The 115,343-nt window shown below is 71.6% G+C and carries 60 protein-coding genes and 3 pseudogenes (2 of these 63 cut by a window edge); 48 read left to right on the forward strand and 15 right to left on the reverse strand.

Features of this window, described 5'->3' with window-relative positions:
• Positions 1–1,837 carry the 3' portion of an SARP-family global regulator AfsR gene (afsR, locus tag ACZ5WG_RS28430; RefSeq protein WP_468726914.1) on the forward strand. The gene continues 1,097 nt to the left of window position 1, outside the view, so 1,837 of the gene's 2,934 nt are visible here — the last part of the coding sequence; its start codon lies beyond the left edge, outside the window; its stop codon occupies positions 1,835–1,837.
• Between the two features lie 307 nt (positions 1,838–2,144).
• Here the strand turns inward: afsR and ACZ5WG_RS28435 are convergent, their stop codons facing one another.
• On the reverse strand, positions 2,145–2,648 hold the full coding sequence (locus tag ACZ5WG_RS28435; RefSeq protein ID WP_468726825.1) for an IclR family transcriptional regulator domain-containing protein: 504 nt from the start codon (positions 2,646–2,648) through the stop codon (positions 2,145–2,147).
• 151 nt (positions 2,649–2,799) lie between these two features.
• Between ACZ5WG_RS28435 and ACZ5WG_RS28440 the strand changes: the two are divergent.
• The 20 genes and pseudogenes from ACZ5WG_RS28440 to ACZ5WG_RS28535 all read left to right on the forward strand — a co-directional run.
• A pseudogene (locus tag ACZ5WG_RS28440) lies at positions 2,800–2,901 on the forward strand (thymidine kinase); the annotation flags it as partial.
• A 300-nt stretch (positions 2,902–3,201) separates the two neighbouring features.
• Positions 3,202–3,849: a thymidine kinase gene (locus ACZ5WG_RS28445; RefSeq protein ID WP_468726826.1), complete on the forward strand. Its 648-nt coding sequence runs from the start codon at positions 3,202–3,204 to the stop codon at positions 3,847–3,849.
• 216 nt (positions 3,850–4,065) lie between these two features.
• Positions 4,066–5,049, forward strand: a complete 984-nt coding sequence (locus tag ACZ5WG_RS28450; RefSeq protein ID WP_468726828.1) for a Gfo/Idh/MocA family protein — start codon at positions 4,066–4,068, stop codon at positions 5,047–5,049.
• Entirely contained in the window at positions 5,046–6,038 is a 993-nt protein-coding gene (locus ACZ5WG_RS28455; protein WP_468726829.1) for a Gfo/Idh/MocA family protein, read from the forward strand. Before ACZ5WG_RS28450 ends, ACZ5WG_RS28455 begins: the two co-directional genes overlap by 4 nt.
• Before the next feature lie 264 nt (positions 6,039–6,302).
• Positions 6,303–6,929: an FMN-dependent NADH-azoreductase gene (locus ACZ5WG_RS28460; RefSeq protein WP_468726831.1), complete on the forward strand. Its 627-nt coding sequence runs from the start codon at positions 6,303–6,305 to the stop codon at positions 6,927–6,929.
• A gap of 43 nt (positions 6,930–6,972) precedes the next feature.
• A complete protein-coding gene (locus ACZ5WG_RS28465) occupies positions 6,973–8,169 on the forward strand; it encodes a cytochrome P450 (protein WP_468726833.1) in 1,197 nt (398 codons plus the stop codon).
• A 43-nt stretch (positions 8,170–8,212) separates the two neighbouring features.
• The gene (locus ACZ5WG_RS28470) at positions 8,213–24,043 is read left to right on the forward strand and encodes a type I polyketide synthase (protein WP_468726835.1); all 15,831 of its coding nucleotides are present in this window, start codon (positions 8,213–8,215) and stop codon (positions 24,041–24,043) included.
• A 30-nt stretch (positions 24,044–24,073) separates the two neighbouring features.
• The gene (locus ACZ5WG_RS28475; RefSeq protein WP_468726837.1) at positions 24,074–34,840 is read left to right on the forward strand and encodes a type I polyketide synthase; all 10,767 of its coding nucleotides are present in this window, start codon (positions 24,074–24,076) and stop codon (positions 34,838–34,840) included.
• A 36-nt stretch (positions 34,841–34,876) separates the two neighbouring features.
• A complete protein-coding gene (locus ACZ5WG_RS28480) occupies positions 34,877–45,742 on the forward strand; it encodes a type I polyketide synthase (RefSeq protein WP_468726838.1) in 10,866 nt (3,621 codons plus the stop codon).
• A gap of 26 nt (positions 45,743–45,768) precedes the next feature.
• On the forward strand, positions 45,769–51,414 hold the full coding sequence (locus ACZ5WG_RS28485) for a type I polyketide synthase (RefSeq protein ID WP_468726840.1): 5,646 nt from the start codon (positions 45,769–45,771) through the stop codon (positions 51,412–51,414).
• A 50-nt stretch (positions 51,415–51,464) separates the two neighbouring features.
• The gene (locus tag ACZ5WG_RS28490; RefSeq protein WP_468726842.1) at positions 51,465–62,141 is read left to right on the forward strand and encodes a type I polyketide synthase; all 10,677 of its coding nucleotides are present in this window, start codon (positions 51,465–51,467) and stop codon (positions 62,139–62,141) included.
• Complete coding sequence (locus ACZ5WG_RS28495) at positions 62,099–62,932, forward strand: arylamine N-acetyltransferase (RefSeq protein ID WP_468726844.1); 834 nt, start codon at positions 62,099–62,101, stop codon at positions 62,930–62,932. The genes ACZ5WG_RS28490 and ACZ5WG_RS28495 overlap by 43 nt, the downstream gene beginning before the upstream one ends.
• A gap of 78 nt (positions 62,933–63,010) precedes the next feature.
• Positions 63,011–64,354 (forward strand): NAD(P)/FAD-dependent oxidoreductase, encoded by a 1,344-nt coding sequence (locus ACZ5WG_RS28500; RefSeq protein WP_468726845.1) that lies wholly within the window; start codon positions 63,011–63,013, stop codon positions 64,352–64,354.
• Between the two features lie 7 nt (positions 64,355–64,361).
• Positions 64,362–65,435 (forward strand): 3-dehydroquinate synthase family protein, encoded by a 1,074-nt coding sequence (locus ACZ5WG_RS28505; RefSeq protein WP_468726847.1) that lies wholly within the window; start codon positions 64,362–64,364, stop codon positions 65,433–65,435.
• A complete protein-coding gene (locus ACZ5WG_RS28510) occupies positions 65,432–66,721 on the forward strand; it encodes a 3-deoxy-7-phosphoheptulonate synthase (protein ID WP_468726849.1) in 1,290 nt (429 codons plus the stop codon). Before ACZ5WG_RS28505 ends, ACZ5WG_RS28510 begins: the two co-directional genes overlap by 4 nt.
• Complete coding sequence (locus tag ACZ5WG_RS28515; RefSeq protein ID WP_468726850.1) at positions 66,718–67,536, forward strand: shikimate dehydrogenase family protein; 819 nt, start codon at positions 66,718–66,720, stop codon at positions 67,534–67,536. Before ACZ5WG_RS28510 ends, ACZ5WG_RS28515 begins: the two co-directional genes overlap by 4 nt.
• Before the next feature lie 231 nt (positions 67,537–67,767).
• The gene (rifK, locus tag ACZ5WG_RS28520; RefSeq protein WP_468726852.1) at positions 67,768–68,928 is read left to right on the forward strand and encodes a 3-amino-5-hydroxybenzoate synthase; all 1,161 of its coding nucleotides are present in this window, start codon (positions 67,768–67,770) and stop codon (positions 68,926–68,928) included.
• Entirely contained in the window at positions 68,925–70,007 is a 1,083-nt protein-coding gene (locus ACZ5WG_RS28525; RefSeq protein ID WP_468726853.1) for a Gfo/Idh/MocA family protein, read from the forward strand. The genes rifK and ACZ5WG_RS28525 overlap by 4 nt, the downstream gene beginning before the upstream one ends.
• 99 nt (positions 70,008–70,106) lie before the next feature.
• Positions 70,107–70,772: an HAD-IA family hydrolase gene (locus ACZ5WG_RS28530; RefSeq protein WP_468726854.1), complete on the forward strand. Its 666-nt coding sequence runs from the start codon at positions 70,107–70,109 to the stop codon at positions 70,770–70,772.
• Positions 70,773–70,787: 15 nt separating this feature from the next.
• Positions 70,788–71,687 carry an ROK family protein gene (locus ACZ5WG_RS28535; protein ID WP_468726856.1) on the forward strand — a complete coding sequence of 300 codons (900 nt, stop codon included), beginning with the start codon at positions 70,788–70,790 and terminating at the stop codon, positions 71,685–71,687.
• A gap of 24 nt (positions 71,688–71,711) precedes the next feature.
• Here the strand turns inward: ACZ5WG_RS28535 and mhpA are convergent, their stop codons facing one another.
• Together mhpA and ACZ5WG_RS28545 are read right to left on the reverse strand one after the other, a co-directional pair.
• Positions 71,712–73,352 carry a bifunctional 3-(3-hydroxy-phenyl)propionate/3-hydroxycinnamic acid hydroxylase MhpA gene (mhpA, locus tag ACZ5WG_RS28540; protein WP_468726857.1) on the reverse strand — a complete coding sequence of 547 codons (1,641 nt, stop codon included), beginning with the start codon at positions 73,350–73,352 and terminating at the stop codon, positions 71,712–71,714.
• Between the two features lie 233 nt (positions 73,353–73,585).
• The gene (locus ACZ5WG_RS28545) at positions 73,586–73,783 is read right to left on the reverse strand and encodes a ferredoxin (RefSeq protein ID WP_468726859.1); all 198 of its coding nucleotides are present in this window, start codon (positions 73,781–73,783) and stop codon (positions 73,586–73,588) included.
• A gap of 245 nt (positions 73,784–74,028) precedes the next feature.
• Here ACZ5WG_RS28545 and ACZ5WG_RS28550 point away from each other — a divergent pair, with 245 nt between their 5' ends.
• The 3 genes from ACZ5WG_RS28550 to ACZ5WG_RS28560 all read left to right on the forward strand — a co-directional run bounded on the left by ACZ5WG_RS28550 (position 74,029) and on the right by ACZ5WG_RS28560 (position 77,199).
• Positions 74,029–74,808: a thioesterase II family protein gene (locus ACZ5WG_RS28550; protein ID WP_468726861.1), complete on the forward strand. Its 780-nt coding sequence runs from the start codon at positions 74,029–74,031 to the stop codon at positions 74,806–74,808.
• A 16-nt stretch (positions 74,809–74,824) separates the two neighbouring features.
• Positions 74,825–76,156: a cation:proton antiporter gene (locus ACZ5WG_RS28555; protein ID WP_468726862.1), complete on the forward strand. Its 1,332-nt coding sequence runs from the start codon at positions 74,825–74,827 to the stop codon at positions 76,154–76,156.
• Positions 76,157–76,338: 182 nt separating this feature from the next.
• Positions 76,339–77,199, forward strand: coding sequence for a metallophosphoesterase family protein (locus tag ACZ5WG_RS28560; RefSeq protein ID WP_468726864.1), 861 nt, complete (start codon positions 76,339–76,341; stop codon positions 77,197–77,199).
• A gap of 21 nt (positions 77,200–77,220) precedes the next feature.
• Here the strand turns inward: ACZ5WG_RS28560 and ACZ5WG_RS28565 are convergent, their stop codons facing one another.
• The gene (locus ACZ5WG_RS28565; protein ID WP_468726866.1) at positions 77,221–78,333 is read right to left on the reverse strand and encodes a LuxR C-terminal-related transcriptional regulator; all 1,113 of its coding nucleotides are present in this window, start codon (positions 78,331–78,333) and stop codon (positions 77,221–77,223) included.
• 669 nt (positions 78,334–79,002) lie between these two features.
• Between ACZ5WG_RS28565 and ACZ5WG_RS28570 the strand changes: the two genes are divergently transcribed.
• Positions 79,003–79,449 carry a type II 3-dehydroquinate dehydratase gene (locus ACZ5WG_RS28570; protein ID WP_468726867.1) on the forward strand — a complete coding sequence of 149 codons (447 nt, stop codon included), beginning with the start codon at positions 79,003–79,005 and terminating at the stop codon, positions 79,447–79,449.
• A gap of 22 nt (positions 79,450–79,471) precedes the next feature.
• Here ACZ5WG_RS28570 and ACZ5WG_RS28575 read toward each other — a convergent pair whose 3' ends face one another.
• On the reverse strand, positions 79,472–80,269 hold the full coding sequence (locus ACZ5WG_RS28575; protein WP_468726869.1) for a VOC family protein: 798 nt from the start codon (positions 80,267–80,269) through the stop codon (positions 79,472–79,474).
• 175 nt (positions 80,270–80,444) lie between these two features.
• Between ACZ5WG_RS28575 and ACZ5WG_RS28580 the strand changes: the two genes are divergently transcribed.
• The gene (locus ACZ5WG_RS28580; protein ID WP_468726870.1) at positions 80,445–81,299 is read left to right on the forward strand and encodes a sulfurtransferase; all 855 of its coding nucleotides are present in this window, start codon (positions 80,445–80,447) and stop codon (positions 81,297–81,299) included.
• Between the two features lie 142 nt (positions 81,300–81,441).
• On the opposite strand, the gene sepH is transcribed toward ACZ5WG_RS28580, so the two are convergent.
• Positions 81,442–82,458 carry a septation protein SepH gene (gene sepH, locus ACZ5WG_RS28585; RefSeq protein WP_468726871.1) on the reverse strand — a complete coding sequence of 339 codons (1,017 nt, stop codon included), beginning with the start codon at positions 82,456–82,458 and terminating at the stop codon, positions 81,442–81,444.
• Between the two features lie 531 nt (positions 82,459–82,989).
• Here sepH and ACZ5WG_RS28590 point away from each other — a divergent pair.
• On the forward strand, positions 82,990–83,832 hold the full coding sequence (locus ACZ5WG_RS28590) for a hypothetical protein (RefSeq protein ID WP_468726872.1): 843 nt from the start codon (positions 82,990–82,992) through the stop codon (positions 83,830–83,832).
• Between the two features lie 14 nt (positions 83,833–83,846).
• Here ACZ5WG_RS28590 and ACZ5WG_RS28595 read toward each other — a convergent pair whose 3' ends face one another.
• Together ACZ5WG_RS28595 and ACZ5WG_RS28600 are read right to left on the reverse strand one after the other, a co-directional pair.
• Positions 83,847–85,193, reverse strand: coding sequence for a D-arabinono-1,4-lactone oxidase (locus ACZ5WG_RS28595; RefSeq protein WP_468726873.1), 1,347 nt, complete (start codon positions 85,191–85,193; stop codon positions 83,847–83,849).
• A complete protein-coding gene (locus tag ACZ5WG_RS28600) occupies positions 85,135–86,400 on the reverse strand; it encodes an MFS transporter (protein WP_468726874.1) in 1,266 nt (421 codons plus the stop codon). The genes ACZ5WG_RS28595 and ACZ5WG_RS28600 overlap by 59 nt, the downstream gene beginning before the upstream one ends.
• Positions 86,401–86,572: 172 nt before the next feature.
• Between ACZ5WG_RS28600 and ACZ5WG_RS28605 the strand changes: the two genes are divergently transcribed.
• Together ACZ5WG_RS28605 and ACZ5WG_RS28610 are read left to right on the forward strand one after the other, a co-directional pair.
• Positions 86,573–87,742 (forward strand): ferrochelatase, encoded by a 1,170-nt coding sequence (locus ACZ5WG_RS28605; protein ID WP_468726875.1) that lies wholly within the window; start codon positions 86,573–86,575, stop codon positions 87,740–87,742.
• A gap of 12 nt (positions 87,743–87,754) precedes the next feature.
• Positions 87,755–88,558: an inositol monophosphatase family protein gene (locus ACZ5WG_RS28610; RefSeq protein ID WP_468726877.1), complete on the forward strand. Its 804-nt coding sequence runs from the start codon at positions 87,755–87,757 to the stop codon at positions 88,556–88,558.
• Between the two features lie 124 nt (positions 88,559–88,682).
• Here the strand turns inward: ACZ5WG_RS28610 and ACZ5WG_RS28615 are convergent, their stop codons facing one another.
• Positions 88,683–88,850, reverse strand: a complete 168-nt coding sequence (locus ACZ5WG_RS28615) for a hypothetical protein (RefSeq protein ID WP_383509303.1) — start codon at positions 88,848–88,850, stop codon at positions 88,683–88,685.
• Between the two features lie 244 nt (positions 88,851–89,094).
• Between ACZ5WG_RS28615 and ACZ5WG_RS28620 the strand changes: the two genes are divergently transcribed.
• From ACZ5WG_RS28620 to ACZ5WG_RS28635, 4 genes are all read left to right on the forward strand, one after another.
• Positions 89,095–89,748, forward strand: a complete 654-nt coding sequence (locus tag ACZ5WG_RS28620) for a response regulator transcription factor (RefSeq protein WP_243631034.1) — start codon at positions 89,095–89,097, stop codon at positions 89,746–89,748.
• Between the two features lie 5 nt (positions 89,749–89,753).
• Positions 89,754–90,998 (forward strand): sensor histidine kinase, encoded by a 1,245-nt coding sequence (locus ACZ5WG_RS28625; RefSeq protein WP_468726878.1) that lies wholly within the window; start codon positions 89,754–89,756, stop codon positions 90,996–90,998.
• 383 nt (positions 90,999–91,381) lie between these two features.
• Positions 91,382–91,678, forward strand: a complete 297-nt coding sequence (locus ACZ5WG_RS28630; RefSeq protein WP_030154344.1) for a DUF4193 domain-containing protein — start codon at positions 91,382–91,384, stop codon at positions 91,676–91,678.
• Positions 91,679–91,690: 12 nt separating this feature from the next.
• Entirely contained in the window at positions 91,691–92,623 is a 933-nt protein-coding gene (locus ACZ5WG_RS28635) for a hypothetical protein (protein ID WP_468726879.1), read from the forward strand.
• 42 nt (positions 92,624–92,665) lie between these two features.
• Here the strand turns inward: ACZ5WG_RS28635 and ACZ5WG_RS28640 are convergent, their stop codons facing one another.
• Positions 92,666–93,121 (reverse strand): DUF3093 domain-containing protein, encoded by a 456-nt coding sequence (locus ACZ5WG_RS28640; RefSeq protein WP_468726881.1) that lies wholly within the window; start codon positions 93,119–93,121, stop codon positions 92,666–92,668.
• 58 nt (positions 93,122–93,179) lie between these two features.
• Between ACZ5WG_RS28640 and ACZ5WG_RS28645 the strand changes: the two genes are divergently transcribed.
• From ACZ5WG_RS28645 to ACZ5WG_RS28675, 7 genes are all read left to right on the forward strand, one after another.
• A complete protein-coding gene (locus ACZ5WG_RS28645) occupies positions 93,180–93,764 on the forward strand; it encodes a PaaI family thioesterase (protein ID WP_468726882.1) in 585 nt (194 codons plus the stop codon).
• The gene (gene dut / locus ACZ5WG_RS28650) at positions 93,764–94,300 is read left to right on the forward strand and encodes a dUTP diphosphatase (RefSeq protein WP_383509285.1); all 537 of its coding nucleotides are present in this window, start codon (positions 93,764–93,766) and stop codon (positions 94,298–94,300) included. The genes ACZ5WG_RS28645 and dut overlap by 1 nt, the downstream gene beginning before the upstream one ends.
• A 1-nt stretch (position 94,301) precedes the next feature.
• Positions 94,302–95,081, forward strand: coding sequence for a DUF3710 domain-containing protein (locus ACZ5WG_RS28655; protein WP_030293862.1), 780 nt, complete (start codon positions 94,302–94,304; stop codon positions 95,079–95,081).
• Between the two features lie 169 nt (positions 95,082–95,250).
• The gene (locus ACZ5WG_RS28660; RefSeq protein WP_468726883.1) at positions 95,251–97,848 is read left to right on the forward strand and encodes a DUF4118 domain-containing protein; all 2,598 of its coding nucleotides are present in this window, start codon (positions 95,251–95,253) and stop codon (positions 97,846–97,848) included.
• On the forward strand, positions 97,845–98,531 hold the full coding sequence (locus ACZ5WG_RS28665) for a response regulator (protein WP_266662855.1): 687 nt from the start codon (positions 97,845–97,847) through the stop codon (positions 98,529–98,531). Before ACZ5WG_RS28660 ends, ACZ5WG_RS28665 begins: the two co-directional genes overlap by 4 nt.
• Positions 98,532–98,555: 24 nt before the next feature.
• Positions 98,556–98,975 (forward strand): OB-fold nucleic acid binding domain-containing protein, encoded by a 420-nt coding sequence (locus ACZ5WG_RS28670; RefSeq protein ID WP_468726885.1) that lies wholly within the window; start codon positions 98,556–98,558, stop codon positions 98,973–98,975.
• A 3-nt stretch (positions 98,976–98,978) separates the two neighbouring features.
• Complete coding sequence (locus ACZ5WG_RS28675) at positions 98,979–99,731, forward strand: DUF3159 domain-containing protein (protein ID WP_468726886.1); 753 nt, start codon at positions 98,979–98,981, stop codon at positions 99,729–99,731.
• A 97-nt stretch (positions 99,732–99,828) separates the two neighbouring features.
• Here ACZ5WG_RS28675 and ACZ5WG_RS28680 read toward each other — a convergent pair whose 3' ends face one another.
• Together ACZ5WG_RS28680 and ACZ5WG_RS28685 are read right to left on the reverse strand one after the other, a co-directional pair.
• A complete protein-coding gene (locus ACZ5WG_RS28680) occupies positions 99,829–100,491 on the reverse strand; it encodes a potassium channel family protein (RefSeq protein ID WP_053691455.1) in 663 nt (220 codons plus the stop codon).
• A complete protein-coding gene (locus ACZ5WG_RS28685; RefSeq protein ID WP_136222780.1) occupies positions 100,488–101,156 on the reverse strand; it encodes a potassium channel family protein in 669 nt (222 codons plus the stop codon). The genes ACZ5WG_RS28680 and ACZ5WG_RS28685 overlap by 4 nt, the downstream gene beginning before the upstream one ends.
• Positions 101,157–101,386: 230 nt before the next feature.
• Here ACZ5WG_RS28685 and ACZ5WG_RS28690 point away from each other — a divergent pair, with 230 nt between their 5' ends.
• Entirely contained in the window at positions 101,387–103,435 is a 2,049-nt protein-coding gene (locus tag ACZ5WG_RS28690; RefSeq protein WP_468726887.1) for an APC family permease, read from the forward strand.
• A gap of 116 nt (positions 103,436–103,551) precedes the next feature.
• The gene (locus ACZ5WG_RS28695) at positions 103,552–104,883 is read left to right on the forward strand and encodes a class I SAM-dependent RNA methyltransferase (RefSeq protein WP_468726889.1); all 1,332 of its coding nucleotides are present in this window, start codon (positions 103,552–103,554) and stop codon (positions 104,881–104,883) included.
• A gap of 427 nt (positions 104,884–105,310) precedes the next feature.
• On the opposite strand, the gene ACZ5WG_RS28700 is transcribed toward ACZ5WG_RS28695, so the two are convergent.
• Complete coding sequence (locus ACZ5WG_RS28700; RefSeq protein ID WP_468726891.1) at positions 105,311–105,538, reverse strand: hypothetical protein; 228 nt, start codon at positions 105,536–105,538, stop codon at positions 105,311–105,313.
• 217 nt (positions 105,539–105,755) lie between these two features.
• Between ACZ5WG_RS28700 and ACZ5WG_RS28705 the strand changes: the two are divergent.
• Positions 105,756–106,015 (forward strand): annotated as a pseudogene (locus tag ACZ5WG_RS28705) (transposase); the annotation flags it as partial.
• Here ACZ5WG_RS28705 and ACZ5WG_RS28710 read toward each other — a convergent pair.
• Positions 106,001–106,384 carry a transposase gene (locus ACZ5WG_RS28710; RefSeq protein ID WP_468726915.1) on the reverse strand — a complete coding sequence of 128 codons (384 nt, stop codon included), beginning with the start codon at positions 106,382–106,384 and terminating at the stop codon, positions 106,001–106,003. The pseudogene ACZ5WG_RS28705 and the gene ACZ5WG_RS28710 overlap by 15 nt on opposite strands.
• 142 nt (positions 106,385–106,526) lie before the next feature.
• Complete coding sequence (locus tag ACZ5WG_RS28715) at positions 106,527–106,697, reverse strand: transposase domain-containing protein (protein ID WP_468726893.1); 171 nt, start codon at positions 106,695–106,697, stop codon at positions 106,527–106,529.
• 507 nt (positions 106,698–107,204) lie between these two features.
• Between ACZ5WG_RS28715 and ACZ5WG_RS28720 the strand changes: the two genes are divergently transcribed.
• The 5 genes and pseudogenes from ACZ5WG_RS28720 to ACZ5WG_RS28740 form a co-directional block, all read left to right on the forward strand.
• Positions 107,205–107,537 carry a hypothetical protein gene (locus tag ACZ5WG_RS28720; RefSeq protein ID WP_468726894.1) on the forward strand — a complete coding sequence of 111 codons (333 nt, stop codon included), beginning with the start codon at positions 107,205–107,207 and terminating at the stop codon, positions 107,535–107,537.
• A gap of 144 nt (positions 107,538–107,681) precedes the next feature.
• Positions 107,682–108,319, forward strand: a pseudogene (locus ACZ5WG_RS28725) (transposase); the annotation flags it as partial.
• Between the two features lie 142 nt (positions 108,320–108,461).
• Positions 108,462–109,901, forward strand: coding sequence for a sensor histidine kinase (locus ACZ5WG_RS28730; protein WP_468726896.1), 1,440 nt, complete (start codon positions 108,462–108,464; stop codon positions 109,899–109,901).
• 7 nt (positions 109,902–109,908) lie between these two features.
• Positions 109,909–110,577 carry a response regulator transcription factor gene (locus ACZ5WG_RS28735; RefSeq protein ID WP_327745253.1) on the forward strand — a complete coding sequence of 223 codons (669 nt, stop codon included), beginning with the start codon at positions 109,909–109,911 and terminating at the stop codon, positions 110,575–110,577.
• A 189-nt stretch (positions 110,578–110,766) separates the two neighbouring features.
• Positions 110,767–115,343, forward strand: partial view of an amino acid adenylation domain-containing protein gene (locus ACZ5WG_RS28740; RefSeq protein WP_468726897.1) — the 5' portion only. It continues 3,166 nt past the right edge of the window; only the first 4,577 of its 7,743 coding nucleotides appear in the window; it begins with the start codon at positions 110,767–110,769; its stop codon lies off the right edge, out of view.

Genomic DNA, 115,343 nt, shown 5'->3' on the forward strand with positions numbered 1-115,343 from the left:
GGGAGCAGCCGACGACGCGATACCCGATGCGCTGGCCGAACGCTCCGCCCTCTTCCGTTCGATGCTCGACAGCCGTCGGCTGCTGGTCCTCCTCGACAACGCGCGAGACGCCGCCCAGGTGCAGCCGCTGCTGCCCGGCACGGGCCGCAGCGCCGTCATCATCACCAGCCGTGTGCGGATGATGGCTCTCCCGGGTGCGCACCTGGTGGACCTGGACGTGATGAGCCCGGAGGAGGCCCGGCTACTGTTCACGCGGATCGTAGGGCCGGAGCGGGTGGCCGCGGAGCGCCAGGCCGCCCTCGACGTGGTCGGCGCCTGCGGCTTCCTTCCGCTCGCCATCCGCATCGCCGCCTCCCGGCTCGCCGCCCGCCGCACCTGGACCGTCTCCGTCCTCGCCGCCAAACTCGCCGACGAGCGCCGCCGCCTCGACGAGCTGCAGGCCGGCGACCTCGCCGTCAAAGCCGCCTTCGAACTCGGCTACGGCCAGCTGGAACCCTCTCAGGCCCGGGCGTTTCGCCTCCTCGGCCTCGCCGACGGGCCCGACATCTCGCTGCCCGCTGCAGCCGCCGTACTCGACCTGCCGGAGTACGAAACCGAGGACCTGCTGGAATCACTGGTCGACACCTCCCTACTGGAATCCGCGGCACCCGGGCGCTACCGGTACCACGACCTGGTACGCCTCTACGCGCGGGCGTGCGCGGAACGCGACGAGCAGCCTGCGAGCGAGCAGGCCGCTGCCCTGTCACGCCTGGTGGACTTCTATCTGGCGACGGCCGCTGCCGTGTACGCGCTGGAGCGTCCCGGCGACCGGCTGCTTGAGCACCTGTCCGTAGCCCGCCGCGCGGGGCTCGTCTTCGAGGACGCGAGCGAGGCGGTGGACTGGCTGTACGGGGAGGCCGCCTGCCTGTTGGCATGCGTACGGCAGCAGGCGGCCGCGGGCTCGGAGGCACAGGCCGCGGACCTCCTGTGGGCGGCGAAGGACCTGGCCGACGCGGGAGCGGACGCGAGCCAGTACGAGACCACCGCCACGGCCGTACGGGAAGCGGCGCGGGCGGCGGGCGACGCGGGCGCGGAGGCCCGTGCCCGGATCGCCTACACCTCGCTGCTCCTGACATCCGGGCGGTTCGAGCAGGCCGACCAGGAGGCGCGGATCGCGGTGGAGCTGGCCCGCGCCAGCGGCGATCCGCTGCCGGTGGGGGCGGGTCTGCACGACCGTGGGGTCATCGCGGCCTACCAGAACCGGCACGCGGAGGCCGAACGGTTCCTGACCGAGGCGCTCGTGGCGTACCGCGCCGACGGGAACCGGCTCGGCGAGGCCGGCGCCCTGAGCGTCCTCTCCCGGGTCCGCGTGGACATGGGCGGGCCATCCGACGGCATCGAGCCTGCCCGCCGGGCACTGGCCATCTTCAGCTCCATGGGCCTCACCTTGCGGGAAGCCAACTGCCGCTACGCGCTGGGCATCGCGCTCACCCAGACCGACCGCCCGGCCGAGGCGCTCGAGGAACTGTCCAAGGCGCTGACGCTCTTCCAAGAGCACCAACAGCGGCTGTGGGTGGGAATGACCAATTTCCGGATGGCCGAAGCCCACCTCGCCGCCCGCCAGTACGAAGCCGCCGCACTGCACGCGCAGCGCGCCCTCGCCCTGGGCAGTATCGGAGGCGAGCGGCGCCGGGCCGGTGTCCTCACCGTGCTGGGCCGGGCCTGGGACCGCCTCGGACGGAACGAAGAGGCCAGGGTGTGCTGGAGCGAGGCGCTGAGCATCTACGAGCGGGTGGGAGGCCGACCGGAGACGGCAGACTTCCGAGACCTGGCCACGTCGGGGCTCATCGCCGTATGACGGTTTGGGGGAACATCGATACTGAAGTTCCCCCAAACAGACACAGCGGCGCGCGTGCCGGTGGGCTGGGCCGGGGTGGACGGTGACGCATGAAGTTCCCCCAAGGTCGGGTAGTTGAGGCCTCTTACACGGCTCGGTGCTGCAGCCAAGTGCTTGGAAGGTGGCTGCTCCCAGCTGCTTCACGGGCGCTGTGACGTGCACGGACGCGTTGCGGAGGTGGAAACCCTCAGCGTCGGCCGGTTTTCCGGGAAGCGTGGTGCGGGGGCGTGGGCGACCGGGCGTTTGCGCTCCGTCGCCCGCGCCCCGCTCACTGCTGGCTGAGCATCACCGCCAGGGCGTGGCGCCGCAGGGTACGGGACGCCTGGGGTAGGCGGTGTGCCTGCCTGACAGGCAGCGACAGCGCCACGCACTCGGGTGCCGGGCCAAGGGTCGTGGCCACCTCCGCGCAGACTGTGCCGAGGGCGTACTCCCGGAGGTCGAGTGCGAGTTCCGTGTCGGACATATGGTCGAGTTGGTGGAACAGGGCCCGCTCTGACGTGATCGTGCGGAAGGTGAGGCGCTGGATGTGGCGGCGCGCCAGGTGATCCATGCGTCCGTCGTAACCGAGCTGGGACAGGAGGCACTTCCCAACCGCGGTCGCGTGTGCGGCGGCGCGGAACTCCACCCACTCCTCGACGGGGGGCGTCCCCGGTCCGGAGGCGAGGGCGGTGATGACCACCTCGGCCTCCTCGTAGCGGGCCAAGTAGACGGCGGCTCCAACGGCGTCCCGGATGAGAGCCAGGGTTTGCTGGAGCAGGCTGCGGTCCTGCATTTTGTCGGAACCCCAGAAGAACCCTCAGCTCACAAGGCACATGCGGAAGCCGCAGACGAAGGGCGAGCATTGAGCGGACCTGTCCACGGACGGCAGTGGAGATCCCAGAGCACGCAATGTCATGGGGGGACGCTACCCATACATGGTGAAGGAGATCGGCTACGACGTCCTCTGCCACCACCACAGGCGGATGACGAGCGCCGCCCATGCGGGCGCACTCTCGTCGGACGTCCTTCCGGTCACGTTTGGCTGACCTACCCTGCGACGGGCTCCCTCGCGGAGATCGAGGGCGCCGGCAGGGGAACCATGGGTCGGCGGTCTGCGAGCCTCCTGCGATGACCGTGAGCGTGTCCGACCACGCGGCGGCAACCCCTCCGGAGACTGGTCGGCTGCCGACCGGCTCGCGGCGTTCGTATCCACCGCCAACGCGACGATCTTCACGTCGTGCCGGGGGGCTTCGACTCAGTGCTGGATGTGTTCCCGTCGGCGGGGGGTGGCGGTCGAATCGACCGTGTCGACAGAGAGCCGGAGAGGGCAGAGAACGCGCGGTGTCATGCCGTCCACGCCATGGACTGATGGTGGATGCCCCTGCAAAAGGACTTTGGCTCTCCAGATCGCGCACAACCGTGACGCGCGGGGCCGGCAGGGTGTCATCTTCACCCGGGACGACCGGGCGGGCGAGGGCAAGCTGTCCTCGCGCCTGGGTCTGGTGACGGAGGCGGTCGAGGCGCCGGAGGGCATGGACCTGTACGCGTACCTGGTCGCGCAGATCTCCAAGGGCGGCAAGGCCGACTACGTGATCGTGGACGAGGCCCAGTTCCTGGCCCCCGAGCAGATCGACCAGCTCGCCCGCATCGTCGACGACCTCGGCCTGGACGTCTTCGCCTTCGGCATCACCACCGACTTCCGCACGAAGCTGTTCCCGGGCTCGCAGCGTCTGATCGAGCTGGCGGACCGCCTCGAACAGCTCCAGGTGGAGGCCCTGTGCTGGTGTGGTGCCCGCGCCACGCACAACGCCCGTACGGTGGGCGGCGAGATGGTCGTCGAGGGCGCCCAGGTCGTCGTGGGCGATGTGAACCGCCCGGCGGGGGAGATCGGTTACGAGGTCCTGTGCCGCCGCCACCACCGCCGCCGCATGACCTCGGCCGCCGCCCGTGCGGGCGCCCTCTCCCCGGACGTCCTTCCGGTCAACCACGCCTGACCGCCCGCAGGAAGGCGATCCTGCCGGTCCCTTGGCGGGACTACCCACGTTGGTGATGGCCCCCGGCCGGCGCCGCGGGCGAGACTGGTCAGACTTCAGACGTGCAGGGCGTCGGCAGCCGTGCCGGGAGTGACCTTCCTGTTGGCCGTCCACAGCAGCACGCCATCCGAAGGCTTCACTTGACGGTCGGCAGCGGGAAAAAGGGCTGGGGATGCCATGCGGCAACTTGAAGTAGCACTGATCGGCGCAGGACTGATAGCACGCTTCCACCTGGACGCGTGGACCACCGTCGGGGCGTCCGTGCGCGTCTACTCCACCGACGGACGCGCCGGGGAACTCGCAGCCGAATTCGGCGCCAAAGCCGTCGGTTCCCTGGACGAGGCGCTGGACGGCGCGGACGCCGTGGACATCTGCACCCCGACGGACAGCCACTACGACATAGCCATGACCGCCATCGCCGCGGGCGTGGGGGTGGTCTGCGAGAAGCCGCTGGCGGCCAGCACTGCCGAGGCGGAGGAGATCGTCGCCGCGGCGGAGCAGGCCGGCGTACGCCTCTACCCGACCCACAACGTACGGTTCGCCCCGGCGTACGCCCGGCTCCACGAGCTGGTGGCGGCAGGCAGCCTGGGCACGGGCACGGTCGCCCGGTTCACCGTCGCCGGTTACCACCCGCGGCCCTGGACCGGCCACGCATCCGCGCGTTCGGGCGGGATCCTGACCGATCAGCTGCTGCACGGCGTCGACATCGCCTACTGGGTCTTCGGAGATGTCGTACGGGTGCACGCCTCCTATCAGGGTGAGATCGCCGCACCCGCCCCGACCGGGGCCGTCGGTGTCGGAACCGTCGTTCTCACCCACGCCAGCGGCGCGCTCAGCCAGGTCGTGGGCCGGTGGACGGCGACGCCGCAACCGCCCTTCCGCCTCACCTACCGCGTCTCGGGTACGGGCGGGACGGTGCACTACGACTCCGAATGGCCGCAGGAGATCCAGGTGTTCGGCGATGCGGCCGCGAACTTCGGGCACTTCGGGGAGAAGCCGTTCGTCTCCGAAATCCGCGAGTTCGCCCAGGGATTCCTCGGCGGTCCCGAGCCCCGTCTGGGGCCGCGGGACGCGCTGGCCGCCATCCGCATCACCCAGGCCGCCGCGGAGTCCGCATGGACCGGACGTGCCGTGGAACTGACCGTGAAGGGGGCCGCATGAAGGTCGCTGTGTTGTCGTTCGCCCACGAGCGCGCCGCGACGTACGCCCGGCTGCTGAACGACATGCCCGGCGTCGACCTGGTCATCGCGGACCCTGACGGTTCGCCGGATGATCCGGCTCGGGGTCACGCCGTGGCCCGGCAGCTCGACACGCCGTACGCGGGCAGCTGGGACGAGGTGTTCGCGCTGCGCCCCGAGGCCGTGGTGGTCACGAGCGAGACCGGCCGCCGCCGGGAACTGGTCGAGCGGGCTGCCCAGGCCGGGGCACACGTGTTGTGCGAGCAGCCGCTGGCAGCCGGGGAGGCGGACGCGCAGGCCATGGTGCGCGCCTGTGAGGACGCGGGGGTGCAGCTGACCCTCGTGTCACCGGCCTGCTTCAGCCCGGCCTTCACCGCCGTGCGCGAAGGGCTCGCCGACGGTGCGGCCATCGGCAGGCTGACGACCGTTCACGGGGCGTACAACAGCCCTGCGGCCGCGGAACGGGAGGACGGCGGAGCGCTGGGTGCCAACGCCGCCTTCCTGCTCGACATGGTGGACGCGGTGCTCGGCGGGGAGCCTGCGGAGCAGGTGTACGCGCAGTCGAACAGCCTCCTCGGTGCAGAACGGGGCGCCCCGAGCGCGGCACTCGTCACGGTGCGCTATCCGAGCGGGACGGTCGCATCCATCGACTGCAGCCGGAGCGTGGCAGCGCACCCGTCGGCAGTGGACGGACCGACGATGAGCTTCGTCGGTGACCGGGCGAGCGTGGAGTTCAACGCCCGCCCTCGGCTGCTCGGCGGGTTCGACGCCGCCACGGCCGGTGACCGGTGGGAAGCGGGCGGGGCCGACCTGTACGCCGTCATGCTCGGCGAGTTCATCGCCGCCGTCGGTCAGGGACGCGGAGCCGGCCCGGACGGCGCAGCCGGAGTCCGTACGCTCCGGGTCCTCCAAGCGGCCCGTGCATCGGCGCGATCCGGCCAGCCCGTCGATCTGGCAGCGCCCGTCGGCTGAGGCGCGGCGATCTCGGCTGCGTCTCGGACACAGCCGTAGGCGAAGCTCCTGGAGAAACGGTGGACCTCGGTCATGACACCGTTCACCAGGAGCTTCGCCATTTCTCCGGGGCCACCCACCGGCCCTACCAGGCTGAGGGATGTTTTGCCGCCGGGGCCCGGCCTAGTCTGACCTGAGAGATCAAGGCTGCACCCTCGCGATGAATCGAAAAGCTGTCGCGGGATGTGTAGACGTACATTTCCCGATCGCTAAGGGGACGTCCGCATGTCACACCTCCTGCACATTGACTCGAGTGTCGGTGCCGAATCCGTATCGAGGCAACTGTCGGCCTATTTCGCTGAAGAGTGGCGTAACAACCACCCTGGTGGTGGCTATGTCTATCGCGACGTTGCAGCCCAGCCGGTTCCGCACATCACGCATCCCGTGCACCAGGCCCTCGTCTACCCGGACAGCGACCACGGCCAGAGTGCGGAGGAGCAGGAGCTCACCGCGGCGATCACCAATGAGCTGCTCGAGGCGTCTGTGCTGGTCCTTGGCGTTCCCATGCACAACCTCTCGGTCCCGTCGACCCTCAAGTCGTGGTTGGACCGTGTCGTTCACCCGGCCCACATGGTCAGGCCCGGGCAGTCCGGTCCGCTCAGCGGAAAGTCGGTCGTGGCGATTTTGTCGAGGGGCGGTTCGTACGCGCCGGGAACGCCGCGTGAGGGCCACGACTTCCAGCAGTCCTATCTGAAGGCGATTCTGGAGGCGGTCGGTCTCGGCGAGGACCTGACCTTCGTGACTGCCGAGTTCACTATGGCGGCGGCTGCACCGCAGATGGCGCATCTCAAGCCGTTGGCCGAAGCCTCCCTGGCGAACGCGTACGACACTCTCGGAAAGCTGGCCCAGTAACCGCGGCCCTTTCCGATCTGCAGTCTCGATTGAGAAGGATTCAATGAGCGACGCAATTTCGTTCGAGGAGCATTGGGACCGGACCCATCAGTTCGATCCCCCTGCCATATTCGATTCCCTGCGCGAAGAACGTCCGCTCGCGCGCATGGTGTACCCCGACGGACACGTCGGCTGGATCGCCACCAGTCACGAGCTGGTGCGCAAGGTCCTCAGCGACCCGAGGTTCAGCCACAACCTCGAGAACTTCCACTTCCCGGTGACGCGCTTCGGAGAGCCGGCCGTCGGCTCCTCTCCGGAGATCCCGGGGATGTTCATCCACATGGACCCGCCCAACCACACCCGGTACCGGCGCCTGCTGACGGCCGAGTTCACCGCCCGCCGGGCGAGCCGGCTGACATCGCGCGTCGAGGCCGTGGCCGCCGAGCAGATCGCCGTGATGCGCGAACACGGCGGTCCGGTGGACCTGGTGGCGAACTTCGCCGAGCCGCTGGTCCTGAGGGTGCTGTCCGAGATGGTCGGCCTGCCCTACGAGGAACGTGACCGGTACGCCCACGCGCCGGCCGTCCTGCACGACCCGGACTCGACGCAGGAAGAGGTCGGAGCCGCTTTCGCGCAGATGACGCCGTTCATCGTCGAGGTCGTGGAAGGAAAGCGGAAGCAGCCCGGAGACGACCTCATCAGCCGGCTCGTCGCCGACGGGGAGTTGACCACCGAAGAGGTGTGCAACATCGTCACCCTCCTGCTGTTCGCGGGCTACGAGACCACGGAGAACGCCCTGGCCGTCGGGGTCTTCGCCCTGCTGCACCACGCGGACCAGATGGCGGCCCTCCGTGCGGACCCGTCGAAGCTCGACGCCGCCATCGAGGAGCTCCTGCGCTACATCACCATCAACCAGTACGAGATGTACCGCACTGCGCTGGAGGACATCGAGCTGGACGGTGAGCTGGTCAAGAAGGGGGACACCGTCACGGTGTCGCTGCCTGCGGCCAACCGCGACCCGGCCAAATTCGGGTGCCCTGCGCAGCTGGACATCGATCGCGATACCTCGGGCCACGTGGCGTTCGGCTTCGGCATCCACCAGTGCCTGGGCCAGAACCTGGCGCGCGTCGAACTGCGCGCCGGCCTGTCGGCTCTCCTCCAGGCGTTTCCCGACCTCCGGTTGGCTGTTGCGTTCGATGAGGTACCGCTCCGGCTCAAGGGTTCCGTCTTCGCGGTAAAGAGCCTGCCCGTCTCCTGGTGAGCTCTCTTCTTCTCTGATTTTCTCCGAAAGGACCTGCGGCACAGTGCGCACCGATCTCGTCAAGCCACTCCCTGTCGCACTCCTGGAGAACGCGACCCGTTTCCCCCACAAGGTGGCCTTCCAGGACGACCGGCGAGCGGTCACCTATGGCGACCTGGAGGCGCGGACGCGCCGGCTCGCCGGACATCTGGCGGGCCTGGGTGTCCGCCGTGGGGACCGGGTGGCCATCTGCCTCGGCAACTCGGTGTCCACCGTGGAGAGTTACCTGGCGGTCGTCCGCGTCGGCGGCGTCGGGGTGCCGCTCAACCCCGCCTCGGCCCTCGCCGAGCTCGAGTACCTGCTGGCCGACAGCGGGGCCACGGTGGTCATCACCGATTCCGTGCAGGCGGAGAGGTTCCGGCGCTCACCGGCCGTGGAGCCCGGCATCACGCTGCTGGTGACCGGGGACGTCCGGGCGGGGGCGGGGGCCCACTCGTACGACGAACTGGCCGTCCTCGAGCCGGCCGTGCCCGCCGGGGACGACCTCGGTCTCGACGACGTGGCCTGGATATTCTACACGTCGGGGACGACCGGCCGGCCCAAGGGTGTCCTGTCGACGCAGCGCAACTGCCTCTGGTCCGTGGCTTCTTGCTACGTGCCGGTTCCGGGGCTGACGGACCGGGACCGGGTGCTCTGGCCCCTCCCGCTGTTCCACAGCCTCTCGCACATCGCCTGCGTCCTGTCCGTCACCGTGGTCGGCGCCACGGCCCGGATCATGGACGGCAGTTCCGCGGAGGACGTGATCAGGGCGCTGGGCGAGGACAACTCGACCTTCCTGGCCGGGGTTCCCACCACGTACCACCACCTGGTGACGGCTGCTCAGCAGAATGGTTTCTCCGCGCCTGATCTGCGGATCGGCCTGGTCGGCGGAGCGGTCACCGGATCCCGGCTGCGCCGCGACTTCGAGGAGATCTTCGGCGTCCCGCTGGTCGACGCCTACGGCAGCACCGAGACGTGCGGTGCCATCACCATCAACCCGCCGGACGGCGCCCGGGTCGACGGCTCCTGCGGTCTGCCGGTGCCGGGCGTCGGCGTCCGCATCGTCAACCCCACCACCGGGCTCGACGTACCCGTCGGGCAGGAGGGAGAGGTGTGGGTCAGCGGACCGAACGTCATGGTCGGCTACCACAACAGCCCGGAGGCGACCGCCGCGGCGATGCAGGACGGCTGGTACCGGACCGGAGACCTGGCCCGGCGCGACGACGCCGGCTACTTCACCATCTGCGGCCGGATCAAGGAACTCGTCATCCGCGGCGGGGAGAACATCCACCCCGAGGAGATCGAGGCGGTCCTGCGCACCGTCGAGGGTGTCGCCGACGCGGCGGTGGCCGGCGTACCGCACGAGACGCTCGGGGAGGTACCGGTCGCGTACGTGGTCCCCGGCCCCTCCGGCTTCGACACCGCGACGCTGATCGACCGGTGCCGCGAGCTGCTCTCCGCCTACAAGGTGCCGGAGCAGGTCCACGAGGTCGACGTCATCCCCCGGACCGCGTCGGGCAAGATCAAGCGCCGCCTGCTGGCCGATCAGCCGAGCCGGCTGCGGTACGAGGCAATCGCACACCAGGACGCGCTGATGGGCAGCCGGCCCGACGTGACCGTCGCGGCCGCCCTGCGCGACCGGCTGTCCGGTCTGGAGGAGCGCGCGCAGCTGGCACTGCTGGAGGACCTGGTCCGTACCCAGGCCGCCGTCGTGCTGCAGCAGCCGGGACCGGATTCCATCCCGTCCGACCGGGCTTTCCGCGATCTGGGCTTCACCTCGATGGCCATCGTCGCCTTGCGTAACCGGCTGGTGGAGAGCACCGGTCTGCCGCTGCCCACCACCGTCGTCTTCGACCACCCCACTCCGGTGGCGCTGGCAGGCTGCATACGGGCCGAGGTCCTCGGGATCACCGGGCCGGTGACCGAGTCGGTCATCGCGGCCGACCCCGATGAACCGCTCGCGATCGTGGGCATGGCGTGCCGCCTGCCGGGTGGTGTGGCGGGGCCGGAGGACCTGTGGCGCTTGGTGTCCGAGGGCCGGGACGCCCTGTCGTCCTTCCCGGAGGACCGGGGCTGGGATCTGGAGGGCCTGTTCGACCCGGACCCCGAGCGTGCGGGTACCTCGTACACGGATCAGGGTGGGTTCCTGCACGAGGCGGGGCTCTTCGACGCGGGGTTCTTCGGGATTTCGCCGCGTGAGGCGCTGGCGATGGACCCGCAGCAGCGGCTGCTGCTGGAGACTTCGTGGGAGGCGCTGGAGCGGGCGGGCATCGATCCGGTCTCGCTGAAGGGCAGCGACGTCGGTGTGTTCTCCGGGCTGTTCGGCCAGGGATACGGGACCGGCGCCGCTGCGGTGGCACCGGAGCTGGAAGGCTTCGCGACCACGGGTTCGGCGACGAGTGTCGCGTCGGGTCGGGTGTCGTACGTGCTCGGCCTCGAGGGGCCGGCGGTCACGGTGGACACGGCGTGCTCGTCGTCCCTGGTGGCGATGCACCTGGCCGCGCAGGCGCTGCGGCAGGGCGAGTGCTCGATGGCGCTCGCCGGGGGCGTGTCGGTCATGGCGACGCCCGACCACTTCGTGGAGTTCTCGCGGCAGCGGGCCCTGGCCGCCGACGGCCGGTGCAAGGCGTTCTCCTCGGCGGCCGACGGCACGGGCTGGGCCGAGGGCGTCGGTGTGGTCGTGCTGGAGCGGCTGTCGGTGGCGCGGGAGCGCGGGCACCGGGTGCTGGCGGTGCTGCGCGGCAGCGCGGTCAACCAGGACGGCGCGTCGAACGGTCTGACGGCGCCGAACGGGCTGTCGCAGCAGCGGGTGATCCGCAGGGCGCTGGCCGGCGCCGGGCTGGTGGCGGCGGATGTGGACGTGGTGGAGGCGCACGGGACCGGTACGGCCCTGGGCGATCCGATCGAGGCGCAGGCGCTGCTGGCGACGTACGGCCAGGGCCGCGACGCGGAACAGCCGCTGTGGCTCGGTTCGTTGAAGTCCAACATCGGTCATACGCAGGCGGCTGCCGGTGTGGCCGGTGTGATCAAGATGGTGCAGGCGCTGCGGCACGGGGTACTGCCGGCGACCCTGCACGTGGACGCGCCCACCCCCCAGGTGGACTGGTCTGCGGGTGCGGTGGAGCTGCTGACCGAGGCGCGGGAGTGGCCGCAGAACGGCCGGCCGCGCCGTGCCGGTGTGTCCTCGTTCGGTGTCAGCGGGACGAACGCGCACCTGATCCTGGAGGAGGCGCCCGCGCAAGAGGCGCAAGAGGTGCAGGAGCCGCCGGCGCCTGCGGGTGTGGTGCCGTTGGTGGTGTCGGCGGGGACCGCTGCTTCGCTGGCGGCCCAGGCCGGGCGGCTGGCGGCGTTCGTTGAGGGCGCCGATGAGGTGTCGCTGGCCGAGGTGGCCGGGGCGCTGGTGTCGGGCCGTGCCGTGCTGGGTGAGCGCGCGGTGGTGGTCGCGGGTTCGGACGACGAGGCGCTGGCCGGTCTGCAGGCGCTGGCGCGCGGTGAGAGTGCGCCCGGTGTGGTGACCGGTTCGGGTACGCCGGGCAAGGTCGTGTGGGTGTTCCCGGGTCAGGGCTCGCAGTGGGCGGGCATGGGCCGGGAACTCCTCGACTCCTCGCCCGTCTTCGCCGAGCGGATCGCGCAGTGCGCTGCCGCTCTGGAGCCGTGGATCGACTGGTCGCTGACCGAGGTGCTGCGCGGCGAGACCGATCCCGAGTTCCTGGACCGGGTCGACGTCCTGCAGCCGGCCAGCTTCGCCGTGATGGTCGGCCTGGCCGCCGTGTGGACGTCGGTGGGCGTGGAGCCGGACGCGGTGCTGGGTCACTCGCAGGGTGAGATCGCCGCCGCGTGTGTGGCGGGTGCGTTGTCGCTGGAGGACGCGGCGCGCGTCGTCGCGCTGCGCAGCCAGGCCATCGCCGAGGATCTGGCAGGCCGTGGCGGTATGGCCTCGGTGGCGCTGAGCGCGGACGAGGCGCTTGTACGGCTGCAGCCGTGGGCGGACCGGGTCGAGGTGGCCGCGGTCAACGGCCCGACCTCCGTGGTGATCGCCGGTGACGCCGAGGCGCTGGACGAGGCGCTGGAAGCACTGTCGGGCGAAGGCGTCCGGGTGCGGCGGGTCGCGGTGGACTACGCCTCGCACACCCGGCACGTGGAAGCGATCCGCGACACGCTCGCCGAGACGCTGGCCGGGATCGGCGCGAAGGCCCCGACGGTGCCGTTCTACTCGACCGTGACCGGTGGTTGGGTGGCGGACGCCGATGTCCTGGACGGCGCGTACTGGTACCGCAATCTGCGTGGCCAGGTGGGCTTCGGTCCGGCCGTGGCCGAGCTGCTGTCGCAGGGCCACGGGGTGTTCGTGGAGGTCAGCGCCCATCCGGTGCTGGTCCAGCCGATCACCGAGGCCGTCGACGGCACGGATACGGATGCCGTGGTGACGGGCTCGCTGCGCCGCGAGGACGGTGGCCTGCGCAGGCTGCTGGCCTCGATGGCCGAACTGTTCGTCCGCGGTGTGCCCGTGGACTGGGCCAAGGTCCTGCCCGCCGGGGCCGGGTCCGCACGCATCGACCTGCCGACGTACGCCTTCGAGCACCAGCACTACTGGCTCCGGACGGCCGCCTCCGCGACCGACGCAGCGTCCCTGGGACTCGCCGGGGCCGATCACCCGCTGCTGGGTGCGGTCGTCGGCATGCCGAACTCGGCCGGCCTCATGGCCACGTCGAGTTGGTCGCTCCGGTCGCAGCCCTGGCTCGTGGACCACCAGGTGTCCGATGCCGTCGTGGTACCGAACGCAGCCCTGGTCGAGATGTCCATCCGGCTCGGCGACCTGGCCGCCGTTCCCGTAATCGACGTACTGACCGTCGACCTGCCGGTGGTGCTGCCGCAACGGGGCAGCCGCAGCATCCAGGTGATCGTCGGGGAGCCCGACGAAGCGGGACGGCGGTCGGTGGAGATCTTCTCCCGCGCCGCGGACGCCCCTCTGGACGCGCAGTGGACACGGCACGCGCACGGCGCGCTGGCTCCCGCCGGCGCCACCGTGACTCCCGCGAACTCCGGGCCCGTCACCGAAGTCGCCCTGGACGGCTCCGCTCTGCGCGACGCGGGCCGTTACGGGGTGCACCCCGCGCTGCTGGACGCCGCCGTCCGTACGGTCGTCCCCGACGGCATGCTCCCGTCCGTGTGGACCGGGGTGTCCCTGCTGGCTTCCGGCGCCGCCGCTCTGCAGGTGCGCGCGGGCGGGACGTCGGCGGAGGGAACCGGTCTTCAGCTGACCGATCCCACGGGGCAGCCCGTCATGACCGTCGAGGCGGTACGCGGAACCCCGTTCTCCCCCGAACAGGCGGGGACAGCGGGATCGTTGCCGCACGACGCCCTGTTCCGCGTCGAGTGGACGGGGTGTGCGCTTCCCGCGCAGGGCCGCTCCCTCGACATCGTGACCGTCGCGACCGGCGAGGACGTCGCAGCTTCGGCCATGTCGGCCATGTCGGCCACGTCGATCCCCGACGTCCTCCTCTACGAGGCCGGGGCCGGGGACGGGGCCGAGGCCGTGCGCGCGGCGGCCGACCCCCGCGCATCGGTCAACGCGGCGCTGGCCGTACTCCAGGCCTGGCTCGCCGAACCCGCCCTGGCGGAAACCCGGCTGGCCGTGGTCACCGGGGACTGTGCCGAACCCGATGCGGCCGCGGTGTGGGGTCTGGTCCGCTCGGCGCAGTCGGAGCATCCGGACCGGATCGTCCTGGCGGACCTCGACGACGCCTCCCGGCCCGCTCTGGCGGCCGTCGTACTGAGCGGCGAACCGCAGCTGAGGGTGCGGGAGGGCGTGGCGGAGGTGCCCCGGCTGGTCCGCGTGCCCGTCTCGCAGAACGGGTCGCCGTCCGAAGCCGGACAGCACCCCGGACAGCACCCCGCACAGCACCCGCGGCCGCTGGACACCGAAGGCACCGTACTGATCACCGGCGGCACCGGGACGCTGGGTGCGATGACCGCACGGCACCTGGTCACCGCGTACGGCATCCGGCACCTGGTCCTGGCCGGCCGCCGCGGCCATGCCCCGGAGCTCCACGACGAACTGACCGCGATGGGCGCCTCCGTCACCATCGCCGCCTGCGACACGGCGGACCGGGGCCAGCTCGAGGCCCTCCTGCGGGCGATACCGGCCGAGCACCCGCTCACCGCCGTCGTGCACTCCGCCGGCGTCCTGGACGACGGGGTCCTCACCGAGCTGACCCCGGAGCGTGTCGACACCGTACTGCGGCCCAAGGCGGACGCGGCGCTCCACCTGCACGAGCTCACCCGGGACCTGGACCTCGCCGCGTTCGTGCTGTTCTCCTCGGCGGCGGGCGTGCTGGGCAACCCCGGGCAGGCCAACTACGCCGCGGCCAACGCCTACCTGGACGCGCTGGCGCACCGGCGCCGCGGCCTCGGCCTGCCGGCCGTCTCCCTCGCCTGGGGCTACTGGGCGACGGTCAGCGGCATGACCGAGCACCTGGGCGCCGCAGACCTGCGCCGCAACCGGCGCATCGGCATGAGCGGGCTCTCCGCGAGCGAGGGAATGGCCCTGCTGGACGCCGCCCTGGCCGCCGACGCGGGCACCGCCGCCACGCTGGTGGCGGCGAAGTTCGACGTGTCCGCCCTGCGGGCGGCTGCGGCCGAGGCTCCGGTCCCGCCGCTGCTGCGGGGTCTGGCCCCGTCGCAGCGACCGGCGGCCCGGGCCGCCGCTCCCTCCGGGCCCGAGTCGCTGAGGGAGCGCCTCGCCGGTCTGGGCGATGCCGAGCAGACCGAAGCCCTGCTCGGACTGGTCCGGCGGCACGCCGCCGAGGTACTCGGCCACACCACTGCCGATGCCGTGCATGCGACCCGGACCTTCAAGGAGGCCGGATTCGACTCGCTGACCGCAGTGGAGCTGCGGAACCGGCTGGCGATCGCGACCGGGCTGACCCTCTCCCCGGCGATGATCTTCGACTACCCGAAGCCGACGGCGCTCGCCGAGCGCCTGCGCGCGAAGCTCTTCGGCGGTACGGCGCACCGTCCGGCCGAGCCCGAGACGCCCGCCGGGACGACCGACGAGCCGATCGCGATCGTGGCGATGGCCTGCCGGTTCCCGGCCGGCGTGCACAGTCCGGAGGACCTGTGGCGGGTCGTGGCCGACGGGGTCGACGTCGTCACCGAGTTCCCCGACGACCGCGGCTGGGACACCGAGCGGGTCTTCAACGCCGATCCCGACCACGCCGGCACCACCTACGTACGCCACGGTGCGTTCCTCGACGACGCCGCCGGGTTCGACGCCGCGTTCTTCGGCATCTCGCCGAACGAGGCGCTGGCGATGGACCCGCAGCAGCGACTGCTGCTCGAGACGTCGTGGGAGGCCTTCGAACGGGCCGCGATCGACCCGACCACACTGGCCGGGGAGGACGTCGGCGTCTTCGTCGGGGTCAACAGCCACGACTACAGCGTGCGGATGCACCAGGCGTCCGGTGTCGAGGGCTTCCGCCTCACCGGCGGTTCGGGCAGCGTCACCTCCGGCCGCATCGCCTACCACTTCGGCTTCGAGGGCCCCGCCCTCACGGTCGACACGGCGTGCTCCTCCTCCCTGGTGGCACTGCACCTGGCGGCGCAGGCGCTGAACCGGGGCGAGTGCTCCATGGCGCTGGCCGGCGGCGTGATGGTGATGGGCACCGTGGAGACCTTCGTCGAGTTCTCCCGGCAGCGCGGACTGGCCCCCGACGGCCGGTGCAAGGCGTTCGCCGACGGCGCGGACGGCACCGGCTGGTCGGAGGGCGCGGGGCTGCTGCTCGTGGAGCGGCTGTCGGACGCACGTCGCCGGGGCCACCAGGTGCTGGCCGTGGTCCGCGGGTCCGCGGTGAACCAGGACGGCGCCTCGAACGGTCTGACGGCGCCGAACGGTCCGGCCCAGCAGCGGGTGATCCGCAAGGCCCTGGCCCATGCCGGCCTCGGTACCTCGGACGTGGACGCCGTGGAGGCGCACGGCACAGGTACGACGCTCGGCGACCCGATCGAGGCGGATGCCCTCCTCGCGACCTACGGCCAGGACCGGCAGGCCGGCCGGCCGCTGTGGCTCGGGTCCGTGAAGTCGAACATCGGGCACACCCAGGGGGCGGCAGGCGTCGCAGGCGTGATCAAGATGGTCATGGCCATGCGGCACGGCGTCCTCCCCAGGACGCTGCACGTGGACCGCCCGTCGTCCCACGTCGACTGGTCCGCGGGCGCGGTCGAACTGCTGACGGAGGCCCGCGACTGGCCGCGCAGCGGCCGGCCCCGCCGCGCCGGAGTGTCCTCCTTCGGCATCGGCGGCACCAACGCGCACGTCGTCATCGAAGAGGCCCCCGATCAGCCGCAGACTCCCGCGCCGGAGCCCGGACCGGAGCCGACCGGCGTCCTGGTACCGGTGCCCGTCTCGGCGCGGACGCCCGCCGGACTGCGCGGCCAGGCGGACCGGCTCGCCCGGTTCTTCGACGCCCGGCCCGACGTACGCCTGACGGATGCCGCCCACGCGCTCGCCACCACGCGTGCCCGGCTCGACCACCGCGCCGTCGTCCTGGCGTCCGACAGGGAACGGCTCTCTGCCGACCTGAGCGCCTTCGGGCGTGGTGAACCGAGCCCCACCGTCGTCTCCGGCACCCCGGCCACGGGCAAACTGGCCGTCCTCTTCACCGGTCAGGGCAGCCAGTGGGCCGGCATGGGCCGCGAACTCGCGCAGACCTACCCGGTCTTCCGCGAGGCCTTCGCCGCCGCCTGCGCAGCCGTGGAAGAGCACCTGCACGAGCACTCGGCGCGCCCGCTGCGCGACGTGGTGTTCGCCGCGCCGGGATCGCCCGACAGCGAACTGCTCGACCGGACCATGTACACGCAGGGCGCCCTGTTCGCCCTGGAGACCGCGCTGTTCCGGCTCTTCGAGTCCTGGGGGGTGCGACCGGATCTCGTCGCAGGCCACTCGATCGGAGAGATCACGGCCGCGCACGTCTCCGGAGTGCTGGGACTGGAGGAGGCGGGCAAACTGATCGCCGCCCGCGGCCGGTTGATGCAGTCCCTGCCCGAAGGCGGCGCGATGGTCGCCGTCCAGGCGACCGAGGCCGACGTCGCCCCCCTGCTGGCCCGGGCCCGCGGTGTGGTCTGCGTCGCAGCGGTGAACAGCCCCGACTCGCTGGTGCTCTCCGGCGCCGAGGACGCCGTGCTCGCCGTCGCCGACGAACTGGGCGGCCGCGGCCACAAGACGCGCAGACTGCCGGTCAGCCACGCCTTCCACTCCCCGCTCATGGAGCCCGTGCTCGACGAGTTCCGCACGGTCCTGGAGGGCCTGTCGTACCAGCCGGGTGTCCTTCCCGTCGTCTCCACCCTGACCGGCGAACCCGTCCGGGACGGGCAGCTCCGCACCCCCGAGTACTGGGTCGACGAGGCGCGGAACGCGGTGCGGTTCAGCGATGCGGTCCTCGCGCTGAGCGACCTCGGAGCGACGACGTTCCTCGAGCTGGGCCCCGGAGGGATCCTCGCCGCGATGGCGCTCGGCTCGCTCGGCGACCGGGAGCAGAGCTGCATCGCCACCCTGCGCAAGGACGGTGCGGAGTCCGCCGGCGTCCTGACCGCCCTCGCGGAGCTGCACGTACGCGGTGTGGCCGTGGACTGGACGGCCGTTCTCGGCCGGCCCGCCACGGCGGCCGGGGCCGACCTGCCCACGTACGCGTTCCAGCACCAGCGATACTGGGTCGAAGCCGACGAGACGGCAAAGGGCGGCGCGGAAGCGCTCGGTACCGCCGGCGCCGGCCACCCGCTGCTCGGCACCGTCATCGAAATGCCGGGCGACGACGGCGAGACCGGCGTCGTACTGACCGGGCGGCTGTCGCCGCGAAGCCGCGGCTGGCTCCCCGGCGCGACGGAGACGGACGGCGCCACCAGGGTTCCGGCCGCCGCGCTCCTGGAGATGATCGTCAGGGCCGGCAACGAGGTGGGCTGCGGAAGCCTCGAACAGGTCGTCATCGAGGCGCCTTTGACGGTGCCGGAGCACGGCCACACCCAGGTGCGGGTGTCGGTGGACGGCCCGGGCCCCGACGGGCGCCGCCGGGCCGCCGTCCACGGCCGGCCCCTCGACCCGGAGCAAGGGCTCTGGACGTGCCATGCACGAGCCGTGCTGGTCCCCGGAATGCCGCAGTCGGCGTTCGACCTGCGGGACTGGCCGCTGCCGGCAGAGGGCGACGCACTCCTCCCGGGCGCGCACCGCGTGTGGCAGCAGGGCGGACGGACCTTCGCCGAGATCGCGCTTCCGGCCGAACTGGCCGACGAAGCCGCCGAGTTCACCCTGCACCCGGTACTCCTCGACACCGCGCTGCGCGTCCTGGACGCCCGTACCGCTGCGGACCTGCCCACGGCCGGGGACGACCACCACGGCCGGGACCTGTCCGTCAGCGCCGGCATGGCGGTGTACGCGGAAGGCGCCGCGTCACTGCGCCTGCGGATCACGCCGGCGCCGGACGGCCGCCACCTGCTGGAGCTCGCGGACCCGGCCGGTGAACCGGTGGCGGTCCTGGGCCCGTTGACCCTGGGCGCCCTGCCCGGAGACGGCGCCGGAGCACCGGTCACGACGGACGGGCCGGGTGCCTCCGCTGCCGGAGCACAGACGCCTTCCGGCCCCCTCGCCCGGCGCGTGGTGTCGCGGCGCGAAGGGGCCGGCGATGCGATCGCCGGCCGGCTGGCCGGGCTGTCGGCCGCGGAGCAGCAGCGTGTGGTGATGGACCTGGTCCAGCAGGCCACGGCGTTCGTGCTCGGCCACCGCGAGACGGACGGGTTCGACGAGGAGCAGTCCTTCAAGACCCTTGGATTCGACTCCCTCAGCGCGGTCAAGCTCTGCAACCGCCTGCGCGACTTCACCGGGGTGGACCTGCCCGGCACGCTGGTCTTCGACTATCCGACACTCACCCTTCTCGCGGCCCATCTGCGCGGCGAACTGCTCGGCGAGCAGGCAGCGGTGCCCGCCCCGGCCACGGCGGCGGCCTCCGTCTCCGACGAGCCGATCGCGATCGTCGCCATGAGCACCCGGCTGCCGGGCGGGGCGGACAGCCCCGAGGAGCTGTGGAAGCTCGTGGTGGAGCAGCGGGACGCGGTGTCCGGCTTCCCGCTCGACCGCGGCTGGGACCTCGACGGGCTGTACCACCCGGACCCGGCCCACCCGGGTACCAGCTACACCCGCTCGGGCGGATTCCTCCACGAGGCCGCGCAGTTCGACGCCGGGCTCTTCGGGATCTCCCCGCGTGAGGCCCTGGCGATGGACCCGCAGCAGCGGCTGCTGCTGGAGACGTCCTGGGAGGCGCTGGAGCGGGCGGGTATCGACCCGCAGTCCGCCAAGGGCAGTGACATCGGCGTCTTCACCGGAATCGTCCACCACGACTACGTGACCCGGCTCCGCCAGGTGCCCGAGGACGTCCAGGGCTACCTCATGACCGGTACGGCGGCGAGTGTGGCCTCGGGCCGCGTGTCGTACGTGTTCGGTTTCGAGGGCCCCGCGGTCACCGTGGACACGGCGTGCTCGTCGTCGCTGGTGGCGATGCACCTGGCCGCGCAGGCGCTGCGGCAGGGCGAGTGCTCGATGGCGCTCGCCGGCGGCGCGACGGTCATGGCCAGTCCGGACGCCTTCATGGAGTTCTCGCGGCAGCGCGGTCTGTCCGCCGACGGCCGGTGCAAGGCGTTCTCCTCGGCGGCCGACGGCACGGGCTGGGCCGAGGGCGTCGGTGTGGTGGTGCTGGAGCGGCTGTCGGTGGCGCGGGAGCGCGGGCACCGGGTGCTGGCGGTGCTGCGCGGCAGCGCGGTCAACCAGGACGGTGCGTCCAACGGCCTGACCGCGCCGAACGGCCCCTCGCAGCAGCGGGTGATCCGCAGGGCGCTGGACACGGCGGGACTCACTCCGGCGGATGTCGACGTCGTCGAGGCGCACGGGACCGGTACGGCCCTGGGCGACCCGATCGAGGCGCAGGCACTGCTGGCCACGTACGGGCGGGACCGCGATCCGCAGCAGCCGCTGTGGCTGGGCTCGTTGAAGTCGAACATCGGTCATGCGCAGGCGGCTGCCGGTGTGGCCGGTGTGATCAAGATGGTCATGGCCATGCAGCACGGCGTCATGCCCGCCACGCTCCATGTGGACGAGCCCACGCCTCAGGTGGACTGGTCCGCGGGTGCGGTGGAGCTGCTGACCGAGGCCCGGGAGTGGACGCGCAACGGCCATCCGCGCCGGGCCGCGGTCTCCTCGTTCGGGGCCAGCGGGACGAATGCGCACCTGATCCTGGAGGAGGCGCCCGAGCAAGAGGCGCAAGAGGCGCAAGAGGCGCAGGAGCCGTCGGCGCCTGCGGGTGTGGTGCCGTTGGTGGTGTCGGCGCGGAGCGCCGGTTCGCTGGCGGGTCAGGCCGGGCGGCTGGCGGCGTTCGTCGAGGGCGCCGACGGAGTGCCGCTGCCGGGCGTGGCCGGGGCGCTGGTGTCGGGCCGTGCGGTGCTGGGCGAGCGCGCCGTGGTGGTCGCGGGTTCGGACGACGAGGCGCTGGCCGGTCTGCAGGCCCTGGCCCGGGGCGAGAGCGCGCCGGGTGTGGTGTCCGGCAGTGCCGGTTCGGGCAAGCCGGGCAAGGTCGTGTGGGTCTTCCCCGGGCAGGGCTCGCAGTGGGCGGGCATGGGCCGTGAACTCCTCGACTCCTCCCCGGTGTTCGCCGAGCGGATCGCGGAATGTGCCGCCGCTCTGGAGCCGTGGACCGACTGGTCGCTGATCGACGTACTGCGCGGCGAGACCGATCCCGGGCTCATGGAGCGGGTCGACGTCCTGCAGCCGGCCAGCTTCGCCGTGATGGTGGGCCTGGCGGCCGTGTGGAGCTCCGCAGGAGTGGAGCCGGGCGCCGTGCTCGGTCACTCCCAGGGTGAGATCGCCGCTGCCTGCGTCGCGGGGGCCCTGTCCCTGGACGATGCGGCACGCGTGGTGGCCTTGCGCAGCCAGGTCATCGCGAAGGAGCTGGCGGGCCGCGGCGGTATGGCCTCGGTCGCGCTGAGCGTCGACGCCGCGGTTGCGCGTCTGGTGCCGTGGGCGGACCGGGTCGAGGTGGCTGCGGTAAACGGGCCGTCGTCGGTGGTGATCGCCGGTGACGCCGAGGCTCTGGACGAGGCGCTGGAGGCGCTGTCGGGCGATGGTGTCCGGGTGCGGCGGGTCGCGGTGGACTACGCCTCGCACACCCGGCACGTGGAGGACGTTCGCGACACGCTCGCCGAGGCACTGGCCGGGATCGACGCCCGGGCCCCGAAGGCGCCGTTCTACTCGACCGCGACCGGCGGCTGGGTGGCGGACGCCGGCGTCCTGGACGGGGGGTACTGGTACCGGAACCTTCGTGGCCAGGTGGGCTTCGGTCCGGCCGTGGCCGACCTGATGGGTCAGGGCCACGGGGTGTTCGTCGAGGTCAGCGCCCACCCGGTGCTGGTCCAGCCGATCACCGAGACCGCTGACGACACCGGGACCGATGCGGTGGTGACGGGTTCGCTGCGCCGCGAGGACGGCGGCCTGCGACGGCTGTTCGCCTCGATGGCCGAGCTGTTCGTCCGCGGAGTGGCCGTGGACTGGAGCGGTGTCCTGCCCGCCGGGGCCGGGTCCGTACGCGTGGACCTGCCGACGTACGCCTTCGAGCACCAGCACTACTGGCTGCAGGAGGCGGAAGCAGCCATCGACGCCACCGGAGATGCTGCCGAAGGCGCGGACTCCGACTTCTGGGCCGCGATCGAGCGGGCCGATCTGGACTCCCTCGGCGAGTTGCTGGAGATGGCGTCGACCGACCAGCGCAGCGCCCTGGACACAGTCGTCCCCGTGCTGGCGCAATGGCGGGGCAAGCGCCGCGAGCGGTCGACGGCGGAGAAGCTGCGCTACCACGTCACCTGGCAGCCGCTGGAGCGCGAAGCCGCCGGCGTACCCGGTGGGCGCTGGCTGGTCGTCGTACCGTCCGCACGTCCGGACGGCAGTGCGACCGACGCCCTCCTGGAGGAGCTGACCGGTCTCGGCCTCGGCACCGTCGTACTGGAGATCGGTGAGCCCGACCGTACGCGGGAACGGCTCGCCGAGCGGCTGACCGGCGTCCTGGCCGAACACGACCTCACCGGCGTGCTGTCCCTGCTGGCCCTGGACGAGCAGACGGGAAGCGGTCTGCAGGACCCGACCGCGGTCACGGCGTCGACGCTCGCGCTGATCCAGGCCCTGGGAGACAACAACGCAACCCAGCCGCTGTGGTGCCTGACCAGGGGCGCGGTGAACATCGGCATCCACGACACCCTCACCTCACCGGTGCAGGCGTCGCTGTGGGGCCTCGGCCGCGCCGCTGCGCTGGAACGGCTCGACCGTTGGGGCGGTCTGGTCGACCTGCCCGCCGTGAGCGACCCGCGTACGGCCCAGTACCTGCTCGGAGTGCTGAACTCCGCCGCCGATGAGGACCAGCTCGCGGTCCGGCGATCGGGTGTGTACACCCGGCGCCTGGTGCGCAAGCCCGTCCCGGAGTCCACCGGCGACGCCGGCTGGCAGCCCCGGGGCACGGTCCTGGTGACCGGCGGCGCCGAGGGACTGGGCAAGCACGTCGCGGTCTGGCTCGCGCAGGCCGGCGTCGACCGGCTCATCGTCACCACGACCGCGCAGGCATCCGACGAGAGCGTGTCGGACCTGCGGGCCGAACTGGCCGGGCTGGGCGTCGCCACCACGGTGGAGTCGTGCGAAGACCGCGACCGGGACGCGATCGCGCGGCTGGTTTCCGGGGCGGCCGCGGAGCAGCCGGTCACGGCCGTGGTGCACGCCGCCGACGTCACGCAGACCAGCTCCATCGACGACACCGCAGTGCAGGACCTCGCCGGGGTGTTCGCGGCCAAGGTGGACACCGCGGTGTGGCTGGACGAGTTGTTCGAGGACACTCCGCTCGACGCGTTCGTCGTCTTCTCGTCGATCGCGGGTGTGTGGGGCGGCGGCGGCCAGGGTCCGTCGGGAGCGGCCAACGCCGTCCTCGACGCCCTGATCGAGTGGCGTCGCGCCCGTGGACTGAGGGCGACGTCGGTCGCCTGGGGAGCCCTCGACCAGATCGGCGTGGGCATGGACGAGGCCGCCCTCGCCCAGCTCCGGCGCCGGGGCGTCCTTCCCGTGGCCCCCCAACTGGCGGTCACCGCGATGGTGCAGGCGGTACAGGGCAACGAGAAGTTCGTGGCAGTGGCCGACATGGACTGGGGGGCCTTCATCCCCGCGTTCACCTCGGTCCGCACCAGCCCCCTGTTCGCCGACCTGCCCGAGGCGAAGAAGGCCCTCCAGGCCTTGCAGGGCGACGGCGAGAACAGCGACGCCGCCACGTCCCTCGCGGACTCCCTGCGGGCGGTCTCGGACACCGAGCAGGACCGCATCCTGCTCCGGCTGGTCCGCGGCCACGCCTCGACGGTGCTCGGCCACAGCGGCGCGGAGGGCATCGGCCCGCGCCAGGCGTTCCAGGAGGTCGGCTTCGACTCACTGGCCGCCGTCAACCTCCGCAACAGCCTGAACGCGGCCACCGGCCTGCGCCTGCCCGCAACCCTGATCTTCGACTACCCCACCCCGGAGGCGCTGGTCGGATACCTGCGCTCCGAACTTCTCCGGGAGACCGACGACGGCCTGGACGAGCGGGAGGACGACCTCAGGCAGGTCCTGGCGTCCGTGCCGTTCGCCCGGTTCAAGGAAGCCGGGGTGCTGGACACCCTCCTCGGTCTCGCCGAGGCCGACACGGACGCGGACGCGGACGCGCCGGAAACGCAGACGTCGGCGGCCGCCGCCGACGTGGAACTGATCGACGCCATGGACGTTGCCGATCTGGTGCAACGGGCCCTGGGCAAGACGAGCTGATCGCCTGTGAACGAATCGTGGAGGATGGATATGTCGGCGCCCGACCAGCAGGTCGTTGAGGCACTGCGTGCCTCGCTGAAGGAGAACGCCCGGCTTCAGCAGGAGAACAGCACACTCGTCGCGGCAGCCGCGGAGCCCATCGCGATCGTGTCCATGGCCTGCCGGTACGCCGGCGGAATCCGCGGGCCGGAGGACTTCTGGCGGGTGGTGTCCGAGGGTGCCGACGTGTACAGCACGTTCCCCGAGGACCGCGGCTGGGACGTGGAGGGCCTCTACCACCCGGACCCCGACAACCCCGGTACGACGTATGTACGGGAGGGCGCCTTCCTGCACGACGCGGCGCAGTTCGACGCCGGATTCTTCGGGATCTCGCCGCGTGAGGCCCTGGCGATGGACCCCCAGCAGCGACAGCTGCTCGAGGTGTCCTGGGAGACCTTCGAGCGGGCCGGCATCGACCCCCACTCGGTACGCGGCAGCGACATCGGCGTGTTCGCCGGAATCGTCCACCAGGACTACGCGCCGGACCTCAGCGGCTTCGAGGGGTACCTCAGCCTGGAGCGCGCCCTGGGCACGGCGGGCGGCGTCGCCTCCGGGCGGGTCGCCTACACCCTCGGGCTCGAGGGCCCCGCGGTGACGGTCGACACCATGTGCTCCTCCTCGTTGGTCGCGATCCACCTCGCCGCACAGGCGCTGCGCCGGGGCGAGTGCTCCATGGCGCTCGCGGGCGGCTCGACGGTCATGGCGACGCCGGGCGGGTTCGTCGGCTTCGCACGTCAGCGCGCACTCGCCTTCGACGGGCGCTGCAAGTCCTACGCCGCCGGCGCCGACGGTTCCGGCTGGGCCGAGGGCGTGGGCGTGGTGCTGCTGGAGCGCCTCTCGGTGGCGCAGGAGCGCGGGCACCAGGTACTGGCCGTGATCCGCGGCAGTGCCGTGAACCAGGACGGTGCGTCCAACGGCCTGACCGCGCCGAACGGTCCCTCGCAGCAGCGGGTGATCCGCAAGGCGCTCGACAGCGCGGGGCTCACCCCCTCCGACGTGGACGCGGTGGAGGGCCACGGCACGGGTACGGTGCTGGGCGACCCGATCGAGGCGCAGGCGCTGCTGGCCACCTACGGCCAGGGCCGCGACCCGGAACAGCCGCTGTGGCTCGGCTCGGTCAAGTCCGTCATCGGGCACACGCAGGCGGCGTCCGGCGTGGCCGCCGTGATCAACATGGTCCAGGCGCTGCGGCACAAGACGCTCCCGGCCACCCTGCACGTGGACGCGCCCACCCCCCAGGTGGACTGGTCTGCGGGTGCCGTCGAGCTGCTGACCGAGGCGCGGGAGTGGCCGCAGAACGGCCACCCGCGCCGCGCCGGTGTCTCCGCGTTCGGGGCCAGCGGCACGAACGCGCACATGATCCTGGAGGAGGCGCCCGGCGAGGAGGCGGAGACCGTCGCGGACGTGGCGCAGCCCGCCGGTGTGGTGCCGTTGGTGGTGTCGGCGGGGACCGCTGCTTCGCTGGCGGCCCAGGCCGGGCGGCTGGCGGCGTTCGTCGAGGACGCCGATGAGGTGCCGCTGGCGGACGTGGCCGGAACGCTGGTGTCGGGCCGCGCCGTGCTGGGTGAGCGCGCGGTGGTGCTCGCGGGTTCCCACGACGAGGCGCTGGCCGGTCTGCAGGCGCTGGCGCGCGGTGAGAGTGCGGCCGGTGTGGTGACCGGTTCGGGTACGCCGGGCAAGGTCGTGTGGGTGTTCCCGGGTCAGGGCTCGCAGTGGGCCGGCATGGGCCGTGAACTGCTCGACTCCTCCCCGGTGTTCGCCGAGCGGATCGCGCAGTGCGCCGCCGCCCTGGAGCGGTGGGTGGACTGGTCGCTGATCGACGTACTGCGCGGCGACGCCGAACCCGAGCTCCTTGACCGGGTCGACGTCCTGCAGCCGGCGAGCTTCGCCGTGATGGTCGGTCTGGCAGCGGTGTGGGCCTCCGTGGGCGTCGAGCCCGACGCGGTGCTCGGCCACTCGCAGGGTGAGATCGCGGCCGCGTGTGTGGCGGGTGCGCTGTCGCTGGAGGACGCGGCGCGCGTGGTGGCGCTGCGCAGCCAGGCCATCGCGAAGGACCTGGCCGGCCGCGGCGGTATGGCGTCGGTCGCGCTGACCGAGGAAGAGGCCGTCGCGCGTCTGGAGCGCTGGGCGGACCGGGTCGAGGTCGCGGCGGTCAACGGGCCGTCCTCCGTGGTGATCGCCGGAGACGCCGAGGCGCTGGACGAGGCGCTGGACGCGCTGGAGGACCAGGGCGTCCGGGTGCGTCGGGTCGCGGTGGACTACGCCTCGCACACGCGGCACGTCGAGGACATCCGCGACGCGCTCGCCGAGGCGCTGGCCGGGGTCGGCGCGCAGGCGCCGAAGGTGCCGTTCTACTCCACCGTCACCGGCACGTGGGTCGAGGACGCCGATGTCCTCGACGGCGGGTACTGGTACCGGAATCTGCGTGGCCAGGTGGGCTTCGGTCCGGCCGTGGCCGAGCTGCTGTCGCAGGGGCACGGGGTGTTCGTGGAGGTCAGTGCCCACCCGGTGCTGGTCCAGCCGATCACCGAGGCCGTCGACAAGGCCGACACCGGCACCGATGTGGTGGTGACCGGGTCCCTGCGGCGTCAGGACGGCGGTCTGCGCCGGCTGCTGGCCTCGATGGCCGAGCTGTTCGCCCGCGGTGTGGCCCTGGACTGGGCCGAGGTCCTGCCCGGTGGAGCGGCGTTCCGGCGTGTGGACCTGCCGACCTACGCCTTCGACCACCAGCACTACTGGATCCAGATGGCCGGCTCGGCCACGGACGCGGCGTCGCTGGGGCTGACCGGGGCCGATCACCCGCTGCTGGGCGCGGTGGTGCAGCTGCCGCAGTCCGACGGGCTGGTCTTCACCTCGAGGCTGTCGCTGCGCACGCACCCCTGGCTGGCCGGTCACGCCATCGGCGGCGTGGTGATCATCCCCGGCACGATGTACGTCGACCTCGCGGTGCGCGCCGGCGACGAGTTCGGCTACGGAGTCCTGGAAGAACTCGTGATCGAGGCACCCCTGGTGCTGCCCGAGCACGGCGGAGTGCGGTTGCAGGTCGCGGTCGGCGGACCGAACCCGACCGGCACGCGCACGGTGGACGTGTACTCCCAGCGCGAGGACGCGGCCGGCGAGGGTGGCGCGAACGAATGGACGCGGCACGCCACCGGACTCCTGGCGGAGCCTTCGGCGACACGCACAGCGGCGCAGGGATTCGACTTCGCCGCGTGGCCGCCGGCCGGTGCGGAGCCCGTCGAGGTCGGGAACTTCTACACCGACCTGCTCGAGCGCGGCTACGCGTACGGTCCGGCGTTCCAGGGCCTGCGGGCGGTGTGGCGGCGCGGTGACGAGGTCTTCGCCGAGGCCGTCCTGCCCGAGGAACAGCGGGAGGACGCCGGCAAGTTCGGCATGCACCCCGCGCTGCTGGACGCCGCCCTCCACACGAACGCCTTCGCCAATCCGGACGACGACCGCCAAGTGCTGCCGTTCGCGTGGAACGGGCTGGTGCTGCACGCCGTGGGTGCCTCGGCACTGCGGGTGCGGATCGCGCCGTGCGGCCCGGACGCGCTGTCGTTCCAGGCCTCCGACGAGACCGGCGACATGGTCCTGACGATGGACTCGCTGGTGTCCCGTGAGGTGTCCACCGACCAGCTGGGCGCCGCGGCAGGCGATGAGAGCCGCGACACGCTCTTCGGGGTGGAGTGGACCGAGCTGCCCTCGGCCCAGGGCGCGGAGGCTTCGCCGTCGTGGGCGCCGGTGTCCGCCGCCGCCGACGTGGTCGCTCTGGCCGGGAGCGCCGGCGTCCCGGCGGTGGCGGTCCTGCAGGCCGTGGCCGGGGCCGACGGCGAGGGCGCGGTACTGGAGTCGACCTCCAGGGTGCTCGAGGTCGTCCAGGCCTGGCTGGCCGGGACCGGGCTGGAGGAGTCGCGGCTGGTCGTGGTGACCCGCGGCGCGGTTCCCGCCGGCGACGGTACGGTGACCGACCCGGCCGGATCGGCCGTCTGGGGTCTGGTGCGTGCCGCGCAGGCCGAGAACCCCGACCGGATCGTTCTGATCGACACCGACCCGGCCTCCGGCGACGGAGCGGGTTCCGTCCTGGGCGCGGTGCTGGCCAGCGGCGAGCCGCAGGTCGCAGTGCGCGGAACGGCCCTCTCCGTCCCCCGGCTCGTCCGGGCCGGCGGGGAGGTCCCGGACGAGCCCGCGGTGTTCGGTGCCGAAGGGACCGTCCTGGTCACGGGTGGCACCGGCGCCCTGGGCGGTCTGGTGGCCCGTCACCTGGTCACCCGGCACGGGGTGCGTCAGCTGCTGCTGGCCGGCCGTCGGGGTCCGGCTGCCGAGGGTGTGCAGGAGCTGGTCGCCGAGCTGGCCGAGCTGGGTGCCGCGGTGTCGGTGGTGGCCTGTGACGTGTCCGACCGTGGCCAGGTCGAGGCCCTGCTGGCGTCGGTGCCGGCCGAGCACCGGCTGACCGGTGTCGTGCACATGGCCGGTGTGCTGGACGACGGCGTGATCGCAACACTGACCCCGGAGCGGCTCGCGACGGTGTTCGCGCCGAAGGTGGACGCGGTCCGCCACCTCGACGAGCTGACCCGCGGCCTGGACCTCGACGCGTTCATCGTGTTCTCGTCCGCCGCCTCGCTCATGGGGTCGGCCGGCCAGGGCAACTATGCGGCGGCCAATGCCTTCCTCGACGGCCTGATGGCCGGCCGTCGGGCGGCGGGCCTGCCTGCGCTGTCACTGGCCTGGGGCCTGTGGGAGCAGAGCAACGGCCTGACCGCTCACCTCAGCGCCGTCGACCAGGCCCGTATGAGCCGTGGTGGCGTGCTGGCGATGACGCCGGCGGAGGGCCTGCACATCTTCGACGTCGGCCTGTACGCGGGCCAGGCGCTGCTGGTGCCGATCAAGCTGGACCTGAAGGCCATGCGAAGCCAGGCCGCAGCCGGCGGGGGAGTCCCGCATCTGCTGCGCGGCCTGGTCCGCGCGAGTCGGCGCGTGGCGCGGGCGGCTGCCGGGGACAGCAGCGGACTGGTCCGCCGGCTCGCCGGGCTGTCGCCGGCCGAGCAGGAGAGCATCCTGCTGACCGTCGTCCAGGCCGAATCGGGCAACGTACTCGGTTTCAGCGGCCCCGAACTGGCGCAGGGCACCCGCGGGTTCAGTGACATCGGGTTCGACTCGCTGACCGCGGTCGAGCTGCGGAACCGGCTCAGCGCGGCGACCGGCGTGAAGCTGCCGGCCACGCTGATCTTCGACTACCCCACCCCGGTCGCGCTCGCCCGCCATCTCCGCGAGGAGCTCGGCGACGCGGCGGCCGGCACCCCTGCCTCGGCTGCGGCCGTCGTCGCGGATCCCGATGAGCCGATCGCGATCGTCGGGATGGCGTGCCGGCTGCCGGGCGGTGTGGCCGATCCCGATGGCCTGTGGCAGCTGGTGTCCGAGGGCCGCGAGGGCATGTCGTCCTTCCCCGACGACCGCGGCTGGGACCTGGACGGTCTGTACGGCCCGGACCCCGACCGTACGGGCACCTCGCCCGCCGGCCGGGGCGGATTCCTGCACGGGGCCGCGCAGTTCGACGCCGCGTTCTTCGGCATCTCGCCGAACGAGGCGCTGGCGATGGACCCGCAGCAGCGACTGCTGCTGGAGGCCTCCTGGGAGGCGCTGGAGCGGGCGGGCATCGACCCGAGCACGGCACAGGGCAGCAACATCGGCGTCTTCTCCGGTGTCTCCATCCACGACTACGTCGAGTCCCTGACGAACATGCCCGAGGAACTCGAAGGCTTCGTCACGACCGCCACGGCGGGCAGTGTGGCCTCGGGCCGCGTGTCGTACGCCTTCGGTTTCGAGGGCCCCGCGGTCACCGTGGACACGGCCTGCTCTTCGTCCCTGGTGGCGATGCACCTGGCCGCGCAGGCGCTGCGCCAGGGCGAGTGCTCGATGGCGCTCGCCGGCGGTGTCGCCGTGATGGGATCGCCGATCGGAATCCTCGGCATGTCGCGTCAGCGCGGCATGGCCGCTGACGGCCGGTGCAAGGCGTACGCCGACGGCGCGGACGGCACGGTGCTGTCCGAGGGCGTCGGTCTGGTGGTGCTGGAGCGGCTGTCGGTGGCGCGTGAGCGCGGGCACCGGGTGCTGGCGGTGCTGCGCGGCAGCGCGGTCAACCAGGACGGCGCGTCGAACGGTCTGACGGCGCCGAACGGTCCCTCGCAGCAGCGGGTGATCCGCAAGGCCCTGGCCAGTGCCGGGCTCGCCCCGTCCGATGTGGACGTGGTGGAGGGCCACGGCACGGGTACGACCCTGGGCGACCCGATCGAGGCGCAGGCGCTCCTGGCGACGTACGGGCGGGACCGGGACCCGGAGCAGCCGCTGTGGCTGGGTTCCCTGAAGTCGAACATCGGGCACACGCAGGCGGCTGCCGGTGTGGCCGGCGTGATCAAGATGGTGCAGGCGCTGCGGCACGGCGTCATGCCGCCCACGCTGCACGCGCAGGAGCCGTCAAGCCAGGTGGACTGGTCGGCGGGTGCGATCGAGCTGCTGACGCAGGCGCGGGAGTGGCCGCGCAACGGCCATCCGCGTCGGGTCGGTGTCTCTTCGTTCGGCATCAGCGGGACGAACGCGCACCTGATTCTGGAGGAGGCACCGCCGGAGACGGCCGAGACCGTTGCGGAATCGCCGGCGCCTGCCGGTGTGGTGCCGCTGGTGGTGTCGGCGCGGAGCGCCGGTTCGCTGGCGGGTCAGGCCGGGCGGTTGGCGGCGTTCGTCGAGGGCGCCGATGGGGTGTCGCTGGCGGACGTGGCCGGGGCGTTGGTGTCGGAGCGTACGGTCTTCGGTGAGCGTGCGGTGGTTGTTGCCGACTCGGGCGAGGAGGCGCTGGTCGGTCTGCAGGCGCTGGCGCGCGGTGAGGGTGCGGCCGGTGTGGTGTCCGGGAGTGCGTCTGCTTCGGGCAAGGTCGTGTGGGTGTTCCCGGGTCAGGGCTCGCAGTGGGCGGGTATGGGCCGGGAGTTGCTCGACTCCTCGCCGGTCTTTGCCGAGCGGATCGCGGAGTGCGCGGCTGCGCTGGAGCCGTGGATCGACTGGTCGCTGATCGACGTACTGCGCGGCGAAGGAGACCCCGACCTCATCGAGCGGGTCGACGTACTCCAGCCGGCCAGCTTCGCCGTGATGGTGGGCCTGGCCGCGGTCTGGGCGTCCGTGGGCGTGGAGCCCGATGCGGTGCTCGGTCACTCCCAGGGTGAGATCGCGGCCGCGTGTGTGGCGGGTGCGTTGTCGCTGGAGGACGCGGCGCGCGTGGTGGCCTTGCGTAGCCAGGCCATTGCCAAGGAGCTGGCCGGGCGTGGCGGTATGGCGTCGGTCGCGCTGAGCGCGGACGAGGCCGTTGCGCGGCTGGTGTCGTGGGCGGACCGGGTCGAGGTCGCCGCGGTCAACGGGCCGTCGTCGGTGGTGATCGCCGGTGATGCCGAGGCGCTGGACGAGGCGCTGGAGGCGCTGTCGGGCGAGGGCGTCCGGGTGCGTCGGGTCGCGGTGGATTACGCGTCGCACACCCGGCATGTGGAAGACCTTCGTGACACGCTCGCCGAGACGCTGGCCGGGATCGGCGCGAAGGCCCCGACGGTGCCGTTCTACTCGACCGTGACCGGTGGTTGGGTGGCGGAAGCCGATGTCCTGGACGGCGCGTACTGGTACCGCAATCTGCGTGGCCAGGTGGGCTTCGGTCCGGCCGTGGCCGACCTGCTGGCGCAGGGGCACGGGGTGTTCGTGGAGGTCAGTGCCCACCCGGTGCTGGTCCAGCCGATCACCGAGACCATCGACAACACCGACACCGACACCGACACCGATGTGGTGGTGACGGGTTCGCTGCGCCGCGAGGACGGTGGCCTGCGACGGCTGCTGGCCTCGATGGCCGAGCTGTTCGTACGCGGTGTGCCCGTGGACTGGGCCAAGGTCCTGCCCGCCGGAGCGGCGTCCGCCCGCATCGACCTGCCGACGTACGCCTTCGAGCACCAGCACTACTGGCTCCAGACGGCCGGGTCGGCCACGGACGCTGCCTCGCTGGGCCAGACGACGGCCGATCACCCGCTGCTGGGTGCGGTGGTGCAGCTGCCGCAGTCCGACGGGCTCGTCTTCACCTCGCGGCTGTCGCTGAAGTCGCACCCCTGGCTCGCCGATCACACGATCGGTGGCGTGGTGCTCCTTCCGGGCACCGGGCTGGCGGAGCTCGCGGTGCGGGCCGGTGATGAGGCCGGCTGCGGGGTCCTGGACGAACTCGTCATCGAGGCACCGCTGGTGGTGCCCGAGCACGGCGGAGTCCGCGTACAGGTCGCCGTCGGCGGACCGGGTGAGACCGGCTCGCGGACCGTGGCGATCTACGCCCAGCGCGAGGACGCCGCCGGTGAGGGGCTGTGGACGCGGCACGCCACCGGTGTGCTGTCGGCATCGGCTCAGACGGGCGGCAGTGGCACCGGGTTCGACTTCGCCGCCTGGCCGCCGGCCGGAGCGCAGCCGGTCGAGATCGGGGACTTCTACTCCGGTCTGGCCGAGCGTGGCTACGGCTACGGCCCGGCGTTCCAGGGCGTACGGGCGGTGTGGCGGCGCGGCGAGGAGGTCTTCGCCGAGGTCGCCCTGCCCGAGGGGCAGCGCAAGGAAGCCGGCAGGTTCGGCATCCACCCCGCGCTGCTGGACGCGGCCCTGCACGCAGGGACGGTCGACGCCGTGGAGGCGGACGGACAGCTGCAGCCGCTCGAGTGGAGCGGGCTGGAGCTGCACGCCGCGGGTGCGTCGGCCCTGCGGGTGCGCGTGGCGCCGAGCGGCCCGGAGGCGCTGGCGGTCGAGGCTGCCGACGAGACCGGTGGCCTGGTCCTGACGCTGGACTCGCTGGTGTTCCGGCCGGTCTCCGCCGAGCAGTTGGAGACCGCGGGGAGCACGGCGCGCACCGACTCGCTGTTCCAGGTGGAGTGGACCGAGCTGTCCCAGGCCCAGGGGGCCGGGCTCGCTCCCTCGTGGCTGTCGGTGGCCGACGCCGACGATGTGGCGGCGCTCGCCGGGAGCGCAGGTGCCCCGGCGGTGGCGGTTCTCGAGGCCGTCGGTGGTTCCGGCGAGGGCGCGGTGCTGGCTCTGACTTCCCGGGTACTGGAGGTCGTGCAGGCGTGGCTGGCCGGGTCCGGGCTGGAGGAGTCGCGGCTGGTGGTCGTGACCCGGGGTGCGGTTCCCGCCGGCGACGGCGCGGTGACCGACCCGGCCGGGTCGGCGGTATGGGGCATGGTGCGGGCCGCCCAAGGCGAGAACCCAGACCGGATCGTCCTCCTGGACACCGACCCCGCTGCCGAAGGCGCCGCGGAGCTGGTGCTGGGTGCGGTGCTGGCCAGCGGGGAGCCGCAGGTCGCGGTCCGTGGCACGGCCCTCTCCGCCCCCCGGCTCGTCCGGGCCGGCGGTGAGGTCCCGGATGTTCCGGCGGTGTTCGGGCCGGAGGGGACGGTCCTGGTCACGGGTGGTACCGGGTCGTTGGGTGGCCTGGTGGCCCGGCATCTGGTCTCCCGCCGCGGGGTGCGTCAGCTGCTGCTGGCGAGCCGTCGGGGTCCGGAGGCCGAAGGGGTGCAGGAGCTGGTGGCCGAGCTGGCCGAGCTGGGTGCTGCGGTGTCGGTGGTGGCCTGTGACGTGTCCGACCGTGGCCAGGTCGAGGCGCTGCTGGCAGCGGTGCCGGCCGGGCACCGGCTGACCGGTGTCGTGCACACCGCAGGTGTGCTGGATGCCGGGGTGATCGGAACGGTGACCCCGGAGCGGCTGGCGCGGGTGTTCGCGCCGAAGGTGGACGCGGTGCGGCACCTGGATGAGCTGACGCGAGGCCTGGACCTCGACGCGTTCATCGTCTACTCCTCCGTCTCGGCCGTCTTCATGGGTGCGGGCAGCGGCAGTTACGCGGCGGCGAACGCCTACCTGGACGGGCTGATGGCCAACCGCCGGGCTTCGGGTGTGCCGGGTCTGTCGCTGGCCTGGGGCCTGTGGGACCAGACCTCCGGCATGGCGGCCAACACCGACGACCTCACCAGGAACCGGATGAACCGGCGCGGTGGTCTGCAGGCGATGCCGCCGGAAGAGGGTATGGAGCTGTTCGAAGCCGCTCTGGGGTCCGCACAGTCCCTGCTGGTGCCGGCCAAGCTGGACCTGCGGGGGGTGCGCGCCGACGCGGCCGCCGGTGGCGCCGTACCGCACATGCTGCGCAGCCTGGTCCGGGTGGGGCGGCAGCAGGCGCAGGCGGCGGCCACCGCCGACGAGGGCCGGAAGCTGTACGACCGGCTGGTCGCACTGACCGCCGCCGACCAGACGAAGGTCCTCCTGGACCTGGTACGGACCCAGGTGGCCGCCGTGCTCGGACATGCCGGGCCGGAGAGCGTGCGGACGGACATGGCGTTCAAGGACGCCGGGTTCGACTCGCTCACGTCGGTGGAATTGCGCAACCGGCTGCGTGAGGCGACCGGTTTGAAGCTTCCGGCCACGCTGGTCTTCGACTATCCGGCCCCGCAGGCCCTCGCCCGCCACCTGCACCAGGAATTGCTGCCGGACAACGACGCAATCGAGATGGAAGTGGATGAGGAGCGGCTGCGGAACGCACTCGCATCTCTCCCGCTGGCCCGGTTCCGGGAAGCAGGATTGATGGAAGCCCTGGTCAAGCTGGTCGCCCGGGGCGACGGCGCACCGGAAATCGGCGGGATCGACAACGCCGACGAGGAGAGGGCGATCGCCGAGCTGGACGTCGACGATCTCGTGCAGCTGGCGCTCGGCGAATAAACACCTTCGGAACCGCTGAATGATTGGGGCAATTAAGTGAGTGCGTCGTATGAAAAGGTCGTCCAGGCGCTGAGGAAGTCGCTGGAAGAGGTCGGCTCGCTGAAGAAGCAGAACCGCCAACTCCTCGACGCTTCCCGTGAACCGATCGCCATCGTGGGCATGGCCTGCCGTCTGCCGGGTGGTGTGGCGGGGCCGGAGGACCTGTGGCAGATGGTGTCCGAGGGCCGGGACGCCGTCTCCGGGTTCCCCGAGGACCGGGGTTGGGATCTGGAGGGCCTGTTCGACCCGGACCCCGAGCGTGCGGGTACCTCGTACACGGATCAGGGTGGGTTCCTGCACGAGGCGGGGCTCTTCGACGCGGGGTTCTTCGGGATTTCGCCGCGTGAGGCGCTGGCGATGGACCCGCAGCAGCGGCTGCTGCTGGAGACCTCGTGGGAGGCGCTGGAGCGGGCGGGCATCGACCCGGTCTCGCTGAAGGGCAGCGACGTCGGCGTGTTCTCCGGGGTCTTCGGCCAGGGCTACGTAGCGCCGGGAGCCAGTGTGGTGACCCCCGAGCTGGAGGGGTTCGCGGGCACGGGCGGCTCGACGAGCGTGGCCTCGGGCCGGGTGTCCTACGTGCTCGGTTTCGAGGGGCCGGCGGTCTCGGTGGACACCGCGTGTTCGTCCTCGCTGGTGGCGATGCACCTGGCCGCGCAGGCGCTGCGCCAGGGCGAGTGCTCGATGGCGCTGGCCGGCGGCGCGACGGTGCTGGCTTCGCCCGGCGTCTTTGCGGAGTTCTCCCGGCAGCGTGGCCTGGCCGCCGACGGCCGGTGCAAGGCATTCGCCGATGCCGCGGACGGCACGGGCTGGGCCGAGGGCGTCGGTGTGGTCGTACTGGAGCGGCTGTCGGTGGCGCGGGAGCGCGGGCACCGGGTGCTGGCGGTACTGCGCGGCAGCGCGGTCAACCAGGACGGTGCTTCCAACGGCCTGACCGCGCCGAACGGCCCCTCGCAGCAGCGGGTGATCCGCGGAGCGCTGGCGAGCGCCGGGCTGGTGGTGGCGGATGTGGACGTGGTGGAGGGTCACGGGACCGGTACGGCCCTGGGCGATCCGATCGAGGCGCAGGCGCTCCTGGCGACGTACGGCCAGGGCCGCGACGCGGAACAGCCGCTGTGGCTCGGCTCGTTGAAGTCGAACATCGGTCACGCACAGGCGGCTGCCGGTGTGGCCGGTGTGATCAAGATGGTGGAGGCACTGCGCCACGGCGTGATGCCTCCCACGCTGCACGTGGATGCGCCCACGACTGAAGTCGACTGGTCCGCGGGTGCGGTGGAGCTGCTGACCGAGGCGCGGGAGTGGCCGCAGAACGGCCGGCCGCGCCGGGCCGGTGTGTCCGCGTTCGGTGTCAGTGGCACGAACGCCCACCTGATCCTGGAGGAGGCTCCGCAGGAGGAGGCGGAGCAGGCCTCCGGCGAGGCGCTCCCCACCGGTGTGGTGCCGCTGGTGGTGTCGGCGCGGACCCCCGGTGCGCTTTCGGCACAGGCCGGGCGGCTGGCGGCCTTCGTCGAGGGCGCCGACGGAGTGTCGACGGCGGACGTCGCCGGGGCTCTGGTGTCGGGCCGCGCGGTGCTGGGCGAGCGTGCGGTGGTCGTGGCCGACTCTGCCGACGAGGCGCTGGCCGGTCTCCAGGCGCTGGCGCGCGGTGAGGACGCGGCCGGCGTCGTGGCCGGCAGCGCCGGTTCCGGTGCGCCGGGCAAGGTCGTGTGGGTCTTCCCCGGGCAGGGCTCGCAGTGGGCCGGCATGGGCCGCGAACTCCTCGACTCCTCCCCGGTGTTCGCCGAGCGGATCGCGCAGTGCGCTGCCGCTCTGGAGCCGTGGATCGACTGGTCGCTGATCGACGTACTGCGCGGCGAGACCGATCCCGAGCTCATGGAGCGGGTCGACGTCCTGCAGCCGGCCAGCTTCGCCGTGATGGTGGGCCTTGCCGCGGTCTGGGCGTCGGCGGGCGTGGAGCCCGATGCGGTGCTCGGTCACTCCCAGGGTGAGATAGCCGCTGCCTGCGTGGCGGGTGCGCTCTCGCTGGAGGACGCGGCACGCGTGGTGACGCTGCGCAGCCAGGCCATCGCGAAGGACCTGGCCGGCCGCGGCGGCATGGCTTCGGTGGCGCTGAGCGCGGACGAGGCCGTTGCGCGTCTGGCTCCGTGGGCCGATCGGGTCGAGGTGGCCGCGGTCAACGGCCCGTCCTCCGTGGTGATCGCCGGTGACGCCGAGGCTCTGGACGAGGCGCTGGAGTCGCTGTCCGGTGAGGGCGTCCGGGTGCGGCGGGTCGCGGTGGACTACGCCTCGCACACCCGGCACGTGGAGGACATCCGCGAGGCGCTCGCCGCAGCGCTGGCCGAGGTGAGTGCTCTGGCACCGACCGTGCCGTTCTACTCGACCGTCACGGGTACGTGGGTGGCGGACGCCGACGTCCTCGACGGCGCGTACTGGTACCGCAATCTGCGCGGCCAGGTGGGCTTCGGTCCGGCCGTGGCCGACCTGGTCGACCAGGGCCACGGGGTCTTCGTCGAGGTCAGCGCCCACCCGGTGCTGGTCCAGCCGATCACCGAGACCGTCGACAACACCGACACCACCGCCAATGTGCTGGTGACCGGCTCGCTGCGCCGTGAAGACGGTGGCCTGCGCCGGCTGCTGGCCTCGATGGCCGAGCTGTTCGTCCGCGGTGTGGCCGTGGACTGGAGCGCTGTCCTGCCCGCCGGTGCCAAGTCCGCACACGTGGACCTGCCGACGTACGCCTTCGAGCACCAGCACTACTGGCTCGAGGCGGTCGGGGGCGCCACGGATGCGGCCTCGCTGGGCCAGACGACGGCCGATCACCCGCTGCTGGGCGCGGTGGTGCGCCTGCCGCAGTCCGACGGGCTCGTCTTCACCTCGCGGCTGTCCCTGAAGTCCCACGCCTGGCTGGCCGATCATGCGGTGAGTGGTGTGGTGATCCTCCCCGGGACCGGGCTGGTGGAGCTGGCCGTCCGGGCCGGTGACGAGGCCGGGTGCGGGGTGCTGGAAGAGCTGGTGATCGAGGCGCCGCTGGTGGTGCCCGAGCACGGCGGCGTACGGGTGCAGGTCGCCGTCGGCGGGCCGGGTGAGACCGGTTCGCGCACGGTGGAGGTGTACTCGCAGCGCGAGGACGCCGCCGGCGAGGGTGGCGCGGACGTGTGGACGCGTCACGCCACCGGACTCCTGTCGGCATCGCCGGCGGCCCATGGGACGGAGTTCGACTTCGCCGCCTGGCCGCCGCGGGGTGCGCAGCCGGTCGAGGTCGGGAACTTCTACACCGACCTGCTCGAGCGCGGCTACGCGTACGGTCCTGCGTTCCAGGGCCTGCGGACGGTGTGGCGGCGCGGCGAGGAGGTCTTCGCCGAGGTTGCCCTGCCCGAGGAGCAGAGCAAGGACGCCGGAAAGTTCGGCATTCACCCGGCGCTGCTCGATGCGGCCCTGCAGGCCGGGACGGTCGGCGCAGCGGCGGGCACGGCACAGGAGGAAGAAGCCGGGGAACCGGTGCTCGCGTTCGCGTGGAACGGGCTGGCGCTGCACGCCGCCGGTGCCTCGACCCTGCGGGTACGCGTGGCGCCGAGCGGTCCTGACGCGCTGACGTTCCAGGCCGCCGACGTGACCGGCAACCTGGTCCTGACGCTGGACTCGCTGGTGTCCAGGCCGGTGTCCGCCGAGCAGCTGGGCGGCGCGGCGGACGCTGCGGTCGCCAACTCGCTGTTCCAGGTGGAGTGGAGCGCGCTGCCCGAGGTGCAGGCCGAGCCCTCGCTGTCGTGGGCGCCGGTGGCCACCGCCGACGAGGTGACGTCGCTGGCCGAAGGCATGGCTGCGGTCCCCGGAGTATCGCTGGTGGCGGTCCTGGAAGCCGTCGGCGATGAGGACGGTGGCGAGGACGCGGTCCTGGCGCTGACCTCGCGGGTGCTGGGGGTCTTGCAGGCGTGGCTGGCCGGCGCCGGGCTGGAGGAGTCGCAGCTGGTGGTGGCGACCCGGGGTGCGGTGCCCGCCGGTGACGGCGCGGTGACCGATCCCGCGGGCGCCGCGGTGTGGGGTCTGGTGCGGGCTGCCCAGACGGAAAGCCCCGACCGGATCGTCCTGGTGGACATCGACCCCGCTGCCGAAGGCGGCACGGATTCGGTGATGGACACGGTGCTGGACTCGGTGCTGGCCTGCGGCGAGCCGCAGGTCGCGGTGCGCGGAACCACCTTCTCCGTGCCCCGGCTCGCCCGTACGGCCGCCCATGTTCCGGACGTTCCGGCGGTCTTCGGGCCGGAGGGGACCGTCCTGGTCTCGGGCGCCGGGTCCCTGGGTGGTCTGGTGGCCCGGCATCTGGTCTCCCGGCACGGGGTGCGGCAGCTGGTGCTGGCCAGCCGTCGGGGTCCGGATGCCGACGGAGTGCACGAACTGGTTGCCGAGCTGACCGGGCAGGGCGCTGCGGTCTCGGCGGTCGCCTGCGACGTGTCCGACCGCAGCCAGGTCGAGGCCCTTCTGGCATCGGTTCCGGCCGAGCACCCCCTCACCGGTGTGGTGCACACCGCAGGCGTGTTCGACGACGGGTTGATCGGGGCCCTGACCCCGGAGCGGCTGGCGGGGGTCTTCGCGCCGAAGGTGGACGCGGTCCGTCACCTCGACGAGCTGACCCGGGGCCTGGACCTCGACGCGTTCGTCGTGTTCTCGTCCGTCGCGGGCCTGTCCGGCGGCGCCGGCCAGGGCAACTACTCGGCGGCGAACGCCTTCCTGGACGGGCTGATGAACAACCGCCGGGCGGCGGGCCTGCCGGGCCTGTCGCTGGCCTGGGGCCTGTGGGACCAGACCCTCGGCATGGCCACGCACCTCAGCAACGTCGACCAGGCGCGTGCCAGCCGTAGCGGTGTGCTCGCGATTTCGGCGGCGGAGGGCATGGAGCTCTTCGATGCCGGTCTGGTGTCCGGACAGGCGCTGCTGGTGCCGGTCAAGCTCGACCTGCGCGGGGTGCGTGCTGACGCGGCGGCCGGTCGTGCGGTGCCGAACCTGCTGCGCGGCCTGGTCCGCGCGGGCCGACAGCAGGCGAGCGCGGGCGGCGCCGCCGACGAGGGGCGCCAGCTCTCCGACCGGCTGGCCGGACTCGCCGCGGCGGAGCAGGAGGCCCTGCTCCTCGAGCTGGTGCGTACCCAGGCGGCGGTCGTGCTCGGGCACACCGGGCCGGGCGGCGTCCGCGCGGAGACGGCGTTCAAGGACGCCGGGTTCGACTCGCTGACCTCGGTCGAGCTGCGGAACCGGGTGCGTGAGGCGACCGGTCTGAAGCTTCCGGCGACGCTGGTCTTCGACTACCCGACCCCGCTGGCCCTCGCCCGCTACCTGCGCGAGGAGTTCGGTGACGTGGCGCCGGCGCCGGTCGAACCGACGGTCGTGGCGGCCGATACGGGTGAGCCGCTCGCGATCGTGGGTATGGCCTGCCGCCTGCCGGGCGGCGTGGCCGGTCCCGAGGACCTGTGGCGCATGGTGTGTGAGGGCCGGGACGCCGTGTCGTCCTTCCCCGACGACCGCGGCTGGGACCTGGAGGGTCTGTTCGACCTCGATCCCGACCACGCGGGTACCTCGTACACCGACCAGGGTGGCTTCCTGCAGGGGGCGGGCCAGTTCGACGCGGGGTTCTTCGGGATCTCGCCGCGTGAGGCGCTGGCGATGGACCCGCAGCAGCGACTGCTGCTGGAGACATCCTGGGAGGCCTTGGAGGGGGCTGGCATCGACCCGGTCTCGCTGAAGGGCACCGACGTCGGCGTGTTCTCCGGCGTCTCCAGCCAGGGCTACGGGACCGGCACGGTCGCGCCGGAGGTGGAAGGTTTCGCGGGCACGGGGCTGGCGCCGAGCGTGGCGTCGGGCCGGGTGTCGTACGTGTTCGGCTTCGAGGGCCCGGCGGTTTCGGTGGACACCGCGTGCTCTTCGTCCCTGGTGGCGATGCACCTGGCCGCGCAGGCGCTGCGCCAGGGAGAGTGCTCGATGGCGCTGGCCGGCGGCGCGATGGTCATGTCGACGCCCGGTGCGTTCATGGCCTTCTCCCGGCAGCGTGGCCTGGCCGCTGACGGCCGGTGCAAGGCGTTCGCGGACGGCGCGGACGGCATGGGGCTGTCCGAGGGCGTCGGCGTGGTGCTGCTCGAGCGCCTGTCGGTGGCTCGGGAGCGCGGACACCGGGTTCTCGCGGTGCTGCGTGCCAGTGCGGTGAACCAGGACGGTGCGTCCAACGGCCTGACCGCTCCGAGCGGTCCGTCGCAGCAGCGGGTGATCCGCAAGGCTCTGGCCAACGCCGGACTTTCCCCGTCCGACGTGGACATCGTGGAGGGCCACGGCACGGGTACGGCCCTGGGCGACCCGATCGAGGCGCAGGCACTGCTTGCCACCTACGGCAAGGGCCGGGATCCGGAGCAGCCGCTGTGGCTGGGTTCCCTGAAGTCGAACATCGGTCATGCGCAGGCGGCTGCCGGTGTGGCCAGTGTGATCAAGATGGTGCAGGCGCTGCGGCACGGCGTCATGCCCCCCACGCTGCATGCTCAGAAGCCCACGACTGAAGTGGACTGGACGGTGGGTGCGGTCGAGCTGCTGACCGAGGCCCGGGAGTGGCCGCAGACCGGTCACCCGCGCCGTGCCGGTGTGTCCTCGTTCGGTGTCAGCGGCACGAACGCGCACCTGATCCTGGAGCAAGCACCCGCCGAAGAGGCCGAGACCGTCGCGGAATCGCCGGCGCCTGCCGGTGTGGTGCCGCTGGTGGTCTCGGCGCGGAGCGCCGGTTCGCTCGCGGGCCAGGCCGGGCGGCTGGCGGCGTTCCTCGAGGGCGCCGATGAGGTGTCGCTGACCGACGTGGCCGGAACGCTCGTGTCCGACCGTACGGTCTTCGGCGAGCGCGCGGTGGTTGTCGCCGACTCGGGCAAGGAAGCACTGGTCGGTCTGCAGGCGCTGGCGCGCGGTGAGAGTGCGGCCGGTGTGGTGTCCGGGAGCGCGTCTGCTTCGGGCAAGGTCGTGTGGGTGTTCCCCGGGCAGGGCTCGCAGTGGGCGGGCATGGGCCGGGAACTCCTCGACTCCTCGCCGGTGTTCGCCGAGCGGATCGCGGAGTGCGCGGCCGCTCTGGAGCCGTGGATCGACTGGTCGCTGATCGACGTACTGCGCGGCGAAGGAGACCCCGACCTCATCGAGCGGGTCGACGTACTCCAGCCGGCCAGCTTCGCCGTGATGGTGGGCCTGGCCGCGGTCTGGGCGTCCGTGGGCGTGGAGCCCGATGCGGTGCTGGGTCACTCGCAGGGTGAGATCGCCGCTGCCTGCGTCGCGGGGGCCCTGTCCCTGGACGATGCGGCGCGCGTCGTCGCGCTGCGCAGCCAGGCCATTGCCAAGGAGCTGGCCGGGCGTGGTGGTATGGCTTCTGTGGCGCTGAGCGCGGACGCCGCGGTTGCGCGTCTGGTGCCGTGGGCGGACCGGGTCGAGGTGGCCGCCGTCAACGGCCCGACCTCCGTGGTGATCGCCGGTGACGCCGAGGCTCTGGACGAGGCGCTGGAAGCGCTGTCGGGCGATGGCGTCCGGGTGCGGCGGGTCGCGGTGGATTACGCGTCGCACACCCGGCACGTGGAAGACCTTCGCGACACGCTCGCCGAGACGCTGGCCGGGATCGACGCGAAGGCCCCGACGGTGCCGTTCTACTCGACCGTCACCGGTACGTGGGTGTCGGACGCCGACGTCCTGGACGGCGCGTACTGGTACCGCAATCTGCGTGGCCAGGTGGGCTTCGGTCCGGCCGTGGCCGAGCTGCTGTCGCAGGGGCACGGGGTGTTCGTGGAGGTCAGCGCCCACCCGGTGCTGGTCCAGCCGATCACCGAGACCATCGACAACACCGACACCGACACCGATGTGGTGGTGACGGGTTCGCTGCGCCGCGAGGACGGTGGCCTGCGACGGCTGCTGGCCTCGATGGCCGAGCTGTTCGTCCGCGGTGTGGCCGTGGACTGGGCCAAGGTCCTGCCCGCCGGAGCGGCTTCCGCCCGCATCGACCTGCCGACATACGCCTTCGATCACGAGCACTACTGGCTGCACCTGGCCGAGGCGGCCACCGATGCGGCGTCGCTGGGCCAGGCGGCAGCCGATCACCCGCTGCTGGGTGCGGTCGTGCGGCTGCCGCAGTCGGACGGTCTGGTCTTCACCTCGCGACTGTCGCTGAAGTCGCACCCCTGGCTGGCCGATCACAGGGTCGGTGGCGTGGTGCTCCTCCCGGGCACCGGGCTGGTGGAGCTCGCGGTGCGGGCCGGTGATGAGGCCGGGTGCGGGCTGCTGGAAGAACTCGTGACCGAGGCACCGCTGGTGGTGCCCGAGCACGGCGGCGTGCGCGTGCAGGTCGCCGTCGGCGGGCCGGGCGAGACCGGTTCGCGCACGGTGAACGTGTACTCCCAGCGTGAGGACGCCGTCGGCGAGGGTGGCGCGGACGTGTGGACGCGGCACGCCACCGGTCTCCTGGCGGCATCGCCGGCGACAGGGGGAGCGGCGCAGGAGTTCGACTTCGCCGCCTGGCCCCCGGCCGGCGCGCAGCAGGTGGACATCAGCGGCGGATACGACCTGCTCGCGCAGGTGGGGTATGCGTACGGGCCGGCGTTCCAGGGCATGCGGGCCGTGTGGCGGCGCGGCGAGGAACTCTTCGCCGAGGTCGCCCTGCCCGAGGACCAGCGCAAGGAAGCCGGCAAGTTCGGCCTCCACCCCGCGCTGCTGGACGCGGCCCTGCAGGCCGGGATGTTCAGCGCCGCGGCGAGCACGGCCACGGAGGAATCCGCGGAACCGGTGATGCCGTTCGCGTGGAACGGGCTGGCGCTGCACGCCGCCGGTGCCTCGGCCCTGCGGATACGCGTGGCGCCCAACGGTCCCGACGCGCTGTCGGTCAAGGCTGCGGACGAGACCGGTGGCCCGGTCGTGACGTTGGACTCGCTGGTTCTGCGGCCGGTGTCCGTCGAGCAGTTGGGCGCGGCTGCGGACACCGCGGTCGCCAACTCGCTCTTCGAGGTGGAATGGTCCGAGCTGCCCCGGGTCCAGGGGGCCGGGCTGTCGCCGTCGTGGGTGCCGGTGTCCGCCGCTGACGAGGTGGCGGCCCTGTCCGGCGGTGCAGAGGTCCCGGCCGCGGCCGTCCTGGAAGCCGTCGGCGGTACCGGCGAGGATGCGGTGCTGGCTCTGACCTCCCGGGTACTGGAGGTCGTACAGGCGTGGCTGGCCGACGCAGGGCTGGAGGAGTCGCGCCTGGTGGTTCTGACGCGTGGCGCGGTTCCCGCCGGCGACGGCGCGGTGACCGACCCGGCCGGGTCGGCGGTGTGGGGCCTGGTGCGTGCCGCCCAGGCCGAGAACCCCGACCGGATCGTCCTGCTGGACACCGACCCCGCTGCCGAAGGCGGCACGGATACGGTGCTGGATTCCGTGCTGGGTTCGGTACTGGCCTGCGGTGAGCCGCAGATCGCGGTGCGCGGAACGATCCTCTCCGTGCCCCGACTCGTCCGGGTCACCGGCGAGGTCCCGGATGCTCCCGCGGTGTTCGGACCGGACGGGACCGTCCTGGTCTCCGGCGCCGGGTCGTTGGGCGCGCTGGCGGCCCGGCACCTGGTCACCCGGCTCGGCGTGCGGCACCTGCTGCTGGCCAGCCGTCGGGGCCCGGATGCCGAAGGTGTGCAGGAGCTGGTCGCCGAACTCACCGAGCTGGGTGCGGCGGTCTCGGCGGTCGCCTGCGACGTGTCCGACCGCGGCCAGGTCGAGGCCCTTCTGGCATCGGTTCCGGCCGAGCACCGGCTGTCCGGTGTGGTGCACACCGCGGGCGTTTTCGATCCCGGCGTGGTCGGGGCGCTGACCCCGGAGCGGCTGGCGGGGGTCTTCGCGCCGAAGGTGGACGCGGTCCGTCACCTCGACGAACTGACCCGCGGAACGGACCTCGACGCCTTCATCGTCTACTCCTCCGCATCGTCCATCTTTATGGGAGCTGGTAGTGGTGGCTACGCAGCGGCCAATGCTTTCCTGGACGGGTTGATGGCCTGCCGCCGGGCGGCGGGCCTGCCGGGTCTGTCGCTGGCCTGGGGCCCGTGGGAGCAGGTCACAGGTCTGGGCGACAGCATCGACGACCTCACCCTGACTCAGATGAGCCGGCGTGAGGGACGTGGGGGAGTCATGGCGCTCAAGTCCGCCGAGGGTATGGAGCTGTTCGGTGCGGCCGTGGGGTCCGGACAGGCGCTGCTGGTGCCGGTCAAGCTGGACCTGCGGGGTGTGCGTGCCGACGCCGCGACCGGTGTCGGGGTGCCGCACCTGTTGCGTGGCCTGGTACCGGCAGGCCGGCAACTGGCGAACGCCGGGGGCACCGGCAACGAGGGCCGGCAGCTGTCCGACCGGCTGACCGGACTCACCGCGGCGGAGCAGGAGGCCCTGCTCCTCGACCTGGTGCGTGCTCAGGCCGCGGTCGTGCTCGGGCATTCCGACTCCGGCAGTGTCCGTGCGGAGATGGCGTTCAAGGAAGCCGGGTTCGACTCGCTGACGTCGGTGGAACTGCGGAACCGGGTGCGTGAGGCGACCGGTCTGAAGCTTCCGGCGACGCTGGTCTTCGACTACCCGACCCCGCTGGCCCTCGCCCGCCACCTGCGCGAGGAGTGCGCCGTCGACGAGGCCTCCGCCGCGGATCCGGTGCTGGCCGGTCTCGCCGGTCTGGAGGCGTCCATCGAGGCCGCGGCTTCCGATGACGAGGCCCGCGACCGGATCACCGTACGCCTGCGGGAGCTGCTGAAGGCAGCCGAGTCGGCGGGCGGTCCCGATGCGGCGACGGGAACTGCGGACGCGTCCAACGAGGATCTCGAAACCGCTGACGACGAGGAGCTGTTCGCGATCTTCGACCGGCTCGACTGAGCCGGACCTCGTACGGCCGGGTCCGGGTGGGCCCGGCCGTATTCCCCGCACACGGTGCGGGGACCCCCTTCAGCAATCGCTCACTCAAATTTTCCTTGGAGCTGAATCCAGTGGCTGACGAGGCACAACTCCGCGACTACCTCAAGAGGGCCATCGCCGACGCCCGCGACGCGCGCAAGCGGCTGCGCGAGGTCGAGGACCAGGCGCGGGAGCCGATCGCCATCGTCTCCATGGCGTGCCGCTACCCAGGTGGTGTGTCCTCGCCCGAAGACCTGTGGAAGCTCGTGGCCGACGGGGTCGACGCCGTCTCCGGGTTCCCGGACGACCGCGGCTGGGACCTCGAGGGTCTGGTCGACCCCGACCCCGACCACGCGGGTACCTCGTACACCGACCAGGGCGGATTCCTGCAGGGGGCAGGGCTTTTCGACGCGGGGTTCTTCGGGATCTCGCCGCGTGAGGCGCTGGCGATGGACCCGCAGCAGCGGCTGCTGCTGGAGACCTCGTGGGAGGCACTGGAGAGTGCCGGCATCGACCCGTTCTCGCTGAAGGGCACCGACATCGGGGTGTTCTCCGGAGTGTCCGGTCAGGGCTACGGGGCCGGTGCCGGTGTGGTGACGCCGGAGGTGGAAGGCTTCGCGGGCACGGGAGCGGCGTCGTGCGTGGCGTCGGGCCGGGTGTCCTACGTGTTCGGTTTCGAGGGTCCGGCGGTTTCGGTGGACACGGGGTGTTCGTCGTCGCTGGTGGCGATGCACCTGGCCGCGCAGGCGCTGCGCCAGGGCGAGTGCACGATGGCACTGGCCGGCGGTGCGATGGTGATGGCGACACCGGGCTCCTTCATGGCGTTCTCCCGGCAGCGTGGGCTGGCCACCGACGGCCGGTGCAAGGCGTTCGCGGACGGCGCGGACGGCATGGGCCTGGCCGAGGGCGTCGGCGTGGTGCTGCTCGAGCGGCTGTCGGTCGCGCGGGAGCGTGGCCACCGGGTGTTGGCGGTGCTGCGCGGCAGCGCGGTCAACCAGGACGGCGCGTCCAACGGCCTGACCGCGCCGAACGGTCCCTCGCAGCAGCGGGTGATCCGCAGGGCGCTGGACAGTGCCGGGCTCACCGCGTCCGATGTGGACGTGGTGGAGGGTCACGGCACGGGTACGGCCCTGGGCGACCCGATCGAGGCGCAGGCGCTGCTGGCCACGTACGGCAAGGGCAGGGACGCGGAACAGCCGGTGTGGCTCGGCTCGTTGAAGTCGAACATCGGTCATACGCAGGCGGCCGCGGGTGTGGCCAGTGTGATCAAGATCGTGCAGGCGCTGCGTCACGGAGTGATACCTCCCACGCTGCACGTGCAGGAGCCGTCAAGCCAGGTGGACTGGTCTGCGGGTGCGGTGGAGCTGCTGACCGAGGCGCGGGAGTGGCCGCAGAACGGTCATCCGCGCCGTGCCGGTGTCTCCTCGTTCGGTGTCAGCGGCACGAACGCGCACCTGATCCTGGAAGAGGCGCCGCCGGAGGAAGCGGAGCAGGACCTCGGCGAGGCGCAGCCCGCCGGTGTGCTGCCGTTGGTGGTGTCGGCGCGGAGCGCCGGTTCGCTGGCGGGTCAGGCCGGGCGGTTGGCGGCGTTCGTCGAGGGCGCCGATGGGGTGTCGCTGGCGGACGTGGCCGGAACGCTCGTGTCGGAGCGTACGGTCTTCGGCGAGCGTGCGGTGGTTGTTGCCGACTCGGGCGAGGAGGCGCTGGTCGGTCTGCAGGCGCTGGCGCGCGGTGAGGGTGCGGCCGGTGTGGTGTCCGGGAGTGCGTCTGCTTCGGGCAAGGTCGTGTGGGTGTTCCCCGGGCAGGGCTCGCAGTGGGCGGGTATGGGCCGGGAACTCCTGGACTCCTCGCCGGTCTTTGCCGAGCGGATCGCGGAGTGCGCGGCTGCGCTGGAGCCGTGGACCGACTGGTCGCTGATCGACGTACTGCGCGGTGAAACCGACGCTGAGCTCATCGAGCGGGTTGACGTCCTGCAGCCGGCCAGCTTCGCCGTGATGGTGGGCCTGGCGGCGGTGTGGGAGTCGGTCGGGGTCAAGCCCGATGCGGTGCTCGGTCACTCCCAGGGTGAGATCGCGGCCGCGTGTGTGGCGGGTGCGCTGTCGCTGGAGGACGCGGCGCGCGTCGTCGCGCTGCGCAGCCAGGCCATTGCCAAGGAGCTGGCCGGGCGTGGCGGTATGGCTTCTGTGGCGCTGACCTTGGACGAGGCAGTCGTACGGCTGGCTCCCTGGGCGGATCGAGTCGAGGTGGCCGCGGTCAACGGGCCGTCGTCGGTGGTGATCGCCGGTGACGCCGAGGCTCTGGACGAGGCGCTGGAGGCGCTGTCGGGCGAGGGCGTCCGGGTGCGGCGGGTCGCGGTGGATTACGCCTCGCACACCCGGCATGTGGAAGACCTTCGCGACACGCTCGCCGAGACGCTGGCCGGGATCGACGCGAAGGCCCCGACGGTGCCATTCTACTCGACCGTCACCGGTGGTTGGGTGGCGGAAGCCGATGTGCTGGACGGCGCGTACTGGTACCGGAACCTTCGTGGCCAGGTGGGCTTCGGTCCGGCCGTGGCCGAGCTGCTGGCGCAGGGTCACGGGGTGTTCGTGGAGGTCAGCGCCCACCCGGTGCTGGTCCAGCCGATCACCGAGACCATCGACAACACCGACACCACCGCCAATGTGCTGGTGACCGGCTCGCTGCGCCGTGAAGACGGCGGTCTGCGACGGCTGTTCGCCTCGATGGCGGAGCTGTTCGTCCGGGGCGTCACGCTGGACTGGAGCGGTGTACTGCCGCAGCCGGCGGCTTCCGTTCGAGTGGACCTGCCGACCTACGCCTTCGACCACCAGCACTACTGGCTCCACGCGGACGAGTCGGCCACGGATGCGGCATCGCTGGGCCAGACGACGGTCGATCACCCGCTGCTGGGTGCGGTGGTGCAGCTGCCGCAGTCCGACGGGCTCGTCTTCACCTCGCGGCTGTCCCTGAAGTCGCACCCCTGGCTCGCCGATCACGCGATCGGCGGCGTGATCCTCGCCCCGGGCACCGGGCTCGTTGAGCTGGCGGTACGGGCCGGTGACGAGGCCGGATGCGGGCTGCTGGAAGAGCTGGTGATCGAGGCCCCGCTGGTGGTGCCCGAGCAGGGCGGCGTGCGCGTGCAGGTCGCGGTGGGTGCAGCCGGCGAGAACGGTTCGCGCACGGTGGAGGTGTACTCGCAGCGCGAGGACGCCGCCGACGAGGGTGGCGCGGACGTGTGGACGCGGCACGCCACCGGACTCCTGTCGGCATCGCCGGCGGCCCGTGGGACGGAGTTCGACTTCGCCGCCTGGCCCCCGGCCGGCGCGCAGCCGGTCGAGGTGGACGCCGACGACTTCTATGCCGATCTGCGCGAGCGCGGTGTCGCGTACGGGCCGTCGTTCCAGGGCATGAGGGCCGTGTGGCGGCGCGGCGACGAGGTGTTCGCCGAGGTTGCCCTGCCCGAGGAGCAGCGCAAGGAAGCCGGCAGGTTCGGCCTCCACCCCGCGCTGCTGGACGCGGCCCTGCAGGCCGCGACGTTCGGCGCCGCGGCGGGCACGGCGGAGGAGGAGTCCGGGGATCCGGTGCTCGCGTTCGCGTGGAACGGGCTGGCGCTGCACGCCGCGGGTGCCTCGGCCCTGCGCGTGCGCGTGGCGCCGAGCGGTCCGGATGCCCTGTCGGTCGAGGCTGCCGACGAGACCGGCGGCCTGGTGGTGACGATGGACTCGCTGGTGTCCCGGGCGGTGTCCGCCGAGCAGCTGGAGACGGCAGCGGACGCGGCGGTCGCCAACTCGCTGTTCCAGGTGGAGTGGACCGAGCTGTCCCAGGCCCAGGCCCAGGGTGCCGGAGCCGCTCCGTCGTGGCTGCCGGTGGCCACCGCTGACGACGTGGTGGCCCTGGCCGACGGAGCAGGGATCCCGGCCGCGGCCGTCCTGGAAGCCGTCGGTGGTACCGGCGAGGGCGCGGTGCTGGCTCTGACCTCCCGGGTGCTGGAGGTCGTGCAGGCGTGGCTGGCCGGGTCGGGGCTGGAGGAGTCGCGGCTGGTGGTCGTGACCCGGGGTGCGGTTCCCGCCGGCGACGGCGCGGTGACCGACCCGGCCGGGTCGGCGGTATGGGGCATGGTGCGGGCCGCCCAGGCCGAGAACCCCGACCGGATCGTCCTCCTGGACACCGACACCGCCCTCGCCGCCGACGGTACGCAGGCGGTGCTCGGTGCGGTGCTGGCTGGCGGGGAGCCGCAGGTCGCGGTGCGCGGAACCACCTTCTCCGTGCCCCGGCTCGCCCGGACCACGGCTGAAATCCCGGACGTTCCGGCGGTCTTCGGGCCGGAGGGGACCGTCCTGGTCTCCGGCGCCGGTTCGTTGGGTGAGCTGATCACCCGGCACCTGGTCTCCCGGCACGGCGTACGGCACCTGGTGCTGGCCAGCCGTCGGGGTCCGGAGGCCGAAGGCGTGCAGGAGCTGGTCGCCGAACTCACCGAACAGGGTGCTGCGGTGACGGTGGCGGCCTGTGACATGTCCGACCGTGACCAGGTCGAGGCCCTGCTGGCGTCGGTTCCGGCCGAACACCGCCTGACCGGAGTCGTGCACACCGCAGGCGTGTTCGACTCCGGGCTGATCGAGGGACTGACGCCGGAGCGGCTGGCAGGCCTGTTCGCACCGAAGGTGGACGCGGTGCGGCACCTCGACGAGCTGACCCGAGGCCTGGACCTCGACGCCTTCATCGTCTACTCCTCGGCCTCGTCCGTCTTCATGGGCGCTGGCAGCAGCGGCTACGCGGCGGCCAATGCCTTCCTGGACGGGCTGATGGACACCCGCCGGGCGGCCGGTCTGCCCGGGCTGTCCCTCGCCTGGGGCACGTGGGAATACGCCACCAACATGACCACTCACCTCACCACCGACGACCAGGTGCGCATGAGCCGGCGCGCGAGCCGTGACGGAGTCGTGGCGCTCAAGCCCGCAGAGGGCATGGAGCTGTTCGACGCCGCTGTGGTGTCCGCACAGTCGCTGCTGGTGCCGGTGAAGCTGGACCTGCGGGGCGTGCGCGCAGGCGCAGCGGCCCGCGGTGGGGTGCCGCACCTGCTGCGCGGCCTGGTACCGGCAGGCCGGCAGCAGGCCCGGGCGGGATCCGCCAAGGAAGGCGATCTGGCCCGCCGGATCGCCGGGCTCGCCGAAGCCGAGCAGGAGGCCCTGCTTCTTGACCTGGTACGTGGTCAGGCCGCGCTCGTGCTCGGGCACACCGGGCCGGAGGGCGTCCGGGCGGAGACGGCGTTCAAGGACGTCGGGTTCGACTCGCTGACGTCGGTGGAACTGCGCAACCGGATGCGTGAGGCAACCGGCCTGAAGCTTCCCGCCACGCTGGTCTTCGACCACCCCACGCCGCTGACCCTCGCCCGCCACCTGCGCGACGAGCTCGGCATCAGCGACGACGCGCTTTCTCGCGTGAACGCAAAGATCGAAGACGTCGAGGCGCTGATCAGCGGTCTGCAGCTCGACGAATCCATGAAATCCAGTATCGCGCTTCGCCTTCAGGGTTTGGTGGCCAGGTGCAACGGAGTGCTCGAGAACGTGGACGCTTCCACGGTGGCGGAGCAGCTGGAATCCGCGTCCGCCGATGAGGTCCTCGCATTCATTGACGGTGAATTCGGACTCATCTGAAAACAGTTCAAGGAATCGCGGTTCCATCAAACTTCGTAAGGATTTAAAGAATGGCCACGGACGAAAAACTCCTCGAGTACCTGAAGCGCGTCACGACCGAGTTGCACAACCTGAAGAAGCAGGGCTCGAGCCACGCTGACGAGCCGATCGCCATCGTGGGCATGGCGTGCCGCTTGCCGGGTGGTGTGGCGGGGCCGGAGGACTTGTGGCAGTTGGTGTCCGAGGGCCGGGACGCCGTTTCCGGGTTCCCCGAGGACCGGGGCTGGGACCTGGACGGCCTGTTCGATCCGGACCCTGACCACGCGGGTACTTCGTACACCGACCAGGGCGGATTCCTGCACGGGGCGGGCCAGTTCGACGCGGCGTTCTTCGGGATCTCGCCGCGTGAGGCGCTGGCGATGGACCCGCAGCAGCGACTGCTGCTGGAGACCTCCTGGGAGGCCTTGGAGGGGGCCGGCATCGACCCGGTCTCGCTGAAGGGCACCGACGTCGGCGTGTTCTCCGGTGTGTGCAGTCAGGGCTACGGGGCCGGCGCCGGTGCGATCGCGCCGGAGCTGGAGAGTTTCACGGGCACGGGGGTGGCACCCAGCGTGGCCTCGGGCCGGGTGTCCTACGTGTTCGGTTTCGAGGGTCCTGCGGTCACGGTGGACACGGCGTGTTCCTCGTCGCTGGTGGCGATGCACCTGGCCGCGCAGGCGCTGCGCCAGGGCGAGTGCTCGGTGGCGCTGGCCGGCGGCGCGATGGTGATGTCGACGCCCGGTACCTTCGTCGCCTTCTCCCGGCAGCGGGGCATGGCCACGGACGGCCGGTGCAAGGCTTACGCGGACGGCGCCAATGGCATGGGGCTGGCCGAAGGTGCCGGTGTGGTCGTACTGGAGCGGCTGTCGGTGGCGCGTGAGCGCGGCCACCGGGTGCTGGCGGTGCTGCGGGCCAGCGCGGTCAACCAGGACGGCGCCTCGAACGGTCTGACCGCGCCGAACGGGCCGTCGCAGCAGCGGGTGATCCGCAAGGCGCTGGCCAGCGCCGGGCTGGTGGCGGCGGATGTGGACGTGGTGGAGGGTCACGGCACGGGTACGGCCCTGGGCGACCCGATCGAGGCGCAGGCGCTGCTGGCCACCTACGGCCAGGGCCGCGACGCGGACCGGCCGCTGTGGCTCGGCTCGCTGAAGTCGAACATCGGGCACACGCAGGCCGCTGCCGGCGTGGCCAGTGTGATCAAGATGGTGCAGGCGCTGCGCCACGGCGTCATGCCCCCCACCCTGCACGTGCAGAAGCCCTCGACCGAGGTGGACTGGACGGCGGGTGCGGTCGAGCTGCTGACCGAGGCCCGCGAGTGGCCGCAGAACGGCCAGCCCCGCCGGGCCGGGGTCTCCTCTTTCGGCATCAGCGGCACGAACGCCCACCTGATCCTCGAGGAGGCGCCGCAGGAGGAGGCGGAGCCCGACGCGGAAGAGGCGCAGCCTGCCGGTGCGGTGCCGCTGGTGGTGTCGGCGCGCAGCGCCGAGTCGCTCTCGGGTCAGGCCGGGCGGCTGGCGTCGCATCTGGAGTCCGGTGCCGGCGGAGCGTCGCTCGCATCGGTGGCCGGGGCGCTGGTGTCGGACCGTGCCACCTTCGGTGACCGTGCGGTCGTGGTGGCCGACTCCGCCGGGGAGGCGCTGACGCGGCTGGAAGCACTGGCGCATGGGGAGAACGCGGCCGGCGTCGTGAGCGGCAGTGCCGCTTCGGCGCCGGGCAAGACCGTGTGGGTGTTCCCGGGCCAGGGTTCGCAGCGGGTGGGGATGGGCCGGGAACTGTACGCCCGGTACCCGCTGTTCGCGCAGGCGTTGGACGAGGCGTGCGAGCAGCTGGACGCGCGTCTGGCCGGGTGGGTCGACCATCCGGTACGGGATGTGGTTCTGGGCAGGGTGCCGGGCAGTGCTGCACTTCTGGACCAGACGGTGTTCACGCAGGCGGGGCTGTTCGCGGTCGAGAGCGCTCTGTTCCGGCTCGTGGAGTCCTGGGGTGTGCGGCCGGATGTCGTGATCGGGCATTCGGTCGGCGAGATCACTGCCGCGTATGCGGCGGGGGCGCTGTCGCTGCAGGATGCGGCGCGCGTGGTTGCGGCCCGGGGCCGGCTGATGCAGGCGCTGCCGCTGGGCGGGGCGATGGTCGCCGTGGCTGCCGCCGAGGAGGAGGTCGCCGAGCTGCTGGGCGAGGGCGTGGAGGTCGCGGCGGTCAACGGCCCGTCCTCGGTCGTGCTCTCCGGTGAGCAGGACGCGGTCCTCGCAGCAGCCGACCGGTTGCGGGCGCAGGGACGCAAGACGAAGCGGCTGGCGGTGTCGCACGCGTTCCATTCCCTGCGGATGGAGCCGATGCTGGCCGAGTTCGCCGCAGAGCTGGCCGAGGTCGTGTGGCAGCCGCCGGTGATTCCGGTGGTCTCGAACGTGAGCGGGCGGCTGGCCGAGCCCGATGAGCTCGCCGACCCGCAGTACTGGGCCGGGCACGTGCGTCGGCCGGTGCGGTTCGCCGAGGGGATCGCGGCCGCGGTGGAGTACGGCGGCACGCTGTTCGTGGAGATGGGCCCGGGCGCGGCCCTGACCGGCCTGGTCGAGGAGACGGCCACCGCCGCAGCGGCCGACGTGGCATGCGTCGCGGCCCTGCGCGACGGCCGCCCGGAAGAGCAGACCCTGCTCACTTCGGTGGCCGAGCTGTTCGTCCGCGGTGTGGCCGTGGACTGGAGCCGTGTGCTGGGGCAGACGGCGAAGCCCGGGCGGGTGGACCTGCCCACGTATGCCTTCGAGCACCAGCACTACTGGCTGAAGGACTCCGGTTCGGCGACGGATGCGACGTCGCTGGGACAGGCAGCGGCCGATCACCCGCTGCTGGGCGCGGTGGTGCAGCTGCCGCAGTCCGACGGGCTGGTCTTCACCTCGCGGCTTTCGCTGCGCTCGCACCCCTGGCTCGCCGATCACGCGGTGAGCGGTGTCGTGCTCGTCCCGGGCACCGGGCTGGTGGAGCTGGCCGTCCGGGCCGGTGACGAGGCCGGGTGCGGCGTCCTGGAAGAGCTGGTGATCGAGGCCCCGCTGGTGGTGCCCGAGCACGGCGGCGTACGGGTGCAGGTCGCCGTCGGCGCACCGGGCGAAAACGGTTCACGCACGGTGGAGGTGTACTCCCAGCGGGAGGACGCCGCCGGCGACGGTGGCGCGGACGTATGGACGCGGCACGCCGCCGGCATGCTGTCGGCCGCGGTCCAGCCGGCCGGCGGCGGCGCCGGGTTCGACTTCGCGGCCTGGCCCCCGCCCGGCGCACAGCCGGTGGACGTGGTACCCGGCGAGTTCTACGGCGACCTGGTCGAGCGCGGTTACGGCTACGGGCCGGCGTTCCAGGGCCTGCGGGCGGTGTGGCGGCGCGGCGAGGAACTCTTCGCCGAGGTCGCCCTGCCCGAGGAGCAGAGCAAGGACGCCGACAGGTTCGGCATCCACCCCGCGCTGCTCGACGCGGCCCTGCACACCGGGATGTTCAGCGCCCCGGCGGGCGCACCGGCCGAGGAGACCGCAGAGGCGGTGCTGCCGTTCGCGTGGAACGGGCTGGCGCTGCACGCCGCGGGCGCCTCGGTGCTGCGGGTGCGACTGGTGCCCGGCGGGCCCGGCGCCGTGTCGCTGCAGGCGGCGGACGAGACCGGCGGCCTGGTGGTGACGCTGGACTCGCTGGTGTCGCGTCCGGTGTCCGCCGAGCAGCTGGGCGCCGCGGCGGACACGGCGGTCGCCAACTCGCTGTTCCAGGTCGAGTGGACCGGACTGCCCGCGGCTCAGGGGACGGAGGCTTCGCCCGCATCCGTGCCGGTGGCCACCGCCGACGAGGTGGCGGCGCTGGTCGACGCCGTGGCTTCCGGCGCAGGCGTGCCGGCCGCGGCCGTCCTGGAAGCCGTCGGCGGTACCGGCGAGGATGCGGTGCTGGCTCTGACCTCCCGGGTACTGGAGGTCGTGCAGGCGTGGCTGGCCGGCGCCGGGCTGGAGGAGTCGCGGCTGGTGGTCGTGACCCGGGGTGCGGTTCCCGCCGGCGACGGCACGGTGACCGATCCCGCGGGCGCCGCGGTGTGGGGTCTGGTGCGTGTCGCCCAGGTCGAGAACCCCGACCGGATCGTACTGATCGACACCGACCCGGCCTCCGGCGACGGAGCGGCAGCCGTGCTGGGCGCGGTGCTGGCCGGCGGTGAACCCCAGGTCGCGGTCCGTGGCACCGCTCTCCTCGCCCCCCGGCTCGCCCGCACCAACGCTCAGGTCCCGGACGTTGCCGAGGTGTTCGCGCCGGAGGGAACCGTCCTGGTCACGGGCGGCACCGGATCGTTGGGCGCTCTGGTGGCCCGGCATCTGGTCTCCCGGCACGGGGTGCGGCATCTGGTGCTGGCCAGCCGCCGCGGCCCGGACGCCGACGGAGCGGAGCAGCTGGTCGCCGAGCTGACCGGGCAGGGTGCTGCGGTCTCGGTGGTGGCTTGTGATGTGGCCGACCGTGCCCAGGTGCAGGCGCTGCTGGCATCGGTGCCGGCCGGGCACCGGCTGGCCGGTGTGGTGCACACCGCCGGCGTGCTGGATGACGGTGTGATCGGGGCGCTGACCCCGGAGCGCCTGGCGGGGGTGTTCGCGCCGAAGGTGGACGCGGTCCGTCACCTCGACGAACTGACCCGGGGCCTGGACCTCGACGCGTTCGTCGTGTTCTCGTCCGCCTCGGGCGTGTTCGGCTCTGCCGGCCAGGGCAATTACGCGGCGGCGAACGCCTTCCTGGACGGGCTGATGGCCAACCGCCGGGCGGCAGGTACGCCCGGTCTGTCGCTGGCCTGGGGCCTGTGGGAGCAGACCACCGGCATGACCGCCGACCTCAGCACCGTCGACCAGGCCCGTATGAGCCGTGGTGGTGCGCTGGCGATATCGGCAGTGGAGGGTATGGAGCTGTTCGACGCCGCCGTGGTGTCCGGACAGGCGCTGCTGGTGCCGATCAAGCTCGACCTGCGGGGCGCGCGGGCCGGCGCGGCGGCCGGTGGCGGTGTGCCGCACCTGCTGCGCGGCCTGGTCCGCGCGGGCCGACAGCAGGCGCGCGCCGGATCCACCGGGGACGGCGGCCTGGCCCGTCGGCTGGCCGGGCTCGCCACGGCGGAGCAGGAGGCCCTGCTCCTCGAGGTGGTGCGCGCTCAGGCCGCGGTCGTGCTCGGACACAGCGGTCCGGACGGCGTCCGGCCGGAGATGGCGTTCAAGGACGCCGGGTTCGACTCGCTGACGTCGGTCGAGCTGCGGAACCGGGTGCGTGAGGCGACCGGTCTGAAGCTTCCGGCGACGCTGGTCTTCGACTACCCGACCCCGCTGGCCCTCGCCCGCTACCTGCGCGAGGAGTTCGGTGACGCGGAGGCCGGTACCCCTGCCGCGGCCGTGGCCGTCGTCGCCGATCCCGACGAGGCGATCGCGATCGTCGGCATGGCGTGCCGGCTGCCGGGTGGTGTCGCGGGTCCCGAGGACCTGTGGCGGCTGGTCCACGAGGGCCGTGAGGGCATGTCGTCCTTCCCCGACGACCGGGGCTGGGACCTGGACGGCCTGTTCGACCCGGACCCCGACAGCGCGGGTACCTCGTACACCAGCCAGGGTGGTTTCGTACAAGGGGCAGGGCTCTTCGACCCGGGGTTCTTCGGGATCTCGCCGCGTGAGGCGCTGGCGATGGACCCGCAGCAGCGACTGCTGCTGGAGACCTCCTGGGAGGCGCTGGAGCGTGTCGGCATCGACCCGCTCTCGCTGAAGGGCACCGACGTCGGCGTGTTCTCCGGCGTCTCCAGCCAGGGCTACGGGGCCGGCGTGGTCGCGCCGGAGCTGGAGGGCTTCGCGAGCACGGGTACGGCGGCGAGTGTGGCCTCGGGCCGCGTGTCGTACGTGTTCGGTTTCGAGGGTCCTGCGGTCACCGTGGACACGGCCTGCTCTTCGTCCCTGGTGGCGATGCACCTGGCCGCGCAGGCGCTGCGCCAGGGCGAGTGCTCGATGGCACTGGCCGGCGGTGCGACCGTGATGGCGACACCCGTCTCCTTCGTGGAGTTCTCCCGGCAGCGCGGCCTGGCCGGGGACGGCCGGTGCAAGGCGTTCGCGGACGGCGCGGACGGCACGGGCTGGGCCGAAGGCGTCGGTCTCGTGGTGCTGGAGCGGCTGTCGGTGGCGCGTGAGCGCGGCCACCGGGTGCTGGCGGTACTGCGCGGCAGCGCGGTCAACCAGGACGGCGCGTCGAACGGTCTGACTGCGCCGAACGGTCCCTCGCAGCAGCGGGTGATCCGCAAGGCCCTGGCCAGTGCCGGGCTCGCCCCGTCCGACGTGGACGTGGTGGAGGGCCACGGTACGGGAACCGCTCTGGGCGACCCGATCGAGGCGCAGGCGCTGCTGGCCACGTACGGCAAGGGCAGGGACGCGGAACAGCCGCTGTGGCTGGGTTCCCTGAAGTCGAACATCGGTCACACGCAGGCGGCCGCGGGCGTGGCCAGCGTGATCAAGATGGTGCAGGCGCTGCGCCACGGGGTCATGCCGCCCACCCTGCATGTGGACGCGCCCACGCGTCAGGTGGACTGGTCCGACGGCGCCGTCGAGCTGCTGACCGAGGCCCGGGAATGGCCGCAGAACGGCCATCCGCGCCGGGCCGGTGTGTCCTCGTTCGGTATCAGCGGAACGAACGCGCACCTGATCCTGGAAGAGGCGCCCGCCGAAGTGGCGCAGCCCGTCTCGGAAGAGGCGGAGCAGCCGTCGGCGTCCGCTGGTGTGGTGCCGTTGGTCGTGTCGGCGCGGAGTGCGGGTTCGCTGGCGGGCCAGGCCGGGCGGCTGGCGGCGTTCGTCGAGGGCGCCGATGGGGTGTCGCCGGCGGACGTGGCCGGGGCGCTGTTGTCGGACCGTGCGGTCTTCGGTGAGCGTGCGGTCGTGGTGGCAGGCTCGGATGACGAGGCGCTGGCCGGGCTGCAGGCGCTGGCCCGGGGCGAGAGCACGGCCGGTGTCGTGACCGGCACTGCCGGCGCGGCAGCCCCGGGCAAGGTCGTGTGGGTGTTCCCGGGTCAGGGCTCGCAGTGGGCCGGCATGGGCCGTGAACTGCTCGACTCCTCCCCGGTGTTCGCCGAGCGGATCGCGCAGTGCGCCGCCGCTCTGGAGCCGTGGACCGACTGGTCGCTGATCGAGGTGCTGCGCGGCGAGGCCGAGCCCGGGCTCATGGAGCGGGTCGACGTCCTGCAGCCGGCCAGCTTCGCCGTGATGGTGGGCCTGGCCGCCGTGTGGACGTCGGCCGGGGTCAAGCCCGACGCGGTGCTCGGCCACTCGCAGGGTGAGATCGCGGCCGCGTGTGTGGCGGGTGCGCTGTCGCTGGAGGACGCGGCGCGCGTGGTGACGCTGCGCAGCCAGGCCATTGCCAGGGAGCTGGCCGGCCGCGGCGGTATGGCGTCGGTGGCGCTGAGCGCGGACGCGGCGGTCGCGTGGCTGGAGCCGTGGACGGACCGGGTCGAGGTGGCCGCGGTCAACGGCCCGTCGTCGGTGGTGATCGCCGGTGACGCCGAGGCGCTGGACGAGGCGCTCGAAGCACTGTCCGGCGAAGGCATCCGGGCGCGTCGGATTGCGGTGGACTACGCCTCGCACACCCGGCACGTGGAGGCCATCCGCGACACGCTCGCCGAGACCCTGGCCGGGATCGACGCCCAGGCCCCGACGGTGCCGTTCTACTCCACCGTCGCCGGCGGCTGGGTGGCGGAAGCCGGCGTCCTGGACGGCGACTACTGGTACCGGAACCTTCGTGGCCAGGTGGGCTTCGGCCCGGCCGTGGCCGACCTGGTCGACCAGGGCCACGGGGTGTTCGTCGAGGTCAGCGCCCACCCGGTGCTGGTCCAGCCGATCACCGAGACCGTCGACGACACCGACACCCATGTGGTGGTGACCGGCTCGCTGCGCCGCGAGGACGGCGGCCTTCGCCGGCTGCTGGCCTCGATGGCCGAGCTGTTCGTACGGGGCGTGGCCGTGGACTGGAGCAGTCTCCTGCCCGCCCGCGCCAAGTCCGCACGGCTGGCCCTGCCGACGTACGCCTTCGACCACCAGCACTACTGGATCCAGGCGACCGGGTCGGCCACCGACGCGGCGTCGCTGGGACTCGCCGGGGTCGATCACCCGCTGCTGGGCGCGGTGATGCACCTGCCGCAGTCCGACGGGCTGGTCTTCAGCTCGCGGCTTTCGCTGAAGTCGCACGCCTGGCTGGCCGATCACGCCGTGGACGGTGTGGTCATCGTGCCCGGCACCGGGCTGGTGGAGCTGGCCGTCCGGGCCGGTGACGAGGCCGGCTGCGTGGTGCTGGAAGAGCTCGTGATCGAGGCGCCGCTGGTGGTGCCCGAGCACGGCGGAGTCCGCGTACAGGTCGCCGTCGGCGGACCGGGTGAGACCGGATCGCGGACCGTGGAGGTGTACTCGCAGCGCGAGGACTCTGTCGGTGAAGGCGTGTGGACGCGGCACGCCACCGGCATGCTGTCCGCCACGGTCCAGCCGGGTGGTGGTGGCACCGGGTTCGACTTCGCCGCCTGGCCGCCGCCCGGCGCGCAGCCGGTGGACATCGCCGGCGGCTACGACCTGATTGCCCGGGTCGGGTACGGGTACGGCCCGACGTTCCAGGCCGTACGGGCGGTGTGGCGGCGCGGCGAGGAACTCTTCGCCGAGGTCGCCCTGCCCGAGGAGCAGCGCAAGGACGCCGGCAGGTTCGGCATCCACCCCGCGCTGCTCGACGCGGCCCTGCACTCGCCGCTGCTCAATGCCGCGGCGGAGCCCACGTCGGCTGACGGCGACACCGGACGGGAAACCGACGGGCAGGAACTGCGTCTGCCGTTCGCGTGGAACGGGCTGGCCTTGCACGCGGCCGGTGCCTCGGTGCTGCGTGTGCGCCTCGCACAGCCCGAGCGCGACGCACTGTCGCTGGAGGCGGCGGACGAGGCCGGCCGCCTGGTGGTGACGATGGACTCGCTGGTGTCCCGGGCGGTGTCCGCCGAGCAGCTGGAGACCGCGGCGGGCAAGGCGCACACCGACTCGCTGTTCCGCGTGGAGTGGACCGAACTGCCTTACGCCCAGGGGGCGGAGCCGTCACCGTCATGGCTGCCGGTTGACACCGCGGAACAGGTGGCGACTCTGGCCTACGACGTGTTGTCGGGTGCGGCCGCCGCCCCGGCCCTGGCAGTCCTGGAAGCCGTCACCGGCGGGACCGAGGGTGCCGAGGGCGAGGATGCGGTGCTGGGTCTGGCCACCAAGGTGCTGGACGTGTTGCAGTGCTGGCTGGCCGGGTCCGGACTGGAGGAGTCGCGGCTGCTGGTCGTGACCCGAGGCGCGGTTCCCGCCGGCGGCGAGGGTACGGTGACCGACCCCGCGGGCGCCGCGGTGTGGGGTCTGGTGCGTGCCGCCCAGGCCGAGAACCCCGACCGGATCATCCTGCTGGACACCGACCCCGCTGCCGATGACGGCGCGGAGCCGGTACTGCGTGCGGTGCTGGCCAGCGGGGAGCCGCAGATCGCGGTGCGCGGAACCACCCTCTCCGTGCCCCGGCTCGCCCGTACCACCGGTCGGCTTCCGGACGCCCCGGCGGTCTTCGGGCCGGAGGGAACCGTCCTGGTCTCCGGCGCCGGGTCCCTGGGTGGCTTGGTGGCCCGCCACCTGGTCTCCCGGCACGGGGTGCGCCAGCTGCTGCTGGCGAGCCGTCGGGGTCCGGAGGCCGAAGGCGTGCAGGAGCTGGTCGCCGAACTCACCGAGCTGGGTGCTGCGGTCTCGGTGGTGGCCTGTGACGTCTCCGACCGTGGCCAGGTCGAGGCGCTGCTGGCATCGGTGCCGGCCGGGCACCGGCTGACCGGTGTCGTGCACACCGCAGGCGTGACGGACGACGGGGTGATCGGAACGCTGACCCCGGAGCGGCTGGCGCGGGTGTTCGCGCCGAAGGTGGACGCGGTGCGGCACCTGGACGAGCTGACGCGAGGCCTGGACCTCGACGCGTTCATCGTCTACTCCTCCGTCTCGGCCGTCTTCATGGGTGCGGGCAGCGGCAGTTACGCGGCGGCGAACGCCTACCTGGACGGGCTGATCGCCGGCCGACGGGCGGCGGGCCTGCCGGGTCTGTCGCTGGCCTGGGGCCTGTGGGACCAGACCTCCGGCATGGCTGCGGACACCGACGACATCGTCAAGGCGCGCCTGAACCGGCGAGGCGGTCTGCAGGCGATGTCGCCGGCGGAGGGCATGGAACTGTTCGACGCCGCCGTCGGGTCCGGGCAGGCGCTGCTGGTGCCGGCCAAGCTGGACCTGCGCGGTGTCCGGGCCGGCTCGGCCGCCGGTGGCGGCGTACCGCACATGCTGCGCAGCCTGGTCCGGGTGGGCCGGCAGCAGGCGCAGGCGGCGGACACCGCCGACGAGGGCCGGAAGCTGTACGACCGGCTGGCCGCACTGACCGCCGCCGAGCAGAAGAAGCTCCTGCTCGACCTGGTGCGGGCTCAGGTGGCCGCGGTTCTGGGCTACAGCGCGACGTACCACTTCGAAGCGGACCAGGGGCTCTTCGAGATCGGCTTCGACTCCCTCACCGCCATCGAGCTTCGCAACCGGCTCCGCAACATCACCGAAACGAAGCTCTCTCCCAACCTCGTCTTCGACTATCCGACGCCGGGAATGCTCGCCGCATACCTGCACGAGCTGACGTGCGGCGAACAGGCCGCGAATCCAGTAGCGATCTCCGTCTGAAAGAGGGTGATGATATGTTCGACGTGGACAAATATCTGCAGCGGATCGGCTGCGGCGGAGAAACCGGTGTGGACCTCGCGACGCTGCGAAAGCTGCACAAGAATCACCTCATGACGATTCCGTACAACGGAGTCACCGAGGATTACCGCAACGGAGTCCACCTCGTCGACATCGACGAGGACGCCACCTTCGAGACGACGATCATCAACGGGCAGGGCGGCACGTGCTTCCAGCTGAACCGCCTCTTCTCCCGGCTTCTGCGTGAACTGGGCTACGACGTCACACTGATGGCGGCGAGGACCGCCGAAGGCCGGGACGCCTTCGGGCTCGACGTCGAGCACATGTTCAGCCGTGTCGCCCTGGACGGCGACGAATGGCTGGTGGACGTCGGTTACCCCGGCCCCTCCTTCATCGAGCCGTTGCAGATCTCCGACGCGGTACAGACCCAGTACGGGTGCCAGTACCGGCTGGTCGAGAGCGAATCCGAGATCGCTCTGCAACGCCGGGGAGCGGTCACCCGGTGGAGTGTCGTCTACACCTTCACGATGGAATCCCGGCAGTGGACCGACTGGAAGGAAATGGAGGACCTCCTCCGGGACATCCTTTCGCAGCCGCGGACGAATGACGGCCAGGAAATCCTGTGCGGCCGGAGTTTCGAGAACGGCCAGGCCGTACTGAAGGGGCGACGGTACCTGACGGTCCGTGACGGCCGCGAGCAGGCCCGCACGATCACAGACGACGACGAGCACCGGACGCTGATCTCCGGCGTGCTGTCCGGTGAGCTCGGCTGAATTCGCACCACCCACCACCCCGTATGGCAATTCATCGCGGGTGAAACATGCACGAGTTGGAATCAGAAGGGGAATGTGATGACGAACGACACCGCTGACGTGGTTGTGATCGGTGGAGGACCGGCCGGCGCGGTCAGCGCCCTGGTGCTCGCCAAGCAGGGGCACTCCGTGGTGCTGCTGGAGCGGGACGAGTTCCCCCGGTTCCACATAGGCGAGTCCCTGCTCCCCTACATGATGGGCCTGTTCGACCAGATCGGCCTGCGCGAGACGGTCGAGGCCCAGGGCTACGTCCCCAAGTTCGGCGGCGAGTTCATCGACCCCACCGAGAAGAAGTTCTTCGAGGGCGTCTTCCGCGCGGACTTCACCAAGCAGGGTGAAGGCCGGTTCCCCCGCGCGTTCCAGGTCGAGCGCGCCAGGTTCGACAAGATGCTCACCGAGCAGGCCGCCGAGGCCGGGGCGAAGGTCCTCTTCGGTGCGAACGTGAACGAGCTGCTCATGGAAGGCGACCGCATGGTCGGCGTCCGCTACGAGCGCGAGGGCCAGAGCCACGAGGTGCGTTCGTCCTACGTGATCGACGCGAGCGGTCGGGCCGGCCGGATCGCCAACCGCTTCGGGCTGCGCAAGACGCTCGAGAAGCTCCGCATGGTGGCCGTGTTCCGGCACTACACCGGACTCGACGAGAGCAACAACCTCGGCGTCGAGGGCGACATCCAGGTCGGCGCCCACGACGACGGCTGGGTCTGGGCGATCCCGCTGTCCACCGAGGACATCAGCGTGGGCACGGTCATGCCGCGCGATGCGCTGCGCGCGTCGACGCCGGAGAAGGCGTTCGAGGAGCACGTCGCCCGGATTCCGCGGATCACCGCACGCCTGACCGGAACCCGCCCCACCACGGACCTCAAGGTCGAGACCGACTACTGCTACCACTCGGACACCGTCACCGGGCCGGGCTGGGTCATGGTCGGAGACGCCGGCTGCTTCGGCGACCCGATGTTCTCCGGTGGTGTGCTGGTGGCGACGACCACCGCCGTCCGTGCCGCCGAGACGATCGGGGCTGCGCTGAAGGATCCCGCGCAGGAGGACCACCTGATCGACAAGTACGCGAGCTTCTTCAAGACCGGTTACGACACGTACATCCGGCTCATCCACGCCTACTACGACGGCGAGCTGGTGGCCATGGCCGCCGACGCCGCGCGTTCCACGGACCGGGACACCCTGGAGAAGTACCTCGTCCGGCTGATCGGCGGCGACTTCTGGAGCGAGCACAACTCGGTGGCCCAGGAGATGCGCAAGCGGACGGAGTGGGACACCTTCGAGCCGTTCCGGCGGGTCTTCGGCTGCCCGGTCTACCCCGAGCTGGACGAGGCCGACCGCAAGGAGCGGGCCGAGGCGCGCGTCCGCAGGGCGACGGCGGGCCGGTAGGGACGTCATGGCTTCCATTCCTCTGCGCCTCAGAGATCATTCGTACGATGTACTCATCGGCCCGGGGGTGCGTACGTCGCTTGCCGAGGTCGTCCAACGGCTGGGCGCCAGACGGGCCGTCGTCGTGTCGGCCCGCCCGGAGGAATGGGTGCCGGACACCGGTGTGGAGACCCTGCTGCTGCCGGCCCGGGACGGCGAGCAGGACAAGACCCTCACCACCGTGGAGGCGCTGTGCGGTGAGTTCGTGCGGTTCGGGCTCACCCGGTCCGACGTCGTCGTCTCCTGCGGCGGCGGCACGACCACCGACGTGGTCGGGCTGGCGGCCGCGCTCTACCACCGGGGCGTGCCCGTGGTGCACCTGCCCACGACGCTGCTCGCCCAGGTGGACGCCAGCGTCGGCGGGAAGACGGCGGTGAACCTGCCGGCCGGCAAGAACCTGGTCGGCGCGTACTGGCAGCCCAGCGCGGTGCTTTGCGACACGGACTACCTGTCGACCCTGCCGCGGCGGGAGCTGCTGAACGGTCTCGGTGAGATCGCCCGCTGCCACTTCATCGGTGCGGCGGACCTGCGCGGGCTGTCGCTGGAGGAGCAGATCACCGCCAGTGTGAGCCTCAAGGCGCGCATCGTGGAGACGGACGAGCGGGACGCCGGGCTGCGGCACACGCTCAACTACGGCCACACGCTGGGACATGCGCTGGAGAAGGCGACCGACTTCGCGCTGCGCCACGGCGAGGGGGTGGCCATCGGAACGGTCTTCGCGGGGCGGCTCGCCGGCGCCCTGGGCCGTATCGACCAGGCGCGGGTGGCGGAGCACCAGGACGTCGTCCGGCACTACGGTCTCCCCGCCGCCCTGCCCGTAGAGGCCGAGCCCGCGGCCCTCATGGAACTGATGCGCCACGACAAGAAGGCGATGAACGGACTCTCGTTCGTTCTGGACGGCGCGAACGGCGCGGAACTGGTGAGCGACGTACCGCACGAGGTGGTCGCGCGCGTCCTGGACCGGATGCCCCGAGCACGCATGGCCGATCTCGTCGGCGACGCCGCGCTCGGAGCCTCCACGACCGATGCGGCTCAGAAATGACACGTGCAACTCAGTGGCCGGCCGATCTCGACGGATCGGCCGGCGCCGTCCGGCCGGCGGACCGCCTGCTGTTCGACAAGCTGGAAGCGGCGCTCGCCAAGCCGGCCGCGCAGCAGCCGATCTGGGGAGACCCGGAACAGGCGAAGGACGCGGTGGCCCTGCTGAGCCGCGCCGAGCCGATCGTCACGCCGGCCGAGACGGCACGGCTGCGCAGCCGGCTCGCCGCGGTCGCGCGCGGCGAGGCGTTCCTGCTCCAGGGCGGTGACTGCGCCGAGACCTTCGCCGCGAACACCGAAGCCCATGTGCGCGCCAATCTGTGGACGCTCGTGGACATGGCCGAAGTGCTCGCCCGCCGCCTCGGACTGCCCGTCGTCAAGGTCGCCCGCATGGCCGGCCAGTACGCCAAGCCCCGTTCCCAGACCGTCGACGCACGGGGGCTGCCCGTCTACCGCGGCGACATGATCAACTCCATCGAGCCCACGCTCGCGGCCCGGACGCCCGATCCCTACCGGATGCTGCGGGCGCACGCCGACGCCGCACGCGCGATGGCTCTGGTGCGCACGTTCAGCGAGGCCGACGGCGACGGCGACCGCGACATCTACGTCAGCCACGAGGCGCTCCTGCTCGAATACGAGCAGTCCTTGCTGCGGGTGGACACCAGTGGGCCCGAGCCCCGTCTGGCCAGTGGGCTGGGGCACTTCCTGTGGATCGGCGAGCGCACCCGCCAGCTCGACGGCGCGCACATCGCATTCGCGGAACTGCTGTCCAACCCGATCGGCCTCAAGATCGGTCCGGGCACGAGCCCGGAGACGGCCGCCGCATACGTGCGGCGGCTCGACCCGCACCGTGAACCCGGGCGACTGACCCTGGTCAGCCGTATGGGGCACAGGCAGGTCCGTGACGTCCTGCCGCCGATCGTCGAGAGGGTCACCGCCTCCGGCCACCAGGTCATCTGGCAGTGCGATCCGATGCACGGCAATACGTACACATCGGCCAACGGATACAAGACGCGCAATCTCAGTCACATCAACGACGAGATAGCCGGATTCTTCGAAGTCCACCGACGACTGGGCACCCACCCCGGCGGAATTCACATCGAAGCGACGGGGGACGACGTCACGGAATGCCTCGGCGGCGCCTCCGGAACAACGGAAGCCGACCTGCCGGGCCGCTACCACACGGCCTGCGATCCCCGCCTGAACGCCGAGCAGTCGATGGAACTCGCATTCTCCGTCCCGGAGATGACTGCCGCCGGTATCGCCGACTTCGAAGCAGTGCTGCGATGACCGGCGGTCCGACCGGTACGCCCATCAAAGGCACCACCCGGCTGTACGCCGTGCTGGGGGATCCCATCGCCCAGGTCCAGGCACCCGGGCTGATGAATCCGCTCTTCGCCCGCCTGCGCATGGACGCGGTGCTCGTTCCGGTGCACGCCCGGCCGGAGCACCTCGAGCAGATCGTGCGCGGCCTGCAGCGCGTGGAGAACCTCGACGGCATGTTCGTCACGGTGCCCCACAAGGTCGCCGTTCGCCGGCTGGCCGACCGCTGCGGCCCGACCGTGGACATCGTCGGCAGCGCGAACGTGCTGCGACGGGAGGCCGACGGCAGCTGGCTCGCGGAGAACTTCGACGGCTCGGGCTTCGTGGCCGGTCTCGTCGGGGCCGGGCACGACCCCCACGGCCGGCGGGTGGCGCTCGTCGGCGCGGGGGGCGCGGGCAGCGCCGTCGCCGCGGCGCTGCTGACGGCAGGTGTGGACCGGTTGTGCGTGTACGACACGGACACCGCGAAGCTCGGCGCGCTGGTCACCCGCCTCGGCGCGTACTGGCCGGGCCGGGTACGCGCCTTGACCGGACCGCAGCTGCGCGACACCGGCATCGACATCGCGGTGAACGCCACGCCGCTCGGAATGCGTGCGGACGATCCGCTTCCGTTCCCCCTGGACTGCCTGCCGCCCGGCTGCGTGGTCGCCGACATCGTCATGAAACCCCGTGAGACGCGGCTCCTCCGGGAAGCAGCCGCACTGGGCCACCCCGTCCATCACGGTATTCACATGCTCGAGGGGCAACTGAATTCCTATCGAATCTTCTTCGACTTGCACTGAACTCACGGCACGACTACCGAATCTAGGGATGCGCTGTCGCAGGCGGAGCTCTATTTTGGACTTGTAATTCAGCCTATTTCTGACTGCACATGACGCTGCACGGGGCGGAGTGTGCGCCTCTTCCGCGATCTCGACGGCGACTGCTCGTGTGCGCGCGTCTTCCTCCGTAGCAGCACAGTGCCCCGCCCACTCCGCACCTCGCGTCGAGTCAGATCCATTCCTTGGAGAAACATGAACGTGCGACAGGCGCCGGAATTCCCCCAGTGGCCTCAGTATGACGAGGGTGAGCGGGAAGGGCTCATCCGCGCACTCGAGCAGGGCCAGTGGTGGCGGATGGGCGGAAGCGAAGTCGACTCCTTCGAGCAGGAGTTCGCCGAGCACCACGGCGGCGCCCACGCCCTCGCGGTCACGAACGGAACCCACGCCCTCGAACTCGCCCTGCAGGTCATGGGCGTCGGGCCGGGCACCGAAGTCATCGTCCCGGCCTTCACCTTCATCTCGTCCTCCCAGGCGGCGCAGCGGCTCGGCGCGGTCGCCGTACCGGTGGACGTCGACGAGAACACCTACTCCATCGACGTGGCGGCGGCCGCCGCCGCCGTGACCTCGCGGACCCGGGCGATCATGCCGGTGCACATGGCCGGCTTCCTGGCGGACATGGACGCACTGGCCAAGCTCTCCGCCGACACGGGCGTCCCGCTGCTCCAGGACGCCGCGCACGCCCACGGCGCCCGTTGGCAGGGCAAGCGGGTCGGCGAGCTCGGCTCGGTCGCCGCGTTCAGCTTCCAGAACGGCAAGCTGATGACCGCCGGCGAGGGCGGCGCCGTACTGTTCCCGGACTCGGAGCTGTACGAGACCGCGTTCCTGCGGCACAGCTGCGGACGGCCCCGCACCGACCGCCGGTACCTCCACTCGATCGCCGGCTCCAACCTGCGGCTCAACGAGTTCTCCGCCTCGGTGCTGCGCGCGCAGCTGCGACGCCTGGACGGGCAGATCGCCACGCGTCACGAGCGCTGGGCCGTGCTGTCCAAGCTGCTCGAGTCGATCGACCGGGTGGTCCCGCAGCGAGGCGACGAGCGCACCGACGTCCCCTCGCACTACATGGCGATGTTCCGGGTGCCCGGCATCGGCGAGGAGAACCGCAACGCTCTCGTCGACCGGCTCGTGGAGGCCGGCCTGCCGGCGTTCGCCGGTTTCCGCGCGATCTACCGCACCGACGCCTTCTGGGAGATCGGCGCACCAGACGCCACCCCGGACGAGCTCGCCGAGCGCTGCCCCAACTCCGAGGCCATCAGCCAGGACTGCATCTGGCTGCACCACCGCACGCTGCTCGCCTCCGAAGAGGACATGCACCGTACGGCCGCGATCATCGCCGACGCTGTGAGCGCCGTATGAGCGTCAGGGTGGCCATCGTCGGGCTCGGCTGGGCGGGGCGTGAGCTGTGGCTCCCCCTGCTGAGCGAGCACGGCGACTTCGAAGTGGTGGCCGTCGCCGACACCGAACCGGCGGCGCGTGAGGCGTTCGGCGTGGTGCCGGGCATTCCCGTCCACGCGACGGTGGACGCGCTCACCGCCCAGTCGGTCGACCTCGCCGTGGTCGCCGTACCCAACTTCCTGCATGCCGAGGTGGCCGCGGCCCTGCTCGGCAAGGGCATCTCCGTCTTCCTCGAGAAGCCGGTGTGCCTGACCTCCGCCGAGGCCGACATGCTGGCAGCCGCCGAACGCAGCGGCGGCGCCATGCTGCTGGCCGGCAGCGCAGCCCCCTACCGCAGCGATGTGGGAGCCCTGGCGAGCCTGGTGCCCGACCTGGGCCACATCCGCCACGTCGACCTGTCCTGGGTCCGGGCGCGCGGGATCCCCAAGGCCGGCGGCTGGTTCACCCAGCGCAGCAAGGCCGGCGGCGGTGTGCTGTTCGACCTCGGATGGCACCTGCTCGACACGCTCGCCTCCCTGCTCGGTCCCGCCCGCTTCGCAGAGGTCGTCGGCGTGACGGCGAGCGACTTCGTCAACGTCGGTTCCTGGAGCGCGGCATGGCGGCACGACCAGCCCGTCGCCGACACCGCCGGTGACGTCGAGGACACCGCCCGGGGCTTCTTCGTCCGCGAAGACGGCGTCTCCGTCGCCCTGCACGCCAGCTGGGCGTCGCACGAGGCACGGGACGTGTCCCAGATCCAGGTGGTGGGCAGCGAGGGAACCGCCGAGCTGAGGTGCACCTTCGGCTTCAGCCCCAACCGCCAGCCCCGCTCGGTGCTGACGCTGACCCGTGAAGGCACCACCACGTCGGTCCCGGTGCCGGACGAGCCGATCGGCAACGAGTACCGGCGCCAGCTGTGCCGCCTCGCCGGATTCCTGGGGGATCCGGGCAACCGCGGCAGGGCGATCGGCGAGGCCCGTACGACGGTCCGCGTCATCGAGGACTTCTACGCGTCGGCCCGCTCCGTGCGCGCCCGGAACGCCGTGCCCGCCTACCGGTAGACGGCGCGGAAAACCAGTGGAACCACGGTTCCAAAGAGAACGAGCAGACGTACGGGATGGCATGACGTGACAATTTCAATGGCAGGGACATCAGCGACGGTGACGCAGACGCGCCCGTCGGTCAGGCGCGCCGTGATCTTCGACCTGGACGGGGTCATCGTCGACAGCTTCGCCGTGATGGAAGAGGCTTTCGCCATCGCGTACAAGGAGGTCGTCGGGGAGGGCCAGGCGCCGTTCGAGGAGTACCGGCGCCACCAGGGGCGCTACTTCCCGGACATCATGCGGATCATGGGCCTCCCGCTGGAGATGGAGGAGCCGTTCGTCCGCGAGAGCTATCGGCTCGCGCACCAGGTGCCGGTCTTCGAGGGCATCACCGAGCTGCTGCTGACCCTGCGGACGCGTGGGTTCAAGCTCGCGGTGGCCACCGGCAAGAGCGGGCCGCGGGCGCGGTCCCTGCTCGAACAGCTGGGCCTGCTCCCCTTCTTCGACCACGTGATCGGCTCGGACGAGATCGCCCGCCCGAAGCCCGCCCCGGACATCGTGGTGCGCGCCCTCGAGCTGCTGGGGCTGCCGGCCGAGGAGGCGATCATGATCGGTGACGCACCGACCGACATCGCCAGCGCCCACGGCGCCGGTGTGGCCTCGGCCGCCGCGCTGTGGGCCGAGGTGGACGACGAGGACGCACTGCTGGGCGCTCTGCCGGGCGCCGTCCTGCACCGCCCGGCCGAACTGCTGGCGCTGTGCCCGTCCGTGCCCCGCGGCTGAGGGTCGTCCAAGGGCATGGAGAAGGCACATCACCTCGGTGTCGACATCGGGGGCACCAAGGTCGCCTTCCGGGTGGAGGCCGGCGCGGAGCGTGTCGACGAGTCCGCCTTCCGGTGGGGCCCGCGGCACAGCGCCGACCGGGACCTCGCTCAACTCGCCCACCACGTGGAGCAACTACGGGCGAGACTCGGAGTACCGCTCCGCGCGGTGGGCGTCGCGATGCCCGGCACGGTCGACCCGGCCGGCCGGGTCACCGCCTGGCCGAGCCGGCCGGAGTGGAACGGGCTCGACCTGGACGAGTCGCTGCGCGCGCTGTTCCCCGAAGCGGCCGTCGCCTGGGCGGACGACGGCGACCTCGGTGCGCTCGCGGAGGCCCAGGCGTCGGGCTGTGACGACCTGCTCTACCTCGGGGTGGGCACCGGCATCGGCGGCGGCCTCGTCCTGCAAGGGGCGCTGTGCCCCGGGCTGGGCCGGGGCTCCTTCGAGATCGGACACGTGATCGTCGCGATGGGCGGCGCGCAGTGCGTCTGCGGCCGCCGGGGATGCCTCCAGGCGATCGCCTCCGGACCGGCCACCCTGGGCCGCGCGGCCCGTCTGCGGGGAGCGCCCGCCCCCTTCGGGGAACTGCGGCGGGCGCTGCGCGAAGGGGCGCCGTGGGCGGTCACCGCGGTCGAGGAGACCTCCCGGGCCCTGGCCGCCGCGGTGGCCGGCGTCCAGGAACTGGTCCATCCCCGTCTCGCCCTGATCGGCGGCGGCTTCGCGGCCGGTGTCCCCGAGCTCGTCGGGCTGGTGTCCGGTCACCTCGCCGAGCTCGCCCGCCCGGGCCAACCCCCGCTGCCGGTGGAGCCGGCAGCATTGGGGGGCCTGTCCTCGTTGCGCGGCGCAGTGGCGCTCGCCCGGCTGACCGCGCCCTGACCGCGCCCTGACCGCGTACGACCGTCAGCCGGCCCGGTGCGGTGCACCGGCCGGCACCGCGGCACGCAACTGGTCCCGCAGGTCGTCGACCAGCGACTCGGTGCCGGCCGGGCCGCTCGCGGCACCGAAGACGTGGTAGTCGGGACGGACGAGCAGCGAAGTCGCCCCGAACCGCGCCAGATACGGCCCGTAGACCTCGTCCGAATCCACCACGCCGATCACATCGGCCGAGCCGTGCTCCTCTGATGCCTGTCCGGGCGGCAGCAGCCGCACCACGTGCGCCCCGAGGCCGGCGAGGAACGAAAGCCGCTCCTCGTCGAGCAGGGTGTGCGGATCGTCGGTGGTCAGCAGGACGAAACCACGGCCGACGACATCGTCGAACAGAGCGGCGGGGCCCTGGTGCGCCACTCGTCCCTGCGGTACGACGGCACCCGCGGGCGCCTCGGCCGCCTGCGCTCCGGACCGCCGGTGCAGCAGACCGCCCGAGAGCGCCTTCGCCGGCTCCGGCCGCCCCGCCGGCTTGCCGCGCCGGTTGGCCAGCACCGTGGCGTCCCGCTCGGCGGCCGCCGCCGGGTCCGTCACACAGATCACCCGGCCCAGCTGGACCGACGCCAGGATCGCCTCCTTGGCCTGCGCCCGGCGTTCCTCCGTGTAGCTGTCCAGTACGGACTCGTCCGCGAGGCCGCGGAGCGTCAGGTCCAGCTTCCATGCCAGGTTGACGACGTCCCGGATGCCGGAGCACATGCCCTGCCCGGCGAACGGCGGCATGAGATGGGCCGCGTCTCCGGCCAGCAGGACATGACCCACGCGCCACTGGTCGGCCCAGCGGGCCTGGAAGATGTACGTGGTGCTGCGCAGCAGGGTGGCCGTGTCGGGGGTGACGCCGAACGGCGCCAGCAGCCGCCAGGCCGTCTCGTCCCGGTTGAGCTCGGCGGTGCTCTCGCCGGGCAGGCGCATGAACTCCCAGCGCCGGCGCCCGGGGCCGCTGGCCACCACGGTCGTGGGCCTGGCCGGATCACAGATCTGCACGTTGGTCGGGGTGAACTCGCGCGGCTGGCGCAGTTCGACGTCGCAGAGCAGCCACTCGTAGGAGAACCCGAGGTCCGTCACGGAGACGTCGAGGTGGTCGCGCACGAAGCTGTTGGCCCCGTCGCACCCCACGACCCACCGCGCGGAGAGGACGCGTGTCGCGTCGTCGTCGGTGGCCGTCGTCACCTCCACCAGGTCCTCGCCGTCGGCGATCTTCACGACCTCGTGCCCGCGCAGCACCGTGATGCCGGGAAGTGCCGCCACCCTGGCGGCGATCAGCTCCTCCAGGGCCGGCTGGTGCATCGTGTTGGCATCCGGCCAGCCGTAGGGACCGGCCGTGGTGAACGCGATGTCCAGCAGCGCCGCGCCGGAGGGGGTCTGCCACTGGTAGCCGTTGGCCGGCTCGGTGACCCGGCCCAGATCCGGGCCGATCCCGGTGGCCGCCAGGAGGCGCGCGGTCTCCCCGTCGAAGCTGGTCGCGCGGGGAAGCCGGTACGGCCGGGCACGGCGCTCGAGTACGGTCACCCGCCAGCCGCGCTGGGCGAGCAGTACCGAGAGCGCGGCACCTATCGGCCCGTTGCCCACGATGACGACGTCGGTGTCCGTCGGATTCGAGTACGTATCGTGCGTTCGCATGGTTGGCATCGTGCCCCTACTCGCATGCTGTGGGCAGATCAGCGCGCACTTCGGAAAACGGCGTCGAGGAAGACTCACAGGTCCGCGCTGTTTGAAGGGCTGAATTCCGCCACGCCGGAAAATTGCCAGAATGGTATTCCGGCTTTTCGGTACGTGTCAAGGAGCAGGAAACCCTATCAGGTTGAGGGATGTTCAGGCGGCGATTTCCGTGCTGGCCGGGTCCGTCCGCCGGCTCATTCCACCAGCGAGATGGCCCGGCCCGGGCAGACGTAGGACGCCTCACGGGCCTTCTGTTGCAGGAGTTCGCCATCGGGTTCGGCATTCAGCACGATGACCGTGCCGTCATGCTCGCTCTGGTCGAACACCTCCGGCTCGGTGAACACGCATTGACCTGCACCGATGCACTTGTCGACGTCCGCGGTGATCCTCATTTTGATTGCCTCCTGCGCGTTCGGGAAACCACAGACTGACACATGCCCGTATGTCTTCGAGGCGGAGCGCGGAATTTTTCGGATGAGCTATCAGATCGAGGGATGTCCGGCCGGTCGCACCTGTCCTACCCTCCTGAACGAAGATACAAGTCTCGGGATCGGCGCGGTTCCCGCCGCCGGTCGTTGGTCGACCCGCGGTGGGGCAGCAGCGTGCCAAGGGTGATTCCTGAAAGGAAGGTATTGCCGTGCCTCAGCCGGCGGAGCAATTCGAAAAGTGGGTTCGCCGATCTCACCCGGCGCCGAACAGTGAAGTCCGCCTCGTATGCCTGCCGCACGCAGGCGGATCGGCGAGCTTCTACTTCCCCGTGTCCAAGGCGCTCGCGCCTGCGGTGGAGGTGCTGGCGATCCAGTACCCGGGGCGGCAGGAGCGACGCCACGAGCCGAACATCCCCAGCATCCCCGACCTGGCGGATCAGATCTTCGCGGCCGTGCGCCATCTCGACGATCTGCCCATGGCGTTGTTCGGGCACAGCATGGGCGCCGTTCTCGCCTACGAGCTCGCGCTGCGCATGCAGGACGCCGGCCTCCCCTCGCCCGTGCGGTTCTTCGCGTCCGGCCGGCGGGCCCCCTCCCGCTACCGCGACGACGTGGTCCACCTCGGGTCGGACGCACAGATGGTCGCCGAGCTCCGCAAGCTGAGCGGAACCGACGCGGCCATGCTGGCCGACCCGGAACTGCTGGAAATGATCATGCCGGCCCTCCGCAGCGACTACCGTGCCGTCGAGACGTACCAGTACGAACCCGGCCGGAAGCTGGACTGCCCGGTGACGGTACTCACCGGAGACAGCGACCCCCGGGTCTCGATCGACGAAGCGGCCTCCTGGGAGGCGCACACCACCGGGCCGACGGAGCTCCGGGTATTCCCGGGAGGCCACTTCTTCCTCGCCGCCCAGAGCGCAGACGTGACCGCACTGCTGACGGAGAGGCTGGTCCGCCAGAGCGTCTTGACGCCCGGCAGGCCCTGAGCCTAAGTGATGTGAGATGAGCTCCTTACCCGTCCCGGCCATCGCCCACCACTCGCTGCTGGTGCTCCTGCTCCAGCTGGCGCTCCTCCTTCTCCTGGCCATCACCCTCGGCCAGCTGGCCGCATGGTTCAAGATGCCCGCGATCGTCGGCGAGCTGTTCGCCGGAGTGCTCCTCGGCCCCTCGGTCCTCAGCCACGCGCTGCCCGACTTCGCCGACTGGCTGCTGCCGAAGCAGCCCGCCCAGATGCACCTCCTCGACGCGGTGGGGCAGCTGGGTGTCCTGCTGCTCGTCGGTGTCACCGGCATGGAGCTCAAGTTCGACCTCGTCAAACGGCGCGGGGCCACCGCGATGCGGGTGAGTCTGGCCGGTCTGATCCTGCCCCTGGTGCTCGGCGTCGGCACGGGCCTCCTGCTGCCCGCCTCGCTCCTGCCGGGCGACACCGACCCGACGGTCTTCGCCCTGTTCCTCGGGGTGGCTCTGTGCGTCAGCGCGATCCCGGTGATCGCCAAGACGCTGATGGACATGAACCTCCTCCACCGCGAGGTCGGACAGCTGACGCTCGCCTCCGGCGTGATCGACGACGTCATCGGCTGGTTCCTGCTCTCCATCGTCTCGGCGATGGCAACGGCCGGGCTGACCACCGGGAAGATCGCGACTTCGCTGCTGTGCCCCGTGGGCGTCGTGCTGTTCGCGGTGCTGGTGGGCCGCCCCGTGGTGAGGATCGCGCTGCGGGCGGCCAACCGGTCCCCGGACGCCGGGCCGACCGTTGCGGTGGCGGCGCTGATCGTCCTGCTGGGCTCGGTGGCGACGCACGCGATGGGACTGGAAGCGGTCTTCGGCGCCTTCGTGTGCGGCGTACTGATCGGCACCTGCGGCGAGCTGGACCGGGAGAAGCTGGCCCCGCTGCGAACGACCGTGCTGGCCTTCCTCGCCCCGGTCTACTTCGCCACGGCCGGACTCCGGATGGACCTGACCGCACTGACCAGGCCCGCCGTTCTGGCCGCTGCATGCGCAGTGCTCGCCGTCGCCGTCCTCGGCAAGTTCGCGGGTGCCTACGCCGGCGCGAAGCTGAGCGGGCTGGGCCGGTGGGAGGCCCTCGCACTCGGTGCCGGCATGAACTCCCGCGGGGTGATCGAGGTGATCGTGGCGATGGTCGGGCTGCGGCTCGGCATCCTCGGTCCCGAGACGTACACCATCATCATCCTCGTTGCGATCGTGACCTCGCTCATGGCGCCGCCCATCCTGCGCGCCGCCATGGCCCGGATCGAAGAGAACGCCGAGACGGAAATGGGTATGGGCGCAGACAAGCCGCGCGACCTCGCGCCGCCGCCACCCGCCACCGTCTGAGGACTCGTCGTCGCCCTCGAGCCGAGGGCCTGACTGGCACTCGACGAGTGCCAGGAGGAGAGAAGCATGACTTCCAGATCGCCGCAGCACGGGGCCTGCGCCCCCTCGCGGACAGCTGCGCGCGCGAAGCAGGCGGAGAGCTCCCTCCTGGCCCCCGTCGTGTGCACCGAAGGGGACGAGGGATGACCGGGAAGGCCGGCGGTACGGGTACGGGGCAATTGCTGGCCATCAGCGACCTCCACCTCAACTACGCCGAGAACCGTGCCCTGGTCGAGCAGATGAAACCCGGCTCGGAGGACGACTGGCTGCTGGTAGCCGGGGACGTGGCGGAGAACGCGGCCGACATCCGCTGGTGCCTGAAGACCCTCGCGAGCCGTTTCCGCAAGGTCGTCTGGGTCCCCGGCAACCACGAGCTGTGGACCCACCCGAGCGACACGCTCACCCTGCGCGGTGTCGCCCGCTACGAGCACCTGGTCGAGCTGTGCCGCGAACTGGGCGTCACAACGCCCGAGGACCCCTACCCGATCTGGGAGGGGCCGGACGGCCCCGTGGCCGTGGCGCCGCTGTTCCTGCTGTACGACTACTCCTTCCTGCCGGCGGATTGCACCACCAAGGAGGAGGGACTGGCCTACGCGCACAGCACCGGAGTCATCTGCAACGACGAGTACGTCCTGCACCCCGACCCCTACCCGAGCCGCGAGGCCTGGTGCCGGGCCCGGGTGGCCGAGACCGAGCGCAGGCTCGCCGAACTCCCCGACGGCCTGCCCACCGTCCTCGTCAACCACTACCCGCTCGACCGGCACCCGACGGACGTCCTGTGGTACCCGGAGTTCGCCATGTGGTGCGGCACCCGGCTGACCGCCGACTGGCACCGCAGGTTCAACGTGGCCGCCATGGTCTACGGCCATCTCCACATCCCGCGGACCACGTACCACGAGGGCGTCCGCTTCGAGGAGGTGTCCGTGGGATATCCCCGCGAGTGGCGCACGCGCCAGGATCCGCCGGGAAGGCTGCGCCGGATACTGCCCGTGGAGGCCGGGTGACCGGGTGATCACCGCCGGACGTCAGCCAACCTGTGCGAGCTCAGGAGCCGGACTCGCAATACGGCTCCACGTCCGCGTCAGTTCCACACGAGAAGCCACGTTCATCTTGCGGAAGATCTTCTTCAGATGGAACGCCACGGTGTGACCGGAGATGAACAGGTGCTCGCCGACCTGGGAGTTGGTGAACCCCTGGCTGACCAGCTCGGCCACCGCGGCCTCGGTGACGGTGAGGGAGCCGGCGCTCACACCGTCCTGGCCGGCGTACTGCGGATAGCGGCCACGTCGCACACCGAGCGAGCGGAGCTTGCTCACGACCCTGCGGGCATCCCGCGGGGCCGCGGAACGCGCATACCCGTCCACCGCCCGTTCGAGGATCTCGACGGCCCGATCCCGCTCCTGGTCCAGTTCGGAGAGGAGGGTCCCGGCATCCTCGTAGGCGGAGGCACCGGCCCACAGGTCCAGATGCGATTCGGCCGCGGCGATGACCTGTTCGGGATTCTCTTCCAGCAGCCCGTCGGCGTGTACCGCCGCCGCTTCTATCGACCGGAGCCCGCGGTTGCGCGCGGCGAGCCCGGCGGCCTCGGAGACCACCCGCTCGGCGAGGGATTCGTCGCCGAGCTTGCGCGCGGTCCGGACGAGCCAGGCGGCAGCGGCCGGCTGCGAGGCCAGGAGCTCCAGGATGAGCTGGTCGTCCGTGATGATGCCCGCGATGAGATGAGCAGCGGTCTTCGCGCCACCCTGCACTTCCAGGAACTGGGCCGCGGCCCAGGCGCACTGACTGGGCCTGTCGACCGTCCGGCCGAGAAGGGCGTCCTGCCGCAGCTGATCGACGAAGTCCAGGCTGACGCTCATGTTGCCCTGCCGGAGAGCGCTCAGCGCCAGCATGGTGTGCGCGTCGGGAAGCAGGGAGTTGAGGTCGGCCTGCTGCGCCCTGCGGACGCCCCGGCCCGCCAGATCGGCAGCGGAGTCGACATCTCCCCGGGTGAACGCGAGTTCCGCCGAACAGATCAGCGCGGCCGCCACGAGTCCGCCGGTTCCTGCAGCGCGGGCCGTCAGCTCCTCCACACCGGCGAGTACACGCGCCCCGGATGCAAGCTCGCGGACTCGGACGAGCAGTACGGAATGCCAGACCATGGCCGGCCCCACACAATTGTCCGCGCATTCAGGGTTGATCCGGGCGGCTGCGGCCGCCAAGCGGATTGCCTCTACGAGTTCGCCGCGCGACCAGGCGGAAAACGAGAGCTCGGACAACCTGACCGTCTCGCAAGAGTTGCCGTCGCAGGTGCGCATGACGGAAAAAACCGGGGGCGTCTGCAGGCGAATCAGAGAGTCGAGCATCACATCTCCTGTCATCGGATCATCAGTCGCGCCGCTTCGTCCGAGTGGTGGCGGTGGACGTGCCGGTCATGATTCAGCACCGGGCCCCCGGGGGACCGAGTGCTCCAGCCGGGCTCTAGTGCAGATCAAGACCGCTGCCGGAAGGGCGAAGTTCGGTTCGCGAGGGCCGGGCGGCCTGGCCGGACGGGGAGGCCGCCGCCCACCACGGGCTCTCGCGTCCACGGCCCGGCGGATCGCCGTCGAACCGGGCGCGCGCGGTATCGAGCCGGTCCCCAGCGGTCCTCTTGCTGCCGCCCTCGGCGAGGCCCGGCCCGGCGGCCGCCGGGTGGAAGCACCGCCCGCCAGGCGACGATCGCCCGCACGCCCGACGGGACTATCAATTCTGATGATGGCGCACCGAGAAGGGCATCGGCAGTATGGAGGCGTTCCGGAATAATCCGGTGGAATGAATAGCGAGGTGTCCCCTTGAGTGTCGTTCTTCTCTTGAACGGTCCCAACCTGGGCATTCTGGGGCGGCGCGAGCCGGAGATATACGGCACGGACACGCTCGCCGACATCGAAGCGGCGGTCGCCCGGGAGGTGAGCGTCAAGGGGTGGGAGGTTCTCTCCGTCCAGCACGACTCGGAAGGCGATCTCGTCGGCGCCATTCACAGGCATTCCGACACCACGGTCGGGGCAATCGTCAATCCCGGCGCCCTGATGATTGCCGGATGGAGTCTGCGTGACGCGCTGGCGAGTTATGCACCGCCGTGGGTCGAGGTGCACCTCAGCAACGTATGGGCCCGCGAACAGTTCCGGCACGAGTCGGTGATCGCCCCGCTGGCGAGCGGTGTCGTCGTCGGCCTGGGCGCTTTCGGCTATCGCCTGGCCGCCCAGGCGCTGATGCACCTGTCCGAGGCCGAGCCCTCGTAGCAGTCACGACGAGGGCCGCAGGTCAGTGGCCGTTTCCGGGACGCGACTCCAGGAGGGTGAACACCGCGCCCTCCGGATCGGTGACCGTGGACACTCTGCCGGTCAGCCCCTCGCGGGGCGGCTGGACGATACGCCCGCCGAGCCGCTGGACCCGGGCCGCGGCCGTGTCGGCGTCCTCGACCTCGAAGTACGTCATCCAGTGCGGGCCCCGGTCGTGCGGGAGCGAACGCCCGACCCCGTGCACGGCGGCGACCGGACGCCCGTCCAGCAGCAGCGTCACGTAGTCGAAGTCGGCTGAGGCCGTGCCGTGCGTCTCGGCCTCGTGGCCGAAGACGTGCTCGTAGAACTTGCCGACGGTCGACGTGTCCTGCGTGACCAGCTCGCTCCAGACCGGGGTGCCGGGGACCCCCGGCTGCCGGGTCCCGATCTGCTCCTCGGCCTGCCAGAGGCCGAAGATCGCCCCCAGCGGGTCGGAACAGATCGCCAGGCGTCCCGCGGCGCCCGCGTCCAGCGGGCCCACCGCCACCGTGCCGCCGCAGGAGCGGATCGTCTCGGCCGTCGAGTCCGCGTCGTCGGTGGCGAAGTACGTCGTCCAGGCCACCGGGAGATGCCGGTCCGGCGGCATCTCCCCGATGCCGGCCACCTCCTGGCCGTCGAGCAGGGCGCGGACGTACGGGCCGAAGGGCTGGGGGCCGGGCTCGTACTCCCAGCCGAACAGGTCGGTGTAGAAGGCCTCGGTGGTCCCGAGGCCGTGCACCATCAGACTCGACCAGCACGGTGTGCCGGGCGGGCGCCGCGTTGCTTCCGGTGCCTCGGTCATGTCAGCCGTCTCCTCCGTCGTCGCTCATCCCGGACCAGATGCTTCCACTCCGGGGTGTCCGGCGCGCCCCGACCGGCCGGGTTTCGCCGGAGCGGGGAGAGATGACCGAATCGGTGCGGCCTGTCGATGTCGGGCTTGTTACACGGGCTGTGGAGCGGGGAGGAAGATGGGCCGCATGACTGCGAACCCTGCACCCTCCGTGATCGTTTCCGTCCCCGAACTGATGGCCGAGCTGGCCGGTTCCCGGCCGCCGGCGCTGCTGGACGTCCGCTGGCAGCTGGGCGGCCCGAACCTGCGCTCCGAGTACGAGGCCGGGCACCTGCCGGGTGCGGTGTACGTGGACCTCGACCGCGAACTGGCAGGTCCGCCGGGGGCGGGCGGCCGCCACCCGCTGCCGCAGCCGGAGGAGTTCGGGGCGGTGATGCGCAGGGCCGGAGTCTCGGCTGACGTGCCGGTGGTCGTGTACGACGGGGGGCAGGGGTGGGCCGCCGCCCGGGCGTGGTGGCTGTTGCGCTGGACGGGTCACACGGACGTGCGGGTCCTGGACGGGGGACTGGCCGCGTGGACGGCAGGGGGCGGGCCGGTGACGGCTGACGCGGTGACCGCCGAGGAGGGCGATTTCAAGCCAAACCCGGGGGCGGCGGGGCTGCTGGACGCGGACGCCGCGGCGGCGCTCGCGCGGAGCGGGATCCTGCTGGACGCGCGGGCGGGGGAGCGGTACCGGGGCGAGGTCGAGCCGATCGACCGGATCGGCGGGCACATTCCGGGCGCGGTGTCGGCGCCGACGACGGAGAACGTGGGCGCCGACGGGCGGTTCCTGGCGGCGGAGGCGCTGCGGGCGAGGTTCGCCGGGCTGGGCGTCTCGGGCGGGGCGCCGGTCGGGGTGTACTGCGGCTCGGGGGTCTCGGGCGCGCACGAGGTGCTGGCGCTCGAGGTGGCGGGGGTTCCGGCCGCCCTGTACGCGGGCAGCTGGTCGGAATGGTCCGCGGACCCGACCCGCCCGGTGGCCACTGGCCCGGACCCGCAGTAATCCGGCCCCGCGGCGTTCGAGGCGCGGGGTCCGGGGCGGAGCCCCGGGAAGCCGGGCGCAGCCCGGGATCGCTCGCGCAGCGGCGGCGCAGCCGGGCCGGCGGAGTGCGGCCCCGCGCCTCGAGCGTGGCGGGGCCGGTTCGCTACTCCTGTTTCTTGCGGCGGGTGCCGAAGACGATTTCGTCCCAGCTCGGGACCGCCGCGCGGCGGCCCGGGCGGACGCCGTCGGCTTCCGCCTGGCGGTCCGTGGTGCCCGTCAGGCGGTCGCGGTGGCCCGCCACCGTGCGCGGCATCAGGACGTCCGCGTACGCGGCACCCGCACCGGCGCTCGCCGAAGCCGCCGGGGGCTCCTCCGCCTCCGGCTCCTCCACCGGGGGCTCGGGGCGTTCCGGGACCACCAGGTCGCCGCGGAAGCTCGGTACCGCTTCCAGCAGGCTCGTCAGCGTGTCCCGTTCCTCCTCCGGCTCCGGAGCCGGGGCGACCGGGCGTTCCAGCTGGCGGTCCAGGGCGCGGTCCAGCGGCCGGTCCCGCGGCAGCCGCGCGATCCTCGGCACGAACGGAAAGCTCGGCTCCGGCGTCGCCGGCAGGTCGTCCGCCTCGCCGATCAGGGAGCGGGCCTCGTCGTCCACGGCCACGACCAGCCGGCGCGGCGGGTCGTACGTCCAGCTGGCCGAGTGCGGTTCGCTCGCGACCCGGTAGACCAGCAGGACCTCCCAGGTGCCGTCGTCGCGGCGCCAGGAGTCCCACTGGACGGACTCCTTGTCGGCCCCGCGCAGCAGCAGCCGCTCCTGCACGGCCTCGCCGAGCTGGGGCCCGGTGTTCTCGCCGGGACGGCGAACGGGGGTCTTGCGGGCCCGCTCCGCCATGAACGCGCGCTCGGCCAGCACCGGGCCCTCGAAGCGGCGTACGCGGTCGACGGGGATGCCGGCGAGCTGAGCGACCTCCTCGGCGGAGGCGCCGGCTCGTATGCGGGCCTGGATGTCGCGGGGGCGGAGGTGGCTCTCCACCTCGATCTCGATCTGGTTCAGGCGCGCGCGGTCGTTGCGCACGGCAGCCCGCAGCCGCTCGTCGATCGGAAGCGTGTACTCCGTGCTGTCCGCAGCCTTGAGCACCAGTCGTGTGCCGTCATTTGAGACGGCCACGACACGCAGTTCGGGCATGGGGACCTCCCGGGTGGTGCCTGCCGACGTCACGTGCGTCGCTGCTTCCGCTAGTCGAGTGTGGCCTGCCCGGGTGCAGCCTGCCACAACCTTGCCGAGTTCAACCGGCGTGTCGGGCATGCGCCCTTGATCGCCGTTATGGCACGGTTACCTGTTGGGCACGCACAGTGACCGAACGGTTACTGTGCGCAGCAGGAATCCGTGCAATGCCGCGGGATCACCGGTCTCGAGTGCCGTTTCTCCATCAGCCGGCCCCCTCTCCCGAGTCCGGACATCCGTAAGGAAGGACGGCCCCAGGGCTCGCCACAGTACTCCATTCGGGCCACCTGGGTGGACCGCCGCGCCGCCGAACTTGTCGCGGGCGGCGGGAGTTGGGCTGCCCCGAATCGGGCCGGACCTGCGACCGCGCCCGTTTTCGGGTGTCTTGCTTCACAGAATCCCCAGAAACGGAACCATCTGTTTCGCTCGGCGGTCGGTAACTGCTGAGAGCGGTGAAGCGCGAGATGTCGCGAGAGGCAGCACACACAGGGGATGAGGATGGGTCGGAAGGCCGCGCCGGAAGTCGAACCGGGGTCCGGGACGGATGGGCCGGACGGGACGGGCGGGACGGAAAAGAAGAAGCTCGATCTGAGCGTGGCCCAGATCGCGGGCTCCTCCCTCGCCACCGTCGCGGCGGCACTGCTGGCCTCGAAGCTCGGCGTCTACGGGACCATCCTCGGCGCCGGCGTGGTGAGCGTGGTGGCCACCGCCGGCGGCCCCGTCATCCAGCACCTCTTCAAGCGCACCGGCGACCAGCTGCGCGAGAGCGCCCGTCCCAGAGCCCGTCAGGTCCCGCTGCCCCGCGAGGAGAAGGCGGCCGACGGTACCCCGCCGCTCCGCGCGGTCCCGCCCTCCGGGGAGTTCGGCGAGGCCACCGTGCACGGCACCCGGGTAAGGGGCTGGAAGCGCACGGCGGTGGCCTCGGGCACGGCCTTCGCCATCGCGCTCGGCGGCCTCGGCGCGTACGAGGCCTTCTCCGGTACGGCGATCAGCCAGGGCGGCGGAACCATCTGGTCCGGCGGCACGCGCAAGGTGAACGACGAACGGCCCGCCGGCCCGGGGAAGGGACCCGGCACCGGCGGGAAGGGCGGCGCAGTCCCGGAGTCCGGAACCTCCCCGGGCCCTTCGGCTCCGCACGGCGGCCGGGGCCCGGGCGCGAGCCCCGGCCCCGAGCCGTCGTCCCCGGACTCTGCGGGCTCCCCGGGCCCGGACTCCGGGGGCCCGGCGCCGAGTCCGAGCCCGCCAACGCCGACGCCGAGCCCGAAGCCCACCCCGACCCCGACGCCCACACCCACGCCCAGCCCGAGCGCAAAGGGGCAGCAGGACTCCCCCTGAGCGCCGGCCGGGGGCTACTCGCCCAGCACCCGCCGCAGGTAGTCGTTGCCGAACAGCCGCTCCGGGTCCAGCCGGTCCCGCAGCGCGGTGAACTCGCCGAAGCGCGGGTAGACCCGGGAGAAGTACTCCGCGTCGCGCGTGTGCACCTTGCCCCAGTGCGGCCGTCCGCCGTGCGCCGTGAAGATCCGCTCGGCGGCCGTGAAGTAGGCCTGGTACGGCGTGCCCTTGTACATGTGCACCGCGATGTACGCGGTCTCCCGCCCCGAGGCCGTCGACAGCGTTATGTCGTCCGCCGGGGCGGTGCGCACCTCCACCGGGAAGCTGATCCGCAGCCCGGAACGGTCGACCGTCGTCCTGAGCTCCCGCAGCGCCTCGACGACCTGCTCGCGCGGGAGTGCGTACTCCATCTCCACGAAGCGCACCCGGCGCGGGCTGGTGAACACCTTGTACGGGATGTCCGTGTAGGTGCGCGCGGACAGGGCGCGGCTCGCGATCCGGGCGATGGAGGGGATGGCCGCGGGGACCGCGCGGCCCAGCGAGTTGACGGCCTGGAAGACGCCGTTGGACAGCAGCTCGTCCTCGACCCAGGCGCTCACCGCTCCGGGCGGGGCGGCGGGGCCCTGGCTGCGGTTGTTGCGCTTGGTGTTGCAGTTGCCGGTGTGCGGGAACCAGTAGAACTCGAAGTGCTCGTTCTCGGCGAAGTGCTGATCGAACTCGGCGGTCACCCGGTCGAAGCCCATGGGCTCCTCACGGGCGGTCAGGAAGAAGATCGGCTCCACCGCGAAGGTGATCGCCGTGACGATGCCGAGGGCTCCGATGCCGATCCGGGCCGCCGCGAAGACCGCGCGTTCCTCGTCGTCCCCCTTCTCCGAGCACGTCAGCAGCCGCCCGTCCGCCGTGACCAGCTCCAGGCCGCGGATCTGGGCGGCGATGGAGGCGGAGTCCCGGCCGGTGCCGTGGGTTCCGGTGCTGGTGGCGCCGGAGACCGTCTGCTCCATGATGTCGCCCATGTTCGTGAGCGACAGGCCCTCCCGGGCCAGGGCCTGGTTGAGGTCCTTGAGCACCGTGCCCGCGGCCACCGTCACGGTGCCGGCGGCCCGGTCGATCTCCCGGATCCCGGCCAGCGCCTGCGGACGTACGAGCACCCCGTCGGTGGCGGCGGCCGCGGTGAAGGAGTGGCCGGTGCCGACCGCCTTCACCTTGAGCCCGTCCTCGGCGGCCCGGCGGACCGCCTCCTGAAGCTCCCCGACCGATGCCGGGGTCACCACCCGGGCGGGTGCCGCCGTGACGTTGCCCGCCCAGTTATGCCACGCGCCCGCTGTCGCCGGCCCGTTCTTCCCTGCTGCTGTCGCCGTCCCCATCGCTAGAGGGCTCCTCCCCTTGCGCCGGCCTCGTCAGCCGGCGGTAACCCGCGAACGCCACCGCCGCCGCGGCGGTCCCCGCCGAGACCGAGACGACGAACCCGCGCTGAGCCCCGGCCGAGTCGATGACCAGACCGGTCACGGATGAGCCGACCGCGATACCGACGGCGAGGCCGGTGGTGATCCACGTCATGCCCTCGGTGAGCTTCGCGCGTGGTACGTGCGCCTCGATCAGGGCCATCGTGGTGATCATCGTGGGAGCGATGGCGAGGCCCGAGACGAAGAGCGCCACGGCCAGAAACGGAAGGTTCCCGGCCAGTAGGAGGGGGATCATACTCACGGCCATCGCACAGATGCCCAGTACCCACCTGCGTTCGGTCCGGCCCTTGAGGTGCAGCAGGCCGAAGACGATGCCGGCCAGACAGGATCCGGCCGCCCAGATGGCCAGGATGAAACTGGCGGCGGACTTCTGGCCCTGCTCCTCGGCGAAGGCCAGGGTGGACACGTCGATGGACCCGAAGATCGCGCCGGTCGCCACGAACGTGGCCGTCAGCACCTGCAGGCCGGGGGAGCGCAGGGCGGAGGTCCGGTCGCCGTCCTGGCTGCGCGGATGCGGCGCCGGCTCGGTGGAGCGCTGCGCGGTGAGCAGCCAGACGCCGACGAGCAGACAGCCGGCCGCGATCACCGGTCCGGCTTCAGGGAACCAGGTGGTGGACAGTCCGATCGCCAGGATCGGGCCGAAGATGAAGCAGACCTCGTCCACCACGGACTCGAAGGAGTACGCGGTGTGCAGCTCGCGCGGCGCGTCGCGGTAGAGCACGGTCCAGCGGGCGCGGACCATCGAGCCGACGCTCGGCACGCAGCCCGCGACGGCCGCGAAGACGAAGAGGGTCCAGTCGGGGAGTCCGTTCGCCGCGGCCAGCACCAGGGCGATGACGGAGGCGACGGAGATGAGGGTCGCGGGGCGCAGCACCCGCCGCTGCCCGTACTGGTCCACCAGCCGGGACACCTGCGGGCCGATGAAAGCGGCGGCCAGGGCCAGGGTGCCGGTGAGGGCGCTGGCCATCGCGTAGCGCCCGGTGATCTCCGAGATCATCGTGAGGATGCCGACGCCCACCATGGATATCGGCAGCCGGCCTATGAGGCCGGCGGCGCTGAAGGCCTTGGTGCCGGGCGCTGCGAAGATCGCGCGGTAGGGACTGGGCAAGGTCTCTCCGTAAGGGACGTCATTGGCCCATACAGGTTACGACCGCCGACAGGGCACCCGCACGGGGAAGATTCGAACATCGAAACTTAGGGTTACCTTACCCGTGTCGCGGTGCGGGACGCGTGGCCGGTCCGGTTCCCCGGCGAGGACGCCGGGTGGCAGGATTCGGACCATGTCAGACCAGCTCCGCGCCGCCGCCCCGCCCTCGGCCGAAGGCCTCGCCGGCCCCTACGACGCCCTCCTGCTGCTCTCCTTCGGCGGCCCCGAGGGGCCCGACGACGTCGTGCCGTTCCTGGAGAACGTCACGCGCGGGCGCGGCATCCCGCGCGAGCGGCTCAAGGAGGTCGGGCAGCACTACTTCGGCTTCGGCGGGGTCAGCCCGATCAACGGGCAGAACCGCGAGCTGCTGGACGCCCTGCGCAAGGACTTCGCCGACCACGGACTGGACCTGCCCGTGTACTGGGGCAACCGGAACTGGGCCCCGTACCTCACCGACGTGATGCGGGAGATGACCGCCGACGGGCGCCGCCGGATCGCGGTGCTCGCGACCAGCGCGTACGCCTCGTACTCGGGCTGCCGCCAGTACCGCGAGAACCTCGCGGACGCGCTGGCGGCACTGGCCGAGGAGGGCGTCGCCGAGCTGCCGAGGGTCGACAAGCTGCGGCACTACTTCAACCACCCCGGCTTCGTGCAGCCGATGATCGACGGGGTGCTCGCCGCACTGGAGTCGCTGCCGCAGGAGGTGCGCGCCGGCGCGCACCTCGCCTTCACCACGCATTCGATCCCCACCGCGGCCGCCGACACCTCCGGCCCGGTCGAGGAGCACACCGGCGACGGCGAGGGCGGGGCCTACGTCAAGCAGCACCTGGACGTCGCGCAGCTGATCGCGGACGCGGTGCGGGCCGAGACGGGCACGGAGCTGCCCTGGGAGCTCGTCTACCAGTCGCGCAGCGGCGCCCCGCACATCCCGTGGCTGGAGCCGGACGTCTGCGACCACCTGGAGGCCCTGCACGGCGCGGGGGCGCCCGCGGTGGTGATGGTCCCGATCGGGTTCGTCTCGGACCACATGGAGGTCCTGTACGACCTCGACACGGAGGCCACGGCGAAGGCGGCGGAGCTCGGGCTTCCGGTCGCCCGGTCGGCGACGGTCGGGGCCGACCCGCGGTTCGCGGCGGCGGTGCGGGAACTGGTGCTGGAGCGCGCCGCGGCGGAGCGGGGCGAGCCGGTGGAGCGGTGCGCGCTCGGGCTGCTCGGGCCCAGCCACGATCTGTGCGCGGTGGGCTGCTGCCCGGCGCGCGGGCCCCGGCCGGCGGCCGCGGGCGTCGACAGCCCGTACGCCTAGGAAAGGGCGAGCGTGATCTCCGAAGAGCTGAAGGCCGAACTGCTGGACGTGGGGCTGGACGCCGCCCGGCAGGCCGGGGAGCTGCTGAGGGACGGCAGGCCGGCCGATCTCGCGGTGGCGGCGACGAAGAGCAGCCCGATCGACGTGGTGACCGAGATGGACATCGCCGCGGAGAAGCTGATCACCGGCATCCTCGCGCGGCGGCGGCCCGAGGACGGGCTGCTGGGCGAGGAGGGCGCGGACAGCCCCGGGACGAGCGGGGTGCGGTGGGTCGTGGACCCGCTGGACGGCACCGTCAACTACCTGTACGGGCTGCCGAGCTGGAGCGTGTCGATCGCCGCCGAGTACGAGGGCGCGACCGTCGTCGGGGTCGTGGCGGCCCCGATGCGGGGCGAGACGTACCACGCGGTACTCGGGGGCGGGGCCTGGCTGGGGGAGGTCCGCCTCGCGTGCCGGGCGGCCGCCCCGCTGGACCAGGCGCTGGTCGCGACCGGATTCGCGTACCTCCAGGCGCGCAAGGAGCAGCAGGCGGACGTCGCGCAGCGGGTGATCCCGAAGGTGCGGGACATCCGGCGGGGCGGCTCCGCGGCGCTGGATCTCAGCGACGTGGCCGCCGGGCGGCTGGACGCGTACTACGAGCGGGGGCTCAACCCCTGGGACCTGGCCGCGGGCGAGCTGATCGCCCGGGAGGCCGGGGCGCTCACGGGCGGCCGGCCCGGCCGGCCGGCCTCGGGGGAGCTGGCGCTCGCCGCCACCCCGGCGGTGTTCGCGTCCCTGCAGCCCCTGCTGGAAGAGGCCGGAGCCTGGCACGACTGAGGCCCTCGGCTGCCCCGGCCGGCCGCCGCAGGGCCCGTGCGGCCGGGCCGGGGCATGAGGGAACCCCGGCTGCCGCGTGCGGTCGCCGGGGTTCGGGTCGGACTGGCGGGATCAGGAAGGCAGGTCAGCAGGCGGAGACCGGGACTCCGTGTTCCGCGGCGAGGCGCTGGAGATCTTCCAGTTCCGCCTGCTCCACTTCCACGAGGAAGTCGTCGCCCGTCTCACGGGCCTGCTTGAGGTCCGACTGCGTGGCCCGGATGCGCTGCAGGAGACCCGCGGTGAATGCGTCCATGGTGGGTTCGCCCCCTCTTCGTGGGTCGGCGGCGGCACGTGGCAGTCCGCCGTCAGGGAGTGGTTGGGGTGTGCTCACGTCCTCCCCGGCACCCTGGGCCCAGAAACCTCGAGAGACGAGGGAATCCACACTTCCGGCCCGGGCAGGCCCCCGAGCGACGCCTTACAGCCGGTTTACGGCTGAAACGTGCAGGATGGACGACGCAATACACGTGTGCCCTCAGGGCTCGATGGAAGGAAACGACGTGCGCGTACTCGTCGTCGAGGACGAGCAGCTGCTCGCCGATGCGGTGGCCACCGGGCTGCGCCGGGAGGCCATGGCCGTGGACGTCGTGTACGACGGCGCCGCGGCTTTGGAGCGCGTCGGGGTGAACGACTACGACGTGGTCGTGCTCGACCGGGACCTCCCGCTCGTGCACGGCGACGACGTCTGCCGGAAGATCGTCGAGCTCGGCATGCCCACCCGCGTGCTGATGCTGACGGCGTCCGGTGACGTGAGCGACCGGGTGGAGGGCCTGGAACTGGGCGCGGACGACTACCTGCCCAAGCCCTTCGCGTTCAGCGAGCTGACCGCCCGCGTGCGCGCCCTGGGGCGGCGCACCACCGTGGCCCTGCCCCCCGTACTGGAACGGGCCGGCATCAAGCTGGACCCGAACCGGCGGGAGGTGTTCCGTGAGGGCAAGGAGGTACAGCTGGCGCCCAAGGAGTTCGCGGTGCTGGAAGTTCTCATGCGGAGCGAGGGGACCGTCGTCTCCGCCGAGCAGCTGCTGGAGAAGGCATGGGACGAGAACACCGATCCCTTCACGAACGTGGTGCGGGTGACGGTCATGACCCTGCGGCGCAAGCTCGGGGAGCCGCCGGTCATCGTGACCGTGCCTGGCTCCGGATACCGGATCTGACGCGGGTGGCGGCGACCCCGGCACCACCGACGGTGCCGCCGAGACCGACCTGGGACCCCGGCCAGCCCGAGGGTCCCTTCCCTTGGCTGCGACCGACCATCCGCATACGCCTCACGCTGCTGTACGGCGGGATGTTCCTGATCGCCGGCATCCTGCTGCTGTCGATCATCTACCTGCTGGCGGCGCAGGCGCTGCGCGAGGGCAACGGACTGCCGTTCAAGATCGTGGGCGGCACGGACATCCAGGTCACCAGCACCTGCCCCGGCGTGGTCGGCAAGGGCCAGATGTACGACCAGTTCAACGCCTCGATCAACACGTGCATCCTGGAGCAGCGCAGGCACGCCCTGGACGACCTGCTCAGCCGGTCGCTGATGGCCCTGCTCGGCCTCAGCATCATCGCGTTCGCCTTCGGCTACGCCATGGCCGGCCGGGTGCTGTTGCCGCTCGGCAAGATCACCCGGACCGCCCGCCGGGTGGTCGGCTCCGACCTGACCCGGCGGATCGAGCTGGACGGGCCGGACGACGAGCTCAAGGAGCTCGCCGACACCTTCGACGAGATGCTCGACCGGCTGGAGCGGGCCTTCACGGCCCAGCAGCGGTTCGTCGCGAACGCCTCGCACGAGCTGCGCACCCCGCTGGCGATCAACCGGACGCTGCTGGAGGTGCACCTGTCGGATCCGGGTGCGCCGGTGGAGCTCCAGCAGCTGGGCAGGACGCTGCTGGCCACCAACGAGCGCAGCGAGCAGCTCGTCGAGGGCCTGTTGCTGCTGGCGCGCAGTGACAACCAGATAGTCGAGCGCAAACCCGTCGACCTGGCGGAGGTCGCCTCGCGCGCCATCGACCAGGCGCGCGGGGAGGCGGCGGTGAAGGGCGTGGAGATCCGCGGCGAGCGGGCCCAGGCCGTGGTCCAGGGCAACGGCGTCCTGCTGGAGCGGATCGCGCTCAACCTGGTGCAGAACGCCGTCCGGTACAACGTGCCGGAGGACGGCTGGGTCGAGGTCACCACGGAGTCCCAGCACGGCCAGGCGGTCCTCGTGGTCTCGAACACGGGTCCCGTGGTTCCCGCGTACGAGGTGGACAACCTCTTCGAGCCCTTCAGACGGCTGCGTACGGAGCGCACGGGCAGCGACAAGGGTGTGGGGCTCGGCCTGTCGATCGCGCGCTCTGTGGCGCGCGCACACGGCGGACGGATCTCCGCGACGCCCCGCGAGGGCGGTGGCCTCGTGATGCGTGTCACTTTGCCTCTCTGAGCCGTCCCGTCGTTTGTTCGCTGTTGGCTGAATGGCCGAAGGGTGGGAGCGTGATGACTGTGTGATCGATCACATTGTCGAGTGTTGGGTCATGTGCGTTCAGTGACCCCGAAGGGGGCCGGAAAGCCCGGGAAGTCCGGGTTTCCCGCCCCTCGAACGGCGGGAAATACACGGGGTGGCGTTTGTGCAAGACGACCCCCGGACCGTGTACGGTCCCGGTCGTCATCCCAGCCAATCGCTCCTTCAGGTGTGCGGCTGGGTGTCGATTGAGTAACAGACCTTGATGTGAGGCAAAATCTCCGCCTCAGGTCGGGCACAAGTCCGGCCTCTCGCGCGTTACGTGCGCTGAGACACCGCTAAATCCCAGAGGGGGAGAGCGAAAAATGGCAACGGACTACGACACCCCACGCAAGACCGACGACGACGTCGACAACGACAGCATTGAAGAGCTGAAGGCCCGGCGCAACGAGAAGTCGTCCTCGAGCGTCGACGTCGACGACTTCGACGCGGCGGAGGGCATGGAGCTCCCCGGCGCGGACCTCTCCAACGAGGAACTGGCCGTCCGTGTTCTGCCCAAGCAGGCCGATGAGTTCACCTGCATGAGCTGCTTCCTGGTGCACCACCGCAGCCAGCTGGCACGAGAGAAGAACGGTCAGCCGATCTGCCGCGACTGCGACTGAGAGGCGTCGGCCGTGACCGGCTCGACACCGTTCCGGAAGCGACGCTTCCGGAAAGCTGGTGATCCGGCGGAGACGCAGGCGGGAGCCACGGGCCCGGAAACGGGCCCAGGAGCCCCCGGCGTACCCGGCGTGACCTCCGGCGCCGCCGCGGCGGTGCCGTCGGCCACAGAGTCCGACGAGGCGGCCCGGCGCAGGTCCGGGGCTCGTCGGCTGCAAGCGGTCAAGAGTGGTGTGCGCAAGGGCGGCGAACATGCCAGGGCCGCCGTCCTGCACATCGCGGACCGCCTCATCGAGAACGCACCGCGCGTTCCGGTTCGGGACCTCGCGACCCTGCGCGCGCAGTTCCCGGGCCTCGGTCCCGATCAGCTTGCCGACAAGCTGATCGCGGGCGCCTCGTACGGCACCTCCACCGTGGGCGCGGGCGTCGGAGCCGCGGCCATGCTGCCGGTGCCGCCCGCGATGCCTGCCGAGCTGGCCGCGGAGGTCACCGGGGTCGCACTGATCGAGCTGAAGCTCATCGCGGAGCTCCACGAGGTGTACGGCCTGCGGGCCCCCGGCAGCCTCAAGGACCGCAGCCTCGCCTACCTGACCGCGTGGACGGAGGAGCGCGGGGTGGACCTGACGAAGCCGACGACGCTGAACATCGCGCTCGGCGGTCAGATGAAGCGCGAACTGCGCCAACAGATCATGAAGCGGACGTTCCGCAACCTGCCGATGCTGCTGCCGTTCATGGTGGGCGCCGCCGTCGGTGCGGTCATGAACCGCCGCGACACCCGCAAACTCGCCGAGAAGGTCCGTGCCGACCTGCGGAGCCGGGCCGTGGCGTGGGACTCGCTGCCGCAGCTCCCGCCCCTTGAGCAGCCCTCCGGGCCCCTTCCCGAGCCTCTTCCCGAGGCCGCCAGGGCCGCTCTCGAAGGCCCGGCCGGCGACCCGCCCCCGGTCTGACCCGCGGCGCGGCCCCCGGTCCGGCCCCCGGCCCCCGGCCGATCAGCCCTTGGCCGACCGGATCGCCGAGACCAGGGCCTGCGGCTCGCGGGTGGAGACGTACGCGTACGGGGTCGGGTCCCCGGGATCGGTGATCGGGATGCGCACCGCCGTCGGGACGTAGCTGCGCAGCAGCATGAAGGCGCGGGCATCCGCCTTGTACGTGCGCCAGGCGCGCGCCTCCTCCGGCTCCAGCACCTCGGGCTCGCCCAGGGCCGCCACCGGGATCCGCGCCTCACCGGCGGCCAGCGCACCGTTCACCACGCGCACGCGCGCGGAGCCGTACGAACTCACCGCCATCCCCGCCAGCGCGGTGCCCCCGACCAGCCCGGCCAGCAGCGGCAGCGTGCCCAGCGGCAGCAGCATCAACGCGCACGCGAGGCCGATGAGTACGGCGATGGCCCACCACGAGCGGGGGGCGGTCAGACGTTCGTCGTGGTGCGCGGGGGAGAGCTGCATGGCACCAAGCCTGCCACGAGGCGACCCGCGGGTAGCGGCGCGGGTAAGGTCTGCGCCTGTGAGTGGACGAAACACAGCGTTGACGCCCCCGGCCGATGCCGCCGCGCCGGTCCGGCACCCCGACGCCCCGGCACCCGGCGAGCTGCTCGGTGCGCACTACGAGCACTGCTTCGGCTGCGGCGAGGGCCAGCCCCACGGACTCCACCTGGAGGCCCGTGCGGGTGAGGGCGTGCGCGTCACCGCCGAGTTCACCGTCAAGCCCGCCCACCAGGGTGCTCCCGGTCTCGCCCACGGCGGCGTACTCGCCACCGCGCTCGACGAGACGCTGGGCTCCCTGAACTGGCTGCTGCGCGTCATCGCGGTGACGGGACGGCTGGAGACGGACTTCGTGCGGCCGGTGCCCGTGGACACCGTGCTGTACCTGGAGGCCGAGGTGACCGCCGTCGCCGGGCGCAAGATCTACTGCACCGCGGTCGGCCGGATAGGCGGGCCCGGGGGCCCGGTCGCCGTGCGCGCCGACGCGCTCTTCATCGAGGTGAAGGTCGACCACTTCATCGACAACGGTCGGCCCGAGGAGATCCGGGCGGCGATGTCCGACCCGGACCAGGTCAGGCGCGCACGCGCCTTCGAGGTGAACCCCTGATGTCTGACAACAACCACGCGCCCGTCGACGTGCTGATCCGCCGCGTCGACCCCGAGGTGCCCCTGCCCGCGTACGGCCACCCCGGCGACGCCGGCTGCGACCTGGTGACCACCGAGGCGGCCGTGCTGGAGCCCGGTGAGCGCACCGTACTGCCCACGGGCGTGTCCATCGCCCTGCCCGACGGGTACGCGGCCTTCGTGCACCCGCGCTCGGGCCTGGCCGCCCGCTGCGGGCTCGCGCTCGTGAATGCCCCGGGGACGGTGGATGCCGGGTACCGTGGGGAGATCAAGGTGATCGTGGTCAATCTCGACCCGCGCGAGAGCGTCCGGTTCGAGCGCTTCGACCGCATTGCCCAGCTGGTTGTCCAGAGGGTCGAGAAGGTGCGCTTCCACGAGGTGGCGGAACTTCCCGGCTCGGCCCGGGCCGAGGGGGGTTTCGGCTCCACCGGCGGTCATGCGGCCGTGGCCGGATCCGGCGCTGGTCAGCAGGGTGGGAATGGCTACGCTTCGGTCGTATCCGACCGGGAAGGACAGTGACGTGTTCGGACGTCGCAAGAAGAACGACTCCGCCAAGGACGGCGGCGCGGCCGAGCAGGTCGTGGACGGCGTGGCTGCCGATGAACAGGACGGCGGCGAGGAGCAGGACTCCGCGCCCCGCAGGGTGAATCTGCCGCCCGCCCCGCGGCCCGACGGCCCCTGGGACGTCTCCGAGGTGCCCGGTGCGCCGGAGGAGGGTCGCGTCGACCTGGGCGGCATTCTCGTACCGGGTGTCGAGGGCATGGAGCTGCGCGTCGAGGTCGCCGGTGACGCGATCGTCGCCGCGACGGTCGTCCTCGGCGACAGCGCCGTACAGCTGCAGGCCTTCGCGGCGCCCAAGAAGGAAGGCATCTGGGGCGAGGTCCGCGAGGAGATCGCCACGGGCATCACCCAGCAGGGCGGCATCATCGACGAGGTCGAGGGTCCGCTGGGCTGGGAGCTGCGCGCCCAGGTGCCCGTACCCATGCCCGACGGCCAGACCGGCGCCCAGCTGGTCCGCTTCGTCGGCGTCGACGGCCCGCGCTGGTTCCTGCGGGGCGTCATCTCCGGCCAGGGCGCGGTGCGCCCCGAGTCGGCGGGCGTGCTCGAGCAGATCTTCCGGGAGACCGTCATCGTGCGCGGCGACGGCCCGATGGCTCCGCGCGACCCGATCGTGCTGAAGCTGCCGAACGACGCCCAGATGGTGCCGGACGGCGTGCAGACCGAGGACCAGGAGGGCTCCCGCTTCTCCGGCGGCATGGGCCAGCTGGAGCAGGGCCCGACGATCACCGAGGTCCGCTGACCCGGCGGATCCCGGCGACGCCTGCTCGGCGACTGTTTCCGGCCGCGGGCCGTACTCCTTCGGGGGTACGGCCCGCTGTCGTACCCACTGGGTGTCAGGGATCCGTCAGGGATGGGCGGACGGCCGGGAAAAGTGCGTGATCGGCGGAAACGTCCCGGAGAATGAGCGCATGGGACGCGGCAAGCTACGGATCTACCTCGGCGCGGCACCCGGTGTGGGCAAGACGTACGCGATGCTTTCCGAGGGCCACCGCCGGGTGGAGCGGGGCGGCGACTGCGTCGTCGGCTTCGTCGAGCACCACGGGCGGCCGCGCACCGAGGTGATGCTGCACGGGCTCGAACAGGTGCCGCGCAAGGAGCTCTCGTACCGCGGCGCCGCCTTCACCGAGATGGACGTGGACGCCGTACTGGCGCGCCGGCCCGCCATCGCGCTCGTCGACGAGCTCGCGCACACCAACGTCCCCGGCTCGCGCAACACCAAGCGCTGGCAGGACGTCGAGGAGCTCCTGCAGGCGGGCGTCGACGTCGTGTCCACCGTGAACATCCAGCACCTGGAGTCGCTCGGCGACGTGGTGGAGTCCATCACGGGCGTGCGGCAGCGGGAGACCGTGCCGGACGAGGTGGTGCGGCGGGCCGACCAGATCGAGCTCGTCGACATGTCCCCGCAGGCGCTGCGCCGGCGGATGGCGCACGGGAACATCTACCGGTCCGACAAGGTCGACGCGGCCCTGTCGAACTACTTCCGGCCCGGCAACCTCACCGCCCTGCGCGAGCTGGCGCTGCTGTGGGTGGCCGACCGGGCCGACGAGTACCTCCAGCAGTACCGGGGCGAGCACGGCATCCGCTCCACCTGGCAGGCCCGCGAGCGCATCGTCGTCGGGCTCACGGGCGGGCCCGAGGGCCGTACGCTCATCCGCCGCGCGTCCCGGATGGCCGCCAAGGGCTCCGGCAGCGAGATCCTGGCCGTCTACATCGCCCGCAGCGACGGGCTGACCGCGGCCTCGCCGAAGGAGCTCGCGGTCCAGCGGACGCTGGTCGAGGATCTTGGCGGAACGTTTCACCATGTGATCGGCGACAACATCCCCGACGCCCTGCTCGAATTCGCCCGCGGGGTCAACGCCACCCAGATCGTGCTCGGCTCCAGCCGCCGCAAGGCCTGGCAGTACGTCTTCGGCCCGGGCGTCGGCGCCACCGTGGCCCGCGACTCGGGCCCCGACCTCGACGTGCACATCGTCACGCACGAGGAGGTCGCCCGGGGCCGCGGCCTGCCCGTGGTCCGCTCGGCGGCCCGGCTCGGACGGACCCGGATCCTCGCGGGCTGGGTCGTCGGGATGGTCTTCCCCGTCCTGCTGGCCGTGCTGCTCACGCATGTGAACACCGACCCGGGCCTGGCCAACGAGATGCTGCTGTTCCTCTCGCTGACCGTGGCCGCCGCGCTGCTGGGCGGGCTCTGGCCGGCGCTGGCCTCGGCCGCCTTCGGCTCGCTGCTGCTGAACTACTTCTTCGCCCCGCCCGTGCACCGCCTCACCATCTCCGACCCGAAGAACATCGTGGCCATCGCCGTCTTCTTCGGGGTGGCCGTCTCCGTGGCCTCGGTGGTGGACCTGGCCGCCCGGCGCACCCACCAGGCCGCCCGGCTGCGCGCCGAGTCCGAGATCCTCTCCTTCCTGGCCGGCAGCGTCCTGCGCGGCGAGACCACGCTGGACGCGCTGCTGGAGCGGGTGCGCGAGACCTTCGCCATGGAGTCCGTGGCCCTGCTGGAGCGCACGAGCGACGTCGAGCCCTGGAAGCGGGCCGGCAGCGTCGGCCCGCGCCCGGTCGGCCGCCCCGAGGAAGCCGATGTGGACATGCCCATCGGGGACCACATGGCGCTGGCCCTGTCCGGCCGGGTGCTGCCCGCCGAGGACCGCCGGGTGCTCGGTGCGTTCGCCGCCCAGGCCGCCGTGGTCCTCGACCGGCAGCGGCTGGTCGGGGAGGCCGAGGAGGCCCGCCGGCTGGCGGAGGGCAACCGGATCCGGACCGCGCTGCTGGCCGCCGTCAGCCATGACCTCCGTACGCCGCTGGCCTCCATCAAGGCCTCGGTGTCGTCCCTGCGCTCCGACGACGTGGACTGGTCCGAGGAGGACCGGGCCGAGCTCCTCGAAGGCATCGAGGACGGCGCCGACCGGCTCGACCACCTGGTGGGCAACCTGCTCGACATGTCCCGGCTCCAGACCGGCACCGTGACCCCGCTGATCCGGGAGATCGACCTCGACGAGGTGATCCCGATGGCGCTGGGCGGCGTACCGGAGGACAGCGTGGTGCTGGACGTGCCGGAGACGCTGCCGATGGTGGCGGTGGACCCGGGGCTGCTGGAGCGGACCGTCGCCAACGTGGTGGAGAACGCCGTCAAGTACAGCCCGGCCGGGGAGCCGGTGGTGGTCGCGGGCAGCTTCCTCGGCGACCGGGTCGAGGTGCGCGTCGTGGACCGCGGGCCCGGGGTTCCCGACGAGGCCAAGGACCGGATCTTCGCCCCCTTCCAGCGGCACGGGGACGCCCCGCGCGGCGCCGGGGTGGGCCTCGGCCTCGCGGTGGCCCGCGGCTTCGCCGAGGCCATGGACGGTACCTTGGCGGCCGAGGACACCCCGGGCGGCGGCCTCACCATGGTGCTGACGCTGCGGGCCGTGACACGCGACGGCGGACGGGCGGACGTCGCGCCGGACGACGGCGCACGCGCCACCGACCTCATGGATCCCGACCCGATACGACAGAAAGCAGGACCTCAATGACCCGGGTGCTCGTGGTGGACGACGAGCCGCAGATCGTCCGAGCCCTCGTGATCAATCTGAAGGCACGCAAGTACGAGGTCGACGCCGCCGCGGACGGGGCCGGAGCCCTGGAGCTCGCGGCCGCCCGCCACCCCGACGTGGTCGTCCTCGACCTCGGCCTGCCGGACATGGACGGCATCGAGGTGATCAAGGGCCTGCGCGGCTGGACGCGGGTGCCGATCCTGGTCCTCTCCGCCCGCCACACCTCCGACGAGAAGGTCGAGGCGCTGGACGCGGGCGCCGACGACTACGTCACCAAGCCCTTCGGCATGGACGAGCTGCTGGCCCGGCTGCGCGCCGCCGTCCGCCGGGCCGAGCCGTCCGCGGGCGCCGGCGAGGACGAGGTGATCGTGGAGACCGACGGCTTCACCGTGGACCTGGCCGCCAAGAAGGCCGTGCGCGAGGGGCGCGACGTACGGCTCACGCCCACCGAGTGGCACCTGCTCGAGGTGCTGGTCCGCAACGGCGGCAAGCTGGTCAGCCAGAAGCAGCTGCTCCAGGAGGTGTGGGGGCCCTCGTACGGCACGGAGACGAACTACCTGCGGGTCTACATGGCTCAGTTGCGGCGCAAACTGGAGGCGGACCCCTCGCACCCGCGGCACTTCATCACGGAGCCGGGCATGGGATACCGCTTCGAGAGGTAGCGGGGGCGCCGGTACGCTTCCTGTATGAGTGCTGAACCGCGTCCCGAGAAGTCCGCCAAGCCGGTCAGGCCGGCGGGCCGGTTCCGGCGGATGATAGAGCGGCTGTCCACCTCGCAGGAGGAGCTGCATTCGGCGGAACTGCAGGAGGACGCAGAAGCCGCGGGGTGCACGCGGATCTGCGACTGCCACGACCGCCAGATAGTCATGGTGACGGGAACCCTGCGTACCGTCACCCTTCGGCCGCGCGCGGGAGTGCCCGCCCTGGAGGCGGAGCTCTTCGACGGCTCGGCCGCGCTGGACGTGGTCTGGCTCGGGCGTCGCTCGATCGTGGGAATCGAGCCCGGCCGGCGCATGATCGCCTCCGGGAGGATCTCGATGAGCCACGGCCGCCGGGTCCTCTTCAACCCGAAGTACGAACTCCGACCGCTCGGACAGGAGCACTGACCGGTGACGTCATTCGACAAACCGACCACCCCGGACCCCGCGGGTGGGCCGTCCCCGGATCCGGCCCCCGACCAGAGGGCCGTGACCCAGGCGGCGCTCTTCGACGCCTTCGGCGGCGTCCGGGGCACCGTGGAGACGATGCTCCCCGGGCTGCTCTTCGTGATGATCTACACGGTCAACAAGGACGTGAAGATGTCCGCGATCGCGGCGGGCGCCGTCGCGGTCCTGCTCGTGATCGTGCGGCTGCTGCGCAAGGACACCGTGAAGCACGCCTTCAGCGGGGTCTTCGGCGTGGGGGTCGGCGTGGCCTTCGCCCTGTTCACGGGTACCGCCAAGGGCTTCTACCTGCCCGGCATGATCTACGGCGCCGGACTGGGCGTGGCCTTCACGCTGTCCGCGCTCGTCGGGTTCCCGCTGCTGGGCGTGATCCTGGGCCCGGTGTTCAAGGAGAACCTGTCCTGGCGCACCCGCAACCCCGGGCGGAAGAAGGCGTACACCAAGGCCAGCCTGGCCTGGGGGGTCATCTTCCTGGCGAAGTACGCGATCCTCTTCCCGCTGTACTGGTGGGGGGACGCGACCCAGCTGGGCTGGGTGCTCATCGCGCTGAAGCTGCCCCCGATGGTGCTCGCGGTGTACTTCACGTGGGTGTTCCTGGCGAAGGCGCCGCCGCCGATCGACGTGATCGCGGAGTGGGAGGCCAAGGACGCCGCCGAGGAGGCCGCCAAGGCGGCTGCCGCTCGGGAACACGGGGCCTGACCCTGTCCCGTCCGCGACCGGATCCCCCTGGCCGTGACGCGAAGGGGCGGGCCGGCCATCCGATGGCCGGCCCGCCCCTTCGTCGTGTCGCCTGCCGTCAGTGACGGGCCTGGAGGAGGTCCTCCAGCTGTTCCTCGCGGGCCTGGGCGGCCACGAAGAGCAGTTCGTCGCCCGGCTCGAGGGTCTCCTCCGCGTGCGGGGTCAGGACCCGGTTGCCGCGGATGATCGTGACCAGCGAGGTGTCCTCGGGCCAGGTGATCTCGCTGATCTGGGTCCCGGCGACCGAGGAGTCGGCGGGCAGGGTCAGCTCGACGAGGTTGGCGTCGCCGTGGCTGAAGCGGAGCAGCCGCACCAGGTCGCCGACGCTGACGGCCTCCTCGACCAGGGCCGACATCAGACGCGGGGTGGAGACCGCGACGTCGACGCCCCAGGACTCGTTGAAGAGCCACTCGTTCTTCGGGTTGTTCACGCGCGCCACGACCCGGGGGACCCCGTACTCGGTCTTGGCCAGGAGGGAGACGACCAGGTTGACCTTGTCGTCGCCCGTGGCGGCGATGACGACGTTGCAGCGCTGCAGCGCGGCCTCGTCGAGCGAGGTGATCTCGCAGGCGTCGGCCAGCAGCCACTCGGCCTGCGGCACCCGCTCCACGGAGATGGCGGTCGGCGCCTTGTCGACGAGCAGCACCTCGTGCCCGTTCTCCAGCAGCTCGCCCGCGATGGAACGGCCCACCGCGCCGGCTCCGGCGATCGCGACCCTCATGCGTGTGCCTCCTCGGGGCCCTCGGCGAAGGCCGCCTCGACCTTGTCGATCTCGTCCGTACGCATCATCACGTGGACGAGGTCGCCCTCCTGCAGCACCGTCTGGGACGTCGGCAGCATGGCCTCGCCCAGTCGGGTCAGGAAGGCCACGCGGACGCCGGTCTCGTCCTGCAGCTTGCTGACCTTGTGCCCGATCCAGGCGGCGGAGGTGTGCACCTCGGCGAGCTGGACCCCGCCGCTCGGGTCGCGCCACAGCGGCTCGGCCCCGGAAGGCAGCAGCCGGCGCAGCATCTGGTCGGCGGTCCACCGCACGGTGGCCACGGTCGGGATGCCCAGGCGCTGGTAGACCTCGGCGCGCTTCGGGTCGTAGATGCGGGCGGCGACGTTCTCGACACCGAACATCTCGCGCGCCACGCGGGCGGCGATGATGTTGGAATTGTCACCACTGCTGACCGCGGCGAACGCGCCCGCTTCCTCGATCCCCGCCTCGCGCAGCGTGTCCTGGTCGAAGCCGACCCCGGTGACGCGGCGCCCGCCGAATCCGGCTCCCAGCCGGCGGAATGCGGTGGGGTCCTGGTCGACGACAGCGACCGTATGCCCCTGCTGTTCCAAGGTCTGCGCGAGGGCGGAGCCCACCCTTCCGCAGCCCATAATGACGATGTGCACGGCCGTCCTTCCGGCTGTCAGCGCTCGCTGGTTCCCAGCCTCATTGCATGCTCTGGCTTAACAGGGTCTCAGACCATGGCCCAAGCTACACACGGGCGGTCCCCGTTGGCGTCCCCTGCGGCGCGACCGAGGGGCGTATTGGTGGCGTATGGACGGCGTAGAGGCTCTGTATTGCCGTATGCGGGGGTGCGGGTTCGTCAGCCGGATTTCGAACGCTTACGATCCTCTCCGTGTCCAAACTGACCGACGTGCCCAAACGGATCCTGATCGGCCGGGCGCTACGCAGCGACCGCCTCGGGGAAACATTCCTTCCCAAGCGGATCGCCCTCCCCGTCTTCGCGTCCGACCCGCTCTCCTCGGTGGCATATGCCCCAGGCGAAGTCCTGCTGGTCCTCTCGATCGCAGGCGTGTCGGCGTACCGCTTCAGCCCGTGGATCGCCGTGGCGGTCGTCGTGCTGATGTTCACCGTGGTCGCCTCCTACCGGCAGAACGTTCACGCCTACCCCAGCGGCGGCGGCGACTACGAGGTCGCCAACACCAACCTGGGGCCCAAGGCCGGTCTCACCGTCGCGAGCGCCCTGCTCGTCGACTACGTGCTGACCGTCGCCGTGTCGATCGCCTCGGGCGTCGAGAACCTGGGCTCGGCCATCCCCTTCGTCGTCGAGCACAAAGTGCTCTGCGCAATCGGGATGATCCTGCTGCTCACGCTGATGAATCTGCGCGGTATGAAGGAATCCGGGAAGCTCTTCGCGATTCCGACCTACGTCTTCGTCGCGGGTGTATTCATCATGATCGCGTGGGGTGCCTGGCAAGGCCTCGTCCTCGGCGACACGATGAAGGCCCCGACCGCCGATTTCGAGATCAAGGCGGAGCACGAGGGGCTGGCCGGGTTCGCGCTGGTCTTCCTGCTCCTGCGCGCGTTCTCCTCCGGTTGTGCCGCCCTCACCGGCGTCGAGGCGATCAGCAACGGCGTGCCCGCCTTCCGCAAGCCCAAGAGCAAGAACGCGGCGACGACCCTGGCCCTGATGGGCGCCCTGGCCGTGACCATGTTCTGCGGCATCATCGGCCTGGCCATGGCCACCGACGTCCGGATGGCCGAGAACCCCGCGCAGGACCTGCTCCACAACGGTGTGCCGGTCGGCCCCGAATACGTCCAGAACCCGGTGATCTCCCAGGTGGCCGAGGCGGTGTTCGGCGACGGCTCGTTCCTCTTCATCCTGCTCGCCGCGGCCACCGCCCTCGTGCTGTTCCTCGCCGCGAACACGGCGTACAACGGCTTCCCGCTGCTCGGCTCGATCCTCGCCCAGGACCGCTACCTGCCGCGCCAGCTGCACACCCGCGGCGACCGGCTCGCCTTCTCCAACGGCATCGTGCTGCTCGCGGGCGCCGCCGCGCTGCTCACCTGGCTCTACGGGGCCGACTCGACGAAGCTGATCCAGCTCTACATCGTCGGCGTCTTCGTCTCCTTCACGCTCAGTCAGACCGGCATGGTCCGGCACTGGAACCGTCATCTGAGGGCCGAGAAGGACCCCGCCAAGCGCCGCCACATGATCCGCTCCCGCGCGATCAACGCCTTCGGCGCCTTCTTCACCGGCCTCGTGCTGGTCGTCGTCCTCGCCACCAAGTTCACCCACGGAGCCTGGGTCGCCCTGCTCGGCATGGTGATCTTCTACGGCACGATGACGGCGATCCGCAAGCACTACGACCGGGTGGCCGTCGAGATCGCCGCCGCCGAGGAGCGCCCCGACGAGTACGTGCGGCCCTCGCGGGTGCACTCCGTCGTCCTGGTCTCCAAGCTCCACAAGCCCACCCTGCGGGCCCTCGCCTACGCCAAGCTGCTGCACGCCAACCGGCTGGAGGCGCTCAGCGTCAACGTCGACGAGGTCGAGACCAAGGCCCTCAAGGAGGAGTGGGAGCGGCGCGGGATCAACGTCCCGCTGAAGATCCTCGACTCGCCGTACCGGGAGATCACCCGCCCCGTGGTGGAGTACGTGAAGGGGCTGCGCACCGAGAACCCGCGCGACGCGGTCAGCGTGTACATCCCCGAGTACGTCGTCGGCCGCTGGTACGAGCACCTGTTGCACAACCAGAGCGCACTGCGGCTCAAGGGCCGGCTCCTCTTCACCCCCGGCGTCATGGTCACCTCGGTGCCCTACCAGCTCCAGTCCTCCGAGCTCGCGAAGAAGCGGGCGAAGAAGCGGGCGGAGTGGAACGCCCCCGGCGCGGTGCGCCGCGGACCGGTGGACACCCCGCGCCCGAAGGACCGTACGGCGAAGTAGGCCCGGCGTACGGAGTGGCAAACGGCCGGACAGGATCCACGTAAACTGGTGGGTCGGCTGTCCGGCCGTTCGCATGTGAACGCATTGCCCCTTTCGATCCTTGGAGTCTCCCCACCATGACCGAGCAGAACGAGAAGCAGTCACTGGTCGGGGAGGAGTACGAGGTCGAGGTCGGCCCCGTCGCGCACGGCGGGCACTGCATCGCCCGGACCTCCGACGGACGGGTCCTGTTCGTCCGCCACACGCTGCCCGGCGAGAAGGTCGTCGCCCGCGTGACGGAGGGCGAGGCGGACTCCCGCTTCCTGCGCGCCGACGCGGTCACCGTGCTCGAGGCCTCCAAGGACCGCGTCGAGGCCCCGTGCCCGTACGCCGGCCCCGGCAAGTGCGGCGGCTGCGACTGGCAGCACGCCAAGCCGGGCGCCCAGCGCCGGCTCAAGGGCGAGGTCGTCGCCGAGCAGCTGCAGCGGCTCGCCGGGCTCACCCCGGAGGAGGCCGGCTGGGACGGTACGGTCATGCCGGCCGAGGGCGACAAGCTGCCGGCGGGCCAGGTCCCGCAGTGGCGCACCCGCGTCCAGTTCGCCATCGACGAGACCGGCCGCGCGGGTCTGCGCAAGCACCGCTCGCACGACATCGAGCCGGTCGACCACTGCATGATCGCGGCCCCGGGCGTCAGCGAGCTGGGCATCGAGAAGCAGGACTGGCCCCAGATGGAAACGGTCGAGGCGATCGCCGCGACCGGCTCCCAGGACCGCCAGGTCGTCCTGACCCCGCGTCCCGGCGGCCGCCTCCCCCTCGTGGAGCTGGACAAGCCGGTCTCGGTCCTCCGGGTCGAGGAGAAGGACGGCGGGGTCCACCGGGTCCACGGCCGCCCCTTCGTCCGGGAGCGCGCGGACGGCCGTACGTACCGCGTCGGCATGGGCGGCTTCTGGCAGGTCCACCCGCAGGCCGCGGACACCCTGATCAAGGCCGTCATGCAGGGCCTGATGCCGCGCAAGGGCGAGATGGCCCTCGACCTCTACTGCGGCGTCGGCATCTTCGCGGGCGCCCTCGCCGAGCGCCTGGGCGAGACGGGCGCGGTGCTCGGCATCGAGTCCACGAAGCGCGCGGTGGAGGACGCCCGGCACAACCTGGCCGACTTCCCCCGGGTCCGCATCGAACAGGGCAAGGTCGAGACGGTCCTCCCGAAGACCGGCATTACGGAGTGCGACCTGGTCGTCCTGGACCCGCCCCGCGCGGGCGCGGGCAAGCAGACGGTCCGCCACATCGCCGGCCTCTCGGCACGCCGCATCGCGTACGTGGCCTGCGACCCGGCAGCCCTGGCCCGCGACCTGGGCTACTTCCGCGAGGCGGGCTACAAGCCCCGCACCCTCCGCGTCTTCGACCTCTTCCCGATGACCCACCACATGGAGTGCGTCGCGATCCTTGAACCGATCGCCAAGGGCGCCTGACCTGCAGGTTTGTCGGTGCGCATGATGTGCACTATGGGCGTTACGGGCGATATCTTGACGCTGAAATGACGCTCGTGACGCTCATTTGACGCTCGCTCTGGTGGGGTGTCAGGCATATGGCGCCGCTGTTAAGGAGGCCCGATGTGTAGTCCGGTCGGGTGGATCCGTCGCGGAGTCTGAGGTGCCAGCAGTCCACGCTCCGCCAGTGAGGAGGAGCCCTCGGCAGGTTCTTCGTGCTGGTGGTGCACAGGCTGGTGCTGTGACCTGGTAAACCTGGCCGGTCACAGCACCGGACCATCCTTGACCAGGGGCCGGTGCCGAATTCGCGGTGGACCGCGAGACTCAGGGTGCCGTGTAGAAGACGCCGAGCGCTCGGGATCTGTGGGGCACAGCAGAATCCTGTTGCCCATGCACCGTGGCCTTACCCTCACCCTCGCTCACGCGGCCTGCGGGCTGCGAGAGCTGTGACGGCGGCGACCATTCGGTCCCAGCGCAGGTCGATGTTCATACCTGCCGCGGCTCGGGTGTTGGCCGGGCGGTTCACGTAGCGGTGCAGGTCCACCCCGGTGGTGTCGCGCGTGTACCGGCCGTGCAAGTCCACGGCGACGTTCGTGTCCACGCAGTTCACGCGCCCGGGGTCGATGACGCGGGCCACCGCAAGGGGTCGTGCAACGTACTGATTTCGCGCGGCCTTGGTGATGGCCGGCAGATCGACCGCCGGGCCGCTGGCATGATCGCAAGGGGGTGCGCCTTCGATGCCCCGGCCGCGGAGGAGAACAATGCCGGCGGCTGCCACGCCGCCTCGATCACACTCGCCATCGGCGCCCCGCCACCTCCGGCGGCTGCTGGTCACCGAGGCGGCAGGTCTTCCCTCGCGTAGGGCGGGGCTGGACCAGGCGATATCGACGGCACTTGCGCCGTGGCGTCGTCCGTGGGCGGTGCACGATCCGGGGAGGGTCCTGCTGGACGTGGCGCTCGCGGTCGCGCTGGGCGGGGACTGCCTTGCGGATGTGGGGCTGCTGCGGACTGAGCCCGGCGTGTTCGGCCGGTGGCTTCCGACCCAACGGTCTCCCGCTTCATCGACACCCTCACCGCGGCGGCAGGGCCGAAGGCCCTCTCAGCGATACGGGCCGAGGTAGGACCCGTCGGGGAGCTCGCGATGCACGGGCCGGACTGTGGTCGTCTTGATCCGCCAGGGCAGGTCCGCGTCGCCGGCCGAGGCGGCCCGCCACTGCTCCAGCCCGGCGAAGCCCCGGTCAGCCATCAGCAGGTCATCCGGCCGGAGCTGTTTGAGCAGCTCCCGTGCGAGCACCGACTCGGCGGTGGTGGACGGCCCCAAGGTGGCGTGGGTGATGGCGTGTTCCGCCTCGGCCAGTGCCACCAACCGCACCTGGGGAGAAGCAGTCCGCTCGCCCTGGTGGGTAGCGGGGCGGCGGCGGAACCGGGCGTCGTTGTCCTCGCTGTGCGGGACATCGAAGCTAGTCCCGTCTACAGCGGTCAGACGCCAACACCCTCACTCTGCCGCGGAAGTTGACTATCGCCACTGGCCCGGCGGTCTGCTCGAACAGCGCCTTCAACGGCTCCGTTTCGAGCTTGACCCGGGCCCGGGAAATCGCACCAGGCGTCGGTACCTGCCACGACGCCTACCAGGGCCTGGCCCAGGCCAGGCCCGGGGTCGGCAGCTGCGCGACCTCTTCGTGGCCCTGCCCGGAGAACAGGCACATCGCCAGCACGAAGTAGACGACCGCCCTCGGCGGCAGCAACCGTTTGCGCTGCCCGGATTTCCCGCACTCCGCCACGATCCGGTCGGACAACCGCTCGTCCGTTTCCGGCTTGACCTGTCCAGGGTGTGGCGTCCAGGCACCTCCTGATAGGGAGCCTACGAGTCAAGATCCTTAAGATGCCGGTATTGAGGCTAGGGGCCCGTCCGTAATCGCCACCAGGAACGAAGGGCGTCTGTTCTTCTGACTTTCGACAGGGGGTGGGAAGTAGGTTGAAAGTCGGTGAACAGCCACCGGAAGGTCCCGCCGACCAAATAGGGCGCAGTGGAATTCACGCCTCCGGCAAAGCTGTACAGAATTTCGCCAGATAAGCCATGTGGGCGGCTGAACACCTACTGGTGTGATCACCCACCCCGTGATTTTCTCGGCCGACACGTCACAACGTTGGCGAGTATCGGTGGTAGCCGTGCCCGGGCACAGCGCTTCGTTGTGAAGTGACTCAGGGCTCTTGTCCGAGCCGCGACCACCCACGAGAGAGGGAGAAGGAACATGGGATCTCTTGTCCGTTCCGTAGCCATGACCGGAGTCGCTGGTGCACTGATGCTGCTGGCCGCCCCGGCGTCCCAAGCCACGCCATCCGCGTGTATCACTGCCAGCGAGTCAGAGACATACGGGCGCGGTGAGATATCGCTGTGCCCGCAGGGCGACGGCACCACACGCGTCACCGGCTACGTCGAGGACCTGTTGCCCGGTACCTGGCCCAAGTCGGACAGCTACTGCGTGGGCTGGTACATCGACATGGGAAGCGACTTGGCGGACGGACCATTGGTATGCCCGCACTTCGGCGCGGGCCCGGCAAAGAAGACGTTCGACTACGTGTTCACACCCTCGTCGCCGGTGACCGGTGCGAGCCTCAGCCGAATCGGCGTATGACGTAAGCGGCGTGGTAGGGGCTGGCCCATGTCCAGGTGGCAGCGACCGAACCAGGGCCGCCCCTCCCGTGGCACACGTGGCTACGCGCAACGTGCGCAGTCGATGACCGGTAATCGCGCTTGAGGCCAGCCATTGGTGTAGGCCAAGATCTTCGGACACCACCCTCTGATGGGGTTCGTCGATCAGGGAAGCGGTGGGAGCGGGGAGCCGGTGGCCAGCCTGCTCAGGTCGGCAACGCCGGCAGGACACCGCCGCTGACCGCATCACCACGGCCCGACTCGCCCAGCTCAAGTGCCGACTGTCCGGCGACTGCCTGAAGGGCTGGCCCAATGGCGGCTGATCGGCCGTGAGGAACGAACCTGCCCGGGCGTGTAGTTGCGCTTCACCGATGCCGACGGACTGCGGCTCACCGCGTTCGTCACCAACACCACTGGCGTTCCGATCGCCGCACTCGAGCTGCACCACCGCCAGCGGGCCCGCGCCGAGGACCGCATCCGTGCCGACCGCGCCACCGGCCTGTGCAACATGCCCCGCACGCAGAATCAGAGCTGGCTGGAGATCGTCCAGATGGCCCCCGACCTGCGGGCCTGGATGCCCATGCTCGATCTGACCGCGAAACCCGCAGGCGGGGCCCGTCGTCTCCGGCTCCGCCTCTTCTCAGCCACTGCCCAGATCGCCACTACCTCCCGCCGTCGGCACCTGAGATTCGCGCGCCACTGGTCCTGGACCGACGTGATCACCAGTTCCTGGCACGGCTCAAAGCCCTCCCCAACCAGGGCTGACCAGCGCGTTCCCGTCCCTGCGAGCAGCGCGCCCGAGCAACCGAAAACGGACCGCTGGAGAACCCCGACGGACCGTCACTGAAGATCGAGGTAAGCTTTCGACGGATCCGGCAGGCAGTCCGGACTCTGTACTGTCGGCCGTGTGATCGGAACAACTACCGACGGCGAAACGGATGTACGCGGCTGGGAGTCCCGTTGGCGGTGGTTCGCCGACCCAGGTGCTCTCCTCTCGGCGGCGGCTTCGGCCATGGCCTGTCTGAGTCTTCTCAGCGCGTGGTGGGCCTTGCCGACGGCAATAGTGGCATTCATGGCGGGTCGCAGGCCCGGGCCCATTCGCAGAACCGCCCTGGGCCTTGTCGCAGTGCTCGCGGTGGATGTCACGGCGGCTTTCGTGATACCCAGTTGGCTTTCCTCCGGCAGTCAGCTCGCGGCCGTGGTGGTCGGAGCGGTGATGCTTCCCTGGTTCGCAGGCCGGTTCTGGTCGCAGTACCAGGAACTCGTGAGGGCCGGCTGGGAGCGGGCGGAGCACCTCGAACGGGAGCAACGGCTGGTAGCCGAACAGGCCCGGCTGCGTGAGCGGGCGCGCATCGCCCAGGACATGCACGACTCCCTCGGCCACGACCTCAGCCTGATTGCCCTCTCGGCGGGCGCGCTCAAGCTGGCCCCGGGCCTGTCGGAACAGAACCGCCAGGCCGCCCATGACATCAGGGCGAAGGCCGCCTCCGCAGTGGAGCGGCTTGGCGACGTCATCGGGGTACTCAGTGAAGCGCCCACACGGCCGTCGGACACCAGCATTACGCGGCTGGTCGAGGAGGCGCAGGCAGCCGGTCTGACGGTGGACCTCCGAGTCGAGGGTGAGGCGGAGGGCCTGCCCAAGGTCGTCGAACGGGCCGCGTACCGCGTGGTTCAGGAGGGGCTGACCAACGCGGTCAAGCACGCGCCGCACGCAGACGCGACCGTCACGGTCTCCCACGGCGCCACGGAGACCACGGTCGTTGTGGAGAACGGCCCGCCGCCCTCCTCCGCGCACGCGCGGCCCGGCCAGGGTGGCCGACGAGGCCTGATAGGCCTGGACGAAAGGGTGCGACTGGTCGGCGGCCGCTTCGAGTACGGCGCTCGCGGCCGTGGCTTCGTCATCTCCGCCCGCATGCCGCACGTCCCTCAGCCGCCACAATCCGCCACCCAGGCCCTCCACAGCCCGACTGACCTGACACACGAGCATCAGCGCGCCCGCCGGCGGGTCAGCCGCACTCTGGTCGCCGCGGCGATGGTCCCGCTGATCACCGGCGGCGTGATCAGTGTCATTTTGACCGGCTGGAACATGATGACGGCCTCATGGTCGGTACTTGACCCGGGCGACTATGCCCGGCTGCGTGTGGGACAAGACCGTTTCGATATCGAGCGGGTGCTTCCGGACCGTCAGACGACGGACCGGCCCAAGGCGCCCGAACCCAAGGGAGAGGGCGTGACGTGCGAGTACTACGCCATGACGGCCGACCGGTTCGACGACCGGTCGGGGGACGCGTACCGGATCTGTTTCAAGGACGGCAAGATCGCGTCCTTGGACGCGCTCACCCCGTGAGCGCCCCGTGATCCGGGTGCTCATCGCGGACGACGAGGCGATGATCCGCGCAGGTGTGAGGGCCGTGCTCGCCACCGATCCCGAGCTCGACGTGATCGCCGAGGCGGCCAATGGACGCGACGCCGTCGAACTCGTCCAGCGGCACCGCCCCGACGTGGCGGTCCTCGACATCCGGATGCCCGAGGTCGACGGACTGCAGGCGGCTGCCGAGATCCGCCGTACCGTGCCGGACACCGGCGTGGTCATGCTGACGACGTTCGGGGAGGACGACTACATCCTGCAGGCCCTCGGGGGCGGAGTCGCCGGCTTCCTGATCAAGTCGGGAGAGCCCGAGGAACTGATCGTGGGCGTACGGGCCGTGGCCGGCGGCGCCGCGTACCTGTCGCCCGCAGTCGCGGCCAGGGTGGTCGCCCACCTCGCCTCCAGTGGTTCCGGCACGCTGGCCGCCCGCCGGTCCGCCGCCCGAGAGAAGGTGTCCGCCCTCACCACCCGCGAGCGGGAGGTGCTCAGCCTGGTGAAGGACGGGCAGTCGAACGCTCTGATCGGTCGGCGCCTCCAGGTGGCGGAAGGGACGGTCAAGGCGCATGTCAGCTCGATCCTGGCCCGCCTGGGAGTGGAGAACCGGGCCGCCGCCGCGGTCGTCGCGCACGAAGCCGGCCCTGATTTCTTCGAATGACCGAAAGGGCCGTTTCCATACTTTCGTTGAGTTGAGCAATGGCGAAAGTGCATTGACGGGGGACAATTGAATATGCACTGAATGGGGGGTGCAAGATCCTTCCTTGACGGAACACTCATGATCTACTTACGCTGCTGCGCGACCGACCGGGCGTGGATTGCGAAGAAGTGAGTTCCATGAGGGGGGCACGTGCCTGTCCAGTCTTTTCCTTTGCTGACTTCGCAAGCCGGCATCTGGTATGCGCAGAACCTGAATCCCGACAGTCCTGCATACTGTATGGCGCAATACGTTGACATTCAGGGTGCGCTGGAAAGAGAATTGCTCGAGGTCGCTCTCGCGCACTGCCTGACGGAGAGCGAGGCCTTACGTACCCGTTTTCGCGAGGAGGACGGCGTACCCCGGCAGTACGTCGCCGACGCATCGGACAACCCCCTGGAATTCCATGATGTGAGCGGGGCGGCCGATCCGGACGGGGCGTGCCGCGACCGGCTGGCCCAGCGGCGGACGGACCTCTTCGACCTCAGGAGCGGTGCGCCCCTGTGCCGGTTCACGCTCGTACGGCTAGCCGCGGACCGGCACGTCCTGTACATGCGCGCCCACCACGTGGTGCTCGACGGCTACGCCTTCGGTGTGGTGACGGCACGCCTCGCGGCCGTCTACAGCGCACTGGCGGCCGGGGAGCCGCTGCCCGCGGCGGAGTACGGCGGGCTGCGCGAGCTCATCGAGGAGGAAGCGGCCTACCTCGAGTCCACAGAAAGGGAGGCCGGGCAGCGGTTCTGGCACGAGCTGCTCGCCGGGCGTCCGCAGCCCGGCACCCTGGCCGCCCGGACCCCGGCCGGCCGGGTCCTGGGGGGACCGGTTGTGCGGGAGCGCACCGTCCTGCCGCCCGGCCTCGTCGACCGGCTCAACCGGACCGCCCGGGAGTGGCGGACACCCTGGCCGATGCTCCTCATCAGCGTTTCGGCGGCCTTCCACGCCCGACGGACCGGGGCGGACGACGTGGTGGTCGGCATACCGGTGACGGGTCGGCCCACCGGCCGGCTCCGCAACACCCCGGCCATGATGGCGAACGTCCTGCCGCTGCGCATCGCCGTACCGCGGGGCCGGGCCGTCGTCGCCTATGCAGCCGAGGTCTGCCGGATGGTGCAGGAGGCGCACCGGCACCAGCGGTACCGCACGGAGGACCTGCACCGCGAGCTGGCGCCGGGCGGAACGGACCGGCTGCACGGCACACAGGTCAACGTCATGAGCTACCAGGACGTCCTGCGCTTCGGCGAGAGCTCCGGGCAGATCCACAACCTCTCGACCGGCCCCGCCGACGACCTCGTCATGTCCTTCCACGGACAGCCCGCCTTGACCCGGCTCACCATCGACTTCGACGGCAACTCCCGCTTGTACGAGCGGGAGGAGCTCGCCGAGATCCAGCGCTCCTTCCTCGTCTACCTGGACAATTTCCTGAAGGGCGGCGACGAGCCGCTGGGACGGCTGGATCAGCTCGCGGACGGGGAGCCCGAACTGCTCCCGGAGCCGCGTTCCGCGGTGGCTGCGCCGCCCGTGGAGACCCTGCCCCGGCTCTTCGAGAAGCAGGCGGCGCGCACCCCCCACGCGGTCGCCCTCACGTTCGGCGCACAGTCCCTGACCTACGCGGAGCTGAACGCACGGGCCAACGTGCTGGCAGGCCTGCTGGTGGCGGGCGGTGCCGGGCCCGAGCGGTTCGTCGCGGTGTCGCTACCCCGCTCCATCGAGCTCGTCGTCGCGCTGCTGGCCGTACTGAAGTCCGGGGCGGCGTACGTGCCGCTGGACCCGGAGCACCCGGCGGACCGCCTGGCGCGCCTCATCGAGGAGACCAGGCCGGTTCTGGTCATCGACGACTCCTGGCCCGGCCCGGCCGCTCCGGCCTGGACCGCACCGCCCGGGAGCGCTCCCGATCTCCGCGACGCCGAGCGGACGGCGCCGCTGCGACCCGGCCATCCCGCCTACGTGATCCACACATCCGGGTCGACCGGCCGCCCGAAGGGCGTCGTGGTGACCCACGCCAATGTCGCCCGGCTCTTGCGGACGACCGAAGAGTCCTTCGGCTTTGGACCCGACGACGTCTGGACGCTCTTCCACTCGTACGCCTTCGACTTCTCCGTTTGGGAGCTGTGGGGCGCCCTCCTGTACGGGGGGCGCCTCGTCGTCGTGCCGCACGAAGTGAGCCGCTCGCCGGGCGCACTGCTGCGCCTCCTCGAATCGGAGGGCGTCACCGTGCTCAACCAGACGCCGTCCGCTTTCGGACAGCTGGCATACGCGGACGAAGCCCTCGAACCCGCGCCGCGGCTCGCCCTGCGGTACGTCGTCTTCGGCGGCGAGGCCCTCGACCCGGGGAGCCTGCGCGGCTGGTTCGAGCGCCGGGGCGCCGACGGGCCGTGCCTGGTCAACATGTACGGCATCACGGAGACCACCGTCCACGTCACCCGGCACCAGGTCGACTCGGCCGACACACCGGGTTCGCCCATCGGCCGTGGCCTGGACGACCTGCGGGTATACGTACTCGACGACTGCCTGCGTCCGGTACCGCCCGGCGTGCTGGGAGAGCTCTACGTCGCGGGCGGCGGCGTCGCCCGAGGCTACCTCGGCCTTCCTGGGCGGACCGCCGGACGCTTCGTGGCCTGTCCGTTCGGCGCCCCCGGCGAGCGCATGTACCGTACCGGGGACCTCGCCCGCCGGGCCGCCGGAGGTGAACTCTCCTACGCGGGACGCGCCGACGACCAGGTCAAGATCCGCGGGTACCGAATTGAACCCGGTGAGGTGCGAGCCGTCCTGCTCGGCCTTCCCGGCGTGCGCCAGGCCGAGGTCGTCGTACGCGAGGACCGGCCGGGCGACCGACGGCTGGTGGCGTACGTCGTGTCCGCCGGCGATTCGTCCGGCACCCCCGAGACCCTGCTCGGCCACGCGGCCCGGCACCTGCCCGCCCACATGGTGCCCTCTGCGGTGGTACGGCTCGATATCCTGCCGCTGACGGCCAACGGCAAACTCGACCGGCGAAGCCTGCCTGCCCCCGAACGGCGTGGGGGCGGTAGAGCCCCCCGAACCACCACCGAACGGGTGCTGTGCGACCTGTTCACCGACGTGCTCGGCGCGGCCCGAGTCGGCGCGGACGACGATTTCTTCGCACTGGGCGGCCACTCGCTGCTCGTCACCCGGCTGATCAACCGCGTACGGACCGTCTTCGGCGTTGAGCTGACGGTGCGGGAGGTGTTCGACGCACCGACCGCCACGGGACTCGCCGCCGTCCTCGAAGCGCACGGCGGCTCCGGCCGCCCGTCGCGCCCCTCACCGCCGGTACCCGTCGTCCGGCCGGAACACACACCCCTGTCGTACGCCCAGCGCAGGCTCTGGATGCTGCACCGCATCGAAGGCCCCACCGCCACCTACAACATCCCGCTCGCACTCCGCCTGCGCGGACGACTCGACAAGAACGCGCTCGACGCGGCACTTCGGGCAGTGGTGGCCCGCCACGAGGCCCTGCGCACCGTGATCGAGGAAGACGGCGAGGAGCTCTGGCAGCGGTTCCTCGACCCCGCCGCCGTCCGCACCGGCCCCACCGTGGTGCACACGGACGAGGCCGGACTCCCCGCCCGGCTGGCCCGTGCCGCCGCCGAACCCTTCGACCTTCGCGACGAACCGCCCCTGCGGGTGACCCTGTTCGAGCTCGACGCGGACACCCATGTCCTGCTCCTGCTCACCCACCACATCGGCAGCGACGGCTGGTCTCTCCCCCTCCTGCTCGGAGACGTCGCGCGGGGCTACGCAGCGCACCGTGACGGCCTGCCCGTCACGGGTGGCTTCCTCCCCGTCCAGTACGCCGACTACACACTCTGGCAGCGCGCCGCCCTGGGCACCGCAGACGACCCGGACAGTGCCGCGGCAGGGCACCTCGCCTTCTGGAGGGAGACCCTGGCCGGGCTCCCCGACGAACTGCGGCTGCCTGCCGACCGGCCGCGCCCGGCCTGCTCCACGCACCACGGCGACCGCATCGCCTTCGACCTGCCCGAATCCCTCTACCCGCGGATCAGGGAGACGGCCCGCGCGCTCGGAGCCACCGTCTTCATGGTCGTCCAGGCAGCCCTGGCCACGCTGTTGTCCCGACTCTCCGGGACCGTGGACATCCCCATCGGCACGCCGGTCGCCGGACGCTCGGACGAGGCGCTGGAGGGCGTCATCGGCTGCTTCGTCAACACCGTGGTGCTGCGCACCGACCTGTCCGGGAGCCCGACCTTCCGGGAGCTGATCGCCCGGACCCGGCAGGGCACCCTGGCCGCCTTCGCCCACCAGGCCCTCCCCTTCGAGCAGGTGGTCGACGCCCTGGACCCGCCTCGATCGCTCGCCCGGCACCCCCTGTTCCAGACCATGATCAGCTGGAACGCCGCTGACGATCCCCGCAGCCTGCTCGCGGAGATGCCCACCCTGCCCGGCCTGGAGGCCACGCACGAGCCGGTGGGGACCGCAACGTCCAAGTTCGACCTGCTCTTCGCCTTCGCCGAGCACGAGGACGGGCTGCACGGGCAGCTCGAATACACCACCGACCTGTTCGACCGGCCCGCAGCGAAGGCGTACGCCGACCGCCTGGTCCATCTCCTCGGGGAACTGGTGGACGCCCCCGACAAACCGGTGGACCGGGTCGGGCTGCTCGACGCCGACGAGCGGCGGCGCGTCCTGCACGACTGGAACGACACCGCGTACGAGTCACCTGCCGCGACACTGGCGGAACTGTTCGACCGGCA

The organism is Streptomyces sp. NPDC032745 (assembly GCF_055579465.1).

Bases quoted from the DNA above. Each gene is read 5' to 3' on its own strand.
- ACZ5WG_RS28435 (WP_468726825.1), bottom strand. From the start codon at position 2,648: ATGCAGGACCGCAGCCTGCTCCAGCAAACCCTGGCTCTCATCCGGGAC.
- ACZ5WG_RS28445 (WP_468726826.1), top strand. From the start codon at position 3,202: ATGCCGTCCACGCCATGGACTGATGGTGGATGCCCCTGCAAAAGGACT.
- ACZ5WG_RS28450 (WP_468726828.1), top strand. From the start codon at position 4,066: ATGCGGCAACTTGAAGTAGCACTGATCGGCGCAGGACTGATAGCACGC.
- ACZ5WG_RS28455 (WP_468726829.1), top strand. From the start codon at position 5,046: ATGAAGGTCGCTGTGTTGTCGTTCGCCCACGAGCGCGCCGCGACGTAC.
- ACZ5WG_RS28460 (WP_468726831.1), top strand. From the start codon at position 6,303: ATGTCACACCTCCTGCACATTGACTCGAGTGTCGGTGCCGAATCCGTA.
- ACZ5WG_RS28465 (WP_468726833.1), top strand. From the start codon at position 6,973: ATGAGCGACGCAATTTCGTTCGAGGAGCATTGGGACCGGACCCATCAG.
- ACZ5WG_RS28475 (WP_468726837.1), top strand. From the start codon at position 24,074: ATGTCGGCGCCCGACCAGCAGGTCGTTGAGGCACTGCGTGCCTCGCTG.
- ACZ5WG_RS28490 (WP_468726842.1), top strand. From the start codon at position 51,465: ATGGCCACGGACGAAAAACTCCTCGAGTACCTGAAGCGCGTCACGACC.
- ACZ5WG_RS28500 (WP_468726845.1), top strand. From the start codon at position 63,011: ATGACGAACGACACCGCTGACGTGGTTGTGATCGGTGGAGGACCGGCC.
- ACZ5WG_RS28505 (WP_468726847.1), top strand. From the start codon at position 64,362: ATGGCTTCCATTCCTCTGCGCCTCAGAGATCATTCGTACGATGTACTC.
- ACZ5WG_RS28510 (WP_468726849.1), top strand. From the start codon at position 65,432: ATGACACGTGCAACTCAGTGGCCGGCCGATCTCGACGGATCGGCCGGC.
- ACZ5WG_RS28515 (WP_468726850.1), top strand. From the start codon at position 66,718: ATGACCGGCGGTCCGACCGGTACGCCCATCAAAGGCACCACCCGGCTG.
- rifK (WP_468726852.1), top strand. From the start codon at position 67,768: ATGAACGTGCGACAGGCGCCGGAATTCCCCCAGTGGCCTCAGTATGAC.
- ACZ5WG_RS28525 (WP_468726853.1), top strand. From the start codon at position 68,925: ATGAGCGTCAGGGTGGCCATCGTCGGGCTCGGCTGGGCGGGGCGTGAG.
- ACZ5WG_RS28535 (WP_468726856.1), top strand. From the start codon at position 70,788: ATGGAGAAGGCACATCACCTCGGTGTCGACATCGGGGGCACCAAGGTC.
- mhpA (WP_468726857.1), bottom strand. From the start codon at position 73,352: ATGCGAACGCACGATACGTACTCGAATCCGACGGACACCGACGTCGTC.
- ACZ5WG_RS28545 (WP_468726859.1), bottom strand. From the start codon at position 73,783: ATGAGGATCACCGCGGACGTCGACAAGTGCATCGGTGCAGGTCAATGC.
- ACZ5WG_RS28555 (WP_468726862.1), top strand. From the start codon at position 74,825: ATGAGCTCCTTACCCGTCCCGGCCATCGCCCACCACTCGCTGCTGGTG.
- ACZ5WG_RS28560 (WP_468726864.1), top strand. From the start codon at position 76,339: ATGACCGGGAAGGCCGGCGGTACGGGTACGGGGCAATTGCTGGCCATC.
- ACZ5WG_RS28565 (WP_468726866.1), bottom strand. From the start codon at position 78,333: ATGGTCTGGCATTCCGTACTGCTCGTCCGAGTCCGCGAGCTTGCATCC.
- ACZ5WG_RS28575 (WP_468726869.1), bottom strand. From the start codon at position 80,269: ATGACCGAGGCACCGGAAGCAACGCGGCGCCCGCCCGGCACACCGTGC.
- ACZ5WG_RS28580 (WP_468726870.1), top strand. From the start codon at position 80,445: ATGACTGCGAACCCTGCACCCTCCGTGATCGTTTCCGTCCCCGAACTG.
- sepH (WP_468726871.1), bottom strand. From the start codon at position 82,458: ATGCCCGAACTGCGTGTCGTGGCCGTCTCAAATGACGGCACACGACTG.
- ACZ5WG_RS28590 (WP_468726872.1), top strand. From the start codon at position 82,990: ATGAGGATGGGTCGGAAGGCCGCGCCGGAAGTCGAACCGGGGTCCGGG.
- ACZ5WG_RS28595 (WP_468726873.1), bottom strand. From the start codon at position 85,193: ATGGGGACGGCGACAGCAGCAGGGAAGAACGGGCCGGCGACAGCGGGC.
- ACZ5WG_RS28605 (WP_468726875.1), top strand. From the start codon at position 86,573: ATGTCAGACCAGCTCCGCGCCGCCGCCCCGCCCTCGGCCGAAGGCCTC.
- ACZ5WG_RS28615 (WP_383509303.1), bottom strand. From the start codon at position 88,850: ATGGACGCATTCACCGCGGGTCTCCTGCAGCGCATCCGGGCCACGCAG.
- ACZ5WG_RS28630 (WP_030154344.1), top strand. From the start codon at position 91,382: ATGGCAACGGACTACGACACCCCACGCAAGACCGACGACGACGTCGAC.
- ACZ5WG_RS28640 (WP_468726881.1), bottom strand. From the start codon at position 93,121: ATGCAGCTCTCCCCCGCGCACCACGACGAACGTCTGACCGCCCCCCGC.
- dut (WP_383509285.1), top strand. From the start codon at position 93,764: ATGTCTGACAACAACCACGCGCCCGTCGACGTGCTGATCCGCCGCGTC.
- ACZ5WG_RS28660 (WP_468726883.1), top strand. From the start codon at position 95,251: ATGGGACGCGGCAAGCTACGGATCTACCTCGGCGCGGCACCCGGTGTG.
- ACZ5WG_RS28665 (WP_266662855.1), top strand. From the start codon at position 97,845: ATGACCCGGGTGCTCGTGGTGGACGACGAGCCGCAGATCGTCCGAGCC.
- ACZ5WG_RS28670 (WP_468726885.1), top strand. From the start codon at position 98,556: ATGAGTGCTGAACCGCGTCCCGAGAAGTCCGCCAAGCCGGTCAGGCCG.
- ACZ5WG_RS28680 (WP_053691455.1), bottom strand. From the start codon at position 100,491: ATGAGGGTCGCGATCGCCGGAGCCGGCGCGGTGGGCCGTTCCATCGCG.
- ACZ5WG_RS28695 (WP_468726889.1), top strand. From the start codon at position 103,552: ATGACCGAGCAGAACGAGAAGCAGTCACTGGTCGGGGAGGAGTACGAG.
- ACZ5WG_RS28720 (WP_468726894.1), top strand. From the start codon at position 107,205: ATGCTGCTGGCCGCCCCGGCGTCCCAAGCCACGCCATCCGCGTGTATC.